The organism is Chryseobacterium indologenes (assembly GCF_001295265.1).
In the GTDB taxonomy this organism is placed as follows: domain Bacteria; phylum Bacteroidota; class Bacteroidia; order Flavobacteriales; family Weeksellaceae; genus Chryseobacterium; species Chryseobacterium indologenes_A.
In genome coordinates, this window is the sequence record NZ_LJOD01000002.1 from 288,357 (window position 1) to 403,699 (window position 115,343).

At 38.3% G+C, this 115,343-nt stretch carries 100 protein-coding genes and 1 riboswitch (2 of these 101 cut by a window edge); of the genes, 56 read left to right on the forward strand and 44 right to left on the reverse strand.

The features are described from left to right. From AOB46_RS05365 to AOB46_RS05370, 4 genes are all read left to right on the forward strand, one after another. Positions 1–894: the 3' portion of an MFS transporter gene (locus tag AOB46_RS05365; protein ID WP_062697045.1), read on the forward strand. Its footprint begins 348 nt before the window's first position; the window shows 894 of its 1,242 coding nt (coding positions 349–1,242); its start codon lies beyond the left edge, outside the window; it ends in the stop codon at positions 892–894. Between the two features lie 193 nt (positions 895–1,087). Then, positions 1,088–1,243: a hypothetical protein gene (locus tag AOB46_RS23610; RefSeq protein WP_185113843.1), complete on the forward strand. Its 156-nt coding sequence runs from the start codon at positions 1,088–1,090 to the stop codon at positions 1,241–1,243. A gap of 250 nt (positions 1,244–1,493) precedes the next feature. Next, positions 1,494–1,664: a bacteriocin-like protein gene (locus AOB46_RS23060; RefSeq protein WP_117590555.1), complete on the forward strand. Its 171-nt coding sequence runs from the start codon at positions 1,494–1,496 to the stop codon at positions 1,662–1,664. Positions 1,665–2,112: 448 nt separating this feature from the next. Beyond that, positions 2,113–2,292, forward strand: coding sequence for a bacteriocin-like protein (locus AOB46_RS05370; protein WP_062697047.1), 180 nt, complete (start codon positions 2,113–2,115; stop codon positions 2,290–2,292). Between the two features lie 361 nt (positions 2,293–2,653). On the opposite strand, the gene AOB46_RS05375 is transcribed toward AOB46_RS05370, so the two are convergent. The 5 genes from AOB46_RS05375 to AOB46_RS05395 form a co-directional block, all read right to left on the reverse strand. Next, complete coding sequence (locus AOB46_RS05375; RefSeq protein ID WP_062697049.1) at positions 2,654–3,589, reverse strand: YeiH family protein; 936 nt, start codon at positions 3,587–3,589, stop codon at positions 2,654–2,656. A gap of 144 nt (positions 3,590–3,733) precedes the next feature. Then, complete coding sequence (locus tag AOB46_RS05380; RefSeq protein ID WP_062697051.1) at positions 3,734–4,615, reverse strand: LysR family transcriptional regulator; 882 nt, start codon at positions 4,613–4,615, stop codon at positions 3,734–3,736. 124 nt (positions 4,616–4,739) lie between these two features. Next, complete coding sequence (locus tag AOB46_RS05385; RefSeq protein WP_185113844.1) at positions 4,740–6,047, reverse strand: voltage-gated chloride channel family protein; 1,308 nt, start codon at positions 6,045–6,047, stop codon at positions 4,740–4,742. A gap of 31 nt (positions 6,048–6,078) precedes the next feature. Then, positions 6,079–6,146: riboswitch (Fluoride riboswitch) on the reverse strand. Between the two features lie 243 nt (positions 6,147–6,389). Next, the gene (locus AOB46_RS05390) at positions 6,390–7,229 is read right to left on the reverse strand and encodes a GLPGLI family protein (RefSeq protein ID WP_082377026.1); all 840 of its coding nucleotides are present in this window, start codon (positions 7,227–7,229) and stop codon (positions 6,390–6,392) included. Positions 7,230–7,295: 66 nt separating this feature from the next. Beyond that, entirely contained in the window at positions 7,296–7,763 is a 468-nt protein-coding gene (locus AOB46_RS05395; RefSeq protein WP_062697053.1) for an acyl-CoA thioesterase, read from the reverse strand. 120 nt (positions 7,764–7,883) lie between these two features. Here AOB46_RS05395 and AOB46_RS05400 point away from each other — a divergent pair, with 120 nt between their 5' ends. Next, entirely contained in the window at positions 7,884–8,240 is a 357-nt protein-coding gene (locus tag AOB46_RS05400; RefSeq protein ID WP_062697055.1) for an arsenate reductase family protein, read from the forward strand. A 79-nt stretch (positions 8,241–8,319) separates the two neighbouring features. Then, the gene (locus AOB46_RS05405) at positions 8,320–8,508 is read left to right on the forward strand and encodes a hypothetical protein (protein WP_062697057.1); all 189 of its coding nucleotides are present in this window, start codon (positions 8,320–8,322) and stop codon (positions 8,506–8,508) included. Between the two features lie 245 nt (positions 8,509–8,753). Here AOB46_RS05405 and gcvT read toward each other — a convergent pair whose 3' ends face one another. The 3 genes from gcvT to idi are packed head-to-tail and all read right to left on the reverse strand — an operon-like array spanning position 8,754 to position 10,823. Continuing rightward, positions 8,754–9,830, reverse strand: coding sequence for a glycine cleavage system aminomethyltransferase GcvT (gcvT, locus tag AOB46_RS05410; protein ID WP_062697059.1), 1,077 nt, complete (start codon positions 9,828–9,830; stop codon positions 8,754–8,756). 9 nt (positions 9,831–9,839) lie between these two features. After that, positions 9,840–10,313, reverse strand: a complete 474-nt coding sequence (locus AOB46_RS05415) for a hypothetical protein (RefSeq protein WP_062697061.1) — start codon at positions 10,311–10,313, stop codon at positions 9,840–9,842. Continuing rightward, entirely contained in the window at positions 10,314–10,823 is a 510-nt protein-coding gene (idi, locus tag AOB46_RS05420) for an isopentenyl-diphosphate Delta-isomerase (RefSeq protein ID WP_062697063.1), read from the reverse strand. 323 nt (positions 10,824–11,146) lie between these two features. On the opposite strand from idi, the gene AOB46_RS05430 reads away from it, so the two are divergent. Together AOB46_RS05430 and AOB46_RS05435 are read left to right on the forward strand one after the other, a co-directional pair. Next, a complete protein-coding gene (locus AOB46_RS05430) occupies positions 11,147–11,548 on the forward strand; it encodes a phosphoheptose isomerase (RefSeq protein WP_062697068.1) in 402 nt (133 codons plus the stop codon). Positions 11,549–11,650: 102 nt separating this feature from the next. Further along, positions 11,651–12,610 (forward strand): D-2-hydroxyacid dehydrogenase, encoded by a 960-nt coding sequence (locus AOB46_RS05435; protein WP_062697070.1) that lies wholly within the window; start codon positions 11,651–11,653, stop codon positions 12,608–12,610. A gap of 62 nt (positions 12,611–12,672) precedes the next feature. On the opposite strand, the gene mscL is transcribed toward AOB46_RS05435, so the two are convergent. Next, positions 12,673–13,044, reverse strand: a complete 372-nt coding sequence (gene mscL, locus AOB46_RS05440) for a large conductance mechanosensitive channel protein MscL (RefSeq protein ID WP_062697072.1) — start codon at positions 13,042–13,044, stop codon at positions 12,673–12,675. Between the two features lie 238 nt (positions 13,045–13,282). Here mscL and AOB46_RS05445 point away from each other — a divergent pair, with 238 nt between their 5' ends. Beyond that, complete coding sequence (locus AOB46_RS05445; RefSeq protein WP_062697074.1) at positions 13,283–14,797, forward strand: bifunctional ADP-dependent NAD(P)H-hydrate dehydratase/NAD(P)H-hydrate epimerase; 1,515 nt, start codon at positions 13,283–13,285, stop codon at positions 14,795–14,797. A gap of 172 nt (positions 14,798–14,969) precedes the next feature. Here AOB46_RS05445 and lgt read toward each other — a convergent pair whose 3' ends face one another. Together lgt and yidD are read right to left on the reverse strand one after the other, a co-directional pair. Further along, a complete protein-coding gene (lgt, locus tag AOB46_RS05450; RefSeq protein WP_062697333.1) occupies positions 14,970–15,836 on the reverse strand; it encodes a prolipoprotein diacylglyceryl transferase in 867 nt (288 codons plus the stop codon). Between the two features lie 432 nt (positions 15,837–16,268). Continuing rightward, the gene (gene yidD, locus AOB46_RS05455) at positions 16,269–16,511 is read right to left on the reverse strand and encodes a membrane protein insertion efficiency factor YidD (RefSeq protein WP_062697076.1); all 243 of its coding nucleotides are present in this window, start codon (positions 16,509–16,511) and stop codon (positions 16,269–16,271) included. 102 nt (positions 16,512–16,613) lie between these two features. On the opposite strand from yidD, the gene AOB46_RS05460 reads away from it, so the two are divergent. Beyond that, on the forward strand, positions 16,614–17,891 hold the full coding sequence (locus tag AOB46_RS05460; RefSeq protein WP_062697078.1) for a replication-associated recombination protein A: 1,278 nt from the start codon (positions 16,614–16,616) through the stop codon (positions 17,889–17,891). 53 nt (positions 17,892–17,944) lie between these two features. Here the strand turns inward: AOB46_RS05460 and AOB46_RS05465 are convergent, their stop codons facing one another. From AOB46_RS05465 to AOB46_RS05485, 5 genes are all read right to left on the reverse strand, one after another. After that, complete coding sequence (locus AOB46_RS05465) at positions 17,945–18,379, reverse strand: hypothetical protein (RefSeq protein WP_062697081.1); 435 nt, start codon at positions 18,377–18,379, stop codon at positions 17,945–17,947. Positions 18,380–18,716: 337 nt separating this feature from the next. Further along, a complete protein-coding gene (locus AOB46_RS05470; protein WP_241489167.1) occupies positions 18,717–20,972 on the reverse strand; it encodes a DUF2339 domain-containing protein in 2,256 nt (751 codons plus the stop codon). A 74-nt stretch (positions 20,973–21,046) separates the two neighbouring features. Next, positions 21,047–21,757 (reverse strand): hypothetical protein, encoded by a 711-nt coding sequence (locus tag AOB46_RS05475; RefSeq protein ID WP_062697083.1) that lies wholly within the window; start codon positions 21,755–21,757, stop codon positions 21,047–21,049. A gap of 421 nt (positions 21,758–22,178) precedes the next feature. Next, on the reverse strand, positions 22,179–23,027 hold the full coding sequence (gene pheA / locus AOB46_RS05480; protein ID WP_062697085.1) for a prephenate dehydratase: 849 nt from the start codon (positions 23,025–23,027) through the stop codon (positions 22,179–22,181). Between the two features lie 90 nt (positions 23,028–23,117). Further along, the gene (locus AOB46_RS05485; protein WP_062697087.1) at positions 23,118–23,525 is read right to left on the reverse strand and encodes an acyl-CoA thioesterase; all 408 of its coding nucleotides are present in this window, start codon (positions 23,523–23,525) and stop codon (positions 23,118–23,120) included. Positions 23,526–23,662: 137 nt separating this feature from the next. Here AOB46_RS05485 and dnaA point away from each other — a divergent pair, with 137 nt between their 5' ends. The 5 genes from dnaA (at position 23,663) to AOB46_RS05510 (ending at position 27,405) form a co-directional block, all read left to right on the forward strand. Beyond that, positions 23,663–25,117, forward strand: coding sequence for a chromosomal replication initiator protein DnaA (gene dnaA / locus AOB46_RS05490; protein WP_062697090.1), 1,455 nt, complete (start codon positions 23,663–23,665; stop codon positions 25,115–25,117). 114 nt (positions 25,118–25,231) lie between these two features. Next, a complete protein-coding gene (locus AOB46_RS05495) occupies positions 25,232–25,681 on the forward strand; it encodes a low molecular weight protein-tyrosine-phosphatase (RefSeq protein ID WP_062697092.1) in 450 nt (149 codons plus the stop codon). Between the two features lie 79 nt (positions 25,682–25,760). Next, positions 25,761–26,459: an SAM-dependent methyltransferase gene (locus AOB46_RS05500; RefSeq protein ID WP_062697094.1), complete on the forward strand. Its 699-nt coding sequence runs from the start codon at positions 25,761–25,763 to the stop codon at positions 26,457–26,459. A 172-nt stretch (positions 26,460–26,631) separates the two neighbouring features. Beyond that, complete coding sequence (locus tag AOB46_RS05505; protein ID WP_062697096.1) at positions 26,632–26,964, forward strand: hypothetical protein; 333 nt, start codon at positions 26,632–26,634, stop codon at positions 26,962–26,964. A 21-nt stretch (positions 26,965–26,985) separates the two neighbouring features. Beyond that, positions 26,986–27,405 (forward strand): hypothetical protein, encoded by a 420-nt coding sequence (locus tag AOB46_RS05510; RefSeq protein ID WP_062697098.1) that lies wholly within the window; start codon positions 26,986–26,988, stop codon positions 27,403–27,405. A 116-nt stretch (positions 27,406–27,521) separates the two neighbouring features. Here the strand turns inward: AOB46_RS05510 and AOB46_RS05515 are convergent, their stop codons facing one another. Then, entirely contained in the window at positions 27,522–28,052 is a 531-nt protein-coding gene (locus AOB46_RS05515) for a TlpA family protein disulfide reductase (RefSeq protein ID WP_062697100.1), read from the reverse strand. A gap of 406 nt (positions 28,053–28,458) precedes the next feature. On the opposite strand from AOB46_RS05515, the gene AOB46_RS05520 reads away from it, so the two are divergent. The 6 genes from AOB46_RS05520 (at position 28,459) to AOB46_RS05545 (ending at position 36,834) form a co-directional block, all read left to right on the forward strand. Next, entirely contained in the window at positions 28,459–29,304 is an 846-nt protein-coding gene (locus tag AOB46_RS05520; RefSeq protein WP_062697102.1) for a helix-turn-helix domain-containing protein, read from the forward strand. Positions 29,305–29,393: 89 nt separating this feature from the next. After that, the gene (locus AOB46_RS05525; protein ID WP_062697104.1) at positions 29,394–30,704 is read left to right on the forward strand and encodes a TolC family protein; all 1,311 of its coding nucleotides are present in this window, start codon (positions 29,394–29,396) and stop codon (positions 30,702–30,704) included. 23 nt (positions 30,705–30,727) lie between these two features. Then, positions 30,728–31,846 (forward strand): HlyD family secretion protein, encoded by a 1,119-nt coding sequence (locus AOB46_RS05530; RefSeq protein ID WP_062697105.1) that lies wholly within the window; start codon positions 30,728–30,730, stop codon positions 31,844–31,846. Positions 31,847–31,948: 102 nt separating this feature from the next. Then, positions 31,949–33,541: a hypothetical protein gene (locus tag AOB46_RS05535; protein ID WP_062697107.1), complete on the forward strand. Its 1,593-nt coding sequence runs from the start codon at positions 31,949–31,951 to the stop codon at positions 33,539–33,541. 302 nt (positions 33,542–33,843) lie between these two features. After that, positions 33,844–36,054, forward strand: coding sequence for a TonB-dependent receptor (locus AOB46_RS05540; protein ID WP_062697108.1), 2,211 nt, complete (start codon positions 33,844–33,846; stop codon positions 36,052–36,054). A 75-nt stretch (positions 36,055–36,129) separates the two neighbouring features. Then, positions 36,130–36,834 (forward strand): class I SAM-dependent methyltransferase, encoded by a 705-nt coding sequence (locus AOB46_RS05545; protein WP_062697110.1) that lies wholly within the window; start codon positions 36,130–36,132, stop codon positions 36,832–36,834. A gap of 82 nt (positions 36,835–36,916) precedes the next feature. Here the strand turns inward: AOB46_RS05545 and metG are convergent, their stop codons facing one another. Then, a complete protein-coding gene (gene metG / locus AOB46_RS05550; protein ID WP_062697113.1) occupies positions 36,917–38,953 on the reverse strand; it encodes a methionine--tRNA ligase in 2,037 nt (678 codons plus the stop codon). A gap of 330 nt (positions 38,954–39,283) precedes the next feature. Here metG and AOB46_RS05555 point away from each other — a divergent pair, with 330 nt between their 5' ends. The 15 genes from AOB46_RS05555 (at position 39,284) to AOB46_RS05625 (ending at position 61,314) form a co-directional block, all read left to right on the forward strand. Further along, entirely contained in the window at positions 39,284–42,160 is a 2,877-nt protein-coding gene (locus tag AOB46_RS05555) for a SusC/RagA family TonB-linked outer membrane protein (RefSeq protein WP_131724322.1), read from the forward strand. 12 nt (positions 42,161–42,172) lie between these two features. After that, positions 42,173–43,726, forward strand: coding sequence for a RagB/SusD family nutrient uptake outer membrane protein (locus AOB46_RS05560; protein WP_062697117.1), 1,554 nt, complete (start codon positions 42,173–42,175; stop codon positions 43,724–43,726). A 16-nt stretch (positions 43,727–43,742) separates the two neighbouring features. After that, complete coding sequence (locus AOB46_RS05565; protein ID WP_082377027.1) at positions 43,743–44,810, forward strand: SusF/SusE family outer membrane protein; 1,068 nt, start codon at positions 43,743–43,745, stop codon at positions 44,808–44,810. Between the two features lie 72 nt (positions 44,811–44,882). Then, on the forward strand, positions 44,883–47,039 hold the full coding sequence (locus AOB46_RS05570; protein WP_062697121.1) for a glycoside hydrolase family 97 protein: 2,157 nt from the start codon (positions 44,883–44,885) through the stop codon (positions 47,037–47,039). 274 nt (positions 47,040–47,313) lie between these two features. Then, positions 47,314–49,173 carry a glycoside hydrolase family 13 protein gene (locus AOB46_RS05575; RefSeq protein ID WP_062697337.1) on the forward strand — a complete coding sequence of 620 codons (1,860 nt, stop codon included), beginning with the start codon at positions 47,314–47,316 and terminating at the stop codon, positions 49,171–49,173. Positions 49,174–49,182: 9 nt separating this feature from the next. Next, complete coding sequence (locus tag AOB46_RS05580; protein ID WP_062697123.1) at positions 49,183–49,701, forward strand: nuclear transport factor 2 family protein; 519 nt, start codon at positions 49,183–49,185, stop codon at positions 49,699–49,701. Positions 49,702–49,703: 2 nt separating this feature from the next. Further along, positions 49,704–51,110 (forward strand): MFS transporter, encoded by a 1,407-nt coding sequence (locus tag AOB46_RS05585; RefSeq protein WP_062697124.1) that lies wholly within the window; start codon positions 49,704–49,706, stop codon positions 51,108–51,110. A gap of 205 nt (positions 51,111–51,315) precedes the next feature. Beyond that, a complete protein-coding gene (locus tag AOB46_RS05590; protein WP_062697126.1) occupies positions 51,316–52,044 on the forward strand; it encodes a pirin family protein in 729 nt (242 codons plus the stop codon). 119 nt (positions 52,045–52,163) lie between these two features. Further along, positions 52,164–52,715 (forward strand): NADPH-dependent FMN reductase, encoded by a 552-nt coding sequence (locus tag AOB46_RS05595; protein ID WP_062697128.1) that lies wholly within the window; start codon positions 52,164–52,166, stop codon positions 52,713–52,715. A gap of 284 nt (positions 52,716–52,999) precedes the next feature. Further along, positions 53,000–53,992: a phosphoribosylformylglycinamidine cyclo-ligase gene (purM, locus tag AOB46_RS05600; RefSeq protein ID WP_062697130.1), complete on the forward strand. Its 993-nt coding sequence runs from the start codon at positions 53,000–53,002 to the stop codon at positions 53,990–53,992. A 75-nt stretch (positions 53,993–54,067) separates the two neighbouring features. Further along, positions 54,068–54,634 (forward strand): phosphoribosylglycinamide formyltransferase, encoded by a 567-nt coding sequence (gene purN, locus AOB46_RS05605; RefSeq protein ID WP_062697132.1) that lies wholly within the window; start codon positions 54,068–54,070, stop codon positions 54,632–54,634. 214 nt (positions 54,635–54,848) lie between these two features. After that, complete coding sequence (gene purH, locus AOB46_RS05610; protein WP_062697134.1) at positions 54,849–56,366, forward strand: bifunctional phosphoribosylaminoimidazolecarboxamide formyltransferase/IMP cyclohydrolase; 1,518 nt, start codon at positions 54,849–54,851, stop codon at positions 56,364–56,366. An 89-nt stretch (positions 56,367–56,455) separates the two neighbouring features. Beyond that, positions 56,456–57,694 carry a phosphoribosylamine--glycine ligase gene (purD, locus tag AOB46_RS05615; RefSeq protein ID WP_062697136.1) on the forward strand — a complete coding sequence of 413 codons (1,239 nt, stop codon included), beginning with the start codon at positions 56,456–56,458 and terminating at the stop codon, positions 57,692–57,694. Between the two features lie 155 nt (positions 57,695–57,849). Continuing rightward, positions 57,850–59,397, forward strand: coding sequence for a glutamine-hydrolyzing GMP synthase (guaA, locus tag AOB46_RS05620; protein WP_410470265.1), 1,548 nt, complete (start codon positions 57,850–57,852; stop codon positions 59,395–59,397). A 414-nt stretch (positions 59,398–59,811) separates the two neighbouring features. Beyond that, on the forward strand, positions 59,812–61,314 hold the full coding sequence (locus tag AOB46_RS05625; protein ID WP_062697140.1) for a carbon-nitrogen hydrolase family protein: 1,503 nt from the start codon (positions 59,812–59,814) through the stop codon (positions 61,312–61,314). A 178-nt stretch (positions 61,315–61,492) separates the two neighbouring features. Here the strand turns inward: AOB46_RS05625 and AOB46_RS23615 are convergent, their stop codons facing one another. Further along, the gene (locus AOB46_RS23615; protein ID WP_185113845.1) at positions 61,493–61,657 is read right to left on the reverse strand and encodes a hypothetical protein; all 165 of its coding nucleotides are present in this window, start codon (positions 61,655–61,657) and stop codon (positions 61,493–61,495) included. A gap of 157 nt (positions 61,658–61,814) precedes the next feature. On the opposite strand from AOB46_RS23615, the gene AOB46_RS05630 reads away from it, so the two are divergent. The 3 genes from AOB46_RS05630 to AOB46_RS05640 all read left to right on the forward strand — a co-directional run bounded on the left by AOB46_RS05630 (position 61,815) and on the right by AOB46_RS05640 (position 65,434). After that, positions 61,815–63,464, forward strand: coding sequence for an ABC1 kinase family protein (locus tag AOB46_RS05630; RefSeq protein ID WP_062697142.1), 1,650 nt, complete (start codon positions 61,815–61,817; stop codon positions 63,462–63,464). An 18-nt stretch (positions 63,465–63,482) separates the two neighbouring features. Continuing rightward, complete coding sequence (locus AOB46_RS05635) at positions 63,483–63,986, forward strand: hypothetical protein (RefSeq protein ID WP_062697144.1); 504 nt, start codon at positions 63,483–63,485, stop codon at positions 63,984–63,986. A 95-nt stretch (positions 63,987–64,081) separates the two neighbouring features. Continuing rightward, complete coding sequence (locus AOB46_RS05640; protein WP_062697147.1) at positions 64,082–65,434, forward strand: DEAD/DEAH box helicase; 1,353 nt, start codon at positions 64,082–64,084, stop codon at positions 65,432–65,434. 104 nt (positions 65,435–65,538) lie between these two features. Here the strand turns inward: AOB46_RS05640 and AOB46_RS05645 are convergent, their stop codons facing one another. The 7 genes from AOB46_RS05645 to AOB46_RS05675 all read right to left on the reverse strand — a co-directional run bounded on the left by AOB46_RS05645 (position 65,539) and on the right by AOB46_RS05675 (position 70,538). Further along, a complete protein-coding gene (locus tag AOB46_RS05645) occupies positions 65,539–66,195 on the reverse strand; it encodes a GDSL-type esterase/lipase family protein (RefSeq protein ID WP_062697149.1) in 657 nt (218 codons plus the stop codon). Positions 66,196–66,265: 70 nt separating this feature from the next. Beyond that, complete coding sequence (locus AOB46_RS05650; RefSeq protein ID WP_062697151.1) at positions 66,266–66,727, reverse strand: lipocalin family protein; 462 nt, start codon at positions 66,725–66,727, stop codon at positions 66,266–66,268. A gap of 174 nt (positions 66,728–66,901) precedes the next feature. After that, complete coding sequence (locus tag AOB46_RS05655) at positions 66,902–67,423, reverse strand: GNAT family N-acetyltransferase (protein WP_062697153.1); 522 nt, start codon at positions 67,421–67,423, stop codon at positions 66,902–66,904. Positions 67,424–67,606: 183 nt separating this feature from the next. Beyond that, positions 67,607–67,969 (reverse strand): hypothetical protein, encoded by a 363-nt coding sequence (locus AOB46_RS05660; protein WP_062697155.1) that lies wholly within the window; start codon positions 67,967–67,969, stop codon positions 67,607–67,609. A gap of 152 nt (positions 67,970–68,121) precedes the next feature. Then, positions 68,122–69,285, reverse strand: a complete 1,164-nt coding sequence (locus tag AOB46_RS05665) for an iron-containing alcohol dehydrogenase (RefSeq protein WP_062697158.1) — start codon at positions 69,283–69,285, stop codon at positions 68,122–68,124. A gap of 128 nt (positions 69,286–69,413) precedes the next feature. Continuing rightward, on the reverse strand, positions 69,414–69,830 hold the full coding sequence (locus tag AOB46_RS05670; protein ID WP_062697161.1) for a hypothetical protein: 417 nt from the start codon (positions 69,828–69,830) through the stop codon (positions 69,414–69,416). A 96-nt stretch (positions 69,831–69,926) separates the two neighbouring features. Further along, a complete protein-coding gene (locus AOB46_RS05675) occupies positions 69,927–70,538 on the reverse strand; it encodes a hypothetical protein (RefSeq protein ID WP_062697340.1) in 612 nt (203 codons plus the stop codon). A 231-nt stretch (positions 70,539–70,769) separates the two neighbouring features. On the opposite strand from AOB46_RS05675, the gene AOB46_RS05680 reads away from it, so the two are divergent. Next, a complete protein-coding gene (locus AOB46_RS05680; protein ID WP_062697163.1) occupies positions 70,770–73,304 on the forward strand; it encodes a phosphoenolpyruvate carboxylase in 2,535 nt (844 codons plus the stop codon). Positions 73,305–73,367: 63 nt separating this feature from the next. On the opposite strand, the gene AOB46_RS05685 is transcribed toward AOB46_RS05680, so the two are convergent. Beyond that, complete coding sequence (locus tag AOB46_RS05685) at positions 73,368–74,972, reverse strand: S8 family peptidase (RefSeq protein WP_062697165.1); 1,605 nt, start codon at positions 74,970–74,972, stop codon at positions 73,368–73,370. Positions 74,973–75,058: 86 nt separating this feature from the next. Between AOB46_RS05685 and AOB46_RS05690 the strand changes: the two genes are divergently transcribed. From AOB46_RS05690 to AOB46_RS05705, 4 genes are all read left to right on the forward strand, one after another. Beyond that, the gene (locus AOB46_RS05690) at positions 75,059–76,183 is read left to right on the forward strand and encodes a DegT/DnrJ/EryC1/StrS family aminotransferase (RefSeq protein WP_062697166.1); all 1,125 of its coding nucleotides are present in this window, start codon (positions 75,059–75,061) and stop codon (positions 76,181–76,183) included. A gap of 341 nt (positions 76,184–76,524) precedes the next feature. Then, on the forward strand, positions 76,525–77,547 hold the full coding sequence (galE, locus tag AOB46_RS05695) for a UDP-glucose 4-epimerase GalE (protein ID WP_062697168.1): 1,023 nt from the start codon (positions 76,525–76,527) through the stop codon (positions 77,545–77,547). Positions 77,548–77,561: 14 nt separating this feature from the next. Continuing rightward, positions 77,562–78,326 carry a methyltransferase domain-containing protein gene (locus tag AOB46_RS05700; RefSeq protein ID WP_062697170.1) on the forward strand — a complete coding sequence of 255 codons (765 nt, stop codon included), beginning with the start codon at positions 77,562–77,564 and terminating at the stop codon, positions 78,324–78,326. A gap of 11 nt (positions 78,327–78,337) precedes the next feature. Then, the gene (locus AOB46_RS05705) at positions 78,338–78,790 is read left to right on the forward strand and encodes an adenylyltransferase/cytidyltransferase family protein (RefSeq protein WP_062697172.1); all 453 of its coding nucleotides are present in this window, start codon (positions 78,338–78,340) and stop codon (positions 78,788–78,790) included. A gap of 38 nt (positions 78,791–78,828) precedes the next feature. Here the strand turns inward: AOB46_RS05705 and AOB46_RS05710 are convergent, their stop codons facing one another. The 5 genes from AOB46_RS05710 to pnuC all read right to left on the reverse strand — a co-directional run bounded on the left by AOB46_RS05710 (position 78,829) and on the right by pnuC (position 84,865). Beyond that, the gene (locus AOB46_RS05710) at positions 78,829–81,423 is read right to left on the reverse strand and encodes a TonB-dependent receptor domain-containing protein (RefSeq protein WP_062697173.1); all 2,595 of its coding nucleotides are present in this window, start codon (positions 81,421–81,423) and stop codon (positions 78,829–78,831) included. A 169-nt stretch (positions 81,424–81,592) separates the two neighbouring features. Beyond that, positions 81,593–82,618, reverse strand: a complete 1,026-nt coding sequence (gene mltG, locus AOB46_RS05715) for an endolytic transglycosylase MltG (protein ID WP_062697175.1) — start codon at positions 82,616–82,618, stop codon at positions 81,593–81,595. 32 nt (positions 82,619–82,650) lie between these two features. Beyond that, complete coding sequence (gene dapF, locus AOB46_RS05720; protein WP_062697177.1) at positions 82,651–83,418, reverse strand: diaminopimelate epimerase; 768 nt, start codon at positions 83,416–83,418, stop codon at positions 82,651–82,653. 92 nt (positions 83,419–83,510) lie between these two features. Further along, positions 83,511–84,191 carry a hypothetical protein gene (locus tag AOB46_RS05725; protein WP_062697179.1) on the reverse strand — a complete coding sequence of 227 codons (681 nt, stop codon included), beginning with the start codon at positions 84,189–84,191 and terminating at the stop codon, positions 83,511–83,513. Beyond that, positions 84,188–84,865: a nicotinamide riboside transporter PnuC gene (pnuC, locus tag AOB46_RS05730; RefSeq protein WP_062697181.1), complete on the reverse strand. Its 678-nt coding sequence runs from the start codon at positions 84,863–84,865 to the stop codon at positions 84,188–84,190. Before pnuC ends, AOB46_RS05725 begins: the two co-directional genes overlap by 4 nt. A gap of 165 nt (positions 84,866–85,030) precedes the next feature. Between pnuC and AOB46_RS05735 the strand changes: the two genes are divergently transcribed. The 4 genes from AOB46_RS05735 to AOB46_RS05750 all read left to right on the forward strand — a co-directional run bounded on the left by AOB46_RS05735 (position 85,031) and on the right by AOB46_RS05750 (position 90,450). Then, positions 85,031–86,548 carry an amino acid permease gene (locus AOB46_RS05735; protein WP_062697183.1) on the forward strand — a complete coding sequence of 506 codons (1,518 nt, stop codon included), beginning with the start codon at positions 85,031–85,033 and terminating at the stop codon, positions 86,546–86,548. Positions 86,549–86,590: 42 nt separating this feature from the next. After that, the gene (locus AOB46_RS05740) at positions 86,591–87,604 is read left to right on the forward strand and encodes a WD40/YVTN/BNR-like repeat-containing protein (protein WP_062697342.1); all 1,014 of its coding nucleotides are present in this window, start codon (positions 86,591–86,593) and stop codon (positions 87,602–87,604) included. Between the two features lie 272 nt (positions 87,605–87,876). Next, positions 87,877–89,235: an oxygen-independent coproporphyrinogen III oxidase gene (hemN, locus tag AOB46_RS05745; RefSeq protein WP_062697185.1), complete on the forward strand. Its 1,359-nt coding sequence runs from the start codon at positions 87,877–87,879 to the stop codon at positions 89,233–89,235. Between the two features lie 6 nt (positions 89,236–89,241). Continuing rightward, on the forward strand, positions 89,242–90,450 hold the full coding sequence (locus tag AOB46_RS05750) for a hypothetical protein (protein ID WP_062697187.1): 1,209 nt from the start codon (positions 89,242–89,244) through the stop codon (positions 90,448–90,450). A gap of 139 nt (positions 90,451–90,589) precedes the next feature. Here AOB46_RS05750 and AOB46_RS05755 read toward each other — a convergent pair whose 3' ends face one another. Together AOB46_RS05755 and AOB46_RS05760 are read right to left on the reverse strand one after the other, a co-directional pair. Next, positions 90,590–91,960 (reverse strand): PQQ-dependent sugar dehydrogenase, encoded by a 1,371-nt coding sequence (locus AOB46_RS05755; RefSeq protein ID WP_062697189.1) that lies wholly within the window; start codon positions 91,958–91,960, stop codon positions 90,590–90,592. A 330-nt stretch (positions 91,961–92,290) separates the two neighbouring features. Then, positions 92,291–93,019 carry a hypothetical protein gene (locus AOB46_RS05760; protein ID WP_131724323.1) on the reverse strand — a complete coding sequence of 243 codons (729 nt, stop codon included), beginning with the start codon at positions 93,017–93,019 and terminating at the stop codon, positions 92,291–92,293. A gap of 707 nt (positions 93,020–93,726) precedes the next feature. On the opposite strand from AOB46_RS05760, the gene AOB46_RS05765 reads away from it, so the two are divergent. The 3 genes from AOB46_RS05765 (at position 93,727) to AOB46_RS05775 (ending at position 98,520) form a co-directional block, all read left to right on the forward strand. Further along, positions 93,727–96,621, forward strand: coding sequence for a protein translocase subunit SecDF (locus tag AOB46_RS05765; protein WP_062697194.1), 2,895 nt, complete (start codon positions 93,727–93,729; stop codon positions 96,619–96,621). A gap of 267 nt (positions 96,622–96,888) precedes the next feature. Then, positions 96,889–97,158, forward strand: a complete 270-nt coding sequence (locus AOB46_RS05770; RefSeq protein WP_062697197.1) for a hypothetical protein — start codon at positions 96,889–96,891, stop codon at positions 97,156–97,158. 135 nt (positions 97,159–97,293) lie between these two features. Beyond that, positions 97,294–98,520, forward strand: a complete 1,227-nt coding sequence (locus tag AOB46_RS05775; RefSeq protein ID WP_062697199.1) for a TCR/Tet family MFS transporter — start codon at positions 97,294–97,296, stop codon at positions 98,518–98,520. A gap of 108 nt (positions 98,521–98,628) precedes the next feature. Here AOB46_RS05775 and AOB46_RS05780 read toward each other — a convergent pair whose 3' ends face one another. Next, the gene (locus tag AOB46_RS05780; RefSeq protein ID WP_062697201.1) at positions 98,629–99,573 is read right to left on the reverse strand and encodes a hypothetical protein; all 945 of its coding nucleotides are present in this window, start codon (positions 99,571–99,573) and stop codon (positions 98,629–98,631) included. Positions 99,574–99,926: 353 nt separating this feature from the next. Between AOB46_RS05780 and AOB46_RS05785 the strand changes: the two genes are divergently transcribed. From AOB46_RS05785 to AOB46_RS05800, 4 genes are all read left to right on the forward strand, one after another. After that, positions 99,927–100,268 (forward strand): twin-arginine translocase TatA/TatE family subunit, encoded by a 342-nt coding sequence (locus AOB46_RS05785; RefSeq protein ID WP_062697203.1) that lies wholly within the window; start codon positions 99,927–99,929, stop codon positions 100,266–100,268. 3 nt (positions 100,269–100,271) lie between these two features. Then, positions 100,272–100,838 (forward strand): phosphatase PAP2 family protein, encoded by a 567-nt coding sequence (locus tag AOB46_RS05790; RefSeq protein WP_062697205.1) that lies wholly within the window; start codon positions 100,272–100,274, stop codon positions 100,836–100,838. Further along, entirely contained in the window at positions 100,835–101,647 is an 813-nt protein-coding gene (locus AOB46_RS05795) for a tetratricopeptide repeat protein (RefSeq protein WP_062697207.1), read from the forward strand. The genes AOB46_RS05790 and AOB46_RS05795 overlap by 4 nt, the downstream gene beginning before the upstream one ends. Positions 101,648–101,733: 86 nt before the next feature. Further along, positions 101,734–102,201 carry a tRNA (cytidine(34)-2'-O)-methyltransferase gene (locus tag AOB46_RS05800; protein WP_062697210.1) on the forward strand — a complete coding sequence of 156 codons (468 nt, stop codon included), beginning with the start codon at positions 101,734–101,736 and terminating at the stop codon, positions 102,199–102,201. A 20-nt stretch (positions 102,202–102,221) separates the two neighbouring features. Here AOB46_RS05800 and AOB46_RS05805 read toward each other — a convergent pair whose 3' ends face one another. Further along, positions 102,222–102,695: a 23S rRNA (pseudouridine(1915)-N(3))-methyltransferase RlmH gene (locus tag AOB46_RS05805; RefSeq protein ID WP_062697211.1), complete on the reverse strand. Its 474-nt coding sequence runs from the start codon at positions 102,693–102,695 to the stop codon at positions 102,222–102,224. 324 nt (positions 102,696–103,019) lie between these two features. Between AOB46_RS05805 and AOB46_RS05810 the strand changes: the two genes are divergently transcribed. Further along, positions 103,020–104,033: a YihY/virulence factor BrkB family protein gene (locus tag AOB46_RS05810; RefSeq protein WP_062697214.1), complete on the forward strand. Its 1,014-nt coding sequence runs from the start codon at positions 103,020–103,022 to the stop codon at positions 104,031–104,033. Here the strand turns inward: AOB46_RS05810 and nhaA are convergent. The 8 genes from nhaA to AOB46_RS05850 all read right to left on the reverse strand — a co-directional run. Next, a complete protein-coding gene (gene nhaA / locus AOB46_RS05815; RefSeq protein ID WP_062697216.1) occupies positions 104,030–105,208 on the reverse strand; it encodes a Na+/H+ antiporter NhaA in 1,179 nt (392 codons plus the stop codon). The two genes, AOB46_RS05810 and nhaA, sit on opposite strands and share 4 nt — an antisense overlap. Before the next feature lie 2 nt (positions 105,209–105,210). Next, on the reverse strand, positions 105,211–107,421 hold the full coding sequence (locus tag AOB46_RS05820; protein ID WP_062697218.1) for a RelA/SpoT family protein: 2,211 nt from the start codon (positions 107,419–107,421) through the stop codon (positions 105,211–105,213). A gap of 110 nt (positions 107,422–107,531) precedes the next feature. Continuing rightward, the gene (locus tag AOB46_RS05825; RefSeq protein ID WP_062697220.1) at positions 107,532–107,897 is read right to left on the reverse strand and encodes a hypothetical protein; all 366 of its coding nucleotides are present in this window, start codon (positions 107,895–107,897) and stop codon (positions 107,532–107,534) included. Positions 107,898–108,061: 164 nt separating this feature from the next. Continuing rightward, a complete protein-coding gene (locus AOB46_RS05830) occupies positions 108,062–109,024 on the reverse strand; it encodes a hypothetical protein (RefSeq protein ID WP_131724324.1) in 963 nt (320 codons plus the stop codon). 169 nt (positions 109,025–109,193) lie between these two features. Further along, positions 109,194–111,122: an acetate--CoA ligase gene (acs, locus tag AOB46_RS05835; protein ID WP_262486713.1), complete on the reverse strand. Its 1,929-nt coding sequence runs from the start codon at positions 111,120–111,122 to the stop codon at positions 109,194–109,196. 40 nt (positions 111,123–111,162) lie between these two features. Further along, positions 111,163–113,049 carry an AMP-binding protein gene (locus AOB46_RS05840; protein ID WP_062697226.1) on the reverse strand — a complete coding sequence of 629 codons (1,887 nt, stop codon included), beginning with the start codon at positions 113,047–113,049 and terminating at the stop codon, positions 111,163–111,165. A 67-nt stretch (positions 113,050–113,116) separates the two neighbouring features. Then, a complete protein-coding gene (locus AOB46_RS05845; protein ID WP_062697228.1) occupies positions 113,117–113,479 on the reverse strand; it encodes a response regulator transcription factor in 363 nt (120 codons plus the stop codon). A gap of 9 nt (positions 113,480–113,488) precedes the next feature. Continuing rightward, positions 113,489–115,343, reverse strand: the 3' portion of a protein-coding gene (locus AOB46_RS05850) for an ATP-binding protein (protein ID WP_062697230.1). 848 nt of this gene lie beyond the right edge of the window; only the last 1,855 of its 2,703 coding nucleotides appear in the window; the start codon falls outside the window, past its right edge; it ends in the stop codon at positions 113,489–113,491.

A 115,343-nucleotide genomic window follows, 5' to 3' on the forward strand; every position in this document is an offset into this window, starting at 1 on the left:
TTAAGATTTATTGCAGGCATCGGACTGGCCGGAGAGCTGGGAGCAGGCATTACCCTTGTTTCTGAAAGCCTGCCGAAGAATCTCAGGGCAATAGGTACTTCAGTAGTGGCGGGATTTGGTCTGATGGGGGCGGTCGTGGCTCAATTAACGGTAGAACTGGCCGGAGGATGGAATATTTCCTATATCATAGGCGGTATTATGGGCATCTTGCTGCTGTTGTTAAGAATCAGCGTTTCAGAATCAGGCATTTATAAGAATATTGAACATAAAAATGTCCCGAAAGGAAATTTTCTCTCCTTCTTTACCCATAAAGACCGTCTCATCAGATATCTGAAATGCATAGCGGTAGGGCTGCCTACCTGGTACTGTATCGGTATCCTGGCTGTTTTAGCCAACCAGTTTGCCCCTGAGTTTGGAATAAAGGATATCAGTCCCGGGAAAGCCATTATGTGGGCTTATATAGGAATTTCTGTGGGTGATCTGCTGAGTGGTTTTATTTCTCATGCCCTGAAATCCCGAAAAATGGCCATATTTTATATGCTGCTTTTTACATTGGGCGGAGTAGGAATCATGCTGTTTGGAAATACAGATACAGAAACCAAATATTATTTTTTCTGCGTTTGGCTGGGATTGGGAACCGGATATTGGGCGATGTTTGTTACTTTGGCAGCAGAGCAGTTCGGAACCAATATCAGGAATACAGCAACAACTACAGTTCCTAATATGGTAAGGGGGCTGGTGCCGGTAATGATTCTGGCTTTTGATTTTTTAAAGAATCATTTTACGGTAGTAATAAGTGCTGCTATAGTAGGAGTTGTTGTTTTTGGACTTGCTTTTTACTCTTCATTGACAATTTCTGAGACTCATAACAAGAATCTTGAATTTATAGAATAATTTTTTTTGTTTAAAAGTTATATTTTCAAAATATATTTTAATTTTTTATAATTTATGTAATATTTTAAACAAATTATTATTATTAATACGTGTTATTGGTTAAATCAATGCGAATTTTATTGTTTTAGTTTTATAATTGTTTAGTTTTGAAATGTAATAAAAAACAAACGTTTAATCTTAAAACAAAATTATTATGAAAAATGCTAAGAAACTAAAAACAGCAGATTTGAAAAACATTAAAGGCGGAAACGGAACTCCGGATTTATCTAAGTGCTATTGCATTTGTGGAGGTATCGTAGGAGGTCCTGCTTATTGCGCTGACTATGTGGATTGTTCACTAAGTTTTTAATGAGATTATCATTTAGCGATTGAAAGCTATTCAGATAGAATAAGTATTTCAAATTTTAACAAATGGCCTTTCGGGATAACCGGAAGGCTTTTTTGATGATCAACGGTTTCTTGGTTAAACTATCATATTAAGATTGAAATTAATGTACTATTGAGATTTATATTAAATAGTGCTCTATGTAATTAATAATGTTTAACTTTGATAATAGACTAAATTATTTTATAAATTTTCAAACTAAATCACAATCATTATGAAAAATGCTAAAAAATTAACAAAAACAGATCTTAAAAACATTACAGGAGGAGTTGGCGGAGCGACTACTCCCGATCTTTCAAAATGTGGCTGCAGCTGTACAGGAGCAGTAACAGGACCAACTTACTGTATAAAGTATAAAAGGTGTCTGCAGGTAATAACCTGTTGATATAAAATATTTAATTATCAAGCCTTTCAAGAAATTGGAAGGCTTTGCTTTTAAAGCTATCGGTCTTTTTTTACAAAAGTATAAAAAAGAAGAGTAGAAGCAGATCAACATCTTTTCTTAAGGTCTTCTTAACTTCCCTCTTCAACCTTTGTCAGCCGGATATTCTTTATCCCCGGTTTAATTTAAAAAGGATAGAAAATACTTTTAAGGAAGGGATTAAAAAATTACTTTCCCTTATTATTGCGCCATTATAATACGCTGTTGAAATCATGAGATAATAAAATTGTTTAATAAATATGCCGGATCTGAATTTCTTAATTGCGCCAATAAAACTAATGAAATCAAGCTTTTATTAAATTTTATAATAAATTATGTTGCGAATAATTAATATTTGTTTAACTTTGGGAAGTAACTAAACTATATTATTAAATCTCAAATCACAACCATTATGAAAAATGCTAAAAAGCTAACAAAAGCAGATCTTAAAAACATTGCAGGAGGAATAAGCGGAAATCCTGATTTATCCCTTTGCGGATGCAGCTGCTCAGGTTCTGTAACAGGACCATGGTACTGCGTGCAGTATATCGCCTGTACACAGGGATATAACTGTGGCGAGGCAGCAATGTAAGAGTTATTTCAGTATAGAAATAAACATTTCCACATTTAATATGCAAAAGCCTTTCGGATTTCCGGAAGGTTTTTGTGCTTTATGGGTATCAGGAAAGCTCAATTGAGCTGTGCCGGATCTGTTTTCATTAAATCAATAAAAACAGATCACCTGGATTCTGAGAGAAAAAGGACTACGATTGTGACGTTAATGATGTTTACAGTAATATGCCTGCTTCACGGAATTGAGTCTACACTTTGCCCTCAAAAATAAGCAATGTCTATAAATGAGCCTTTGCACTTGGGAAAACCCCGGTATTAAATCCGGTCATTTATCTGAATTAAAGGTTTTTGTTGTACAATTTCAATAAAAATAGTAAAGCTTAATACATAATATAAAGCAAGCTTCCCACACTGATCACGATCCACAGGATAACAGCCATAGCCAATGGTTTCATTCCAATCGTTTTTAAAACCTGTACAGAAAGAGTAGAACCTATAAAAAATAACGTCAGGTTCAGTCCGGATCTGGCCAGTGAAGTTACAGTGCTGCTGATGTGGCCGAAGACAGGTAAATAAGTATTCAGAAGAATAGCAAGGATAAACCATCCGATAAACCATGGGACTTTAACTCCGGATTTTTTATTTTTGAAAATAAGCATGGTGATTGCAGAAACCGGAATAATCCATAGTGCACGGGCTAGTTTTACTGTTGTAGCCGTTTTTAAGGCTTCATATCCGTATTTTCCGGCAGCACCTACTACAGAGCTGGTATCATGAATCCCTATTGCGCACCATAGCCCAAACTGTTCCTGAGAAAGATGAAGCAGATGTCCGATAGCGGGATAAATAAACAAAGCGACAGAATTTAAAGTAAAAACAATAGCAAGTCCCAGCGATATTTCTTTGGTATCCGGCTTAATGATAGGAGAGACAGCAGCAATGGCGCTTCCTCCGCAGATTGCTGTTCCTGCAGAAATAAGGTAGGAAAGCTTTTTCTCCAGTTTAAATACCCTTCCCAGAACATACCCAAGAACCATAACGGTAATAATGCTCATTACAGTTAGCAGGAAACCGGATTTTCCGGCCTGTAAAGCTTCATCCAGTCTGAGCCCAAAGCCAAGGCCGACAATGGAGACCTGTAGCAGTAAGTGAATATACTGATGGAGATGTTTTTCAAACGGATTGCCAATGAGAACAGCTACAACGAACCCTGCTGTCAGGGCAATTGGTGAAGAAATCCATGGGGTGAGGCATAAAACAGCAAGAACAATGAAAACTGTTTTGCGTAATGTATTGTTTGGGATGAAATCTTTCATGTATAAGTTTTGAAATCAGACCCCAAAATTCTGTAATTAATTATAATAAAATAAATTGTATTTTGTTATATAGGATAACTTTTTGTTATAATAAAAGATGAAAATGTTATTGCTGAAAGACAGAAGGAAATAATACGGTGTATTTTATAATAAACCTGTAAATCTCAAAAATAATTTAATTAATTCTGATTGCTCTCCCTTTGGAAGAATAAAATGGAAATTTCTTTCGATGCTGAAGTTTTTAATGTCAATTATTGTAAGCGTATTGTTTTTCAGTTCATTGATGATGGTGCTGATAGATAAAAATGCCATACAGTCTGAATGAAGAAGGTAGTTTTTGATGCTCTCACTGCTTCCCAGCTGAATAACCGTATGGAGTTCTTCAATAGGAATACCTTTTTCCTTTAATCGGTTTTGAATAAACTCCTGCGTTCCCGAGCCCTGTTCCCGGAAAATAAGATCCAGGCTGTAAAGGTCTTTCAGGCTTATTGTTTTATGGGCTGAAGGATGATCATATTTTGTAGCCAGAACAATTTCGTCGGCCTTAAACGGCTGATACTCAAAAAAAGAAGATTGGGATTCTCCTTCAATAATGCCGAGATCTATTTTGCCCTCCTTTAAAAGATCAGAAATAGTTTCAGTATTATGAGCGATCAGCTCAATCCTGATATCCCTGTAATAACTGTTGAACTTGGCAAGAATTTCAGGCAGTATGTACTGGGCAACAGTAGTGCTGGCTCCGATAATCAGCTTTCCTTTGTGCTGCTCATTGATCTGGCTGATTTCAAATTCCAGGTCGCGGTAGATATTCCGGATCTTTTCGGCATATTCATATAAGATTTTTCCACCCTGTGTAAGCTGGATGGAGGTTCCTTTTCTGTCAAACAGCTTTATTCCGAACTGATTTTCAATTTCTTTTATATGTTTGGTTACGGCCGGCTGGGAAATATGAAGTTCTTCTGAAGCTTTAGTAAAGCTTAGTCTGGAAGCTGTTGTATGGAAAACTTTTAATCTGTAATCAAACATTCTGTAGATTTATCGGGCAAACTTAAGGATTTTCGGGGAATAGAAGAATGAATGGTCAATAATGAATTGGCTATGCAATGAATTTTAAGACTCCAAATAATTCATCACTGGCATTTCTACCCTTTTACAAAAACTCCGAAACAGATTTAGCCTCCCGGGAAGCATATCTTCTGTTTTTAGCTTCTCCGATTTTCTGTTTCGTATAAATACTGTTGTGGCCGGAAAGTAGGTAAGAAACTACACAGGCAATAGCAATATAAACTCCGCATTCAGCTCCGAAAAGCTCTATTCCCATCAGAATACAGGCTAGTGGCGTATTGGTAGCTCCGGCGAAAACGGCCACAAAACCCATTCCTGCCAGCAGGCCAAACGGCAGAGGGATGAAAAGAGATAAAGCACTTCCTAAGCTGGCTCCGATAAAAAAGAGAGGTGTTACCTCGCCGCCTTTGAATCCTGCGGATAAGGTGATGATGGTTAATATCATTTTTAAGGCAAAATCATAAAGGGGAAGCTGTTTTTCAAAAGATTCCACAATAACGGGCACTCCAAGACCAATGTATCGGGTAGTTCCCATAGCGAATACAGCCAAAGCGATGATAATACCGCCAATTACAGGGCGAAACGGAGGGTATTGAATCTTTGACTTAAAAACCGAACCAACCCAATGGATCATCCTGCTGAAAGCAGCGGCGCAGATTCCAAAAGCAATACCAGCCAGAATACTGTATAGAACAGGCATTAACTCAAGTTTAGGAATAAGGCTGATATGGTAATGGGTATGTTTTACATTCCAGAGATTGGTAGACCAGTCAGCAAGAATAGCAGAAGCAAAGGCCGGAAAAATGGCATTGTAACGTATTTTTCCGATCAGGAAAACTTCAAGCCCGAATACTGCTCCGGCCAGTGGAGTTCCGAAAACAGATCCGAAACCGGCAGCAATTGCGGCAATAAGCAGAATTCTTCGTTCACTTTTATCCAGTTTGAATGGCTTACTGAGCTGGCCGGCTATAGCTCCGGCCATCTGAAGGGCTGTTCCCTCACGGCCTGCTGACCCTCCGAAAAAATGAGTGGCAATAGTTCCCAGATAAACAAAAGGAGCCATCCTGAACGGAATAATTTCCTTCGGATCATGAATATTGTCGATCAGCAAATTATTTCCCGCATCAACATCTTTTCCGAAGTAATAATATAAAAGCCCAATTAAAAAACCTGCAACAGGAAGCAGCGCAATCAGCCAAAGATGACTTTCCCTGAAATTAGTGGCCCATTCCAAAGACTGAAGAAACCCTGCAGATGCTGTTCCCACAAGAGCTCCCAGAATCATACTGATGCACAGCCATTTTACAATATAAGGCAGTGCGGGATATTTTCTAAAGAAAAATTGCAGATGAAATATTGTTTTCCTGGTAAATGTTCGTTGTTTTTTTGACATACTTATCCTGATTAGTTATTGGTTAATAACCTCTTAATCAGGCGTCATCAGCTTTTGTAAAGCGGTTGGGTAAGGAAGAGCACCATTTCCTTTTTTGATATTGCAAATATAGGAATTCAGATTATAAGATAAAAGATAAAAGATAAAAGATAAAAGATAAAAGATAAAAGATAAAAGATCTTGCCGTTAAACTTCAAATTGGATATATCAATAAGGAGGGCAGCGTGTTGAATAAAAAAATAAACCGAATTCAATAAGATTTAGCCCAAAGGTGTGGTATATTTTATGTTATACTAAAAACAAAAATTGGTTAAGAATTAGAGGAACTGATGATGCTTTTACTCAGTATACAGGATAGTGTACCACTTTATCTATTTCAATAGGATTGTTATATTTTCTGATAACCTCCTGCATGCTTTTCGTCTGGGTGTTCAGTTCGTCAACCGTACGGATTTCTTTTCCATTGATATTGATTTTCAGACCGGTGTTGGTTTTACTGAAATTATTTCGCTCAAAAGCAAAGGGATCATTGTAAAATTCCATAATCAGTTTATATTTCTGCTTTTCATTGATAGGAACCGCTTTATTCCCGAAGCTGGATTCCACAAAATTCTGGGTGGAATAAACCTCCATGAGTTTTTGGCTTTTAGTAAGGGTATAGATAAAGTTATTCTTATCATCCGACAATTCAAAGATCAGCCCCGGCAGTCCCCTGAATTTAAAAGGACCTTCATTGAAAGGAATATCTTTACAGAACCATGCAGTCCAGCTCCTGCCTCCGAATTTTGTGGCGGCTTTTTGTAAAGTATAGTTGTCAACTTTTTTAGTATCGTCAGAAATAATCCAGGTTATTTTGTCAGTCGTTTTAAAAGAATAATACCCTTGTTTAATATTGATGTAGTTTTCATGATCAGAAGAATTGATCTTTCTTTTCACGACCTGGCCAGACATGTCTGTATAACTAGAATTCATCCCGAACTTTTTATTTACAGAATCCGTAATCGCAAGATCCTGTCCATAGAACTTGACTTCTTTTGGAGTAATATCCAGAATCATATTCTGCTTTTCATGATGATTGTCCGTAGAGTCCATCTTATACTGCAGCTGATAAATAAACCGATGGGTCTGGGCCTGAATCAGAGTTATGAGCAGTAAAGCAGTGATCGTAGAAATAGTTTTCATAAATTATGAGAATATTGAATATTATTAAACAGTTTGCTTATCTGGTCTTCAGCCTCATGTTTTATTTTATAAAAATGGCTTCATTTCGTCTTCTATCTGTGTTCTCAGCTCCATAAGACGCTTCGCATACTGTTCCTGCTGCTTTTCTTCCTCCGTTTCAGGAATCCATTTAGGAACCGGAAGCTTTTTACCATTTTCATCTACAGCTACAAAAACAATGATACAGTGCGTTTTCTTATCAAAAGTAGGCTGTTTAAGATTCCTTGAAAAAACATTGATCGCAATATGCATGCTTGATGATCCTGTATAAATCACCTGCGCATCTACTTTCACGACTTCACCAATTTTGATGGGCTCGTAAAAACGGATTCCGCCTACATAAACCGTTACAGAATAATTTCCACTCCATGTTGTAGCACATGCATAACCTGCCTGGTCAATCCACTTCATGACACTTCCACCATGTACATTTCCACCATAATTAACATCTGAAGGCTCCGAAATAAACTGAAAAGTAATAGGCTTATTATCCATCTTTATAAAATTTGAATAAAGTTATTTAATAATTTTCAGAATCTTAGATTAAATCCTACTTTTGAACAGCGAAACTTCAGATGAAGACTAAAATTTAACGAATAATAGATTAAAAAAACAATGAAGAAAGTATTTTATCTTAATACATGCGATACCTGCAGAAAGATTTTAGCACAGTTCGATCTTGCAGACTGGGAACTCCGTGAAATCAAAAAAGAGCCGGTAACCAAAGAGGAGCTTGCGGAAATGCATAAAAAGACAAAATCATATGAAGCATTATTCAGTAAAAAGTCTACCCAGATTAAAGCAAGAGGACTTGATGTAAAATCGTTGGGTGAAAAAGACTTTAAAGAATTGCTTCTGGATCATTATACCTTTTTGAAACGTCCGGTTTTCCTTACAGATGATGAAATTTTTGTTGGAAACGATAAGAAAAACGTTGAAGCATTAAGGGTATTCTTCGGAGTTGAAGAATAGTTCCTTTTAACATATACAGGTTTTATTAATCAGTGTTTTAAAGTTTTATTCATATATTTAAAATACCAAAAATAATAGTATGAATACAAACGTTTTAAAAGTAAAAAAACTGAGCAGGCCGGATTTAAAAGAAATTAACGGTGGCGGAAAAGTAATTGTAGTGAACTGCTATACGCTTTGTGGTGAAGCAGGAGGGGTAGTTTCAGGTCATCCCGGAAGAGGGGATGTGTGTACCCCGGACAGGTCATTATGTTGCTACTGCAGGTAATGAAAATACAGAGATTGTAAATTTTACAGTCTCTTTTTTATTTGTGATCAATAAAAAATCAGAGAATTTAGAAGCCTATGTGAATTTAAACTAATTTCTCACAGATCTTTCGGATTTTACTAATGTTTGTGGTGGCAATGAATTTGATTTTTACTCTTAACTCCCAGCGTTACTTATAAAAGAAAATCTAAAAGAAAAGAGGCTATCCCAAAGACAGCCTCTTATTCAATATCATGTCAGAACAATTATACAAAAGGAGCTTTTACCACTTTTGCAGGAATGTTCTTGTTTCTTACCTGGATGAAAATTTCAGAGCCCAGTTTAAAGTGAGGCTTATCTACATAAGCAAGACCTAATCCGATTTTTTTCATTGGAGACTGTGTGCCGGAAGTTACTTTTCCAATCACGTTTCCTTCAGCATCTACCACCGGATAGTCATGTCTTGGAACTCCTTTATCCTGAAGCTCAAAACCTACTAATTTTCTGTTTACCCCTTCCTCTTTCTGTCTGGCGAAAACTTCTTTAGACACAAAATCCTTATCAAATTTCGTAATCCAGCCTAAACCAGCTTCAATAGGAGAAGTGGTGTCATCAATATCATTTCCGTAAAGACAGAATCCTTTTTCAAGTCTTAAAGTATCTCTGGCAGCCAGTCCGCAAGGGATAATTCCTTCCAGTTCTCCGGCTTTGATGATCTCGTCCCAAAGTTTTACGGCATCTTCATTGTTGAAGTAGATTTCAAAACCTCCGCTTCCTGTGTATCCTGTATTGGAAATAATTACATTATTTACTCCCGCAACACTTCCTACAGTAAAATGATAATAAGGAATCTCTGAAAGATTGGTTTCTGTAAGTTTCTGAAGGATTTCAGTCGCTTTAGGTCCCTGTACAGCCAATAATGACATATCATCCGATGCATTGGTCATTTTAGCCCCGAAAGTATTATATTTTGAAATATGATTCCAGTCTTTATCAATATTGGAAGCGTTCACCACAACAAAATATTTGTTGTCCTCCATTTTATAAACGATAAGGTCGTCCACAATTCCTCCGTTTTCATTCGGAAGACATGAGTATTGTGCTTTTCCGTTTTCCAGAGCGTCTACATTATTGGTTGTAACCAATTGTAAAAGTTCTTTAGAACCTGGTCCTTCAATGAAAAACTGTCCCATGTGTGAAACATCAAACAATCCTGCTTTTTCTCTTACCGCAAAGTGTTCTTCCGTTACTCCTGAATATTGTACAGGCATTTCAAAACCTGCAAAAGGTACGATCTTAGCGCCCAAAGAAGCGTGTTTATCGTATAAAGCTGTTTTCTTCATATTTAATTCTTATTTCTTTATTTTAAAGCTGTTAAAAGTTTCATTAAAAAGGCTCATATAATTTCCGTTCCAGAATTTCTGTCCGCAGTTGATGGAAACCAGATAAAGGTTTTTGTCTTTCTGAAAAGCCCGGGTAATCCAGAACAGTTTTTCCTTTTCGTCAAAATACTCATAGAAATATTCTGTATATCCTTTTTTGCCTTTATTTTCTTTGATTTTATTTTCCTCTTCGTTGGATTTGTATAAAGCCAGTATAAACTTTTTCATTTCGGCTTTGGGAATTTCAAGATCGTGGTATTCCGAAATAGTTACAGCTCCAATCTCACTTGTGGGAAAAATATTGATAATATCGCTGTCGTTGGTAGATTTCCAGCCATCAGGAACATTAATGGAATAATTGGGGCTGTCATACACTTTTGTTTTTTGGGCAAACAACAGGCTGCCTGATAAAAATGTGAATGCTAAAAGTGCTTTTTTCATCATTTAAAAATGGTGTTTATATTCTTCAAGAATGATTTTGAACCATTCTGTAAAATGTTCAGGAGTATCGGCTATTTCTCGATCAAGTTCTTCCATAGAAATAAACCTTACTTCTTCCACTTCCTCTTTATTTAAATTGAATTCAGATTCGTAATTTCCGGTAAATACGTAGTCCAGTTCATGTTCCCAAAGTCCACCGCCCACATCAGCTTTGTAAATGAAGCTAAACTTTTCAGAAAGTTCTGTTTCAATTCCAAGCTCTTCTTTTAACCTGCGTTGAGCCCCTTCCAGATAAGTTTCGTCTTTTCTGGGATGAGAGCATACCGCGTTGGTCCATTGGTTAGGAGAATGGTATTTCCCCGAAGCCCTTTTCTGAAGGAGCATTTCCCCTTTGCTGTTAAAAAGAAATACAGAAAATGCACGGTGCAGAAGCCCGTTAATATGAGCCTGCTGCTTTTCCATAAGACCCAGAACTTCATCATAAGGATTTACTAAAACTACAAATTCTTCCATTTCTACAAATGTAAGCCTAATAAATGTATTTTGGAAATTTTTGGTGAAACATCATATTTTGAAGCCGGAAACCGGAAGAGGAAGTCCCTTGAAATCCTCATAAAAATAGTAATATTTATAATATAAACTCATCCGGATAAAATAAATCCAATAGCATAATGAATAATAATTAAGAAAAATTTTAATAAGAAATAGCGTATTGATGAATAAATTATTTATATTATTCGCTGAATATTGATTTTTGTAGTAAAATTTTAACATAAACTCAATTTAATGCTTATGTTAGTTTTAAAAACCTTAACTTTACATCTTAATTGGTAATGATGGAATTAGAATACATAGAGCACGTGAGTCCGATTCTGAAGGACGGGATAAAAAATTACTTAATTGATATCGACGGAACCATTACAGATGATGTTCCCAACGAAGAGCCGGAAAGAATGGTTACCTGTGAACCTTACCCGGATGCACTCGAAACAATCAACAAATGGTATGATGAAGGACACCAGATCTGTTTCTTCACATCAAGAACAGAAAATCTGAAACAGATTACCATAGACTGGCTGGATAAGCACGGTTTCAAATACCACAGCGTACTCTGCGGAAAACCAAGAGGAGGAAACTATCACTGGATAGACAACCATCTGGTAAGAGCTACAAGATACAAAGGCAAGTTTACAGACCTTGTAGAAAAGCAGGTTACTATAGAAGTTTTCAAAGATTAATCAACGATAATGCGAAGATTTAAAGATTATAAGAAGAAGTGTAAAGCACCGAAAATTCTTTAATTTTTAAATCTTTCAGTTTTTAATATATATATTGTATTTATGAAAGTTTTAGCAAACGACGGTCTCGATCAATCCGGAATTGACGCACTTACTGAAAAAGGGTTTGAAGTGATTACAGCAAAAGTCCCTCAGGAGTTTTTAGTGGATTATATTAATGAGCATAAAATCCGTACCCTGTTGGTGAGGAGTGCTACTCAGGTTAGAAAAGATATTATTGATAACTGCCCCTCGCTTGGGATTATTGGACGCGGAGGAGTAGGAATGGATAATATTGATGTGGATTATGCCAGGGAAAAAGGAATTCACGTAATCAATACTCCTTCAGCTTCTTCAGAATCAGTGGCAGAGCTTGTGTTTGCGCACCTATTTTCAGGAGCAAGGTTTCTTCAGGATTCAAACCGGAAAATGCCCCAGGTGGGAGATACAGAATTTGCCGCTCTTAAAAAAGCATATGCAGCAGGCATTGAATTGAGAGGAAAAACCATCGGGATCATCGGGATGGGAAGAATCGGACAGGAAGTTGCCAGAATTGCATTAGGATTGGGCATGAGAGTGATTGCCGCAGATAATAACGTAGGAAAAGCCAGCATCAAAGTAAAATTCTATAACAATCAATTCATTAATGTAGATATAGAAACAGAACCGCTTCAGGATGTTTTAAAACACTCAGATTTCATTACGCTACATGTGCCTGCTCAGAAAGAAGGATATATGATTGGTAAAAATGAATTTGAAAGTATGAAAGACGGAGTTGCAGTAGTTAACTGCTCAAGAGGAGGCGTAATTGATGAAGCTGCTTTAATTGAAGCATTAGATTCCGGTAAAGTAAAATTTGCAGGACTGGATGTTTTCATTAACGAACCGGTACCTTCCAAAAAAATTCTGAACCATGCAAAAATATCCCTGACACCGCATACAGGAGCATCAACACTGGAAGCGCAGGACAGGATAGGACTTTCGCTGGCAGAACAGATTTCAAGTATTTTGCAGATTCACTAAACGCTGTACATGCATAAAATAAGAAAAGGCACTTCAATTTGAAGTGCCTTTCTTTTTATACATTATTTTTGTTTCAGGAGATCTCTGATTTCCATCAATAGTTTTTGGTCTTCAGTAGGCCCGGCAGGAGCAGCCTCTTCTTTTTTAATGATTTTGTTAGCCCCTTTTATGATCCAGAAAAGAACCATTGCGATACACAGGAAACTAATCACAGCAGAAAGAAAATTACCATAGGTAACCCCATTCCATGAAAGTTTTGAAATGTTTTCTGCGCCTGCAGCTTTCAAAGCCGGATTCAGTAACAAAGGTGTAATAACATCCTCTACTAAAGATGAAACAATTTTTCCGAACGCACCTCCGATGATTACACCGACTGCCAGGTCAAGTACATTGCCCTTAAAAGCGAACTCTCTAAATTCTTTAACAAATCCCATAATTTATATTTTTTTAATTAGTATCCACACAAAAATATAATTAAAAAATGTAAAAAACACCACTTTTTGTCGTTTTTTTATCGTTGATATGCGGAAATTTATTATTGATTTTATTTGTATTTTTTATATAAGCCTGGATTTAATTTAAATAATCTTTTTTATGATTAAAAGTTGTTTATGTTATTTCTTAAATCGGTGGTAATGAAAAATCTTTTGTAATTTGCCTCAAACTTATCGTATGAAAATTTTTACAGCAGAACAAATTCGTCAATGGGATCAGCTTACTGTTTCCCGTGAATCAATTACTTCTCTCAAACTAATGGAAAGAGCGGCTTTGGCGCTGGCCGGATGGATCTCGGAGAATTGTAAAAATTATACCAGATTGGCTCTCTTTTGCGGCCCTGGAAACAACGGCGGCGACGGTTTTGCAGCAGCCCGCATTCTGTATACCAAAGGATTTGATGTAGAAGTATTTGTGCCGGACATTAAAGCAGAGTTTTCCGAAGATGCTTCCGTAAACCTGCAAAGACTGAAAGATTTCTCAGGCATTTCAGTCCGGGAACTCAGCGGAATGGAAGAATATTCCTTTGATGATGAAACTGTGATTATTGATGCCCTTTTCGGAACAGGATTATCCAGACCTCTGGATGGAATCTATAAAAAGCTGGTTTCGGAAATTAATGAAAAGAAAGGGGTGAAAATTTCCGTGGATATTCCTTCTGGTTTATCTGCAGATAGTGTTTTTACAGAAGATACGGTTGTTTTTAAAGCCGATTACACCCTAAGCTTCCAGTGCTGGAAAAAGAGCTTTTTACATCCGGAAACAGGAAAATATACAGGGAAAGTAATAGTCCTGGATATCGGACTGAGTCCCGAATTCCGGGAACAGGAAAATTCTGAAGACTATGTTACAGATCAGCATGTAATCTCCCGGATTTTTAAACCCAGAGAAGAATTCTCCCATAAAGGAACTTATGGAAAAGTGACCATCGTTGGCGGAAGTTATGGTAAAATAGGCGCAGCAGTATTATCTACCAGAGCGGCGTTGAAAACAGGTGCCGGACTTACCTTTACGCTGGCCCCGGATTGCGGATACATAATTTTACAGACAGCCTGCCCTGAAGCCATGTTTATAAAAGGAGGAACTGAATATATTGAGAATATCGGAAATGAAGAAAACAGCGTTTACGGTATAGGACCGGGGCTGGGAACCCATGAGAAAACCAGGAAAGCTCTTTTAGACTTCTTAAAACAGTACAGCAGCCCTGTGGTTTTAGATGCTGATGCATTAAATATGCTCTCAGAAAACCAGGAAAGTCTCAAATATATTCCTGAAAAATCTATTATTACTCCACATCCTAAAGAATTTGAAAGGCTGTTCGGAAGTACAGCAAACTCTTTTGAACGTTTGGAGCAGGCCCGTAAAAAAGCAGGTGAACTTAATATTTACATTATCTTAAAGGACCATCACACCCAGGTGGTTACTCCTGAAGGAAGAGTGTTTTATAATATCACAGGAAATGCCGGACTTGCCAAAGGAGGAAGCGGAGATATTCTTACGGGAATTCTGGCTTCACTGCTTGCTCAGGGGTATTCAACAGAAGAAGCATGTCTGCTGGGAGTGTGGCTTCACGGAAAAGCAGCTGACCTGGCTGCGGAAAAATATGCGAAAGAATCAATGCTTCCAACAGATGTTATTAATGAATTGGGGAGCGTTTTCGGTAAGCTGAACAGGAAGAAGATGAAGCTTTAGAAAACACAGAAACAAGAGTAAATAAAAAGACCGGTCTGTATCTGCAAACTGGTCTTTTATATTTATTGAGTGGGAAGGTAGCTGTTTACTCTTTTAATGATATTGTACGCTGGCTGCCAATACATATAACTAAAAATAGCTTCCCGTTTCCTTCTAACCTTTTATCCTCAGATTATTCCGGTTTCTCGTTCTCTGCCGGAGTGATTTTAAATTTTTTGGAAACAATCATGATAATTACCCCTGCAATCATAAATGGAATGGAAAGTATCTGTCCCGTATTAAGTCCCCCGAACTGTATAAATTCATCACCTTGCGGCTCTTTCAGAAATTCTACAAAGAATCTTACTGCCCAAAGAATGATGAAAAACAGTCCGAATAACCATCCCTGCTGGTATTTTTTATTGGTTTTTCTGTATAATATCCATAATAAAATGAACAGACATACATACCCGAATGCTTCAAAAAGCTGGCTCGGATAACGCGGAACCGTTACTCCATATTCGCTACTCTGCTGTGGAAAAAGAATAGCAAACGGAGAATCGGGGCTCACAGGTTTTCCTATAATTTCAGAATTGAAGAAATTTCCCATCCTTACAAATGCTCCGCCTAAAGCAATAACAATTCCCAGCCTGTCATATACCCAGAACGGATTTTTTCTGATAATTCTGAATGAGTAATATAAGGTAGTGAAAATCAATGCGATGGTTGCTCCGTGGCTGGCTAATCCCGAAAATCCTGTAAATTTAATTCCGTTTTTAGTGCTTATTGGTAAGAACACACTCCAGAAATCTTCCTTGAACAGTTCCGGCTGGTAGAAAATAACATGGCCAAGCCTTGCTCCGAGAATGGTCCCGATCAGCGTCCAGGTAAAAAGAGGCTCCAGATATTTTTGGTTGATGTTATCAATTTTAAAGATTCTGGACATCAGGATATAGCCGAAACCAAATGCAAAAACAAACATCAGGCTATAAAAATGCAGGGTAAATGATCCCACCTGAATCCCTTTTGAAGGATCCCAGATTTTGAAGGACGTTTCCAGAGATACATGATCTGATTCTGTAATGGGCTTTGCCGATTTTACAGCATATTTGAAGTGTTTGATATTGTCCTGGGTAACCTGACCTTCAATCAGTTTGAAATTTTTATCAAAAAACTGATAATGGGCACTTTTGTATTTGGCCAGAGTCAGAATGCTGTAATTGAGATATGCCGGTTCAAAATTAGACTCATTCAGAATAACCAAAACATTTTTATCGGTTGGCTTTTCCGGAAAAGAACTAAGATCACCGTTTTCTGTTGTTGAAAAAATCTTTACCGGAATGCTGTTTTCATTTACTTTTAACGTTCCGTCAGACAGGCCTCCGGCATATTCCTGTGCAAAGGCAATCTGCGTAAAGAAGGCAAAAATGAAGAGGTAAATTCTGAAAAAAGGAGTACTCATTTCTATTGATTTAATAGTTGATTATTGATCTTATTTTTTAGGTGGAACCGGATCATAGCCGCTACCTCCCCAGGGATGACATCTTGAAATTCTTTTCGCTCCCAGCCAGAATCCTTTGAAAATACCATGTACCTGAAGTGCTTTCACCATATAATGAGAACAGGTAGGCTCGTAACGGCAGTTTTTGGGAAGTAATGGCGAGATGAACCATTGGTAAAATTTTATCAGAATTACCAAAGGAAAAGTAATGATTTTATTGAATGTAAGTTTCAAAACAATGCAAAAATAGGCTAAAAAAATGAAAATTAGTTTAATTTTGTTAGAAGTTTCGGAGATCCTGAGAAGGACCCTTTATTCAAAAAAAATAAAATTATCTTGAGCCAGAATATACCATTAGCCGAAAAATTAAGACCTAAGACATTGGATGAAGTTTTAGGACAGGAACATCTTACCGGTGAAAAAGGCACGATCAGAAAAATGATCGAAAATAATACCTTGAACTCACTGATCCTTTGGGGGCCGCCGGGAACAGGAAAAACAACGCTGGCAGAAATTATTTCTGAAAAGTCGGGGAGAAAGTTTTATAAGCTTTCGGCAGTATCATCCGGAGTGAAAGATGTGCGGGATGTAATTGAGGATGCCAAAAAACAAAATCTGTTCTCAGGAAAATCCCCGATCCTGTTTATAGATGAAATTCACCGTTTCAATAAATCGCAGCAGGATTCATTATTGCATGCCGTTGAAAAAGGATGGATTGTTTTAATTGGGGCAACAACAGAAAACCCAAGTTTTGAAGTGGTTTCCGCCCTGCTTTCCAGAAGCCAGGTGTATATTCTGAAAGCGCTCAGCTATGAAAAGCTTGAAGAACTTATTGATATCGCGTCCGAAAGATATAACAAAGATGAAGGAACAGACTTTAAAATTCTTGAAAAAGAAGCCTTCATTCAGTATTCAGGGGGAGATGCCAGAAAACTGATCAATTCTGTAGAGCTGGTTCTGAACCAATATAAAAATTCGAAAACCACTGAAATTATTAATACGGATGTTCTTGAAGTACTTCAGGAAACAATGGCTTTGTATGACAAAAACGGTGAACAGCATTACGATATTATTTCTGCTTTTATCAAATCAATGCGTGGGGGAGATCCGAACGGAGCTGTGTATTGGCTGGCCAGAATGATTGCAGGCGGTGAGGATATCAAATTCATTGCAAGGCGGATGCTGATTCTTGCAGCAGAAGATATAGGCCTGGCTAATCCCAACGCACTGGTCATTGCCAATAACTGTTTTCAGGCGGTGAATGTGATCGGAAATCCGGAAGCAAGAATTATATTAAGCGAAACAGCGGTTTATCTGGCAGTTTCTCCAAAGAGTAACTCTACTTATATGGCTATTAATGATGCACTGGCACTTGTAAAGCAAACAGGAAACCTGCCGGTACCATTACATTTACGAAATGCACCAACCCAACTGATGAAGGATCTGGATTATGGCAAAGAATACAAGTATGCCCATTCGTACGAAGGTAATTTTGTAGAGCAGGAATTTCTTCCGGAAGAAATTAAAAACAGTAAATTTTATGAACCCGGAAATAATGCTACTGAGAAAAAGATCTACGAAGAATTAAAGAAAAAATGGTCTCATAAATACTAAAAAAAAGAAGGATGCCGGCAGGTATCCTTCTTTTTTGTGTATGAAAAGAAATTTTATTTATTGGTGATGAACAGTGTTTTTTTTCCGTTGTAATCTTTAACTTCAAACTGACCCTGAACAATATCGGCATATACTTCGATGCTGGTATCAGGAAACTCTGTTCCTTCAATGAAAACCGGAGTTTCCGGTGCAAGGTTATACTGTCTGTTCATCTGGGATAATGTTACCCTGTCCAGACCTTCATATCCTTTTTTAAACTTAACTTCAGCAAGGCCGTTCTGGGCAATAAAACTGTATTTTTTCAGGTTTTGAGGAAGGCTGGCTGCATTTTTATAACTTGCAGTGCTTTGTACCACCTCTTTTCTTGTATTAAACATCTTTACGGTTCCGATAACGCCGTTGGCAACAGCGAACTTTACTGAAGAACTGTTCTGGGCAAATAAAGTTGCAGAAGACAACAATAAAAAAGAATAAAGAAATTTTTTCATAATCAGAATGGATAACTGTTAAAAACGGATAAATATAACTATTTTTTATAAATTATTGATATATTTTTATGATATTTCAATAATTACTTACGAATAAATGTTTTTGCCCGCCGAAGCAACGGTTCAATATATTTGAGCTGGTAGATATTGATAAACACCTTGAATTCAGTACCTATTTACTCTTTTAAAAATAAAATCATAATGTCAGTGCTGTCGGGGAAGGATAACCTATAATGACAGGAAGGCTGATTTTAAAATCTGAAACTATATATTTAAGGAATTGAAATTGAAATTCAAAAAGTTGAAAAAATATTTAACCATTAATCCCGGACTTTCTTTATTCTTTAGCGTCATCATCTTTTTTATCAACCATGTTTTTAATGATTTTTTTCAGACGTTGGAAAGTAAATGACCCCAGAAGCAGGAGAACTCCCAAAATGATAAAAGCGACGATTCTCGATACATTGTCCATTTCCCAGACATCATGACCGTAAAGCTTTAAGATCATTATCCCAATGAGAGTAAAACCGATTTTGCTGTACTCAGAGCTGTTTCTTTTCAGTCCGGTATAAATGAAGACACAGGCAAGAATGGTCCAGATAATCGGAAGGTAAAGCATGCTGAAATGTTCTTTTGCTGTATATAAAAAAGAAATATCCCGCACCGTTCCCAAAATATAGGTGTGATAGATTCCGCAGCTTACGGCGATAACTAAAGCTGTTGAAATAAGCCAGTAAGATAGTTTGGTTTTATAAAAACCTGTTTCGGGCGCGGCATTTCGGTAGATATAGATGAAAGGAATCCAATGCAGGAAATGAATCATATAAAACCCGTAAGCAAGTTTCTTTAGCAGGACTGCGGTTACCACTGCCGATACAGAGAAAGAGGCATGAACACTCAGTAAAAAAAGAAACAGATAAATAAGTCCCGTCTGAATATTTTGGTCAATGTCCAGTTTTTTTCTGAATAACAGTAATGCAAAAATATAATAAATGCTGTATAGAAGTCCGGTGCTGGTAATGGCGGACCATGGCCTGCCGGACATATGATAAGTGATTTCCAGAAGAAGCGTAATATAGATAATACCATAACTTGTCAGTACAAAAATATTTTCGAAAAAGCTTCTGGGTTGCCTGTTGTCATGGCTGATGTTTTTAAGCAGAAACAGATTGATGATGGTTGAAGCAGTGGTAACAAGGCTTGTGAGGAATACCGGATTGAAAACAATGTTCATGGCTTTGTTGTTGAAATAGGCTGACCAGGTGATGACCTGCGCGGTGATCACTAATGGAAACAGAATATAAAAGCAGGTTTTAAAAATCCGGTGGCCTGTTTTTTTCCAGATGAAAAGCAGTAAAGTGGCTTCTATGGCCCAGACACTGGTAATAAGATGAGCTTTAAACTGAATAGCGACTGCCAGAGTAATGAGACTGATCGTAATGCCTGCAAAGACAGAGTAAGCAGTACCAAAGCTTCTCTTTCCATATTCCCTGAGAAGCAAAATACTGTTTAAAACGGCAAAAATAACAGGGAAAATAATAGCAGGTTCATAGTGCAGCTCATTAAAAATATAGATGAGGCCGGTAAGACTGGAAAAATTAATTAAAACAAGCATCAGTATTCCGGATACCGCCAGCGTATTTTTCTTAAGATATTCCTGAAGGGCAAAAATATAAAAGATAATATAGCTGATCATGTAAAACAGGATATTCAAAATTTCAGGATGATCAGCAGTCCAGTAGAAAAGATAGAGGCTGGTGAAAATATAAGCAGTCCATCCTACACTTTTCCAGTGCTTAAGAAAAACCACTGCAAGCATTCCTGCATTCAAAAGGCTAAGGTATGTAAATAGGAAAGGGTAATTGCTCTGGCCTGTACTGATCATTAAAGGCGCAGAAAAACCGCCGATTATTGAAAAGATAATTAATATTTCGCTGTTATAGCGGTAAGAAAGCAGAATAGACAGAAGGGTAATCAGTGAGGTAATTAAAAATGCCGTGTTTGGGGGAACGAGATGGTATTCCCTGAACGCAATTGTTGTAGTAAAATACAAAACAGCAATTCCTCCGCCTGTAATGATTGAAGCAAAAACTGCATAGTTTTTTCTGAGCAAGTGACCGGTAAGCATTATTCCTGCTCCTGCTCCCAATCCGATAAGGGTTCTTGCGGTTTCTCCAATCCAGTTTTTATCTATAGCGTATTTAACAAAATAACCAATACCCAGAACCAGAGTGAAAATTCCCAGAATGGTCAGAAGATTTTGCTTTAAAAAATCAAAAACGGGAACAGTCCAGTCTTTTTTCGGAAGGGAAGGGAATGTTTCTGTGTTAATTTCTTGTGATTCCGGAGCTGTTAGAATTTCGTGTTCAGCGGCCTTAGGAGTTTCGATAATGATATCCTGTTTCCGGATATCAACGTCTGGCTGAGATGTTTTACCAAGTCTGGCGCTCAGTTCACGGACTTCATTTTCCAGCTTTTTAATTCTGGAATTCAGGCTGGTGAAAATATAAATGCCGGCGATAATGATTATAGTGAGGAGAACTGTTTCACCCATCGTTTCGTTTTTATCAGATATAAAGGTAATGCTTATCATTCTGATACCAAAAATTAATCCATCACAGTAGGTGTGATGGATTAATCGTGTTGAGTAATTAAATTATATGTTGATTAATTTGATACTTTATAAATATAAAAGCTGCCGACACTTGTTCCCAATACATTGGCATTAACGAAACCAGATCCTGTAATCCCAAAAGAGACTCTGTCATTAGCCTGGAAACTGTAAAGAGACGATACGTCAGCTTCTGAAATAGTCAGACTGAGTACCAGAGGAATGGTTAGACCGTTGAATGTCCGGTTGTCTATAAGAGTGGCAACATTGTTTCTGGTTCTCAGGATCCCGATTCCCGGCCCTGTGGTACCAAGGAGTTCAGCCTGTAAACCGGCACCGTAGCGAAAAGAAAATCCCACCTGGTAAACCCCTGTTGAAGGAATGACATAAGAGTAATCTGTATCAGAGAATAGAGCTCCGGATCCGATATTTCTTTCTGCTGCTACGAAGTTGATTACTTTGAAATCCGTAGGGAAAATCTGCAAACTCAGAAGACTGAATCCGCTGGTTTTCTTTGCTGCAAATACAGTAGGGTTGGAGATAGAGTTAAAAAGTACTTGTGGGTCAACTTTGGAAACCTGGGCACTTCCCTGATTAAGAGCAAGAATGTCGTAGCCGGGTAAAGTAGGAGATGCCGGAATATCTCTCACTTTTACAGTTCCGTTAACGTCCAGTGTGGCAGATGGGGTAGCTGTATTTATCCCAACTTGGGAAAATGCGCTGATAGCAGTTAACGCTAAAGCTAAGCTGTAAATTTTAGTTTTCATGAGCAAATTTTTTTAATTAGTTTTCATTTTTACATACAGTAAAAAATAGAATATGTTTTGTGATATGTTTAACGGTATGCTAAATATACTATTAATTTCTTAAACATATGTTTATATGTTATTAAATTTTTTTACATAAAAATGTTATTGACTTTTATTTTTTAATTAAAAATGCTGTATCTAAAGGAAAATCAGAGGTTAGTTCGTGATAACTGGAATAATTGAAAGTGGAGTAATTTCATTGTTTTGTGATAAAAAAATAGGAAAATAGAAGGGATCGGCTTGTTTTATAGATAGATAAAGGGGTGGAATTTGTGCAATAATTTCCCCAAAATGACGTTTAAGGAGCCTGAATTATGTCAAATGCCAAAAAAAAACACCGCCAAAGGCAGTGTTGATAGGGTAATAATAGAGGTTTATTTTAACTTTCCAAAAGGTATTCTTTATAGCTTCCGAGGAAATCAACTTCAGCGCTGATAGATTGAAGTTCAAGAAGAACATTCTCATGCAGAATATTGTTCCATCGGCCTTCCACATTAATAAAGAAGAAGTAATTACCGAGTCCTGTTTTTAACGTTCGGGATTCAATCTTGCTGAGGTTCATTTTTCGCCAGGCGAAAACAGAAAGAACCTGGTGAAGTCCTCCCGGATGATCTTCAGGCAGGTTAATCAGCATACCGGATTTCTCTCCCAGAATCTGGAGCTTGTCATTTTGATAGCTGGTATCCTGTTTGGAGATCACAATAAACCGTGTATGATTCTGCTCGAAATCCTGAATATTTCTGTTAACGATTTTCAGGCCATATAAATTAGCAGCAAACTGATTGGCCACTGCAGCAATCTTCAGGTCTTTATTTTCTGAAACATATTTTGCTGCTGCAGCAGTAGAAGAGAAGTCCTGCTTTGCAATATCCTTATAATGAGTATCCAGAAAATGAAAACTCTGGGCCAGGGCCTGTGGGTGAGAATGGATTTTTTCTACATCCTCTATATTGTTCTCTGGATGAATCATCAGATGATGCGCAATAGGCATCACCGCTTCTGCTTCTATTTTAATGGATGGGGTTTTATATAAATAATCCAGTGTCATGGAAACTGTTCCTTCAATAGAGTTTTCCAATGGTACAACCGCTTTTGAAACTTCCCCCTGGTCTACGGCTCTGAAGCAGTCTAGAATATTGGCCTGCGGAAGTAATTCCTCGTCCGGGAAAAGTTGTGTGGCTGCAAGCTGTGTAAAACTGGCATGAGGGCCCAAAAATGCAATCTTCATATATTATATATAAGGTGTAATTAAAAAAAATAAGTGCAAAGGTGCAAATTAATTTCAGAAAAGAATTTAAAAGTTCAGTTGGTCTGAAAACTATTTCCAATTAGCTTCAATTAATTTCATCAAAGCATCCGGACACCTGATGATTTTATTCGTTTTTGCATCCAGGAAAAAAAGAGTAGTGGATGCTTCTGTGATTTTTATCATCTCTTCATTATAAATTTCATATTCAAACTCAATCCTTACTCCCGGAATTTTTTTTATGTAGGTGTGAATTTCTAATTTTTGATCATACAAAGCTGGTCTCAAATACTTAATTTTGTACTCCGAAACAGGAAGCCAAATTCCTTGGTTTTCAATTTCATCGTATGACATTCCTATGCTTCTGAAGAGTTCTACTCTTCCAATTTCAAAGTACTGGGCATAGTTGCCGTAGTAGACATATTTCATAGGATCTGTTTCTCCGTAACGTACTCGTATTGAGTGTGTTGTGTGTATCATTTTTAGTAATAAATTATACATACAAATATATTTTTAAATAATCAATACCCGCAATATTTTTTTTTAAAAAGAAAAAATTGGACCTTTGTCTTCCTTCTAAAAACAGTACTAACTAAAGAATTAATCGGGGCAGAATAATGGATGAAAATTTAATGATGATATGGCAGAAATGCCTTCAGTTTATGCGGGATAATTTAAACGCTGCTGAAGATAATTCTGATCTCAAAAAACTTGAAAAATCTTTCGATATGCTATTTGATAAGGTGCAGCCAATTTCATTGGTAGCAAATAACCTTACGCTGATCGTACCGAGTGATTTTTACAAGGAATACATTGAGGACAATTACCTGTCCCTGCTTTCTGCTGCCCTGAAGAAAAATATTGGAAAAGGAGTGAAATTATGGTATTCAGTAATGGAAAACAGACCGAAAGGTCAGGAAAAACCTGTTACCATGAACATCAAGGGACAAAGCGTTCCTACTCCTAAAACCCAGGAAACAATGCCCCAGGGATTTTCCGCAAATATCGTGAACCCTTTTGTAGTTCCCGGTATAAGAAAAGTAAATATAGATTCCAACCTGAAGCCGGATTATTCTTTTGATAGTTATGTAGAAGGAGAAAGCAATAAATTTGCTGCTACGGTAGCAAGATCTATTGCTAAAAGACCGGGAGCAACCGCTTTCAATCCGCTGTTTCTTTATGGAGGGTATGGAGTAGGGAAAACCCACTTAGGACAGGCCGTAGGACTTGAGGTGAAAAATCAGTTTCCGGATAAGGTAGTTCTTTATCTGTCTTCTGAAAAATTCATCCAGCAGTTTATCTCTGCTGCCAAAGCACACAAACAAACTGAGTTTGCCAACTTCTATCAGATGGTAGATGTCCTGATCATCGATGATATTCAGTTCCTATCCGGTAAATCTGCAACACAGGATAGTTTCTTCCATATATTTGACCACCTTCACCAGAACGGAAAACAGATTATCCTTACTTCTGATAAGGCCCCGGCTGATATTATGGATATTCAAGACCGAATTGTTTCCCGTTTCAAATGGGGACTTTCTGCAGAAATCAAATCTCCTGATTTATCTACAAGAAGACAGATTATTGAAGATAAGCTAAGCAGAGACGGAATCGTTCTTCCCGGAGACATGCTTGATTTCCTTGCCGCTGAAGCAAAAACAAATGTACGAGAGCTGATCGGGGTAATTAATTCCGTAATCGCTTATTCTACAGTGTACAAGAGAGACCTTAGTCTTGAATTGCTGAAAGAAACAATCAACAGGATTGCAGCTAATCAGAAAAAAGTCATCAACATTCCTTATATTCAGGAAGTGGTATGTGATTATTTCGGAATCAAAAAAGAGCAGCTTCTCTCTAAAACCAGAAAAAGAGAAATTGCTTTGCCGAGACAGCTGGCAATGTATTTCTCAAAAGAATTTACCAACTCTACTTTCACGAAGATCGGGGAAGAAATGGGAGGAAAAGACCACTCCACGGTAATGTATGCATGCGATACCATCAAAGACGTATCAAAAATAGATAAAGAAGTTAAGAAATACGTGAAGGATCTTACAGAAAGAATCAAGCAGTAAAAAATAACTGAAATTAAAATAATAAAAAATGGAGAATAGTTTTATTCTTCATTTTTTATTTAGCTTTGTTTAAACCAAAAACTAAAATTTTTTCATTTTTAAAATAAAGAATATATGAATATTTTGATGGTCTGTCTGGGGAACATCTGTCGGAGCCCTTTAGCGGAAGGAATTATGAAAGAAAAGCTTGGAGATGGTTTTAATGTAGATTCCGCAGGAACCATATCGCTTCATGAAGGAGAACATCCGGATAAGAGAGCCGTAAAAACCGCAGCCAGTCATGGAATTGATATTTCCGGGCAGAAATCCAGGCCCATCACTAAAAGAGATTTTGAAACCTTTGATAAAATCTACTGTATGGATATTGATGTATATGAAGATGTAATTTCAAAGGCACGGAATGAAGAGCAGCGCCAAAAAGTTTTTCTGTTTCTGGAAGCCTCAGGAGATCATAAAAATGCAGAGGTTCCGGATCCTTACTGGGGCGGAATGGAGGATTTTGAAAACGTTTTCCGGCTTTTGGATAAAGGATGTGATGCTATTCTAAGACAAATCATTAAATAACAGGATACGCCGATGTATTGCTTATATTAAGCTTACATTTTATTATCCTTCACTCAAAAAACGAATTATAAATAATAAAATGCTTTTTTTACTCCCAGCCTACCTTTCGGAAAATACTTCTATCACTCATTTTTCACCTGTGATAAAGGATTACATCATGCAAACGGATTATTTCTTTGTGGAAAACGAAAAGACAGCGAGAAAAGTCGTTAAATTTTTTGCTCCGGAAAAGAAACAATCAGATCTGAAGCTGTTTTTACTGGATAAATACACTGAAAATGCCGATATTAAAGAAGCACAGAACCTGATGCTGAAAGGGCAGGATTTTGGATTACTTTCCGAAGCAGGCTTGCCCTGCATCGCAGATCCGGGTAATCTGATCGTAAAATGGTGCCATCAGAAAAATATCAGAGTACTTCCTGTTTCCGGACCTTCTTCAATTATTCTTGCTTTGATTTCAAGTGGATTCAACGGGCAGGAATTTACTTTTCATGGGTATCTGCCGATTGATAAGGGTGAAAAGAAAAAACAGATCCTGCATCTTGAAAGCCTGGTTCAGAAAACAGGGTATTCACAGATCTTTATGGAAACCCCATACCGTAATAATCAGCTTTTTGAGGATCTTACGAAATTCCTTTCACCTAATACCAAACTCTGTATTGCCGCCAATATCAACGACCCGGAACATGAGTTTATTCAGACAAAAACAATAACTGACTGGAAAAAAGCTAAGCCCGAACTGCATAAAGTTCCTGCTGTATTTGTGCTTGGAAAATAATACAAATGGCTTATGTATGCTGAATAAAATATAAAAGATGAGTGTTTTATCTGAAGCATATTCTGATATACCAATTGCAAATAAAGTGGAAATATTTGATTTTTACTATTCTGATCTGAAAAACTTAGTTATCTTAGATATAATTATTAAAGCTCAAATCATTTAATACAATATGGATAACAGACAAAACTCAGAAGATACCGTTCCGTTTGGACTGGCCATTGCTAATCGCGTTGCAGACCAGCTGCTGAACGGTCATATTTTAGGCTACTGCCATCGTGATTACTGCGGAATGGGTATGAAGGCAGATGGAAATCAAAGGTTTTTTTACGGAGAAATCTATGATTGCGATTTTGATGCCCCGAGAGTATTTGAAAACAGGGATCTTTTTGTTTCCTGGCTTTCCGTACAGTCTACAGCTTCATTGGCCCGTATGGGTGATGAAGATTTTTATGCAGGAAACCAGGTGATCTCAAGAAAACGCATACTGGAATTTATTCAATAAAAATACACAACGATCCCTGCTATGAAAAAATGTACTATTGCAATGATGCTGACAGCCATTCTGCTTTTCATGATTTCCTGCAGCCCGGATGCCGCAAAAAAGACAAAGTCAGTAAGGTCTGATGATGTAAAGAAAGCAGAGACTCTCTGCTGGAAAGACATCAGAGCAGGAGAGCTTCCTCCGGTAGGTGCCTACGATGCTATTGACAGCCTGGTGAAAAAATGGAATCTTTGCTACGAACGGATAGAAACCGGATGTGAAATAACCGACAGTATCCGGAAAATTCAGAATGAAGCTGACCAGACTAATGAAACTTATTTCAAAAGCCTCGAGAAAAAACTGGGTAAAGACTGGAAAAAGCAGTTTGACAGGGAACTGCATTTATCTGACAGCATCAACTGGATAAAAATCAGCGAACAGATAAGAAGTATGAATAAGTGATATTTTGTTTCTGGTAATATTTCACTGATTAATCCTTTTTGATTTCTGGTCTTTTTTTCAGGCAGACAGCCTGAAAAAAAGACCAGAAACTTCATTTTAGAAATAGTAAAAGAGCTTTATTTCAATAATAAGGCTTTAAGGTCACTTTCGCTCATATCATCGAAAGCCCCGGCTCTTGTATATTTTATATTTTGCAACTTATCTAAAATAAAGGTAGTTGGGAATACTCCGACTTTTGATTTTAAGCTCTCTCTGCTTCTTACAAAAACAAAATCATAGCCTTCCTTTTCTTTAAATGCTTTTATAACTTCAGGCTTTTCATCAGATATCATAATAAATACATATTCATTTTTTATCTGATTATAGGTGCTTTGTAAAAGAGGCATTTCTTTTCTGCAGGGAGCACACCACGTTGCCCAGAAATTAACCAGGATTTTTTTGTCAGAAAATTGAGTAATGTCAAAAGGTTTTCCGTCAAGTGTTTCCAGATTAATATTTAAGTTTTTAAAATTTTTGCTGCTGCTTACTTTATTATACTGTTCAATGCTTTTCTTTGATACATAATATACATAGGCTAAAAAAGAAAATGCAGTTATACTTCCGAAAATTAAGCCCCAAATAAGGCCTTTTTTTAAAAATCTGTTCATAATTTTAAGCTGTTACTGATAAAAATCCGGTTAAATAAGAAATCGTTAAGATTACAGCGGTGCTCAATATAAAGCCCATAAGAAAACCAGAAGTAGTGAGTAAAAAATTGTTAATATTCATTATTGCGTTATTTGTTGCAAAAATACTTTTTTTTTAAATAATTATTGTTTTTGTTGGGTTATATTTTATTTATATTCAATAATTTTTATTATTGTTGATTATTTTGTAAATTAAATTCGTGTTTTATTATTTTTTTATCTATAATATAAAAGCAAATCAATGTTTCTTGTGAATGAATTTCATAACTTCCGTCTCAAGCCGGCCAGAATCTGAAATTATCAGCCAGGACTATGGTTACAATGATAAAGTTTTGCAATCACTGATAAGATTGCTTACATTTGTTTCATGTCTGCACTAGAAAAATTCGGGGTTGAAATTTTTACCCAGCACAATATTTTCGAGAGAATTTCTGCGGATAAACCTTTCCGTCCGGAGAATCCAGCCTTTATCTTTATCAAGTCGGGGTCTATAAAACTTCGTCAGCATTTCAGTGATCTGGAACTTTCCGCTAATATGTTTATGGTAACTGACCCGCAGACTATCTATGAAATGGTTTCCGTGAGTGATGATTTCCAGTCCAGAATGGTTTCCTACAAAAGAGAATTTATTTCAGCATTATCACTGAAGTTCAACAGGCTGATCACTTACCGTTATTTCAGACAGCAGATGAATAAAGGAGTGCCTTTCCCGGAGGATGAAATGGAAGTTGTCTGGAAAAGTGTCAATTTCCTGAAGTATATTTTAGATTCCGAAACAGAAATGTTGTATAAAAAAGAGATGGTAGAGCACCTGTTCTCTGTTTTCTGTTATCAGATGGCCGGGATTATCTCTAAAGAAGACAGCTATTCGATGAGTCAGATGTCCAGACAGGAGGAAATTGTTTTTGTATTTCTTACTGATCTTGCACAGCATCATCTTACCGAACGAACTGTAGAATTCTATGCCGAGCGCCAGTCGATTACAACCAGACATCTTTCATCGGTTGTAAAGTCTATTACCGGAAAATCAGCAAGCCAGATCATTGCCCTGATTGTAATGAATGAGGCTAAAGTACTTTTAAACTCTTCTAAAAAACCGGTTTCGGAGGTGTCATCTATTCTTGGTTTCAGCGATCAGTACTCATTTTCACACTTTTTTAAAAAGCATATGGAAGTGAGTCCAAGCCAGTACAGGCATCAGTTCGAAAATTAGAATCTTACATTTGAACATCTTTTTCCAAAAATCAAACATTTGTTTGAATTGTATGCTGCCGTAACTTTGTTCCTGTAAAACAAGGTACAATGACAAAGAATGTAAAAACAGCACTATCACTTGTGATAGCATTGCTTCCTGCGCTGTTTTTTTCACAGCAGTCGCGGGAAATGACGGCAGGTGAAGTCGCCGAAATGGCAGTACAGAACCACCAGCAGTTAAAAGTTTCTGCTCAGAATATAGATATTGCCAGACAAAGCACCAATGTGGCAAAGCTTCAGAAACTTCCCACAGTTACTGCATCCACAAGCCAGTTCTATTTAGGAAATGCAGTGGCAATTGATAAAGACTTTTCAAATTCCACCAAAGTTCCCATGCCTCATTACGGGAGTTCATATGCCGTACAGGCTACCCAACTGATCTTTAAAGGAGGATTGGTAACCAAGTCTATTGAAGCAGCGGGCCTTCGTGAACAGCTTTCTGAGCTGGATCTTGAAAAAAACAGACAGGATGTGAAGTTTCTTGTCATCTCCAGCTATCTGGATGTGTACAAGATAATGAATCAGGAGTCCGTATTTCAGAATAACAAAAAACTGGCTCAGGAACGTCTTAAAAATATCCGGAAATTTTATCAGCAGGGAATGGTAACCCGAAACGAGGTAATCCGTGGCGAGCTGGCCATCAAAAACCTTGATCAGGGAATTCTTACACTGGCCAACAACAGGAAAATTCTGAATTATAATTTAAATATTGCCTTAGGACTTCCGTCTGATACAGAGATCATCCCTGTGGAAAGCTTAACAGATAAAGAATCAGGAATCGGAATGGATTATTATCTGAACCTCGCCCATGAAAGCAATCCCCAACTGAGATCGGCCCAAAAGAATATTGATCTGGCCAGTAAAAATATTGAGATCATTAAAACAGATCAGATGCCGACTCTTGCCGGATTTGGAGGTTACACGCTGCAACGTCCGATCACAACAAGAAATCCCGTTCTGGATATGTATTCCGGAGGATGGCAGGCCGGAGTTTCTTTAAGTTATAATATTGATAATCTTTACAGAACGAAAGAAAAAGTAAAACTTGGAGAATTACAGAAAACCCAGGCCGGAGATGCCATGACACTGGTACAACAGAATGTGGATATGGCTGTAAATGCAGCCTATGTAAAATATCAGGAATCTATTCAGCAGGCAGAAATTCTTAATGATTCAAAAAGGCTTGCAGAGGAAAACTATAAGATCACGGAAGCAAAATATCTGAACCAGCTTGCGGTACAGGCCGAAATGATCGATGCCCAGAACCAGAAGCTTCAATCCGAGCTGGATTATGCGAATGGAGAGATCAATGTACTGTACCAGTATTATAATCTTATCAAAGCTTCGGGAACACTTTAATCTTTTAAACTGAAAAACAAACAATGGAAAACAAGGGACAAACTACTCAAAATACACAGACAAATCCGGGGCAATCGGTTGCATCCAATAAAAAGAAAAAGAACAAAACCAATAAGGTCCGGGCTATTATTTCAAATATCGTCGTATTTCTGGTAATAGGATTCGGATTATACTGGCTGGTACGTGAATATTTCCACATCGGAGATAAAACCTATACAGAGGCAGCTCAGGTAGAAGAATTTATAAATCCGGTCAATACAAGGGTGTCTGCCTATATCAAAGAAATAAAATTCATCGAACATCAGAAAGTTAAAAAAGGAGATACGCTGGTTGTTCTTGACAAAAATGAGATCCTTACCCAGCTTGGACAGGCAGAAGCTGCTTATCAGAATGCACTGGCGCAGAGATCGGCAACCAGTTCATCTGTCAATACGGTTTCCAACAATGTTAACGTAATGGAATCTAATATTGCCGGAGCAAAAGCAAGATTATGGAATGCTGAACAGAACCTGAACCGATATAAAAATCTCCTCGCTGCTGAAGCAGTGACAAGACAGCAGTACGACCAGGTGAAAACGGAGTATGATGCCCAGAAAGCAGCTTACGAAACACTGGTTAATCAGAAGCAGTCCGCTAATCTTTCCACAACGGAGGTGAAAAGCCGCCTGGGTATCAATGATGCGGAGATTAAAAGAACAAAATCAGCTTTGGATATGGCGAAGATCAACCTTTCCTATACGGTAATCACAGCTCCTTATGACGGGGTAATGGGAAGAAGAACAATTGCAGAAGGACAGCTGATTCAACCGGGGCAGCAAGTAGCCACCATTGTATTGAACGGACAAAAGTGGGTAACCGCCAATTTCCTGGAAAGACAGATGCCAAATATTAAGATCGGGGAGAAGATGATGATGACAGCTGATGCTTTAGGCGGGAAAAAATTTGAAGGGGTAGTGACTGCCGTTTCTGCGGCTACCGGATCCAGATATTCCAGCGTTCCTACCGATAACTCTACGGGGAATTTTATCAAGGTACAGCAGAGAATTCCTGTAAGAATAGAATTTACTTCTTCCAATAAAAAAGAAGATCTGGATAAGCTGAGCGCAGGAATGAATATGAATGTGAATATTAATAAGGACTAGAAGAGGTAAGATATCAGATTCCGGACATTTTGCGGTATGGAAAGCTACGGTTGAATGTTGAGAGTCTGCCATCTGATATCTGAAATCTATTATCTAAAAAGTATGTACAACAAAGGACTATATAACGACTGGGTACCGAAACCCGTACAGCTGCTGCTGATCGTACTGCTTCTGGCAGTGGTGATGCCTCTTGGCGGTGTGTACACAGGGAACATCAGTTATCTGGTGAGCGGTACCGGAGCTCTTACAGAATATTTTATGTGGGCCAACTATGCAACCACAATCGGGATGGGAGCCTGTATGCCTATTGTTCTCAGAATGAAGATGAGATTCAAGGTGAGAGATAAAATGGTGCTTCTTCTGGTGCTTCTGGGACTGTTGGGCTATATCAATGCAACCACTTTACAGCCCATGATCTTCGTTTTTACCTCTCTGATGATTGGATTTTTGAAGATGATGGTCACTATAGAGCTTTTCCTGCCGCTGATGATGATGATTGGAAATCGTGGAATGTTCTACGGCGTATTCTACACATTTGTTCTGGTGATGAACCAGGTGGCGGTTTATTACGCAGCAGAATTCTCACTTCTGTATAACTGGCAGCAGTTTTATTTGCTGACATCGGTTTTATGTTTTATACTGGCACTTATTCACTGGATTTTTATGCATGATAAGTATTTCGCACTGAAAGTTCCTCTGCACTATATCGACTGGCTGAGTATTTTACTGTTCATATCCACTTTCATGTTCTCTGCTTATGTATATTCTTTCGGAAGGCAGCAGGATTGGCTGAACTCAAAGAACATCATTAATGCGAGCATTGCTGCTTTTGTAAGTTTTGCATTGCTCACGATACGGCAGTCAACGTTAAAGCGGCCTTATCTTTCATTCAAGATATTTACTAAGAATAATGTACTGCATGGTCTTTTTATGCTGTTCTGGCTCGGAATGTTTTTAGGGACAGCCTCTATTCAGAATACATTTGCAGTAGGAGTTTTGGGGTATGACCAGTTAACCAATGCCAGACTAAGCGTGCTGATGATTCCGGGAATTATTTTGGCCGGGGCTATTGCCATATTCTGGTTCAAAAAAGAAAAGCCGTTAAAAATGTACATCTTTTCAGGATTCGCTGCGATGATGGGATATGCTATCATTATGTACTTTTCTATGGTATTGGAATTCAGTTATGACGGCTGGTATCTTCCGATGTTCTTAAAAGGTTATGGAATGTGCTCACTATTTATTTCTGTCTGGTTCTATACGCTGGACAAACTTGAAATGGATGAAATGCTGGCGGCTATCGGTTTAGTATTGGTTTGGAGAACTTTCCTTGCGGTAGGTATTTTTTCAACCTTATATTCATGGTTTCAGTACAGGTTTCAGGTAGTTGCAGTAGGAGATCTTGCTGTATATATGGACGGGATGACGGTGACTCCTCAGAATGTTGCAGCCAATATGAAGGCTATTCAGCTGAATGCGATTATTGCTGCTACTAAAAAGATCTTCGGATATATTATTCTGACAGGTTTTGGAGTGCTGTTCTATGTGATTACGCATCATTTTGGGGCAAAACGTTTTCAGTATCTGAGATTTGTAAGAGTAATCGGAGGTAAATCCGTAATTGCCAGAAGAAGGCTGAAAGAAAGAAAAAAATTATTAGAAGAAATAAAAGACGCAGCAGGGCCTGCAGTTTAAAGATACCTTGTTTTTCACAGTGAGATCCCGGACTTTACAAAAAAGTCGGGATCTTACGTTTTTTATAAACCGAGTATTTTTTAATATTCTCATAATCTGCAAGATTAGTGGGAAAAATAAAACAATTGGATGTTTGCTTTTAAAGCACTCTTTTAATTTGGTTTTAATGTTCCCTATAAATACAGGCGGTTTTCAGATTGAGAAATAATCTCCGGAAAATATGAAAAATTTCATACTTAATTGTTTTTATTTAGAAAGAATAAAAATTAAATTTGACGCATTATAAAACTTGAAATAAAAGAATGAAAAAGCAATATGCGTTAATAGGATTATTAGCTTCAGGAGTAATGTTTTCCCAGACCGCTAATGACTCTATAACCTCTAAGGGTATTGATGATGTGGTAATTGTAGCATCCCGAAAACCGACAAAAATATCTGATATTCCGGGAACCGTCTGGGTGGTACAGAAAGAAAAAATTCAGGAGCAGGCTAAGAGCGGAGTTCCTATCAAAGAAATGCTTTCTATCCTGATTCCGAGTATGGATATCGGACCACAGGGAAGAACCAACTACGGACAGAATATGAGAGGACGTTCTGCACTGGTAATGATAGACGGGGTCTCCCTGAACAGTATCCGTGCCATCAGCAGACAGCTGGACGCTATTGACCCGTTTAATATTGAAAGAATTGAAGTTCTTTCCGGAGCAAGCTCTATTTATGGAGGAAATGCAACAGGAGGAATTATCAATATCATTACTAAAACTCCTTCCAAAAACGGAATCAGCGGAGAAACAGAAGTAGGCGTAAGAACCGGATTTATGGGGAAAGATGATCATGATTTCCGTGCAGCCCAATCTATTGCAGGAAAAGGAGAGAAGCTCTTCGGAAGACTGGGCGTAGCTTACCAGCAGAACGGCGGGGTATACGGAGCAGATCAGAATCAGGTGATTACCGATATTACACAAACCGACCTTCAGTATAACCAGTCCATTGATATTCTTGCAACGGGAGGTTATAAATTTAACAACAAGCATAAAATTACAGCGTCACTTCAGTATTATAATTCTAAATTTAATGGCGACAGAAGTCTTTATTTAGGACAAAATTTAAGTGCGTTTACCACAAAAAATGCGTCCTTACTTGAAATGCGCGATGGCTTTTCATCAGATAAAAATGTAGGAACAGAACGTTTTATGGGAACCTTAGCTTATAATGCCAACGGTATTTTAGGCGGACAGGATCTTTATGTACAGCTGGCGGCAAGAGCGGAGAAGCTTGGGTTCTATCCTTTCCCCGGAACGGTAACACTTCAGAGCGGACCGATGGCCTATATGTCTTCTTCACAGCAGGATACGTATTATTCAGGAATCAAGGCATTATTATCAAAATCCTGGAGAACCTTGAACGTAACGTACGGAGTAGATGTAGATCTTGAAAAATTTGAAGGGACACAGTCTGTTTATGATCTGGCAAAGACCATGTCAAGCGGCGGCCTGGTTAACGAAACAAAATACAGCCTGGGAAGATATCCTACCAACCACTCACAGAGTTATGCGGGATATGTCCAGGCAAAATATGATATCCTTCCTAAACTTCAGATCAATGCCGGAATCCGTTACCAGAATATCAAGGTAAAAGTAGATGATTTTGTAGGCTCCGTACAGCAGACACAAGTGGCAATGGGCTATGGAAATTCAGCATCTGCCATTCCTGGTGGAGAAAGTTCCTACAATGTAACCCTGGCGAATGCAGGTCTTTTGTATAAATTCAATGAACAGCACCAGGCCTGGGGAACATTTTCGCAGGGAGTAAGCCTTGCAGATCCTTCCAAGTATTATGGAATCGGAACTTATAAGCTGGTGAACAATAACTGGGATGTAGTTTCCAGCATCAATGTAAAGCAGCAGCCTCTTCAGGCGATTAAAACCAACCAGTTTGAAGTAGGGTATCGTATGAACAAAGGCGGATTCAGAGGACAGATAGCTGGATTCCTGAGTAATTCGGATAAGACCGTAACAGTAGACAGAAAGACATTCCAGATCCTTGTTAATGACCTTAAGCTAAGAAATATGGGAATAGAAGCAGAAGTTTCCTATTCTATGAACAATGGAGTGTATTTCGGAGCCAGCGGACTTTTAATTAAGTCGGAAGTAGACAATCAGGGTGAATGGCAGAAACAGGAAATCTATAATGCTTCTCCTTCAAAGCTGGTTACCTATATCGGTTATAATGTTAAAAACTGGTCATTCAGATTCCAGTCGCTGCAAAATTTTAAGCTGACGGATGATCTTAAAAATGAAATAGACGGCTACAATACTTCTGACCTGATGGTAGGTTACCGCTTCCCATGGGGAAAATTCAATCTGGGAATCCAGAATGTATTCAATACAGATTACCAGACGATATGGAGCAAACGTTCCCAAGTATTGTACTCTACGTATGGGCTTCCGGAGCTGTTCAGTTATAAAGGAAGAGGAAGAACGTTTAACCTTTCTTATACCTTTGCTTTTTAGAACTTTAAATTAAGCTTGTTAGCCTTGATTTAAATTCATCGAATAAACCCGTATCTTTGCCACTTTGAAACGACTATGAAAGATTTAATGGGTAGAGCAGTCTGGGATTATTTTCATAACAAAGATCCTAAGGACCTGCAGACAGAAACATCAATTTCAGAACTGGATGAGCTTCCTGTGGCTTATCTTTTCAGGGATTTTGAGGTGATGAATAATATTGAACAGAAAGCACTGCAGCTGGCAGAAGGAAAAGTTCTGGATATTGGGGCAGGAGCCGGATCACACACTCTTTATCTACAGAATGAAAGAAATCTGGATGTGCAGGCACTGGATATTTCACCAAAATCTATTGAGGTCTGTAAACTGAGAGGAATAAAAAAAGCCGTTTGTGCAAATATGCTGGAGCTTTCCGGAGAAACATTTGATACAATACTGATGCTGATGAACGGAACCGGAATTTTTGAAAGTCTTGCAAAAATTGATACGTATCTTCAGAAACTGTATACTCTACTGAGCGATAACGGCCAGATTCTTATTGACAGTACCGATATTCTCTATATGTTTGACCGTGATGAAGATGGCGGAGTTTATATTCCCGCGGAAGGTTATTATGGTGAATTAGGGTATACGGTCCATTACAAAGGAGAATCCGAGGAACCGATTACCTGGCTGTATCTTGATTTTAATACCCTGAAAAATGCAGCAGAACATAATGGTTTTAAAATTGAAAAAATCATACAGGATGAAGATTCTTATCTGGCAAAGCTGACTAAAAATTAAAATACGGCTTACAGCAGGCATACATAAAAAAGACACATGGGATTTAATTCTCATGTGTCTTTATTTTTATATGAAGTATTGATTATCCTATTTCAATACCGTTCTCTACATTGCTGTCGTCCGGTGTTACGAAAGATAACTTCCCGTCAGGTTTTGTAGTCAATAACAACATTCCCTGAGATTCAATTCCTCTGATTTTTCTCGGAGCAAGGTTCAGTAAGATCATCACCTGTTTTCCGATTACTTCTTCAGGAGTAAAGCTTTCTGCAATCCCGGAAACTACTGTTCTTACATCTACACCTGTATCTACTGTCAGTTTTAAAAGCTTATCTGCTTTTTCTACTTTTTCAGCTTCAAGGATGGTGGCGGTTCTCAGGTCAATTTTCGTAAAATCATCAAAAGTGATTTCTTCTTTCATAGGATTTGCGTTAGGGTTGGTCTTTTTATTATTTTGTTTCGTTTGTTCCAGTTTTTGGATCTGGGCTTCAATAACATTGTCCTCAATTTTTGAGAAAAGAAGAGAGGCTTCATTGATTTTGTGGCCTGTTTCTATTAAAACAGATTTGTTTTCAACATCGCTCCAGTTCACCTGTTCAACATTGAACATGTTTAATAGCTTTTCAGAACTGAAAGGCATGAACGGCTCACATAACTGTGCTAAAGCAACAGCAATCTGTGCTCCGACAAATAAAGATTGTGCAGCCTTTTCAGGGGTATCCTTAATTGTTTTCCAAGGTTCTTCAGTCTGAAGGTACTGGTTTCCGAAACGGGCAAGGTTCATTAAAGCTGATAAAGCATTTCTGAACTCATAATTTTCAAGGAATCCTGAAATTTCTCTGGCCGCTTTATTGATCTCCTGTAACTCAGGACTATTGATATCACCTTGTGGAACAACTCCATCATAATATTTATGAATAAGAACAGCAACTCTGTTAATAAAGTTTCCGAAAATTCCTACCAGTTCAGAATTATTCTTCGTCTGGAAATCTTTCCATGTGAAGTTATTATCCTTAGTTTCAGGAGCTGATGAAAGAAGGGCATACCTTAGCACATCCTGCTGTCCGGGGAAATCTTCTACATATTCATGAGCCCATACTGCCCAGTTTCTTGATGTGGAGATCTTATCATTCTCAAGATTTAAGAATTCAAAAGCCGGTACGTTTTTCGGCATGATATAGTCTCCGTGGGCTTTCATCATGGATGGGAAAATGATGCAGTGGAAAACAATATTGTCTTTTCCGATGAAGTGAACCAGGTCACTTTCTTCACTCTGCCAGTAATCTTTCCAGTCTTTTCCGTTCTTTTCCGCCCATTCCTGAGTGAATGAAATGTATCCGATAGGAGCGTCAAACCATACATAAAGAACTTTTCCTTCAGCATTCGGAAGCGGTACCGGAACTCCCCAGTTAAGGTCTCTGGTCATCGCACGAGGCTTTAAACCATCATTTAACCATGATTTTACCTGTCCGTAAACATTAGGCTTCCAGTCATCTTTGTGACCTTCAATAATCCATTCATTCAGGAAATCTTCATATTCATTTAAAGGAAGGTACCAGTTCTTGGTTTCTTTAAGAACCGGAATATTTCCGCTTAACATCGATTTCGGATTGATAAGTTCTGATGGTGAAAGGGTAGATCCGCATTTTTCACACTGATCTCCATAAGCATTTTCATTCCCGCAGTTCGGACATGTTCCTACAATATAACGGTCTGCAAGGAATTCTCCTGCCTGCTCATCAAAATACTGTTCAGAAATTTCTTCCGTGAATTTGCCTTTTTCATAAAGCACCTTGAAGAAATCCTGACTGGTTTCATAATGCTTTTTAGAAGTAGTTCTGGAATATTCATCAAAGGAAATCCCGAGATCTGAAAACGATTTTTTAATGATCTCATGGTATTTGTCTACAATATCCTGAGGTGTTACTCCTTCTTTTTTAGCCCGGATGGTAATAGGAATACCGTGCTCATCCGATCCGCAGATGAATGCTACCTCTTTTCCTGATCTTCTCTGAAATCTTGCGTAGACATCCGCAGGAATATATACACCTGCCAAATGTCCTATATGAACCGGTCCGTTTGCATAAGGCAACGCTGCCGTAATCATCTTCCTGTTTGACATTTATAGTAAAATTTTAACTGCAAAGATAAGGATTATCTCATGAATTCTGCTGAAGCTTCCGTAATAATCCTTTTTTTGAAGTTTTAAAGGTGAGGAATATTACATTTAGTTAAACAAATGTTTAACTTTTTGTTAACTCATTATATATGCTATGTGATGCATAGGTCAATGTAATTAAATGAAACCCAGATTTTTAATTTGAAATCAACGGGTAATTTACATAAAATTATCTAAAATTTTAATAAAATTATGGTAATTCTTTTTTTTTTATAAATTGCAAGACTGGTTTGCCAGGCTTGTTAGAAAAACGAAACTAAAAAAAACGATATTGTGAGAAATTTTACAACGGTATTAAAAATAGCGCCCGCTTTTTTATTGGCCAGTACAATAATGCATGCGCAGGCACAAGACTCTCTGCCTAAGGAGAAAAAAATTGAAGAGATTGTTCTGGTGGGGTTTGGTGCTAAAAAGAAAACAGATTTAACAGGTTCTGTTACTGCTGTTACGGAAAAGGATTTTAATAAAGGAGCCATAGTTTCAGCTGATCAGCTGATTCAGGGTAAAGCTCCGGGAGTCCGAATTACCAGTGCTGGCGGTTCCCCGGATTCTGCGCCCAATATCAGAATCCGTGGTGGGTCTTCTTTAAGTGCTTCAAATAATCCATTAATTGTTATTGACGGAATACCCTTAGACGGAACAAATCCTGCGGGAATTAAGAATCCACTTGCACTTGTAAACCCGAATGATATTGAGTCGTTCTCAATATTAAAAGATGCTTCTGCAACAGCGATCTACGGAGCAAGAGCCTCAAACGGTGTTATCCTGATCAAGACTAAATCCGGAGGAGGGAAGTTGAAGATGAATTTTAATACCAATGTTTCCGTAGGGCAGGTCACAAGATACATTGATGTAATGGATTCCGGGCAGTATGTTAATTTTATCAAAACCTATTTTCCAAATGATGTATGGAAGCTGGGTGTAGGGGGAAATCCTTTAAACCCTACAACAATGGGAAAGGTATATGACACCAACTGGCAGGATGTAATCTACAGAAATTCTGTATCTACGGATAATAATTTCAGTGCATCAGGAAACCTGTTCAAAGTATTACCGATAAGAGTTTCTTTGGGATATAACAGAACAGAAGGGGTTGTGAAAAATGACGATCTTGAAAGATATTCAGCGACTCTACGTTTAACCCCAACTTTTTTTGACAAACATTTAAAAGTTGATATCAATGCTAAAGGGTACAGAATAGACAAAAAAACAATAGATGCTGATGCTGTAATTGGAGCGGCTTTATCCAGAAATCCTACATTACCCGTTTACAGTAGAGATGTATGGGGACAAGGAGGACCTAATTATTTCGGAGGATATTATCAGAATAATTATATGGCTAACGGGAAATATAATATGACATATGATTCTAATCCACTTGGAATGTTGGAGCAAAGACACCGCCCGGAGAATACCTACCGTTTTTTAGGAAATATTGAGCTTGATTATAAGTTTCATTTTTTACCAGATTTAAGAGCGGTTGTTAACCTTGGAATTGAGTCATCAAGAACTAAGATTAAAGAAACTTATGATCCGAACGCAAGAAATTCAGTCATTAATTTAGTTTATAACTCTCCTGATGATATACTGTATAACCCAGGTTTAGCTTACGCAGAAAATCAATACACAAATAACAGAAACTTTGATGCTTATTTGGTATACAATAAAAAAATCAATGATTTCTTTACCAACTTTTTGATCCAAGGGGGATATACTTATCAGGATTTCAGATATGACGGTAATAAGGAGCAGTTTTACGCAGACCCATCTGGAAGTGGAGTCCGTATACCGCAGCCTAACAGGGCTAATCCTACTTATGGATATTTCAATCATTTGAATCTACAGTCGTTTTTTGCAAGAACGAATGTTGATATTTTAAATAAATACTTATTCACAGCTTCATTCAGAGCAGATGCTTCTTCTCTTTTCAACGGCTTTAGCAATCAATGGGGATATTTCCCATCGGCAGCATTTGCATGGAAAATGCAGGAAGAATCATTCCTAAAAGACGTAGAAGCGGTAAAAGAGTTGAAATTAAGAATTGGCTGGGGACAGACCGGACAGCAGGATATTACACAGATTGCGAAGAGCTTTTATCCTTCACGACCTTTGTTTGCCTTAGGGGGAGAGACTTCTCAATACCTGCCTGGATATAATATTTATTCCGCTTTAGGGTTTAATAAGGATTTGAAATGGGAAACAACAACCAGCTGGAATATTGGAATTGATTTCAGTTTATTCAGAGGAAATCTTCTTTCAGGAAGTTTGGATTTTTATGACAGAAAATCTACGGACCTGTTATTGATGTCTCCACTCCCTCCAGGGCAGGGACTTACGAATGAGTTTGCAGCCAATGTAGGATCATTAAGGAACAGAGGAGTTGAATTGAACCTGAATGTTAATCCAATCAAAAATGAAACGGTAAACTGGAATATCTTTGGAAACATGTCCTATAATAAAGGGGAGATACTTGAGCTTGGATATTACGACAGAATTGCAGCAGGTGGAGACCTGCCTGTAGGAACAGGGGTGAAAATAGCCTATCATGTTGTAGGGCTTCAGCCTAATTCTGCGTGGATGTTTGAACAGGTATATGATTCCAACGGAAATCCAATTGCAGATACTTTTGTAGACAGAAACGGAGATGGAAAAATTACCGATGGAGATCGTTATAACGCCCAGCTTGTCCCTAATTTTACTTTTGGATTCGGTACTTCACTCAATTATAAAAAATGGGATTTTACAGCGAATTTCAGAGGTCAGATCGGAGGAAAAGTGTATGATGGAAGGCATGTTGCTCAGGGATTTGTTAATCAGGCCAGAAGTTCTAACTCAGAACACCTGAGCAACCTGCTTGATTTCAATAATGGAAGGTATTCATCTAATCTGGTGCAGCCTACAGATAATATGTATTTCTCAGATTATTTTTTACATGATGCTTCTTTCCTGAGATTAGATAATGTTACCTTAGGATATAATATTGAAAAGATTTTCGGAAATAAGCTTGACCTGAGAGTCTATGGCTCTGTAAACAATGCTTTCATTATTACAAAATATAAGGGACAGGATCCTGAAAACTTCGGAGGGGTTGATAACAACTTCTATCCAAGACCGAGAATTTATACATTAGGTTTCAATTTTAATTTTTAATCTGGCATAACAATGAAAAAGATAAAAATATATAGTTTAGTAATAATGGCAGGTTTGTTTTTTAGTGCCTGTACTAGCGATCTGGAAACAGAACCAAAATATGAACTCACATTGGAAGAACTTTTGATAAGAGATCCCAATGCAGTAGAAGGACTTTTGTCCAGAATGTATTCTACATTCGCTTTGTCAAGTGTAAGTGGCCCTGGCGATTCTGATATCGCAGGAGCCAATGCAGGAGAATCTCCATTTATTCGGGGTTTAGTAAATCTTAATGATTTTACAGCTGACGGAATGAAAAACAGATGGGGAGATAATGGTCTTGATCAATTAACAACAACTACAGGCTGGAATTCAAATAATAAATTTTTCAAATATGTTTATGACAGAATTTATTATACCATTCCTCAAACTACCAACTTGATATTGATCCTGAAAAATAAAGTAGATGTTGCTAATGAAGATCAGTATATCAGTGAACTACGTTTTTTACGAGCTCTTTCTTATTATTATCTTATTGACTTTTTTGGGAAAGGAGCATTGGTAAACGATACAACATTCGAAACAACAGCTCCGCTTCCAGAATCTTCCAGAACAGAACTTTTTAATTTTGTTGAAACGGAACTGAAAGAGATTGAAGGAAAAATTGCTCCGTCCAATACATACGGAAGAGCTAATCAGGCGGTTGTACAGATGCTTTTAGCCAAACTTTATCTGAACGCCGAAGTCTACACAGGAACGGCAAGATACACAGATGCTGCTACATATGCTTCTAAAGTGATTGCAAATGGAAATTATCAGCTTGAAACTAATTTTGCTAAAAATTTCAGAGCAGATAATAATACCTCCAAAGAAATTATTTTTCCGCTTATCGCAGATGCAATCACTTCACAGAGTTATGGAAATACCACTTATATCGTAAATGGTAACCTCAATTCCACAACAATGAATCTTGCCACTTATGGAGCAACAGAAGGATGGGGTGGGCACAGAGCTACAAAAGCCTGGTATGGCCTTTTTGCTCCTAATGCTGCCGGACTTGCTGCAAGTACTGATATAAGAGCTCAACAATTCTGGATGACAGGCCACAATTATGAAATGAATGATTATAAAGAGTGGACAGATGGTTACCCTTCAATTAAATTTACTAACAAAAACTCTGATGGAACAGGTAATGTGACTTCTTTTTCGTCTACAGATTTTCCGTTGTTCAGACTGGCCGATACCTATCTTATCTATGCAGAATGTGCTCTTAGAGGAGCGTCATCAGCAACGGTACCTCAGGCCCTTACTTATGTTAATTTAATCCGTTCAAGAGCTCATGCTGATGTATTGACAAACATTTCACTGCAGACAATTTTAGATGAGCGTGGACGTGAATTAGGCTTAGAAGGAGTAAGAAGACAGGATCTGATCAGATTTGGAAAATTTACAGGCGGGACTTACTTATGGCCGTGGAAGGGAGGTATGGTAAACGGAACTTCTATTTCTGATAACTATAAAGTTTTTCCAATTCCGGCATCAGCTCTTCAGGCAAATACGAATTTGACTCAAAATCCTGGCTATTAATTTAAAATTAAAAGAAATGAAGAATATCTTTAAAATTATATTTTCATCATTATTGCTGGCAATTGTTGTTTCCTGTGAAGATGATGATAAAATTACCTTAAACGAGACCTCTGCAGCAACATTAGCTGTAGATAAAAATACTGTCGTTCTGGATAATACAACACCTCTTGCAGAAGCTTTGAAATTTACCTATACTTTTCCTTCATATAATCCTGCGGTGGTGCCATCGTATTTTGTTGAGTTGGGTATAAAAGGAAATAATTTTGCCAAGACAGAAGTGTTGGTAGCACCAAGTGATGCTGCCAGTGTCTCTATAACACACAAAGCATTGAACGACCTGTTGCTTAGTCTGGGAGCTAAACCAGGTGAGGCAACAAGCGTAGAAGCAAGATTCAAGACTGCTTTCAGTGAACAAACCAATTATTATTCCAATGTTCTGAACCTTACAATAACCCCATTTGTAAGTATGAAAAATCTTTATCTTGTGGGAGGTGCTACAGAGTCAGGATGGGAAAATAATGCTAATAATCTGCCTGTATTCAGAGATCCTGCCAATGTAAACAAGTTTTATTATACAGGCTATTTTAAAGCAGATGGCTTTAAGCTTCTTGAACAATTGGGAGCGTGGCATCCACAGTGGGGGCTTACGGCAGGAAATGTTATGGTGAGTAATCTTGACGGCTCCAATGAACCGGGCGCATTTACCGCTCCTTCAGCAGGATATTATACATTTACCATTGATATTAATGCCAAAACATATTCTCTTACTCCTTATACCGTTTCATCAGCTCCTTATCCAACGATCGGAATTATCGGATCATCAACATCAGGCGGATGGGATGCTGATCAGGACATGACCGCTTCAGCTTTAAATCCTCATATCTGGAAAGTGACAAACATTCCATTAACGGCAGGGGAGGCAAAATTCAGAGCCAATAATAGTTGGGATGTAAACTGGGGAGGAAGCACACCTTTCTCAGGTATAGCATCAGCAGGAGGAGGAAATATTCCTGTAAATGAATCTGGAAACTATGATGTTTTCTTTAATGACCTTGACGGAAGATACCTGTTCATTAAGAAATAATTTCATACATATACTCAGAGACTGCTGCCTGAGCAGCAGTCTTTTTTATTTTTAAGTTTATAAATAGTCATTATGAAGAAAATTACTGTTGGAGCTCTTTTGCTCTCCATGATGTTTGTAGGTGTGAAAGCACAATCTTTAAAATCTCCGGACGGAAAATTTGAAATGAATTTCCAGCTGAAACAAGGAGTGCCTTACTATAACCTGAAATACAACGGGGCCGTAGTAGTAGAAGATTCTAAATTAGGATTACGATTATTTAAAGACACAGCCATAAAATTTGCTTCTGAAATTGCCAAACCAGAAGATGCAAAGTTCGACCTGAACAACGGTTTTGCGAAGGTAGATGAAAAAAGAGACTCCAAAAATGAAACCTGGCAGCCCGTTTTAGGAGAAAAGAAAAATTATATCAATCATTACAATGAACTGGCGGTAACGCTGAATCAGGCTTCTACAGACAGAAGCATTGTAGTGAAGTTCAGACTGTTCAATGATGGGCTTGGATTCAGATATGAATTCCCGCAGCAGAAAAACCTGAACTATTTCGTAATCAGAGAAGAAGATTCCGAGATCGATTTCCCTACAGACATGAAAGCCTGGTGGATGGTAGCTGACTATGATTCTCAGGAATACCAGTACCAGGAAACAAAAGTATCTGAAATCCCGTCAAAATGGGCTCAGGCTGCGGATGCCAATGCCTCCCAGAAGTTGATCAAAAATGCAGTTCAGTCTCCGCTAATGCTTAAAAAAGAAGGAAAAGATCCTCTTTATCTGAACGTTGCCGAAGCAGCTGTACTCGATTATCCTGCTTCCCACCTTGAAGTAGATGCACAGAATTTTAAATTCAAAACCCATCTTACTGCCGACAGACAGGGGGCAAAAGGATATATTCAGACCCCTTCCGTAACCCCTTGGAGAACGATTATCGTTTCCCCTAAAGCAGAAGAGGTAATGGATTCTAAAATGATCTTTAACCTAAATGAACCTACAAAATATACCGATACCTCCTACATTCATCCTACAAAATACATGGGAGTATGGTGGGAAATGATCATCGGTAAATCCCAGTGGGCATATTCTACAGCGGAAAACGTTCATCTCGATAAAACAGATTTTACCAAGCTTACCCCGAACGGAAAACACGCAGCCAACAATGCCAAAGTAAAGGAATATATTGACTTTGCAGCAGAAAACGGATTCCAGGGGTTGTTGATTGAAGGCTGGAATATCGGATGGGAAGACTGGTTCGGACATTCAAAAGAATTCGTTTTTGATTTCATTACTCCTTACCCGGATTTCGATATCAAAATGCTGAATGATTATGCTCATTCCAAAGGAATTAAGCTCATTATGCATCACGAAACGTCAGGTTCCGCAACAAACTACGAAAGATGGTCTGACAAAGCATTCCAGTTAATGAACAAATACGGATATGATGCCGTGAAAACCGGATATGTAGGAGATATTATTCCAAGAGGAGAACACCATTATTCACAATGGACGATCAACCATTACTACAGAATTGCCGAAAAAGCCAACGAATATAAGATCATGGTGAACTCCCACGAATCCGTACGTCCAACAGGAGAAAGCCGTACCTATCCGAACTATATTTCTGCAGAAGCAGCCAGAGGAACGGAATATGAAGCATTCGGAGGGAACAAACCGGATCACCAGACCGTTCTTCCGTTTACAAGATGGATGGGAGGATCTATGGATTATACTCCGGGAATTTTCCAGACCAAACTGGATTACTATTTCCCTGGAGATAAACGTTTCGTAAAAACTACACTGGTAAAACAGCTTGCTCTTTACGTAACGATGTATATGCCTCTTCAGATGGCCGCCGACCTTCCTGAGAACTATAAAAAGCACATGGATGCATTCCAGTTCATCAAAGACGTGGCAGCAGATTGGGATGATACCAAAATCTTATCTGCAGAGCCTGGAGATTACGTAATTACCGCCAGAAAAGCTAAAGGAACAGAAAATTGGTTTGTAGGAGGAATTACCGATGAGAACAAACGTGACTATACGGTAGATTTCTCTTTCCTTGATAAAGGTAAAAAATATGAGGCTGTAATTTATGAAGACGGAAAAGATGCAGATTACATAGACAACCCTCAAAGCTATAACATCTACAAAAAACAGATCACAAGCAAATCAAAAATTAATTTCAAAATGGCAAGAAGTGGCGGTTTCGCAATTTCTATTAAGCCTGTAAATTAAATTTAAAATTCATATGTTTGTTATACCCCGGCTCATTATACATTGGGAAATGGGCCGGGGTATTTAATTGGAATAACTGATAACCAAATGAAAAAAGCCTTTTGCTGATCCTTTTGCTCAGCTATTGTTCCATTTTTGGTCAGGAAAGAAAAAATATCGCTGCATTTGAGTTGGCTGGACATTCAGAAGCTTTGTGCATTCGTGGCCGTATAAATGATATAACAGCCTAATGGCTTGTTGTTTTAAAAAAAATAATCCTAAATTGAATACTCTTATGAAAAAAATATACATTGTTTCCGCACTCACGATAGCTGTCACAGCATTCTCACAAAAACCGCTCGAAAAAGTAGAGCCTGCTTTCTGGTGGAAAGGAATGAAAAATCCTGAACTCCAGATTATGGTGTATGGAAAAGACGTTGCTAACCATCAGATTGAGCTGTCAGAAGGTGTGAAAATAAAAGATATTCAGAAAACTGACAATCCCAATTATGCTTTTGTTACCGTTAATACCAATGAAATCAATATTCAGAAATTTACCATCAACATTAAAAACGGTCAGCAGAATCTGGGATCATACTCTTATGAACTGAAGCAGAGAAATCCCGGATCAGCGGACCGCGAATCCTTCTCCTCAAAAGATGTGATGTATCTCATTATGCCGGACCGCTTTGCCAATGGTGACGAAAGCAACGACTCCCGGCCGGATCTGACAGAAAAAGCAGACCGCAGGCTTCCCAACGGAAGACACGGCGGCGACTTAAAAGGGATCATCAAAAATATTGATTATATTCAAAACCTGGGGGCTACAGCGGTATGGCTGACACCTGTAAATGAAGACAATGAAAAGGTGTATTCCTATCACGGATATGCACAGACTGATCTCTATAAAATAGATGGAAGATACGGCACTAACGAAGAGTACAGGGAGCTTTCCCGTGAGCTGAACAAAAGAAAAATGATGCTGATCATGGATTACGTTACCAATCACTGGGGCGTTTCCCACTGGATGATCAAAGATCTGCCTTCCAAAGACTGGATCCATTGGTTTAATGATGGAGAAAAAGGGTTCAGACGGTCCAACTATAAAACAACCACTCAATTTGATACCAACGCATCTGAAATTGATAAAAAATACGCCCTGGACGGCTGGTTTGATACAACAATGCCCGATATTAACCAGAAAAACCCTCTGGTATTGAAATACCTTACCCAGAATGCCATCTGGTGGATTGAATATGCTGAATTAGGAGGCTTCCGGGTAGATACCTATCCCTACAATGATAAAGAAGCAATGGCTGCCTGGGCAAAAGCCATTACCGATGAATATCCTAAATTTAACATCGTAGGAGAATCATGGCTTTATACTGCAGGCCAGATCTCAGCATGGCAGAAAAATTCTAAAACAGGAGAAGCAGCCGGCTACAACTCCAATCTGCCTTCCGTAATGGATTTCATGCTCTTTGGTGATATGCCGAAAGCTTTTAAGGAAAAAGAAAGCTGGGACAGTGGAATGATAAAACTCTACAATTCATTTACCAGCGATTTTTTATATCCTGATATCAACAATATCCTCGTGTTTTTCGAAAACCATGACACCGAACGTTGGAATGAAATTTTCAAAGGAGATCCGAAAACCTACAAAATGGCACTGGCGCTCATTGCTACTGTTCGTGGAATTCCGCAGATCTATTACGGTTCAGAAATCGGAATGCGCGGGAATAAGAAAAAAGGCGGTGATGCCGATATCCGAAGAGACTTCCCGGGAGGCTGGAAATCCGACAGGCAGAATGCGTTCAATCCATCAGAGCAAACCTCTGAGCAAAAAGAATTTTATCAGTTTACACAGAAATTATTAAACTGGAGAAAAGGAAAAGAAGTTATCCACACCGGTAAAACCAAGAATTATGTCCCTAAAGATGGCGTTTTTACCTATTTCAGATACAATGATAAAGAAAGTGTAATGGTTATAATCAATAACAATAAAAAAGACCAGACCATAGATCTGAATTATTTTGAAGAATCCCTCAGGGGAGTTTCTAAAGGGAAAGAAATCATTTCCGGAATAGACCTGAACTTAACACATAGTATAACAATTCCAGCAAAAACGTCGTTTATTATTGAACTTGAAAAATAAATAATACCTATGAAAAAAATACTAGCTGTCTATACATTAATCCTGTTTTTATCGGGATTTTCGATACTTTCGGCCCAGTCTGTCAAAACATTTGAGAAGGAAAAATCAGAGATCAGCATCATGCTTGACGGCTTTAATACGGCTGCTGCCAAAGCCGATTTTAATGCCTATTTCAATTATTTTGCCGATGAATCCACCTTTATAGGAACCGATGCCACAGAAATTTGGGATAAAAAAGCATTCATGGTCTGGGCAAAACCTTATTTCGACAAAAAGAAGACCTGGAACTTTACCGCCCTGAAAAGAAATATCCATTTCAGCAAAGACGGGAAACTGGCATGGTTTGATGAACTATTGAATACTCAAATGAAAATCTGCAGAGGCTCAGGTGTGGTAGAAAAAATCAATGGCAGCTGGAAAGTAAAGCAATATGTACTTTCCATGACAGTTCCTAACGATGTAGTAGACAAAGTAGTGGCTGAAAAAACGGCTATAGAAGACGTGTTGATTCAAGAATTAAAGAAATAAAGATGAAGGACTCTCATAAAACGGTTTCAAAAAAAATCAAGCCCAACCTTTCCCTGCCTCAGATCATCAATATGAGTATGGGGTTTCTGGGAATTCAGATGGCTTTCGGACTGCAGAATGGTAATGCAAGCCGTATTCTGGCTAACCTGGGAGCAGATGTTCATGAATTATCATGGTTTTGGCTGGTAGCTCCTATTACAGGATTGATTGTCCAGCCGATTATCGGGCACATGGGAGATAATACCTGGAGCCCGTTAGGAAGAAGAAAACCTTACTTCTTAATCGGTGCTGTTCTTTGCGCCATAGGATTGGTGCTGCTGCCCAATGCTGCTTCTGTCACCAGTATGTTTGCAGCCAGTGCACTGTTACTGGCGGTTATATTTCTTGCGATGATGGATGCTTCCGTTAATATTGCAATGGAACCATTCCGGGCGTTGGTAGGAGATATGCTGCCAAAACATCAGGGGACAGTAGGATTTTCTGTGCAGACCATCCTGATCGGATTTGGTGCTGTTCTCGGTTCCTATCTTCCGGACTGGCTGACTAAACTTGGAATTTCCAATGTTGCTCCGAAAGGCTTTGTGGCAGATAATGTAATTTATTCCTTTTATGTAGGGGCTGTATTGCTTCTTATCTCCATCTTATATACCATTGTTACCACCAGAGAATATTCCCCGCAGGAATTCGCAGAATTTGAAGAAGAAGGTGCAAAAACAGAGAAAACACATTCTAAGTTCTCCGATATATTCAAAGATTTTGCAGCGATCCCTGCACAGATGAAAAAGCTGGGGATTGTTCAGTTTTTCTCATGGTTTGCCCTGTTTACCATGTGGGTATTTACTACGAGTGCCCTGGCTACCCATCATTTGGGACTTTCTCCTGAAGATACCCATTCCAAAGCATTCAACGATGCCGGAGACCTTACCGGGAAACTGTTCGGAATGTACAATCTCTGGGCGATTCCGTTTGCATTTCTATTGACACCTATTGCAAAATGGATCGGGAAAAAACAAACCCACGCTTTAGCCTTATTATGCGGAGGATTGGGACTGATCTCGATGTATTTCATTAAAAACGTCGATCACCTGTGGATCTCCATGATCGGATTAGGATTTGCCTGGGCAAGTATCCTGGCGATGCCCTATGCAATGCTGATTGAAGTAATTCCGCAAAAGAAAATGGGCGTTTACATGGGAATATTCAATTTCTTTATTGTGATTCCGCAGATCATCAACGGATTACTGGGAGGTCCTATTGTAAGCAGTATCTTTGGAAAACAGGCAATGGATTATGTTGTTGTGGGAGGTATCTGTATGCTTATCGGTGCTCTGGTAACCATGATCTTCGTTAAATCAGAAGACGAAACCCCAAAAGAAATACAGGAAGAAATCCAACAGGTACATTTTTAAAAAGCATAGCTTACAATAAATAATAAAACTGAAAAGCAGGATTACAAAAACCGTCTATCATTTAAAAGAATACAGACTTTATTCAATAAAAGCGGGCTTCAGCCCGCTTTCAATTTTATCTCATCCCCTTAATCACCTTTCTTAACCTACATCAACACATTTCAATACCCATATCACGTACATTTGTACCATAAATAATCACAGAATGAAAACAGTATATCATAAAGCAGATTCAAGAGGCCATGCCGATCATGGATGGCTGAACAGTTACCACACATTCAGTTTTGCCAACTATCAGAATAGAGACAGAATGAATTTTGGAGTATTGAGAGTATTGAATGACGATACCGTTACACAGGGAATGGGATTCGGGACACACCCGCACAGGGATATGGAAATTATTTCAATTCCTCTGGAGGGAGATCTTGAGCATAAAGATTCAATGGGAACCACAGCGGTGATCAGAAAAGGAGAAATTCAGGTGATGAGCGCCGGAACCGGAGTAATGCACAGCGAATACAATAAAAATAAAGATGTTCCGGTAAAATTCTTACAGATCTGGGTTTTCCCGAAAGAGCTGAACGTAGAGCCGAGATACGACCAGAAAAGCATCAAAGAAGGAGAAAAGATCAACGGATTCCAGCAGATCTTATCACCCAATAAAAATGATGACGGAGTATGGATTCATCAGGATGCATGGTTCAATATCGCCAACTTTAAAAAAGGGAACGGCAAAAACTATATGCTGCACAAAAAAGGAAACGGAGTATATGCTTTTGTTTTGAAGGGAAGTGCCAAAGTTGGAGACCGAATTCTGAATGAAAGAGACGGACTTGGAATCTGGGACACCCAGAGTTTCAATATTGAAGCAAAGGAAGATACCGAGATCTTATTGATGGAAGTACCGATGGAGCTGCCGGCTTATTTAAAGTAATTCAATAATTACTGATCTTTTCCTGAGCAAAATCTGTTCAGGAAAAAGATCGTTACGGATAAAAAACTTCGCGATATTTGCGATACAAAATAATACATACCTTAAAAATATAGACAATAATGAAAGTTTTAGCAATAGCAGGAAGCAATTCAGAAGTTTCCATGAACAGACAGCTGGTGGCTTATGCAGCATCCATGTTTGAAAATGCAGAAGTAGAAGTAATAGACCTTAATCTTTTTGAAATGCCGATTTATAAGCACGAAAGAGAATTGGCAGGTGGTGTACCTCAGGAAGCTCACGATTTTGCATCAAAAATTGACGGTGCTAATCTGCTTTTGGTTGCATTACCGGAGCACAACGGAACATACTCTACAGCATTCAAAAACGTATTCGACTGGGTATCGAGAATCAAAGACAGAACCGTATGGAATGAAGTACCTATGTTATTAATGTCAACTTCCCCGGGCGGAAGAGGCGGAGCCGGAGTTTTAGAAGCAGCAACGAAGCGTTTCCCTTTCCACGGAGGAAATATTGTAGAAACTTTTTCACTTCCTTTCTTCAATGATAATTTCGATAAGACAGAACAGAAAATTTCTAACGAAGAGAAAAACACCGAATTAAAGGAGAAAATCAGAAAGATGGCAGCCATTGAAACCATCCTTGAAAAATAGAATTTGAAAATTCATTTAAAATTACTATTTTTGCAAAAAGAAAAGAGATGAAAATTCAGACCACTTTTAAAGAATGTTTTTCAAAGAAAGGAAAAACTGTGGGCTCTGAAATTCTGAGATAAAATAACGGCCGATAATCTACCAAGATTGTCGGCTTTTTTATTTTCTGAATCTGAATTAAAAAGTAATTGAAATATTAAAAGATAAGAACATTCAGGACATCAGATGAAAGGCAATTAACCATCTGAAAATCTGGAATCCGATATCTAAAAATCTAAGCAGACATGAGCAACACTTACAAATCAGCAGGAGTAGACAAAGAAGAAGGGTACAAAACAGTTGATAAGATCAAAAAAGCAGTAGGAGAGACCCACAATTCCAATGTACTGAACCATCTGGGAAGCTTTGGAGCTTTCTATGAGATAGGAGGATACAAAAACCCGGTACTGGTTTCAGGAACAGACGGTGTAGGAACAAAACTTAAAGTAGCTTTGGATACCAAAAAGTATGACTCTATCGGAGTTGACTGTTTTGCCATGTGTGCCAATGATATTCTGTGCCACGGTGCAAAACCATTGTTCTTCTTAGATTATCTGGCCTGCGGTAAACTGGATTCCGAAATCGCAGCAGAGATCGTTCTTGGAATGGTAAACGCATGTAAAGATAACAACTGTGCATTAATTGGTGGGGAAACTGCTGAAATGCCAGGAATGTACCAGCCCGGAGATTACGATGTTGCCGGATTTTGTGTTGGAATTGTAGAAAAAGATGAGATTATTGACGGCTCCAAAATCAAAGCAGGAAATAAAATCATTGCCCTTCCAAGCTCAGGATTCCACTCCAACGGATTCTCACTGGTAAGAAAAGTATTCCCGGATTTTGAAGAAGAATTTGAAGGGAAACCGTTATATGAAACCCTTTTAGTCCCTACAAGACTTTACTTTAAAGACATCCACAAAGTAATTGAAGAAGTAAAAGTAAGCGGAATTGCTCACATTACAGGAGGCGGACTTTACGAAAACGTTCCGAGAATTATTCCTGAAGGATTATGTGCTTCCATTGATGCTTCAAAAATCAAAGTTCCAGGTGTAATGCTTGAACTGGAAAAAAGAGGCGGAGTAGCCCGTGAAGAAATGTTCGGCACTTTCAATATGGGAGTAGGAATGGTCATCGTAGTAGATGCTGAACATGCTGAAAAAGTATTACACCTTTTAGATGATGCCTACGAAATCGGAGAGATCACAGAAGGTGCAGAGAAAATTGATTTGAAATTTTAAATGACATCAGATTTCAGATCTTGGACATCAGACTCTACGTCTGTAATCTTCAATCTGACATCTAACATCTGAATAATGAAAAACATCGTTGTACTTGTTTCCGGCTCAGGAACCAATCTTCAGAGAATCATTGATACCATTGAAGCAGGGGAAATTGAAAATGCAAAAGTATCTTTGGTTGTTGCAGACAGAGAATGTTACGGACTGGAAAGAGCAAAGAACCATACAATAGAAACTCTATTGATTCCAAGAGGAAAGAACTTCAGCAGTGAACTGGCCAAAGTGATCCCGGCAGATACAGACCTGATTGTTTTAGCAGGATTTTTATCCATTCTGAAATCTGAATTCTGTGAAAACTGGAAGGGAAAAATTATCAATATCCATCCGGCATTGCTTCCGAAATTCGGAGGAAAGGGCATGTGGGGAATGAATGTTCATAATGCCGTTATTGAAGCAGGAGAAAAGGAAAGCGGGGCTACCGTTCATTTTGTTACCTCAGGAATTGATGAAGGAGAAGCTATTCTTCAGAAATCATTTGAAATAACAGCAGAGGATACTCCTGAAACATTAGCAGAGAAAGTTCACCAGATAGAATATGAAATATTTCCTTTAGCCATCAATAAGGTACTGGGAAACAAATAATGTAACAATCTGATAATGTACCAATCATTTATTGTTACATTGTTAAACTGATACACTGCTACATTAGCAAAAATCTAAGTAAAATAAAAATAAGTCCGGAGGTGAAAGAACCGGCTACAGTTTGAAATAGCTGTAAAAAGTAAAAATTGAAAGTCCCGGAAGGGCGGTTTAAAACAGACATAGGGCAGAATCCTATGAAAAAATCGAAAGTAAAATGAGTAAAAAGAGAGTTTTAATCAGTGTCTCAGACAAAAGCGGATTAATTGAATTTGCACAGTTTTTGGAAAACCAAAATTATGAATTGATCTCCACAGGAGGAACATTCAAGCATTTGAAAGACGCTGGTTTAAATCCCATTCAGATTGATGAGGTAACCAATTTCCCTGAAATGCTGGACGGAAGAGTGAAAACACTTCACCCGAAAGTTCACGGAGGGCTTTTAGCAGTCCGCGCCAACGAAGAGCACATGAAAACAGTTCAGGAACACGGAATTGGCCTGATTGACATGGTGATCGTAAACCTTTACCCCTTCTTCGAAAACGTGAACAAAGACATTTCTTTACACGAGAAAGTAGAGTTTATCGACATCGGCGGCCCGTCAATGCTTCGTTCTGCTGCTAAGAATTTTGATTCTGTTACCGTAATTACAGACGTAGAAGATTATGCTGCAGTTAAACTGGAAATGGAACAGAACGGAGACACCTACATTGAAACCCGTAAAAAGCTGGCAGGAAAAGTATTCAACCTTACCTCTGCTTATGATGCCGCTATTTCAAGAATGCTTTTAGAAGAAGACTATCCGGCTTACCTGAATGCTTCCTACAAAAAAGTGGCAGACCTTAGATACGGTGAAAACCCTCATCAGACAGCAGCTTACTACGTTTCTACTTTCGAGAACGGTGCTATGAAGGATTTCGAGCAGCTGGGCGGAAAAGAGCTTTCCTTCAACAACCTTCGGGACATGGATCTTTGCTGGAAAGTAGTGAATGAATTCAAAGAAGAAATGGCATGTTGTGCTGTAAAACACTCAACCCCTTGCGGAGTAGCGATTGGAACTTCAGCACTGGAAACTTATCAGAAAACTTTCGAATGTGATCCGGTTTCCATCTTTGGCGGAATTGTTGCCATGAACTATACCATTGATGCTGCTACAGCTGAAGAATTAAACAAAACCTTCCTTGAGATTGTAATGGCTCCTGATTTTAATGAAGAAGCACTTGAAATTTTAAGAAAAAAGAAAAACCTTAGAATCATCAAGATCGTAAACCCTGTTTCCGACAAGCAGACCTGGGTAAAAGTGGATGGAGGAATTCTGGTTCAGGATAACGACACTCATTTCTCTGACGATATCAAAGTTGTTACGGAGGTACAACCAACAGAAGAACAGAAAAAAGCGTTACTTTTCTCCCAGAGAGTAGTAAAATATGTAAAGTCAAATGCGATTGTGGTTTCCAACGGAATTCAGGCTTTCGGAATCGGAGGCGGACAGGTAAACAGAATCTGGGCTACACAGCAGGCCATTGAAAGGGCAAAAGAGAAATTCTCCGGAGATCTTGTTCTGGCTTCTGATGCGTTTTTCCCTTTCCGTGACGTGGTAGATTTCTGCGCTCAGGAGGGTATCAAAGCAATCATTCAGCCGGGTGGAAGTGTAAAAGATCAGGATAGTGTAGAAGCTGCAAATGAGCACGGTATTCCAATGATGTTTACCGGAGTCAGACACTTTTTCCACTAATTAAAATAGAATTAAAATACAATCAGGGATTGTATTTATAGCATTCAAAATTATATATTTGTACAATAAGACTAGATAATAAATAAAGTATGAGAATATTAATCATAGGTGAAGGCGGTAGAGAATCTGCTCTAGCAGCAAAGCTTCAGAATGACCCGAGAATTTCTAAAATGTTTTTTGCCAACGGGAATGCTACTACCGATGTAATAGGGAAAAATGTTCATTTATCAGAAATCAAAGAACTTAGAGATTTCGCGATCAAAGAAAAGGTAGATCTTACGATTGTAGGTCCGGAAGCCCCTCTTGTAGCCGGTTTGAAGGACGAATTTAAAAAGCACGATCTGAAAGTTTTCGGCCCGACGCAAAAAGTGGCGAGTCTGGAAGGTAGTAAAGCTTTCTCTAAGAAATTTATGCAGACCTATGATATCAAAACAGCCAAAGCTGTCGTATTTGATTCATACAACGATGCTAAAGAATACGTTCAGAAACAGCAGTTTCCTTTAGTAATCAAGGCCAGCGGTCTTGCAGGAGGAAAAGGAGTAGTGATCTGTGATACGCTGGAAGAAGCAGAAGCAACGATCCACGATTTCATGATCAGAAGAATCTATGGTGATGCAGGAATCCGTTTGGTTATTGAAGAATATCTGCAGGGTTTTGAAGCTTCCATCATTGCATTCTCAAACGGTGAAAAGCTTTTCCCTTGTATCGCGGCAAAAGATTATAAAAAAGCCGGAAACGGAGATACAGGCCCAAATACAGGAGGTATGGGATCAGTAGCGCCAAGCCCGGAATTTACACAGGAACATTATGCTGATTTCGAAAAAAATATTTTAGAACCTACCATTAAAGGTCTTAAAGGAGAAGGATTCAGCTTCAAAGGAATCATTTTCTTCGGATTAATGGTTACCAAAAACGGAACTTACCTTCTTGAATATAACATGAGATTCGGAGATCCTGAAACTCAGGTGCTGATGGCTCTTATGGAAAACAATCTTTTAGATGTAATCCAGGATTGTATGGAAGGAAAAGACATTGAACTTAAATTCAAAGACGAAAAAGCAGTATGTCTGGTAATGTGTTCAGGAGGATATCCAAGAAACATTGAAACCGGTTTTGAAATCTCCGGTGAAGATAAAGTGAAGCACAGCAAACTTTTATATGCAGGAGCCATCAGAAAAGGAGACAAAGTAGTTTCAAACGGAGGAAGAGTACTGAATATTGTAGCTACAGGAGCTACTTACGATGAAGCCCGCAAAAAAGTGTACGAAGACGCAGCTCATGTACACTTCGACTATGGTTTCTTCAGAGAAGACATCGGAAAGTTTTAATAAAAATCACGAAAAAAGATTTGGATCACCTCCAAGTCTTTTTTTGTAAAACAGTTAAATAAGCAATAAGCTTTAGGCTACAGGCAGTATGCTTATTGCGGTATGGAAAGCTTATAGCCTGAAGCCTGTTGCTTAAAGCTTTTAAATTAATCATCATTTATCAATTATCAAAAATGAACAACGGTATTATTATCTTAGATTTCGGATCCCAGTACAACCAGCTTATCGGAAGAAGAATCCGTGAAATGGGCGTATACTCTGAAATCTTACCTTACAATACACCTTTACAAGATATCTTAGCAAAACAGCCTAAAGGAATCATCCTTTCCGGAGGACCAAGTTCCGTGAATGCAGAAAATGCCCACCTGGTAGAAAAAGAATTATACGAACAGGGAGTTCCCGTTCTTGGAATCTGCTACGGAATGCAGATGACAGCTCACCTTTTAGGAGGAAAAGTAAACAAAGGCGAAAAAGGAGAATATGGTAAGGCTCACTTAGAAATCGTTAAAGAGAGTTCTCTGTTAAAAGGAGTTGCTCAGAATTCCGTGGTGTGGATGAGTCACTTTGACGAAGTAGGAGAATTGCCGGCAGGCTTTGAGCTGAATGCCAAATCAGGCGTAATTGCTTCTATCTCTAATGAAGAAAATAAAATCTACTGTGTTCAGTTTCACCCGGAGGTTTCTCATACCGAAGAAGGCGGAAAAATGCTTGAAAATTTCGTTTTCGGAATCTGTAATGCAGAGAAAAACTGGAAACTGACTAACTATATTGAAAAAACAGTTGAAGAAATCCGTGAAAAAGTAGGAAGCAACAAAGTTATCCTTGGACTTTCAGGAGGAGTAGATTCTTCTGTAGCAGCTGTTTTGATCCATAAAGCAATCGGTGATCAATTGACTTGTATCTTTGTAGATACAGGATTATTGAGAAAGGACGAAGGCAAAAAAGTAATGGATCAGTATGGAGAGCATTTCCATATGAACATCAAAATGGTAGATGCCAAAGAAAGATTCCTTTCCAAATTGGCTGGAGTAGACGATCCTGAAGCAAAAAGGAAAATCATCGGAAACGAATTTATCCACGTATTCGACGAAGAATCCCATAAAATTGAAGGCGCTAAATTCTTAGCTCAGGGAACCATTTATCCGGACGTAATCGAAAGCCAGTCGGTAAACGGACCATCTGCCGTAATCAAGTCTCACCACAACGTTGGAGGACTTCCTGAAGATATGGAATTCGAGCTGTTAGAGCCGCTAAGAGAGCTTTTCAAGGATGAAGTAAGGAGAGTAGGAGAAGAATTAGGTATCCCTCATCACCTGGTATACAGACACCCTTTCCCTGGTCCCGGATTAGGAATCAGAGTATTGGGAGCAGTAGATGCTGAAAAAGTAAGAATCCTTCAGGAAGCAGATGATATTTTCATTGAAGAGCTGTACAAAAATGATCTTTACGAAAAAGTATCCCAGGCTTTCGTAGTTCTTCTTCCCGTAAAATCAGTAGGAGTAATGGGAGACGAAAGAACTTATGAATATACAGCAGTAGTTCGTTCAGCCAATACCATCGATTTTATGACCGCAACGTGGAGCAGACTTCCTTATGAGTTCCTGGATACTGTTTCCAGCAGAATCATCAATGAAGTAAGAGGAATCAACAGAGTAGCCTACGATATTTCAAGCAAACCGCCTGCAACCATTGAGTGGGAATAATTTGAACTTGAACTGAGAATATGAATCCTGCCCGTTTGGGTGGGATTTTTTATTGATATTATTGAAATAAAATAGAATCAGTTACAAAATCTCCACAGTATGAGCATGGCTTGGATTTAGAGCCGAAGAAGAACCGTTTGATCCATGCGAGTTTGAAAATTTTAGGAGTCAATATCAATTTTTAGCGGATGATTCCGGTCTTGAATTTTGTATACTTTTTTCAAGAAAAAGTATAATAATAAGAAAATAATCCTAAGCTTATGCTCACCTTGGGCGTTTGTTGGTCGCAGCTTTTGAGCCTGAATCATAAAATGGGCAATATGGCAGTTAAATTTATAGAAATGACGGAAGAAGTACCTTTATATAAAGATTTAAGTAAAATATTTTCCCTAAATTTAAGTAAAATTACATCAGATGCAAATAGAAACAAGGCCCCTGAGTGTTCAGGATTATGAAGAACTGGCAGAAACGATGAAAAGGGCTTACCCGCAGATGTCCGAGTCCATATGGTCTAAAAAAAGCATTGAAAAGCTTACCCGGATATTCCCGAAAGGACAGATCTGTATTACTGTAGACGGAAAGCTGGCGGCCGTAGCACTTTCAATCATTGTTAACTACGAAGAATTCGGGGACGACCATACCTACAGCGATATTACGGGAAATTATACGTTCAACACCCATTCAGACACCGGAAATGTTCTGTACGGAATTGAGGTGTTTGTAGATCCTGAATTCCGCGAGCTGCGTCTCGGACGAAGACTGTATGATGCCCGGAAAGAACTTTGCGAACTTTTGAACCTGAAATCTATCGTTCTCGGTGGCAGGATCCCGAATTACCACAAATACAGCCATGAGTTTTCTCCAAGAGAATATATACGTAAAGTAAGAGATAAAGAGATTTATGATCCCGTATTGTCTTTTCAGCTTTCCAATAATTTCCTGCCGATCAGGGTTCTGAGAAAATACCTTCCTGAAGATGAGGCTTCCAGGGAAAACGCTGTTCTTCTTCAGTGGAATAATATTTATTACAGCAAACGCCCGAATACCATGCAGGACAGCATTATCCGTCTGGGATTGGTACAATGGCAGATGAGGCACTTCAAGGATATTGATGCGTTTTATGAACAGGTGGAATTTTTCGTGAATGTAATGGGAGATTACAAGTCTGATTTTGTTCTTTTCCCGGAATTATTCAATACCCCCTTACTGGCTCCTTTCAACAACCTTTCAGAAAGAGACAGTATGATAGAATTGGCCAAGCTTACAGATCAGATCAAAGGAAAAATTTCAGATCTGGCGATCAGTTATAATGTGAACATCATTTCAGGAAGCATGCCTGTTTTTGAAAATAATGAACTGTATAATGTAAGCTATCTTCTGCATCGTGACGGGCGTATGGACGAGTACAGAAAAATTCACATCACCCCGAATGAAAAGAGATATTACGGAATGAAAGGCGGCAGCGAGATCAAAGTATTTGATACCGACTGTGGAAAAATAGGTCTTGTGATCTGCTATGACGTAGAGTTCCCGGAATTACCAAGAATTTTGGCAGATCAGGGAATGAAAATCCTTTTTGTTCCTTACCTTACGGATACCCAAAATGCCTATATGAGAGTTCGTCACTGCGCTGCGGCAAGAGCTATAGAAAATGAATGTTATGTTGCCATTGCAGGATGCGTAGGAAACCTTCCCAAGGTGAATAATATGGATATTCAGTTCGGGCAGGCAGCTGTATTTACCCCTTCAGATTTTGCGTTCCCGTCCAATGCTGTAAAAGGCGAAGCAACGCCCAATACGGAAATGACCCTGATTGTGGATGTAGACCTTAATCTGCTGAAAGACCTTCATCACAACGGTTCCGTTCAGGTAATGAAAGACCGGAGGAAAGACCTTTACGATACCTATCTGAAATAGTATAGTAACAATAAATGTCATTTAAAAACCACCTTCTGCTGTTGAGGTGGTTTTTGTTATAATATGAATCTTTTTGTAAGCAAAGATGAATGATAATTCCTTTTTATACTTGTAATTTGATCTGTTCCAAAAAAAGAGCAGATCAAAGCCTGCTCTGTATTTAAAGTGTTCTCAGATTTTACACATATTTAGGGCATACCACAGCCGGACAGATCATTCCCGGACATCTTGGTCTTCCGTCATCAGGACAGCACTTGTTGGAGCAGTTACCAATAATAATTCCGCTTCCTGAAATGGTTTTCAATTGTTCTCTTGATAGCTTGCTGTTACGTAAATTTTTCATTTCTAATATTTTTATAGGTTAGTTGTTTGAATCTGTAGATATAAAGATATAAATTTTTAATAAATAACGGAATTTGCTGTAAAATTTTTGGGATAATCATTTGAAGTCTCTGATAGGAATAATTTTTGGAGTAATTTGCACTCACTATTTAAAAGATATGTTTGACAAGCAGCAAAGAAAACTGAAAAGATCAGCCAGACTTATTTCCGTATTGAGCAAATATGGATTTAAAGATATGCTGGCAAGAATGAATACAGGAAATAAACAGGAACAGATCCCTTCGGATATTGATGAGGTGGTCTCAAAAGGAACGGTCTACGAAAGAATCAGGCTTGTACTGGAAGAGCTGGGGCCCACGTTTGTAAAACTTGGTCAGGCATTCAGTAACCGGGAAGATCTGCTGCCTCCGGAACTCATTCAGGAATTGCAGAAACTTCAGGATAAAGTGGAAACCGTGGATATGAATGTGGAAGAGGCACTGGAAAATGAATTCAATATTTCCGTGAAAGACTATTTCCTGGAAATCACAAAAGAGCCTTTAGCCACCGCTTCCATAGCACAGGTGTATAAAGCGGTTCTGCTTGATGGCAGCCCGGTTATTTTAAAGCTCAGAAAGCCGGATGTACAATCTGTGATTGAAGATGATCTGTTGTTGATCAAGGATATGGAAAAACTCGTATCTGCTTATTCTGAAATAGGAGAGAAGCTTAATCTGAAACAGGCCATTTCAACCTTTGAAAGATCGCTGCTGGAAGAAGTTTCCCTGATTAATGAGAAGAACAATATCCTGCAGTTCCGTCTGAATTTTAAAAACAATAAAGAAACCTATGTCCCGAAAGTTTATGAAGAATTTTCCAATAACAATATTCTTTGTATGGAATTCATCGACGGGATTAAAGTAACCGATAAATCTGTGCTTTTAGCTAATGATATTGATCCGGTAAAAGTTTCGGAAACCGGTTTGAGGCTTTTTGTATCCCAGATTCTGGATTATGGCTTTTTCCATGCCGATCCCCATGCCGGAAATATCCTGGTGAAAAAGAACGGGAAAATTGTCTTCATCGATTTTGGTGCTGTAGGAAAAATTCAGCCTAACGATAAGGAGATTCTTGAGAACCTAATTGTGAGTTTTGTGGCTAAAAATCCACATAAAATAGTACGCTACCTCAAAAAAATGGCAGTCAGTTATGAAATTCCCGACGAAAGAAGATTTGAAAATGATGTGGAAGATATTCTCAATTTCGTACACAGTTCCTCGCTTCAGAATATTGATGTACAGGTAATCATTAATAAAATGAAAGATATCCTGACACACAACAGGCTCTATATGCCGGATTATTTTTATCTGCTGTTTAAAGGCATCAGCCTGATAGAAGGAGTGGGAAGAAACATCAATCCTGATCTGGATATTGTGAAAAGCCTTCACCCGTACAGCCGGAAAATATTTACCAAAAAGATCAGTCCCAAAAATCTTTTAAAAACCGGGATGGACAGGATGATGAATTTCACAGACAATGTAGACGAAATCCCGAAAGAGCTCCGGTCTGTTTTACAGAAACTGGATGAAAATAAATTTACCGTTTCCAGCGAGATCAAAAATATTGAAAAAGTCAACCAGCTGATCAAATCAAGTGTGGTTAACCTGATTTTAGCCATGATTTTGGGCGCTAACATTATTGCTACAGCCATTGTTTTTGTTTCGGAAACAGGACCAAGAATAGGAGAGTTATCCTTGGTAGCAGTATTGGGCTTTATTTTTTCAGTATTATTAATTATTATATTGCTGCTTAGAGTGGCCAGGAAATAACCATCACTTATAAAAAATATGAAAACATTTATTTTAACCGCCCTAACGTTTTGCAGTTCATTATTCACGGCTCAGGAAGTCGGAGAAAAACTTCAGGGTGACTTTGACGGAAACGGAACAAAAGAATATGCTTATGTAAAAGTAAGCGATTGTGGAGAAGAATGTGAAGGAAAGTGTGAAACTACTGTTTATTTCAGTGATAAAAACATGAAATCATTTGTTATTGCAATGGCTAACAGTGGTACTTTGTTCAATTTGGGAGATCTCAACAACGACGGTAAAGATGACCTGGGATTTTATCCTAACTGGTGTACCAGCTGCTGGCATGCGTTTTATGTATATACCTTAAATAAAGCAGGCTGGAAACCTTTGGTCCCTTCTATTTCCACTCACTGTTCTCAGTGGGAAGAAGATAAATTCCCGATTAAAAAAGATCCGAAAAAGAAAGGATATGTCATCATCACCTCAAGCAAATTTGAAGATGATGATATTAAGATAAGCAGCAAAAGCGTTAAGCTGTAGAAGGATAGCCTGGTGTTTAACGCGTAGCTCATAGCTTTGCAGCTAACTTCCGGTCTCCGGTTTCTGACTTCTAATTAAATGCCTATCTTTGCACCATGGAAAAACTCACTTTTGCAGATTTTGACCTGCCGGTTAAAATTCTTGATGTTTTAGCGGATCTGGAATTATTTGAACCTACCCCTATTCAGGAGAAGAGCTTAAAGCCTATACTTTCCGGAAGAGATGTAATGGGAATTGCACAAACCGGAACCGGAAAAACATTAGCTTATCTTCTGCCCGTTCTTAAAACATGGAAATACAGTAAAACAGGGAACCCAACTGTTTTAGTGCTTGTTCCTACAAGAGAATTGGTGGTTCAGGTAACTGAAATTCTTGAGAAGCTGACAGAAAATATTACAGCAAGAGTGATCGGGATATATGGAGGGAAAAATATCAACACTCAGAAATTACTGTTCAATGACGGCTGTGATATTTTAGTGGGAACACCGGGAAGGGTAATGGATCTTGCCATAGACAATGCCATTTCCCTGAAAGAAGTGCAGAAGCTGATTATTGATGAATTTGATGAAATGCTTAATTTAGGTTTCAGACCACAGCTTACCCACATTTTTGAAATGATGAAAGAGAAGAGACAGAATATTCTTTTTTCCGCCACCATGACAGAAGCCGTGGATGAGATGCTGGATGAATACTTTGCCAGTCCGGTGGAAATTTCATTGGCGAAGTCCGGTACACCTCTTGAAAAAATTGAACAGTCTGCTTATAAAGTTGAAAATTTCAATACCAAGATCAACCTTCTTGAACATTTGCTGAAAAATAATGATGAAATGTCTAAGGTGCTGATCTTCAATAATAACAAAAAACATGCTGACCTGCTGTTTACTAAAATTGATGAACTCTTCCCGGGACAGTTTGATGTGATTCACTCCAACAAATCTCAGAATTACAGGCTTAAAGCTATGAAAAGGTTTGAAAATGAAGAGATCAGAGGACTAATTACTACCGATGTTATGGCAAGAGGTCTTGATATTTCAGATATTACCCATGTTATCAACTTTGAAACACCGGATATTCCCGAACAGTATATTCACAGGATCGGTAGAACGGGTAGAGCTGATAAAGACGGTAAAGCCGTTACTTTTGTGACCAAAAAAGAAGAACCTTTAATCCTTGATATAGAGCTTTTAATGGATAAGGATCTTCTGTTTAATGATTTCCCTGAAGATGTAAAGATCAATCCTAAGAAAATAGCTTCCGAAGAAGAACATGTTGCGATGAAAAATCCAGCTCCTGTAAAGCTGAACGAAGGAGGCGGAGCATTTCATGAAAAGAAAGCCAAAAACACAAAAGAAAACTGGGGTGGACCATCCAAAAGAAAGGCCCCTAAAAAGTTCGGAGCCAACAGGGCTCAGCAGAAAGCAATTTCAAAATCTAAACGAAAGAAATAAAGAAAAACGATTCCAGATCTGGAATCCGTTTTTCTTTATTATCATTTTTCTCCGGAAAATCAGGCACATTATAGCCTCAATAGGCGAATTTCCGAAAGGTTTTATTATTTCATATAAGGTTTCATCTCCTTAGCCCAGATCTGATATCCTTCCGGTTTAAAGTGGAGCATGTCTTCCACGAAAATATCTTTTCTAACCTTTCCATTAGAGTCTTCCATGGCCTTGGTAACATCAATAAACTCAGCATTGGCCTCTTTCTTCATAAAAGCGGCGATCTTTTTATTGGCTGCTTTCATCTGAGGCCACAGCTTTTCTCTGCTTGGAGAATACTTGATGGAAATATAATCCACCTCAATATTGGGAAACCTCTCACGTATTTTTTTGTAAAAAGCTTTATATCGGTTGACTACTTTTTGAGGTTTCAGTTTATGATTATCAGCAAAATCATTCTCACCACAATAAATGATGATCTGCTTTGGCTGATAAGGGGCTAAAAGATCATCAGCAAAATCATTAAGATCGGTCAGGCGTGAACCACCGAATCCTCGGTTTATAATTGTTTTGCCTGGAAAATAATCGGCAACATCAGTCCATTTGGTGAAGGATGAGCTTCCTATAAAAAGAATGGCATCTTTGGGAGGCGGGTTTTCCTGATCGGTTTTTTTGAAATTCTGAATGTCCTGCCAGAACATCGGCTTTTTTTCCTGTGAAAAGAAAAGGGTGAAATACAGCAGCAGAAATGCTGAAAGAATCTTCTTCATTATAATCAGTTTTTAAAATACAGGTTAAAAATAATAAAAAACTCCCGATAAAACCGGGAGCTTAGAATATTTATCTTTTATAGGTAATGTAGGTTATATCGTCTACATCATCATCATTTTGATCGTAGGCGCCAAAAAGTTGAGCAACTTTCAGGTCCTGGCTGGTCAGTACTTCTACTCTGTACCATTTTTCATCGTCATTTTTAAATTTGGTACTCAGGAGCTTGGATTCCTGGTTGTAAGTAAATTCTCCTTCATTTTTTGCAGTGGGCGTACACTCAAGTCCCGTTCCTGAATAAGCAGTATAGCTGATGTAGTGATCACTTCTGAAATAAAGTGTATTTTTGGCCATACAACCTGTAGGAACTTCAGTTTTAATAACAGTTTTATTATCCTTTCCAGAAATAATCTCTATTTTGCTGACTTTCCAATCCCCGCTCATCATCTCCAGTTCATAGGCTTCCATATCGTCATCGTCACAGGAAGTAAGTGCCAGCGCTGAAAAGGCAAATAAAAGTAGTCGTTTTTTCATTTTCACAAATTTAAGAATATGCTAAAATATAAATAAATTTGAAATATTTATAATGAAATAAAGCTTTTTTAAACGAATGTTTATAAATAAAACGATTCTGGAGGAAATGTACGGGTTTTTAAGACAAAAAATACATAGAAAAGATTAATTGAAGATGAAAAAGTCTATAATTCCTTATTGGGAATAAGCACTCGACCAATATATCATTTCATCATCTTTATTAACTTGTGAAAAACCCAGTTTCTTTAAAAGATGAATTGATCCCAGATTATCTGTTGCACATCTGGCGGTTATTTCTTTGACCATTCCCGTTGAAAAAGCCCATTCTATCAAGGCTTTTGAAGCTTCTTCCGCGTAGCCTTTTTTCCGTTCCCCTTCAATGATGCCGTAACCGATGTCTACACTGCTGTCAGTAAAGTTAAAGCCCTTAAATCCGGCGTCCCCGATAATCTCTTTAGTATCGTTTTTAATGATCATCCAGGATTCAAATCCGGTGGGATTTTCTACAGAGGACAGATTATTGATTATTTTGGGCAGTGTTTCCAGTACGTCATGATCAGGCCATCCTATTCCTTTCTTCAGTCCGGCTTCATATAAGTCTTCAAAATCGTTATTCAGTATATTATTACAGATTTTTATGGTATACGGAATAAGAAGTAATCTATTGGTAATGATTGGGTTTATTGGTTTTTCCAAAGGTTTGTCAGTTTTTTTCAGTTCACAAAGTTAATAATGCAGAAGATGCTTTGTTTATATAATCTATCCATAAAGACATTTTTATATGAACAGTTAAGCTGTCTATTTTGTCTATGCTATTTTCCATCGTTATTCTTGTTCCGGACTGAGGTTAATATAAATTTTCATCTACACGTATCTGTTCTAGATATTTATTGATCTCACCTCAGGAAAGTTAAAAGAATCATCCTCAAAATTTAAATTCGGGATCGGATAATCCAGTTCTTCGGCCAGCGCTGAAACAGTAGCATATACAGCAATTAAATGATTGGTATCAACAGCCAGCCATCTGACAGTATTTATCCCCACTTCTAAATGACGGCTATTAAATTTTCTTTTATAATAATCATGAAATATGTGAACTCCCAGCTCACAAACCTGTTTCCATTTCAAGTCTGCATTATAAACAATGGATAGTTCCCTTATCTGATCTGAATAAGAACATTCAAGACCAATTTCAAAAAAAAGGCCCCTATTCCCGGTTTGTTTTCTTAACATATGAATCATGGTTAAGATTTGATGGATAAATTAGCCATATGATGATTTTTTAAGGTAATTTCAATGGCTGGTAATAGAAATGAGGCTGACCTTTTTGAACAGCCTCAAAGTATATTATATAGAGTATATCCTGGCTTTGGCCCAACATAAGATCTGAAAACTTAATAGCTCATTTCTACAATCTTATAGGCATCTTGAGGCGTCAGCTTTTTATATTCACCTAATCCTGCCCAGTTCCTTTCTGTAAAGGCTTTTTCCACTCTTTCGGCGGTTCCGTTATAATTCTCAGTATATTCGGAAAGTCTGGTTTTAATGTGAAGGCTGTGGAAGAACTCTTCCAGTTTTTTAATTCCCTGTTCAGCTTTTTCTTCTAGGGTTCCGTCTTTAATTCCCCAAACCCTTTCAGCATACTGGGCTAATTTACCTTTTTTCGCTTCAAAATTATAGCGGTAATGTGACGGAGCGATAATGGCTAAGGTTCTTGCATGGTCAATTCCAAAGTATGCGGTAAGTTCGTGCCCCATTGCATGTACGGCCCAGTCTGTGATTACCCCCTTCTGAATAAGCCCGTTTAAAGCCATTGTACAGCACCACATGAAATTTCCTGCTGCATCATAGTTGAACTCATCTGCCAGTACTTTAGGAGCCGTTTCCTGAAGGCTGATCAGGATACTTTCTGCAATTCTTTCCTGAAGGTCTGCAGAAGAAGGAGCTGTCATATACTGTTCAAGAACGTGAGTATAAGCATCTGTAATACCATTTACAATTTGGTTTTTGGGAATGGTTCTGACCACTTCAGGATCCAAAACAGAAAACAGCGGGAAGAGTCCGGGGCCTCCGGATGATAATTTTTCATTGGTCTCTCTCCTTGAGATAACATAACCTGAGTTCATTTCAGAACCTGTGGCAGGAAGGGTAAGAATACTTCCGAAAGGCATTCCCTCACCTTCAAAAGTTCTCACAGATTTTCTAAGAATATCCCAAGGCTCTCCGTCATAGTTGGCAGCAGCTGAAAGAAACTTAGTTCCGTCAATGACAGATCCGCCTCCCACAGCGAGTAAAAAGTTGATGTTTTTTTCTTTGATAAACCGTAAGGCATCCATCAGAACCTCATATTCAGGATTGGCAGGAACACCGCCGAATTCATACAGCTCATGATCTTTCAAAGCCTCCTTTACCTGATCATACACTCCGTTGTTTTTGATGCTTCCGCCTCCATAAATCATTAATATTCTGGCATCCTGAGGAACTTCTTTGGAGATTTTAGCGATTTCCCCTTTCCCGAAAAGTATTTTAGTTGGATTTTTAAACTCGAAATTAAGCATTGTTCTAAATTTATTGTACCCAAATTTACGGAAAGACTACTGAAAACTGCGTTAATGAAATTTTAAAATTCTTATCATGACCTTTCATAAAAACTATGGAAGGCTTTCTTTTTGGTGAAACAGAGGAATTAATTTTTCAGCACAATTTTATAATAGCCCTTTTCATCAGTTGCATTAATAACATTCTTAAAGACCAGACTTTTGATCTGGTAACCTTCACATCCTGCGTCAAATTTTGATGATTTGATGGAAAAATCAAACACATTGACGTTGGATGAGAATTTATAATTTTTTTCTCCATCAAAAGCACCTACCTTTTCTAAGATAACCTTATGATCACTGGTTTTGGTAAGTTCTATCCCGATATAGCTGCCATTTCCGGCATCTTCCTGAACCGTCATCGTGATCAGTTCTCCGTTTTCTATAAGATTTTCCCCGGCTTTGTTAACGAATTCGAAAACTATAGGCTGCGGAGGATTGTAACAGTCTTTTTCGCAGGAGCTGAAAAATAAAATAACTGAAAATAAAAGGAGTAATTGTTTCATATTCAGAGGTTGGAATTAAGATGTGCTGCCAAGTTACAAATTATTATCAGAACTTTTAAGGGAAGCCTCAAACTTAGTTTTCAAAGGTTTGAAACATTAGCTTTTAGTAGAAATACAGTCTTTAGCAGTTCCATAAATTCCGTTGTTTTTGATCTCTGTTTTTCCCGTTTTTCTATTGATTTTAACCGAGAAAGATTCTTTCACCTCCGGGCAATTCTTTGGCTTGGAAACATAAAGATAAATATGGCGGTCGTCTATTTTATAAGAACTGCCCGGTTTATTGCTGAAATCCACCGAAAAGCCATAAGTTTTAGCCAATAAAAGAGCTTCCGGAAGATTGTCTACAGTTCCGATGAAATCTCTTAGCTGCTGTTCGGTAGAAAAGTAGACCGTACGGCTGTTTTTACAGGCAAGGATGTAAGAAAAACAGGCATTTCCCACACACTGCTGGAAAAAGCCTTTTTCAGGAGCAGGATCATTGATGGTCATTGATTCAGGCATCTGACTGTCGTAAATGATTGCTTTATCCGGATCGGGATCATTTCGGAGAACCCGCCAGTATTCATAGCTTTTGTCCGGAATAATGAAAGGATAGAGGAGATCAGCATTATCCATGATATCCGGGATCTTTTTAAAATCATCAGGAACCGTAACCTGTGCGATGAACAGATTGGATATGGTCAGGAAAACAGTAGTGATGATTTTCATAAAAATGGTTTCCTGCAAATTTACAAAATGCTTACTGAAATTGAAATACAGGTTGTTTACAAAAATTTCATTGCATAACCGGGACTGATGTCCCCATTCATAACTGTATAAAGATCCGGATAATACATAGGATTAATGATATAAGGAAGCCCGCTTGTTATTTCATCCGTATTAATTATTTTTAAAGAAAAACTCATGTAAATTAAAAGCAAATCCACTACATTTGTTCATATGATACACGACCAACGCGCAGAAAAATTCAGGCAGATCGTGGAGAATAAATTCCAGATCTACAATTCATTATTTATGAGCCTGCCCTATGATAAAATGACGAATATCGGGATGCTCCTTCCGTTCCTTTATGAGGAAAGCCGGAATGGCTATGAAGCCGGAAAGACCCCCGAGGAAATCGTTGAAGAATTTTTTAAAAACCATACGGATCTCCAGTCTGAAGAACAGAAACTGGAACTGCTTTTCAAGATTATCCAGTACATCGAAAGGCAGGTCGTTCTTTTTGACAGTATTGAAGATGCGGCATTTCCCAATCTTCACTCCGAAAGTGATAACGGAACGGTAACCAATATGTTTGAACGCTCCTATCAGGATCATAAGTTGGAAAAAGTACGTGAAAAACTTAAAGATTTCACCGTGAAAGTAGTTTTTACAGCGCACCCTACTCAGTTTTATCCGAGTTCCGTACAGCGGATTATTCAGGATCTGAGAGGGGCTATTACCAATGATTCCGTTACCCAGATTGATATGCTGTTGCAGCAGTTGGGGAAAACTCCTTTCGTTAATAAAGAAAAGCCTACTCCTATTGATGAAGCTTTGAGCATTATCTCTTATCTGAGGTATGTGTATTACGATACCATCGGGGAACTTTTTACCAAGATTAAAAAGACCTTTGGAAACGGACATTTCCATCTTCATGAAGATATTATACAGCTTGGTTTCTGGCCGGGCGGAGACAGAGACGGAAACCCTTTTGTAACGGCTGATGTTACCAGAAGAGTAGCCGGAGAACTCCGTTCCGCGATTCTGAAATCGTATTACAGTCATCTTAAATTTATCAGAAGAAGATTAAGCTTCAGAGGAGTTTCAGAAGTTCTGTCGCAGCTGAATGATGAATTATATGATGCCATTTTTAACGGAAAAGATATTACTTCGGAAAATATCCTTAAAAGAGCCGATGAAGCAGAGAAAATACTGGTGAATGAACACAATTCCCTGTTTCTGGATCTGCTGGTTAATTTTAAGGACCGCGTGATGATTTTCGGAACCCACTTTGCTACTTTGGATATCCGCCAGGACAGCAGGATTCATCAGAAAGTGATTGATGAGGTTTTTGCAAAAATGAACAAGGATATTCAGGCTGATGAGACAGAGAAGTTCAGTAAACTTATTGAGATTTCGGAGCCGGTAAATCCTGATGACTTTGAAGATATTGTGAAAGACACCCTGCTGACGGTTTCACAGGTAGGCGAAATTCAGAAACTGAACGGTCACAGAGGAATGAACCGCTATATTATTTCCAATTCCGATGCGGTAAAAGATGTGATGAATGTGTATGCATTTTTCAAAATCTGCGGATATAAAGAAGAGGAAATTCATATGGATATCGTTCCGCTTTTTGAAACGATGGAGGGGCTTGCCAATGCGGAACATGTAATGAACGAGCTGTATCAGCATCCTGTTTATAAAAAGCATCTTGAAAGAAGAGGCAACCAGCAGACCATTATGCTCGGCTTTTCAGACGGAACCAAAGATGGAGGGTATCTGAAGGCCAACTGGGAAATTTACAAAGCCAAAGAAGTTTTAACGAAACTTTCCGTTCAGAATGGAATTAAAGTAGTATTCTTTGACGGCAGAGGTGGTCCGCCTGCAAGAGGAGGAGGGAAAACCCACGATTTCTATGCTTCACAGGGAAACACCATTGCTAATAATAAAATAGAGCTTACCATTCAGGGACAGACCATCACCAGTATTTTCGGAAACAAAGAGCAGGCAAAATACAATTTTGAACAGCTTCTGACCGCCGGAGTAGAAAATGATGTCTTTAAAAACTCCAAAAAAGACCTTACTGAAAAAGAAAGAGAGCTCATCATTGAGCTGGCTGAAATCAGCTATAAAAAATACTCCGATCTGAAAGCGCATCCTATGTTTGTACCATATCTTCAGGAAATGAGTACTCTGGAATATTACGGAAAAACGAATATCGGAAGTCGCCCCTCTAAAAGAGGATCCGGCAGCGAGCTGAAATTTGAAGATCTGAGAGCCATTCCTTTTGTTGGCTCATGGTCACAGCTGAAACAGAATGTGCCCGGATTTTTCGGATTTGGCTTTGCTATGCAGCAAATGAAAGAGCAGGGAAGGTTTGAGGAAGTAAGAGAGCTGTATAAAGGCTCAGATTTCTTTAAAACTTTAGTTCTGAATTCGATGATGAGTATGAATAAATCCTATTTCCCACTGACGTATTACATCAAAAATAATCCGAAATTCGGTGCATTCTGGAATGTTTTGTTTGATGAATATAGACTTTCCAGAGATATTATGCTGGAGCTTACGGGGTTCAAAATGTTACAGGAAGAAGATCCGCTGTCCAGAAAATCGGTGAAGATCCGTGAAAAGATTGTACTCCCGCTGCTCAGCATTCAGCAATATGCGCTGATGAAGATCCAGAAAGGGGAAGGTAATAAGGAAGCTTATGAAAAACTGGTTACCAGATCCTTATTCGGGAACATTAATGCAAGCCGGAATTCGGCGTAATATATACAAAACGCCTCTCATTTTTGAGAGGCGTCTTTTTTATCTATTTTTTTAGGTCTTGTGTTATTCCTTTAAAAACTTCTCGTAATAAACTTTATCCTTAGTCTGAATTTTCAGATAATAAGTTCCTTTGGCAAAATCTTCAACTTTTACAGATTTTATTCCGGTGTTTTTTCTGATCAGTCTTCCCAGATTGTCATAGACTTCTAAGGATTGCACTTCATGATCTGTAGCAACGTTTAAAATGTTTTTAACCGGATTAGGGAAAATGGCAAATTTTTCTTTTTTAACAATTTCAGAAGTATTCAGAACATTATTGTACAGTCCTCCGAAATTGAGGATTCCATAACCCATCTGATCGGTATGCGCTGGATAGAGTGACGCAGTCTGCCTTAGTTTTATCCTGATCTGTTCCCTGTTCATAGAGGGGAAAGCCTGTATAACACACGCCGCTCCTCCGGCTGCAATAGGAGTGGCGATAGAAGTTCCGTTAACAACTGCTGTTGAGTTATTGTTAACCGTAGTGGTTGCAGTTCCTCTTGCGCTTCCGTCCGGTTTTACTACTCCCAGAGAATTAGGTCCGTAAGAAGAAAATCCTGAAGAAGCTCCGGCTCCGTCTACCGCTCCGATGCTGAATACTTTGGCGTTGTCAGAAGGAGTGGTGAGATAATGCCAGGTCTGCTGTCCTGCATTTCCTGCGGCTACAAGAACAAAAATTCCTTTATCAGCGGCTATTCCGGCAGCTCTTGCAATGAAAGAAGTGCTCCCGTTCATATCTGCATATACATAGTTGTAGCGTGGATCATCAAAAACATTATACCCAAGAGAGGCTGTGATAATATCTACACCTTTCCGGTCTGCCTGTTCAGCAGCTTCAATCCAGTATATTTCCTCCAGCGGAACTTCACCTACTGCATTTTCACTTCGGTAAAGGTAAAAATCTGCATCAGGAGCAGACCCTACAAAAGTATTCTGAATATAGCCTCCAATAGCTCCCAGAACAACAGAACCGTGATTATGGAGGGAAGTATTATAAATATCAGCAGTTTTGGTTACAAAGTCATAACCTTCTTTAATCTGATTGTTGGTCCGGAGACGTTCAAAAGCCGATCCCGTGTTCACATAGGGGAAGCCTGTATCAATGACAGCAATGGAAATTCCTGTTCCTGTATATCCTGCAAGATGGAGAGGGCGTATATTCACCTGGTCAATCTGGTCTGAGCCGGAGCCATAATCAAAAACGGTAAGTTCCTTCTGTGCTCCGGAAATATCATTCCACTTACTGGCTGATGCCGTTTTAGGAATGGCCGGACTGTTTCTGGCAAAACGTTCTACCGAAGATACATACGGCTGTGCCTGGAGAAGGGCTATCTGTGCTGAGGTAGCATTCACCGCCACACCGTTCAGCCATTTGGAATAATCTGTAACCGTAAATCCCAGGTTCTGAAGATTCTGCAGATAAGAGGTTTCAATAGGAGCATCCTGGTCATTAAGCGGAATGCCCAGTGCTGTACGCCTGTTGAGGGATTTTTGACTCAACTCCGAAAGCGGATTGGCATAAAAGGCTGCTTTGTTGGGCTTATCTGTAAAATGTACAAAAACAAGTTCTGTTTGTGCCATTAATGAAGAATAACCTGTTAAAAGACAAAAGAGTAAAAGTTTTTTCATACAGTTATTTTCTATAAAGATAAAACAAAATCAATAAAATTTTTGATAGGATATTAAATTCCTTATTTTTACAGAAATATTTGTTTATGAAAAAAATTCAGATGGTTGACTTACAAAGTCAGTATTACAAAATAAAGAATGATGTAGATAATGCGGTTTTAAATGTAATGGATTCAGCGGCTTTTATCAACGGCCCGGAAGTAAAGTCTTTCCAGAATGAATTGGAATCTTATTTAGATGTAAAACATGTGATTCCCTGTGCAAACGGAACAGATGCTTTACAGATCGCATTGATGGCTTTAGACCTGAAAGAAGGGGATGAAGTGATCACTGCTGATTTTACTTTTGCCGCTACAGTAGAAGTTATTCATTTGCTGAAATTGAAATCAGTTCTGGTAGATGTAGATTACGATACATTCACAATCTCAACAGAGAAGATCAGAAAGGCAATCACGCCAAGAACAAAAGCGATTATCCCTGTTCATATTTTTGGACAGTGCGCCAATATGGAGGAAATTTTAAAGATTGCTGAAGAACATAACCTTTATGTAATTGAAGACAATGCACAGGCAATCGGAGCGCAATATACTTTTTCAGATGGTACTGAAAAGTATGCTGGAACCATGGCTACTGTAGGAACTACCTCATTTTTCCCGTCCAAAAACCTAGGGTGCTATGGAGACGGAGGCGCCATCTTTACCAATAATGATGAACTGGCGCACCGTTTAAGAGGAATTGTAAACCATGGAATGTACGAAAGATATTACCATGATGAGGTTGGGGTGAATTCAAGATTAGACAGCATTCAGGCAGCCGTTTTAAGAAAAAAACTTCCCCACCTGGATTCTTACAACGAAGCGAGGAGAAAAGCAGCAGATTATTACGATGAAGCGTTTGCAGGGCATGAACATATTCTTACCCCGCGAAGATCAGAAAGTTCCACCCACGTATTCCACCAGTATACGCTGAGAATTCTGAACGGAAAACGTAACGAGCTTCAGAAGTTTCTGACAGAAAAGGAAATCCCTGCAATGATCTACTATCCGGTAGCATTAAGAAATCAGAAGGCGTATTATCAGGAAAGCAATGACGCAGATTTTGTAAATACGGACAAGCTTCTGGATCAGGTAATCTCTTTACCGATGCATACTGAATTAGATGAAGAGCAGCTGAAGTATATCACGGATGCGGTGCTTGAGTTTATGAAATAATGAAAAGAAAGATTTTTCAATATGGTGTAGTCTATTGGTCAGTAATACTGATTAATGCAATCATAACATTCTTTTATCTTAACTATTGTTATTCCATATTGATAAGTTCTCATATTAACTCTAAAGATATTCTTCCGTTAGCGTTGATTGTACTGATAGGAGGATTTTCTCCTATCGCACTGTTTTTTTTAATAAAAAGAATCGGCTTGAGGCTTTAACGCAATCAATACTATTTTCTACTTTTGGATTATGGTTTATCATTGTTAGAAAATATAGATGTAAAGGAAGTAAAGTAGATCTACAAATAGAAAGTATAGGAAAACACAAAGATTAAAAATAAAATGGCAATACTTGTTACAGGTGGACTTGGATACATTGGTTCCCACACCGTAGTGGAACTGATCAATAGCGGCTTTGAGGTTGTTATTGTAGACGATCTTTCCAATTCGGAAAGGTTTATTTTAAATAATATTGAAGAAATTACAGGGAAGAAACCGATTTTCTATCCGTTTGATTTAAGACGCAGAGAGCTTCTTACCCAGGTTTTTGATGCTCATCAAATTGATGGTTGTATCAATTTTGCAGCTTCAAAAGCAGTAGGAGAGAGTCAGCAAAAACCTGTAGATTATTACGAAAATAATTTATTCTCCCTGATCAATATTCTTCAGGAATTTAAAGAGAGAGAAATTTCAAACTTCATTTTCAGTTCTTCATGTACGGTATACGGACAGGCTGAAAAAATGCCGATCGATGAAAATACTCCCCTGAAGCTTCCTGAAAGTGTTTATGGGAAAACCAAGCAGATGGGAGAGGAAATCCTGATTGATTTTGCAAAAGCATATAACCGGAAAATCTCACTGCTAAGATATTTCAACCCGATTGGGGCTCACCCTTCAGGTTTATTGGGCGAGCTGCCGATTGGAGTTCCGAATAATCTGGTTCCTTATGTAACTCAGACTGCTGCCGGAATCCGTGAAAAGCTGAGCATCTGGGGAGATGATTATGATACAGAAGACGGAACAGCAGTACGTGATTATATTTACATCGTTGATGTGGCAAAAGCTCATGTAAGTGCACTAAAAAAGCTGATGCAGAGTGATTCTGATGAAGCAGTAGTTGATATTTATAATCTGGGAACAGGAAAAGGTTCCTCCGTACTGGAAGTTGTAAAAGCTTTTGAAAGAGCGAATAACGTACAGGTTCCTTACCAGATCTGTCCGAGAAGAGAAGGCGATATTACAGTGGCTTATGCCAATGCAGACAAAGCTGAAAAAGAGCTGCACTGGAAGTCTGAAACTTCACTGGAAGAATCTTTAAGAACAACCTGGGAGTGGCAGAAATATCTTCAGTCCAGAAATAACTAAAAAACACCTATATCATGGCTTGGAATCCCGAAGTATACGATCAGTTCAAAGAAGAGCGTTCCGCCCCATTTTTTGACCTGCTGAAGCTCGTGAAATCAAAAACAGACCTTTCTGTTATAGATCTTGGATGCGGTACAGGAGAACTCACCTCTAAACTTTTGGATTATCTGGAGGATTCTAAAGTTGTAGGAATAGATTCTTCCGCTGAAATGCTTGAAAAAGCAGCTCATTACCAAACAAGCCGGCTTCATTTTGAACAGAGATCAATTGAAGACCAGTTGAATCTGCCTGATACTTTTGATCTAGTTATTTCCAATGCTGCTATCCAATGGTGCAGTAATCATAAAGAGCTTTTCCCAAGAATTATCAGTAAAGTAAAAGAAGGAGGGCAGCTTGCCATACAGATTCCTTCCAATCATGAATATATTGTTCATCAGCTGTTGAGAAAGGTGGCTGAGAAAGCACCTTATAAAACAGCCTACAACTCCTGGCAGAGAGAATATACAGTTTTAAAGATTGAAGATTATGCTAATATTTTATTTGAAAATAAAGGCAAAGAGATCACTGTTTTTGAAAAAGTATTTCCCCATGTTCTTGAAAATGCAGATGCGGTATTTACCTGGGCTTCAGGAACAGCGATGATTCCATATATAGAAAAGCTTCCTGATGAACTGAAAGAAGAATTTAAAAAAGAATATAAAAACGAATTACAACATATTTTCCCTGAATCACCGGTCTTTTATCCTTTTAAAAGAACGTTTATTTCAGCGCAATTTTAATTTAAAACAATATGAAGACACAAAAAATAGGTATTACCTTTTCCTCATTTGACTTATTGCACGCAGGGCATATTAAAATGCTTGAAGAAGCCAAAACAGTATGTGATTATTTAATTGTGGGCCTGCAGATTGATCCGTCCCACGACAGACCCAATAAAAACAGGCCAAGCCAGACAATTGTAGAAAGATATATTCAGTTAAAAGCAGTAAATGCCGTTGACGAAATTATTCCTTATTATACCGAAGAAGACCTGCTGGACATCCTGAAATCTTTTGTAATTGATGTAAGAATCATTGGTGATGATTATATGAACAGAGATTTCACAGGTAAACAGTATTGTGAGGAAAAAGGAATAGAAATCTTTTATAACAAAAGGGATCACAGATTTTCCACGAGCGACCTGAGAAGAAGGATTTATGAGGCAGAAAAAGAAAAGTTTGAACAGACTGAAACGGTAAAATAAAAAAATCCCGAAAATTTAATTTTCGGGATTTTTTGTGATTACATCGGACCTTGCTGGTCGTCGCCGGATTCATTGGCGTTGATGTCTTTTTTCTTTTTAGGCTGTTCTATTTTTTCACCTTGTTTGAAACGGTAAGTTAAAGCAATAGAGAACTGTCTTGGCTGCCACTGCATATAGTTTCGGCGGGAATAGTCGCTGTTAAAACTTAATACCTCTCTGTTTCTGGTGTTGAAAATATCCTGAATATTGAAAGAGATGGTTCCGTCACCTTTCCAGATCGTTTTGGAAGCACCAAGATTCAGCGCATACATATCTTCTGTATTCTGGTTGGCTGTTTTTTGAGCTCCTCTGTAAAACCCTTGAAGCTGTACACTTAATGTTTTATCAATCTTGAACGTGGTATTAAGACGGGCTCTGGTAGAAAAACCATCACCAGTGAAATTCATCGATCCTGTTTTCACATTCCCTTCTGAATCTTTGGTGTCATAATAGGCAATACCGGTTGTTTTATATCCGAACATGTCTAAACTACCCATAATCTTTAACCATGAGAAAGGATCGTAAGTGAAATTCAGGTCCAAACCATAACGGTCATCATTTCCAAGGTTAATCGGCTTGGTATAGAAAACGCTCTGACTTTCATCCGGTCTGTAAACAAGCATTTTGGTATCATCCGTTGCATGTCTGTAGTAAAGGGTAGGATTAACGGTGAATTTCTTTCTTGTAATGTTATATCCTACTTCATATGAATCTACATACGATGGATTCAGATCAATGTTTCCTTCAAAAACATTCTGGCTGTTGCTGTAGTTTGGGAAAGGAACCATAAAGAAAGATCTAGGTCTGTCAATTCTACGTGAATAGTTGACTAAAATCTGGTTGTTCTTTGAAATGTCATAACTTAAAAATAAACTCGGGAACAGGTTGTTATAATTTTTAGTTTTATTAAAAGGATCCTTATTTGGATTCTGGTTTATATAATCGATCTTAACATTTGAAAGTTCATCTCTTAATCCTAACTGATAGGCAAACTTTTCTCCGACTTTACTTTTAAACTGTAAGTAGAAGGCATTGAACATTTCACGATAATTCGTGTTATTGTTGTAATCAAGAATAAACGGATTATTGGAAGTACTGTTTACCGTATTGTCATAATCATTGTTGTTGACATCTATTCTGTATCCGGCTTCAAGCTTAGACTGTTCACCAATCGGAAGTTCATAATCTGCCTTTCCGATAATGGTTTTACTCACAGAATATCTGCGGGTAATATCCTGCTGAACGAAAGCTGCATCTTCAGTTTCCAGAATGTTGGAATTGTTAACGCTTCTGTTTCGCTGTACACTTAATGAGACGGATAAATTCTGTCCTTTATCGTCAAATTTATGATCCAATCCTAAATCTCCTTGAAAAGCGAGGTTGGTACTTCTTCCTTCAGAACCTCTTTGTCCGAAAGGGGTAAGCAGGCTCCATGCTGCCTGGCTTTTGTTATATCTGTAAAAGCTGTTATACGTGTTCAGAAGTTCACTGTTATCACTTTCAAATGTTCTTACAACTCCTGAGAAATTAAGGGAGGTTTTATCTGAAATATCATACACAAAACCGGCACTGGCGTTATAATTTTTGTTATAACTTTTGTTTCTGGAGTTTTGAAGCTGATAGGTAGGAATATCATTGGGCTGTACAAACGGATTGGCACTAGGGTCTACATCAGGAAAGACAAGACTGTGGTAGGTCGTTTCTGTATCGTTTTTACTCTTGTTTTCGGAATAACCGCCGCCACCGTTCAGGAACCACGTCCAGTTATTTTTTCTCCAGCTTAAATTAGTATTAAGCGCAGTTCTCGGAAGATAGCCTAAAGTTCCGATCACACTTCCGTTGAAACCTATTTTTTTATTCTTTTTAAGAATGATATTCAAAATACCCGAAGTTCCACTTGCTTCAAATTTAGAAGAAGGGTTGGTGATTACTTCAATTCTTTCAATCTGGTCGGCAGGAATACTTTGAAGAGCATTAGCACCGTCATCAATTCCTAAAAGGGCAGAAGGTTTGCCGTTGATCAGGAATTTTACATTGGTACTGCCTCTCATAGAAACCGTACCATCCGTATCTACAGAAACAGAAGGAACATTGGAAAGGACGTCCTGAAGATTTCCTCCCTTACTTACAATATCCTGAGACGGATCGTAGGTTTTCTTGTCCAGCTCCACTTTATAAGCTTTTGTAGCGGCCGCGGTGATAACAACTCCCTGGATTTCCTGTGTTTTTCCGTCCAGTGTAGTTGTGGCTTCCGGTTGTATAGATAAAGCTCCGATATTCCCCGGGCCTGTAATGCTTTTATTGACTGTGCTCTTTTTGTAGTCAATAGCCTCTACTGTAATGTCATAATTTCCAGGGACAAGCTCCAGTTTGTACTGTCCTTTTTCATCGGTCAGCACGGCATCACTTAATGTTTTGTTGGCTTTATTGCTGAATGTTACAGAAGCATAAGGAACAGGCTGGTTGTTTTTGTTGACAACTGTTCCCGAAACTCCTGCTTTTTCCTGTGCAAAGGCCATAGCTGCGGCCGAAAGCACAAAAGTAAGCGCTAAAGTTTTTTTGGTGAAAATACTGACAATTTCCGTCTGATTCATAAGTTAGTTTTTGTGTAAAATCGCGAAAGTATACTTCTTAATATTATGAAATCGTTAAATTGGGTTGGTTTCAGAATATTACGATTTGTTTATTATTTATAGTATATAAGTATTATTTAAATGATAAAAGTTAGTTGTTGAGTTGTTAAAATAAAGTTAAAATTATTTTCTATTTGATATTTTTTGAATTCAGCCAGTCCTGATAAGCTTTTGCATTAACTGCATGCTCTTCGGCGCTTGCTGTAAATTTGTGATACCCGAATCTTGCAGGATCAGCACACATAAAAATATAGTTATTGCTTTCTGCTTCTAAAACAGCATCTACAGAGTTTTTATCCACTACACAAATTGGCCCCGGAGGAATTCCTGCATTGGCATAGGTATTATAGGGTGACGGAGTAGACAAATGCTTATACAGAACTCTTTTAATAGGTTCCTTGAAGTTTGTCTGCTTGTTGATCGCATAAATTACGGTTGGATCAGACTGAAGTTTCATGCCTTTTCTGTAACGGTTCAGATAAAGTCCGGCAATTGTTCTCATTTCATCTTTTTTGCCTCCGGATTCTTTATAAACAATGGATGCCAGCGCATAAATCTGGTCTCTTGTTAACCCGGACTGCTGCTCTTTATTTTGTCTTTCACGGGTCCAGAAATTCTGATACTGCTCATCAAACTTTTTGAAGAATTCTCTCGGGCTTACTGTCCAGAAAAAATTATACGTATCAATGAAAAAATATTTCTTCAGATCTTCCGCATTTTTATAACCTTTTTCAACGGCAATTTCATTCAGGTCGTTTACAAAATGTAAAGAATCCAGTTCTGTTTTTTTGGTTACCTTTCCGATCATCTGATACATATCCCCGAAATCTCCGATTCTGAAGCTGTTGGCCGTCTGATTTCCTGCTTTGATCATATTCACAAGACCTGTGTTTCCTGCTCCTTCCTGAAAATGATAGCGTCCGGGTTTAAAATATTTATCAAGCCCTTTATCTTTGGCTACCGTTTCAAAAGCTTCTTTATTTTTTACATATGGAGCAACAGAATCAAGCACCTGCTTAAAACTTGCTTTATGAGGAATCAGCACATAACCGTCCTTCACAACGTTGTTTCCATAATAGGTATTATAAAATCTCAAACCAAAAAATCCTGCCGCTGCCAGTACAAGCAGAACGATAATGAGAACCGTTTTTTTCATTATTAAAAAATGTTGATTAAAAGTTTCTGTTTTTAAATAAGATCTATTTTACCTCTAAAAACCTGCTTTGCGGGACCTTCCAGCCAGATATTCCGGAAAGAGTTTCCATTTTTCTCTGCATATACCTTAAGATTTCCCCCCAAAGTTTTAACTTTTACAGAGATTAGATTGTTTTTCTGCAGAAAAGTTAAAGCCGAAGCCGTAACTCCTGTTCCGCAGCTGTATGTTTCGTCCTCAACGCCTCGTTCATAGGTTCTTACGAAAATTTCATCATCCGTAATTTTTTCCACAAAATTCACATTGATGCCTTTTTCCCTGTAATTTTCTGAATTCCGGATGCCGTTTCCTTCCGCAAAAACATTGTAATTGACCAAATCCTCTACATATTTTACATAGTGAGGGGATCCTGTGTTCATTACGGTGTCTTCACCATCATTAGAAACCGTATTAACATCAATCATCTTTAATTTAATGATGCCGTTGTGGATTTCGGCTTCGTGTTCACCGTCTATTGCAATGAATTTGCATTTATCTTCAAAGATGTCAAGGAAAAAAGCAAAAGCAACCAGGCATCTACCGCCGTTTCCACACATGGTGCTTTCACCGCCGTCCGAATTATAATAAACCATTTTGAAATCATAATGATCATCATTTTCAAGAAGAATAAGTCCGTCTGCACCAATCCCGAAACGTCTGTCGCATAACTTTTCAATGATATCTTTGTTTTTAGGGAACTGCAGATCGCGGTTGTCTATCATCACAAAATCATTTCCGGTTCCCTGGTATTTATAAAATTCCATATCCTTTTAATCTAAATTTAACCAGCAAAATTACTATATTTTAAACGAAAAACGGACAGTGAAAACTGCCCGTTATGTTATTTATAATCGTTTTATCTAAATCCGCCCGACTGTCTTGTAGTACCTGTACTTGGCGGAGTGGTATTCTGAGAGCCGGAACTGTTTCTGAAACCGCCGCCGGATTCATTTCTGAACCCTCCACTCTGGTTCTGATTTTGGTTCTGATTATACTGTTGTGTATTTCTGAACCCTCCGGTATTTCTGGTTCCTTGGTTATTCTGGGAATTGTTGCTGTTCTGCGTACCTGAAGAGTTTCTGAATCCTCCGGTATTCCTGGTTCCCTGATTATTCGGGTAATTGTTGTTATTCTGATTCCCTGAAGAATTTCTGAACCCTCCGCTATTATTGCTTCTGATGCCGTTGTTATTACCGCTTCCGGTAGGTTCGCCTCTGAATCCGTTATTCGGTCTTTGCGAAGTTACTGCTCCGTTATTCCTTCTTTCCACATATACTTTTCTTCTGCTGTTGTTGTAATTATAGTAATAATAAGGAGCTCCGTTATCATAGTAATAATTAATATCGTTTCTGTAATAATAGCCGTCATTACCATAATAACCACCGCTGCCGTAATATCCGGATGGAGCATAATAGTATCCGTTGTTATAATAAGGATCTCCATATCCGTTATTGGCATATCCGTCAGTATAGGCAAGACATGATGATAAACCAACAATGACAGTAAGACTAAGCGCTATTCTAAATAAATTTTTCATGACTTTATTGTACTTTTTTCTTTTAAATTTTTTTTCCAGTTAAGGTATCCTAAGATAGCCATTATTGTAAATACCAAATATTGAACCGAAGTGATGCCAAGCTCTTTAAAAATCATCATAGGAATACAAATAAAATCTCCGATGATCCAGAAAAACCAGTTCTCAATGCGCTGTTTGGCCATAAACCACATTCCTACTAAAAATATAGAAGTGGTAAGTACATCCAGCCAGTTGGCCCAGTCAAGATGGTACAGTCCCAGGTTGGTTCCTTCCATGGAAAAATGATTGTCAATATAAGGCTTGTAATAATACACAAGTGTTACCAATGCCAGGCTGATCAAAAAAAGGAGGCCTGCAAACATCTTTTCCTTCTGGCTGGCCCAGGAAACTTCCACATGAATATGATCTTCGGAATTTTTAGACCATAAAATCCAGCCGTAAATACTCATGGCAGTATAATATACATTGATCATGCAGTCTCCCAGTAATCCGAAGTTATAAAGAATATATACGTAGATCAGTGTGGAAATAATACCGGTGGGGTATACCCAGATGTTTTTTCTGATGGAGAAATAGACACTCAGAATACCGAAAAAAGCTCCCGAAGCCTCCAGCATGATTTGCAAAGTATCATAATTTTCATAGGGCTTTACAAAGAGATCATATAAATTCATGCGGTCAAAAATAAACAAAAAATTAACACTTCCGGAAATAATTTAAATAAAGTGTTAATCAGTTTTTTAGGCTGTTTTATATAAAATAAATCATTAAAGTTTATCAATAAACGTTAAGGTTTGTAAAATTTTTATATTTTCGTAAATCCTTAATAAATAAAAAACATGTCTAAAATTTGGGTTAAGAAGCCGCTAAGTGCCTATGAGGCAGATATGCAGAAAAGTGAGCTGAAGAAAGTCCTTGGAAAATGGAGTTTAACAGCAATTGGAGTAGGTGCCATCATTGGTGGTGGAATTTTTGTTCTTACCGGAACCGGAGCTTATTACCACGCAGGGCCGGCATTGGCCATTTCGTTTATTATAGCAGGTATAGCCTGTGTTTTTGCAGCATTATGTTATGCAGAATTTGCCTCTATTATTCCTGTTGAAGGTTCTGCTTATGCGTATGCATATGGAACGGTAGGCGAAATTTTTGCCTGGGCTATGGGGTGGTGTCTCATTCTGGAATATGCCATGGCAAGTATGGCCGTTTCCGTGAGCTGGTCCGGATATTTCACCAAATTTTTGAAAATTTTCGGCGTTCATTTACCCGCCTATCTTACTTCCGATCCTGCAAGTTATACCGGAGAAGGGTTTTCAATGAATCTTCCTGCATTTATCCTTGTTTTGCTGATTACCGCATTGTTGGTAAAAGGAACAAAGGAAGCAGCAGGAGCCAATAACCTGATTGTATTATTAAAAACTTCAGCGGTTATTTTCGTAATCATTGCAGGGGTTTACATCATCTTTTCAAATACAGATCTTTATAATGCTGCTGATGGAGTTAAAAACTGGAAACCTTTTATTCCTGATCAGATAAAGATCAAGAATTCTGAAGGAGACATGGTCTCGGCCTATGGTATTCAGGGGATTATTTCCGGTGCTGCAGCCATCTTCTTTGCGTATATCGGTTTTGATGCTGTTTCTACACAGGCAGGGGAAGCAATCAACCCTAAAAAAGATGTTCCTTTTGCCATTATCACTTCATTATTAATCTGTACAGTCTTATATATCTGTGTATCTCTTGTGTTGACAGGAATGATGCATTATACAGACTTTAATCCTGAAGGGAAGTTCCCGGATGCAATTAAAGCGCCTGTTGCCTATGCCTTTGAAATTGCAGGAAAACACTGGGCCAGCAATATCGTAACCATTGCAGCTACCGTAGGACTGATCTCTGTAGTAATGGTAATGATGATGGGACAGTCCAGAATCTTTATCGGAATGGCAAAAGACGGATTGATTCCTAGATTCTTTGGTGAACTTCACCCAAAAACAAAAACGCCTTACAAAGGAATCATTCTATTAGGAACTATTGTGGCATTTATTGCTGCATTTACACCAATTTCCACATTGGCTGATATGACAAGTTTTGGAACCCTGTTTGCATTTACTTTAGTGTGTATCGCTGTTTGGGTAATGAGAAAGAAAGAACCTAATTTAATCAGACCTTTCAAAGTACCGGCTTATCAAATTGTAGTCATTTTAGGGGTGGTTATTAATTTATTTCTGATTTCACGTCTAAGTGCTCATGCATTGGAACTTTCCGCCGCATGGCTGTTATTAGGAGGGTTGATTTATTTCCTTTATGGAAAATCAAACAGTAAACTTAACAATCCTGAAAAGTATAAAAACATCGATTAATTATTCATATAAACCGCTTCGGCGGTTTTTTTATTTATGCTTATGAAAAAGATTTTTTCCGTTGTATTATCATGTTGGGGAATATGTTCATTTTCCCAGCAGATTGAAAGTTTTAAAACAATTTTTGAAGACAAAATCAGTATAAGAGCTATTGAATTGCATGATCATAAAGTCTGGTACAGCGGTACAGATTCAAAATTCGGGTATGTAGATCTAAAGGATCATAAAAATCAGAAGCAGATTAAACTTTCCGATAAGAAGCTTGAATTCAGGACGCTGGCTCAGGACAGGAACTCTTTTTATGCAATAAATATTATAAGTCCTGCTTATTTCTTTAAAATAGATAAAAAAGATCTGAAATCTCAGATAGTTTTCACTGATACCACAAAAACGGCTTTCTATGATGCCCTACACTTTGTGAATGATAAGCTGGCCTTTACATTCAGTGATTCAGATCCGGATAATATGCTGAAACTCGCTGTATTGAAAAACGGAAAGTGGAGTATGTTCAAAAATAATGTCAAATTACATAGTGGAGAGGCCGCCTTTGCTGCCAGTAACACCAATATCGCTTCATCTAAAAATTACCTGTGGATTGCAACAGGAGGCAAGGCTTCAAGAATTTTAAGGCTCAACCTGAAAAATGAAAATACAGAAGTTTTTGAAACCCCTTTTGTACAGGGAGATGGGGCACAGGGAATGTATTCAATAGACTTTTTCGGAGATCAGTTCGGAATTGCCGTAGGGGGAGATTATACAAAGCAGACTGAAAATATTAATAATATAGCAACGAGCTATGATGCCGGGAAAACCTGGCAGATCCAGGCGTCAGGAAAAAACGCAGGGTATACAACCTGTGTGAAAATTAAACCCGGATCAAAAGGAAAAGAGATTATCTCTGTCGGAGATCAGCATATCAGTTATTCATCAGATTTCGGGAAAACATGGAAGAAGATTTCCGATGAAAAAGGATTGTTTGTATGCGATTGGGTAGACGATCATTCCATCGTATTGGCCGGAAATGGCAGGATTACGCTGATGAAGCTGAAATTTTAAGCAGGGAGTTAACCAGAATTCACCATGATTCTTTCTAAAGAAATTATAAATAGTAAGTATAGAAAATAACTTCCTTTTTCCAGAATGGTTAACCCGTGTGGAAGAATGCTTAAAACAAGCCAGTCAGAAGGAGTTGATAAAAGTATTTAGATTCATTATAAAATAGAACCTAATATAATTCATAGGTTAAAATTCATCAGTAATGGTTAATTTTGCAGGATGGAATCTGATGAAGCTGAATTTCATCTTCCAATAAAATTTTAATTTTCAAGATGAACTCTTTAATAGATAAATACAATATTCCCGGACCGCGTTACACTTCTTATCCTACTGTTCCGTATTGGGATGAAACCACGTTTTCACCGGAGAAATGGAAGGAAAGTGTGATCAGGTCTTTTCATGAGAGCAATGCAGAGGAGGGAATTTCTATTTATATCCATTTGCCTTTCTGTGAGGCATTGTGTACATTCTGTGCCTGCCACAAGCGTATCACCAAACAGCACAGCGTTGAAACGCCTTATCTGGAAAGTGTGTTAAAAGAATGGAAGCTGTATCTTGATCTTTTTAATGAAAGACCAAAGCTGAAAGAATTACACCTGGGAGGAGGAACTCCTACATTTTTTTCTCCTGCCAATCTGAAAATATTGCTTGAGGGAATTTTTGAAACCGTGGATATTGCAGAGTATCCGGAGTTTTCTTTTGAAGGACACCCGAATAATACTACCAGAGAGCATTTGCAGACGTTATATGATCTTGGATTCAGAAGGGTAAGCTTCGGCGTACAGGATTATGATCCTAAGGTACAGAAAGCAATTAACAGAATCCAGCCCTTTGAAAACGTGAAAAATGTTACGGAATGGGCTAAAGAGATCGGTTACAGAGGGATCAGTCATGATCTTGTTTTCGGGCTTCCGCATCAAACCTGGGAGGCTATGGAGCATACAATCCGCAAGACTATGGAACTGAAACCTGATCGTTTAGCTTTTTATTCCTATGCCCACGTTCCGTGGGTTAAAGGAGTAGGACAAAGGGGTTTTGATGAAAATGACCTTCCAAGCGGAGAAGAAAAGCGCCGCCTGTACGAAGACGGTAAAAAACTTCTTCAGGATCTGGGGTATATTGAAGTGGGAATGGACCATTTTTCCCTCGAACATGATGATCTGTATCAGTCTCTGATCCACAAAAAACTGCACAGGAATTTTATGGGCTACACATCAAGCAATACCCAGCTGATGGTTGGATTGGGAATGTCTGCAATCTCCGATTCATGGTACGCATTTGCCCAGAATGTAAAAACGGTGGAAGAATATCAGAAAGCCGTGGAAGAAGGGCAGATTCCTGTGGTAAAAGGCCATATCCTTAACGAAGAAGACCTTACCGTAAGAAGACATATTCTGAACCTGATGTGCCAGCTTGAAACGTCTTTTGATGCCGGAAATTCTTTCCCGGAACTGGATAATGCCCTGGAAATGCTGAAGGAAATGGAAACTGATGAACTGGTGGAGATCAGTAATAACCAGATAAAAATTACAGAAAAGGGAAGAGCTTTTACAAGAAATGTAGCAATGGTTTTCGACCTTAGAATGATGAGAAATAAACCGGAGACAAGAATTTTCTCTATGACCATTTAGTAACTGATGGGCAGAAATCATAAGTTTCTCATTGCTTTCCTGTATCTGTTTGCGTTGTCTTTCAGTGTTTTTAAGACAATAAGGACTCCCAATAAATGGGCAGTGGCCCACTGGCTGATGGATTACCGTTTCGGATTCATTAAAAGGGGGCTGATAGGAGAAATTTTTGGGTTCTTTTTCGAAAAAAATGAATTCAATATCCTGATTGTATCATCCGTAATACTCATTTTACTTTATGCTGTGTTACTGATTATTGCGGTTAAAAATACCTGGGAAAATTACAGTATTGAGAAAGTTCTGTTCTATGTGATATTCTTTTTATCACAGTATACCATACTTTCTGCTCACCTTATAGGCTATTTTGATCACCTGATCTTCTTGATGACCTTATTGTCTGTTTACCTGATCCTGCATAAAAAAATTCTGCTGGCTTCATTGATTACGGTATTCTGTATTATTGCCCATGAGGTTTCCTTTGTTCTGATGATTCCGATCAGTTTTTTTGCATTGCTGGTGAATGAGGTCAGGGATAATAAATTCACCTTTAGTTCTCATCTGTTGAAAAAAGCTGGAGCTTATTTATTGTTGCCTATTGTTGCAACGGTTTCGGTATCTTTTTATCAGGAATTGTACGGACAAAACAATCGAGAATTTATCTATCAGTATCTTCAGGATACCGGGTTGATCAGGAAAGGAGTCGCCAATTCAGTGGCTGCTGCTTATACCGAGGGGTTTGGCAGTTACCTGAAAAGTGAAGTCCCTTATTTCCTGAAGAGGGTTTTTCTTTCCATAGCAACCGTCAAATATGGAATTCCTTTACTTTTTATGGCGTATATGGTGTATAAGCTGTTCAGCAAAATAAATATATATGTTCTTTTATGGCTTGCCGCAGTATCAGCATCGCCATTACTTCTACACTCAATTGCCTGGGACATATTCAGAATATGGAGTTTTCCGTTTGTTATTCTTTTTACAGGGTTCTGGATTTTATGTGGTAAATGCACCGCGAACCATCAGCATGATAACAGGCTGTCTTTATTTGAAATTTCCTTTTTCTTAATTTCAATAGCTTTGGTATCCCTGGTCCCTAATTTTCTTTTTGAACATGAAACGGAAAGATTTTCAACCCCAGTGAGAGTGATTTTGCTGATTCCTATATTTTCAATCTTATGGTATCTGTATAAAAAAGCCCCGGAAAAAGGTAACCGGGACTGAAATTTCTGTAGTTTTAAAAGATAGCCGGGTAGTAGATTTTTATCTGTTGATTGTGAATTTCCTGAATAATAAAGCAGAGTTTTATATTTCAGGCTTTCTGGAACTTCCATCCCCGGTCTCCCTCTTCCTACGTGATCAATCATTCCACAATAAGTTTCTGACTGTAAGATTTGATATCTCCGGATTTTAAGATCAGGTAATATGTTCCGGTGGGAATCCCTGTAATATTAATACTGTTGTCGTTTTCAATTTTAGCATTCTCCAGAACTATTTTCCCTTCGGTGCTGATGAGATCTGCTGAGCGTCTTTTTTCATTGAATCCTTCAATAAAAACTTTTTCAGAAGCAGGGTTAGGATGGATTCTTACTGGGCTTTCATAATCGGTTTCTCCTACGGCTAAAGTTCCTGTTGTAATTTTAAAGATTTTTCCGCTGGTAACAGCTGCTACATAAAGCTCCTTTTGGAAATCCTGTCCGAAAGTGGAAAAATTATTCCCTGAACTTGCGGCTGTCCACACAATGGAATTATCAGGATTCATGATTCCGATCTGGGTAGAGCAGTAGTCGGCAAAAAAATATTTCCCCTGAAGTGAAGGATACTGGTTTCCTCTGTAAACATAGCCTCCGGTAATAGAACATCTTCCTCCGGAATGATTATATACCGCAACCGGAAAAGTCATTGTTGCCATTCCCGGACATCCGTTTGTATTATAGGCATTGTTACCTTCATAGCAGCGCCAGCCATAATTAACTCCGGCCTGTGTGATCGGAACCCTGTTGATTTCTTCTATAGCTCCCTGGCCTACATCAGCAATCATCACATTTCCGGAAGTAAGGTCAAAAGACCATTTCCAGGCGTTTCTGAGGCCATATGCCCAGATTTCGTCCGCTCCGTCAACACCTGCTCCTGCGAACGGATTTCCCGCAGGGATATTATAGGGTCCTGAAGAATTTACATCTATTCTCAGCATTTTTCCTAAAAGAGAATTCTTGTTTTGAGCATTATTATTAGGATCTCCGCCACTTCCACCGTCTCCGGTAACGATCCATAGGTTTCCGTCAGGAGTAAAATGGATGCTTCCACCATTATGATTGTCGAAAGGTTTGGGAATATTCAGCAGGATTTTTTCAGAAGCTGGATCAGCCACATCGGGATTAGTAGAGCTTACGGTATACCGCGCTACAATAATATTTCCTGCAGTATTATTATAATACACAAAGAAATATCCGTTTGAGGAATACTGAGGGTGAAAGGCAAGCCCCAGCAGACCTCTTTCCCCATTGAAGCTGACCTTCGTACTGATGTTCAGAAAATCTGCTCCGTTGGCACTGCCGTTCGGCTGAAGGATCTTAATGATTCCGTTCTGTTGTACAACGAAAAGACGGCTGTCTCCGGCGTTGGTAATTTCCACGGGACTGGTAAGACCGGATGCAAATTCTTCCAGATTAATGCTTTGAGAATTAACCATTAAAGAAGAAAAAATACTGATGGTAAAAAGTAGTTTTTTCATAATATATTGATGATTAGTGTGTTGAAATTAGAATGAAAATTTTATACCAATCAAATTTTGAAAATTTTATCAGAATATCACAAAAATGTAAAGTCTTGAAATATCTCCGTTAACTATTCTGAATAGTCTGGAATAAATGTGGGAATTTTAATAATTTTTTATTATTAGTGCGTCGTGCTGTAAAAGAGTTTGTTTGGAATATAAATAAAGCCAACCTGTTAAAGGCTGGCTTTAGAGATGCAATTCTTTCGACAATTTAGAAAATCTCAGCAATTTGACTTTACTACTTATCTATACATCATATTGAATGAGGAAATGGGTAATAAAATTTTAAAAAACTTCAGTTACTTTAAAACTAAGCCTATGATTAGAGTCTACAAAAGAATTATTATTGTTTGAAGTATTTCCGTTTATTCTGAGTGACCAGGTATGGCTGCCTTTGCTTATTCCTACTATAGGGAAGTTTAAAGCCAGATAAAGTTTACCGGCATTGTCATAATAAGTATAGGATTTATCAGCGAATACATTATCAATCCAGAGTTCGTATCCGACAGTTACACTACCCATGGTTACAGACATTGCCCCGTTACCGACAAAAAGTAGCAAGCCTCCCTGCTGTGAAGTAAAAGTTCCGTTCGCCACTTGTACAGGAGTGCTGCCAATTGTGTTTCTGGAAGGAAGCTGAGTTCCGTCATTGACAAGCTGGGTTTTTATTCCCTGCGTTATGGGTGGTAAAAAAGTTTTCCAGATATTTTCCCCGCTGTCAAAGTAATAATATCCGGGATGAGTCACCCTTACCCGCTGGCCGGTTGTATTTCCTCCACTTATATCTGTAATATAGACTATTGTACCATTTTGATCAGCAGTATACATAGATTCTCCTTTAGCGGTTAGCTGTGCTCTGGTAAGCCTGGGAGCGAGCATCCCTTCAGGTAAGGTGTTGTCTGCTTTTGCTGTAACATCCAGTGTGGCTTTTGGGGTATTAGTATTTACTCCTACCTGCGCTTTCATACCGATCATGGGTAAAAATGCAACTAAATAAATTAATTGTTTTTTCATGTATTTTTTTTAAAATTTATGTTTTTATGTGGTTTTATGAGAACAGTTCTGGTGTTTACCAATTTATTGGATAATATTAGGCAGATAATCTTTTTATAGCTCTATTTTTTTTGTTAATAATTGTTATTATAATTGTAATTATGGTACTAAAAGTGTTATTTTGTTGATTGTAAAATATTGATTAATAGATTTTTACTTTTTTTGTTTTGTTATTTTTTATTAATCTCTAAATTTTATAATTCTATTACTTGTTTTTTTGTAAAAATGGATGCGCTTTTACTCTAAGTTTTATTTTAAATCTTAAAAGGAAACAGAATGATTGTATTTTTATTCTAAATTTTAAAAACAGACATACCGCTTTATTTTGCTTAAGAGGAAACCTGCTTAAATGACAGATTGTATTCACTATATCTTTATGAAGCCATCAAAACCAACTTTTCTTTAGTTAGGATTTTCAGGATTTAAGCCTAAGAATAAAAAATATAAATAAGCTTTTTATAATATATTGATTATTATTATGTTGATGACGTTTTGTGGTGTTAAATTTTTAAGACATTGTGACAATACTTTGAAAAGATTGTTAAATCTTAAATAGAAATTAAAACACCGATATATCTGAAAATAAACCATTTCTGTTGTTAAAAAATTCATAAAATATCAAGAAAATCATTATATTTGCCGACTTAATTTAACGTAGTTATAACAAAATGCAAGGAAAAGGACTTATTACAATTGTTGCTATTGTGCTAGGGCTGATATGCTTAAACGAGCTGTTGCCAACCTGGTACGCCAGCAAAATTGAATCGCAGATTGAAGCTGCGAATGGGAACGAGAAAGAGATCAAAAGGATCAAAGAGGATACTCTTAATCTCGTTTATACAAAGCTTTACTATTCAAAAGCAAAGGACAAGGAAATGAAACTTGGTCTTGACCTGAAAGGGGGGATCAACGTGCTGTTGGAGATCAACCAGAGAGACCTGGTGAATGATCTTACCAATTATTCTACCAATCCTGTTCTTATTGAAGCTTTGAACAAAACTGATGAGGTTCAGAAAAATTCTACAAAACCTTACATCGACAATTTCTTCGAACAGTTTGATGTGATTAACAAAGCAAAAGGAACCAACCTTAAACTTGCTGATCCTGAACTTTTTGGAAATACCAATCTGTCTGAGATCAAATACAATACTTCTGATGATCAGGTAAAGAGCATTGTTAAAAGAAGAATTGATCTTTCTGTAGGTACTGCTTTTGAGGTAATCAGAACAAGGATTGATAAGCTGGGGGCTATCCAGCCTAACGTTCAGAGAGTGCCTGGTACAGCCAGAATCTCAGTTGAAATGCCAGGGATGAAGGACATCGATAAAGTGAAAAAGATGCTTCAGACTTCAGCAAAACTTCAGTTCTGGGAAGTACAACAGGTTCCTGAAATCGCTCCTTATTTCCAGAATTTAACAGCTATGGTGAGCGCAAAAGGAGATTCTATGGGAGTTAAGAAAAACATTAACTTCATGAACCTTCTGCAGCTTGACAAATTAAGAAGCAATGGGGTAGCCAATGTAAAATTATCTGACACAGCTGTTGTAAACAAGATCTTAAACAGCAAAGTAGCGCAGTCTTTACGTCCGGCTAATATTAAATATACACAGTTTATTTGGGGTTACAAACCTGAAGCTACAAGCCCTGATGATTTGGTATTGTATGCAATCAGAAGTAACATCAATCAGAAAGCTCCGGTAGATGGTGCGGTAGAAACTGCGAACATCAGTTACGATGAACTTGGAAGAGTAGTGGTAGACATGCAGATGGATTCCAAAGGAGCTAAAGAATGGAAAATTTTAACAGAGAAAAACGTAGGGAAGCCTGTAGCGGTAACTCTTGACAACAGAGTATACACAGCTCCGAATGTTGTTAGCGCTATTCCAGACGGAAGAACTCAGATCTCTGGTAACTTCTCTCAGGAAGAAGCTAAAGAACTGGTAGACGTTTTGGGAGCAGGTAAATTACCGGCAGGTGCAAAAGTGGTTCAGGCTACGCAGGTAGGTCCGTCTTTAGGACAGGAATCTATTAATGCGGGGATGATTTCATTTGCTATTGCATTCCTTATCATTATCGTTTATATCATTTTCTATTACGGTGGTGCCGGAGTATATGCGGTGATTGCAATGATCATCAACTTATTCTACATCTTCGGAATTATGGATTCCGGTGACTTTACGCTTACGCTGCCTGGTATTGCAGGTATTGTTCTTACAATGGCCATGGCGGTAGATACCAACGTAATCATCTATGAAAGAACCAAAGAGGAATTATTTGCAGGAAAGAGCATCTTAGAAGCTTATAAAGATGGTTTCAAACACGCTTTAAATGCAATTATTGATGGTCACACAACTACGTTACTGACTGCTGTTGTGCTATTCTTCTTCGGAACAGGACCTATTAAAGGGTTTGCCTTAACGCTGATGATTGGTATTGTTATGACATTGTTCACTTCAGTACTTCTTTCAAGAGTAATGATCTTCAGCAGACTGGATAAAGGAAAAGGTCTTTCTGTATGGACTGCTCCTACCAAGAACCTGTTCAGAAACACCTGGATTGACTTTATCGGAAAGAGAAAATATGCATACATTATTTCTGCTGTTTTAACGGTAGTTTGTATAGTTTCAATCGTAACACACGGATTTAAATTCGGTATCGATTTCACTGGTGGTAGAAACTATGTAGTGAGATTTGATAAAACAGTTAACGCTAACGATATTGAAGAAAACCTGACTAAGATCTTCCAAACTAAAGACGGGAAAAATTCTTCTGTGGAAGCTAAAACTTTCGGAAATGACAGACAATTGAAGATCTCTACAGATTACCTTATTGAAGATGAATCTTTAAAAGCTGACCAGATTGTTGAACAGAAATTATATGAAGGACTGAAATCTAACCTTCCTGCCGGAATCAGCCTGACAGATTTCAAATCTGCGGATAAAGATCATGCCGGAATTATTTCCTCTGAAAAAGTAGGTCCTACAGTGGCAGACGATATCAAAACGCACGGTATTCTTGCGGTAGTAGCTGCTTTAGCCGGAATCTTTATCTACATTCTTGTACGATTCAGAAAATGGCAGTTCTCTCTTGGTGCAGTGGCAGCGTTGTTCCACGATGCGGTAATTATTCTGGGAGCATACTCGCTTCTTCACAAATATATGCCGTTCAATATGGAAATCAACCAGGATTTCATTGCAGCGATCCTTACGGTATTAGGATACTCAATTAACGATACCGTGATTATCTTTGACAGAATCAGGGAATATTTAAGAGAGAAGAAATCGTTAACATTGGCAGGATTATTTGATGACTCTATCTCCAGTACGTTAGGTAGAACATTTAACACTTCATTTACAACCATCCTTGTGATCCTGGCGATCTTCATCTTCGGTGGCGATAACTTAAGAGGATTTATGTTTGCAATGCTTATCGGTATCGGATTTGGTACGTATTCATCTATCTTCATTGCCTCTGCAATTGCTTACGACTTCCTTAAAACAGGAAAAGAAGAGGAGGTACACGGAAAGACAACATCCAATAAAGAAGTACTTGCTTCAAAATAATATAGACTACAATAAGTTAATAAAAGCCTTTCGAAAGAAGGGCTTTTTTGTTTTAAAGCAATCCAGACAGACTATACACAGCTTTTAGAGGTGTGATTTTTGAATTTTAATATATTTTATTGATTTTAATAATTAATTTATTTGTATTTGATGTTTTTTTTTAATTTATTTTCAATAAAATGATTGATGGGGTGTGTTTAATTTGAAGAATGAATAAATTTGGTTGTCTTTTTGATTACTTTTAATTGGATTTAATAAATACCTCTTATGAATTGGAAAAGATTAATTTTGAGTATTGTAATCAGTACCATTATCCTTTATTTGGCCATCGCAGCTTATATCCTGAATAAGTTCCCTGATTATACTGAAGCTTTTAATCCTCTATGGCAAATAGATGGGGTGCTTTTTGCATTTGGGTGGAGCCTGGGAACACTGGGATATGTGATTTTGGCCGTTCTTGTTATACTTTTTATTGCATTCGTTTATTGGCTTATCGGTAAGCTGAGCAGAAGGAAAAAAACAAATGGACCCGTTTAAGTTTATGATTGCAGATCTTCAATTTCTTATTGATCACCTTGAGTCTTCTTTTGATTCTCCCGTCCTTTAATTGTCAACATTAACTATCCATAATTTAGAACAATTATTTTTAGGATTTGACTAATTTTGCAGATTATGGAGAAATCTAAGAAAAAAGCAGCTATAGGCTTTATTTTTATAACATTGTTGATTGATATTACAGGATGGGGAATTATTATTCCTGTGGTCCCCAAATTGATTGAAGAACTTATTCATGCCAATATCAGTGAAGCAGCTAAATACAGCGGCTGGCTTGGTTTTGCCTACGCCTTTACCCAGTTTGTGTTTTCCCCGATAGTAGGTAACCTGAGTGATAAATACGGGAGAAGGCCCGTTATTCTGATCTCGCTTTTCGGGTTTGCTGTAGATTATATTTTCCTGGCGCTTGCCCCAACCATCTGGTGGTTGTTCGTGGGACGTATTATCGCAGGAATTACAGGAGCCAGCATTACTACCGCCAGTGCTTATATTGCAGATGTTTCTACCGATGAAGACAGAGCCAAAAATTTCGGCCTGATTGGAGCTGCCTTTGGATTAGGATTTATTATAGGGCCTGTATTGGGAGGCTTTTTAGGTCATTACGGTGCAAGGGTTCCTTTTTATGCCGCAGCAGTTCTCTGCCTTCTGAACTTCCTGTACGGATACTTTATCCTTCCTGAAAGTCTGGACAAAGATAAGAGAAGAGAGTTTGACTGGAAGCGGGCAAATCCTATTGGTTCTTTTAAATTTTTAAGAAAACATCCTGAACTTTCAGGTTTGACTGTAGCGCTTATTTTAATCTATATTGCCGGGCATGCTGTACAGAGCAACTGGAATTTCTTTACCATGTTCCAGTTTAAATGGGATACGAGAATGGTAGGAATCTCGCTGGGAGTAGTTGGTCTTCTGGTAGGTTTGGTTCAGGGGCTTCTTATACGCTGGACTACACCAAGGTTAGGGGAGCAGAAAAGCATCTATTACGGATTGATACTGTATGCTATAGGAATGTTTTTATTTGCATTTGCCACCCAGGGCTGGATGATGTTTGTGATTCTTGTTCCTTATTGTCTGGGAGGAATCTGCGGACCGGCACTCCAGTCGATGATTTCCAAAAGTGTTTCTTCCCAGGAGCAAGGGGAGCTTCAGGGAGCTTTAACAAGCCTGATGAGCGCAACGTCTATTGTAGGACCACTCTTAATGACAAGCCTGTTCCACTATTTTACAAGAGATGATGCGCAGGTTAAATTTGCCGGAGCACCGTTCCTGCTTGCTTTTATTTTAATGGCAATTAGTGTGGTTATCACGTATTATGCTTTTAAAAAGAAGCCAAAGATCAAGCTGTAAGATCAAGCTGATTAAAGACATAGCGGCCTTATGAGGCCTTGATATAAAAACGGGGAAGTTCAACTGAACTTCCCCGTCTTTAATGAAAATATAATAATGAACTGATGACTATGGATAAAGTGATTTTGTTCCGTTATGAACCAGGTTGCTTCCCAATCCTGAGAATGATACCGAAAAATTACTGGCATTAAAGCTCAAAGAACCTGTAGGAGTACACAATCCAAGCGCATATCTGCATTGTCCGTAAGCACCTGTTCTTTTTGTTACCTTACTTTCGCTTTTTGCTTTTCCTAAGCTGATATAGCCCCAGTCCGTCACATCTACATTGGAAACTGTAGAGCCGGAATAGTAGATGGTGATCTTGTATCCTGTTTCTCCTCTTTTAGATCCCCAGAGCCAGCTTGCAGTCCACCATTCTTTATACCATTTAGAAGCTACCTTTGCCTGATTTTCTGACGGTGAAACCTCCGTGGTTCCTCTTTTGTCCAGAATGATAAGGCCGGCAAATACGTTGTCCCAGATGATACCGGATTCATTATAAAAGCATAGGGTATTGAATGCCTCACCTTTATAGTTCCATGAAATTTCAATAACCTCTGTTCCGGTTTTAATCTGTTCTCCTGCTGCGTCTTTTAATCCCTTTTGAGCTTCAGCCAGATGGTCTCCGGAATATAAATCTCCGATTTTTCCTACTTTTAAAGTTTCCGGATAAAGAATATTTCCTTCGGCAGTAAACTGGGTTTTATCAGAAATTAATTCCTGCGAAATTTCGATGCCTTTCTGTGTTGAAAGTTTACCTAAAACAGTTGTTCCGGTGATCTGAAGATCATTACCCAGATATTTTTCAAGGTTTTTCTTTGAATCATTCAATTGTACCTGTACATGTTCAGGAATAACCTGAGCTCCCGGGCTCATTTCTTTTTTCAAATCAGAGGCTGTTACTTTTACAGTCGGATTTTCCTGTGCTGTTTCAATGTTTTCATTCTGACAGCCTGTAAAGGTCATTACCAACACTATGGCAAAGACCCTGAAGGGGGTAAATAGCTTTTTCATAAATTATATATTTGATTTTGTGAATAATAAAGATAATGAAAAATATAATTAATTCTCTATGATTTGAATTAAATTTTCTTAATATAAAGCCCGGTTCATATAAAAGTCTCAGGTTTAGCTGCTGCAGAAGACGGAGCTTGTATAGTTTTTTAATACTTACTATGGAAGTATAAGTATTAATCTGTTTTTACTCTTTTTTTGGACATTGAAATTTTAAAGTGATGATCTGTGCTTATTAACTAAAAGTAAATTCCAGCCTTCCGTTTTCGATCTTCCTATCTTTCAAATCTTAAAATTTTTTTAAAATTATGGTTTACCGTAAATAAGTGTATAAACTTTCGTAATTTTACAGCATGGAATTAAGCATTGGAGAAATGGCATTGATCGCGGTAGCGATTGTTGTATTATTCGGCCCGGATAAACTTCCTCAGATAGCACGTGATTTAGGAGCAGGTGTAAGAAAAATGCGTGGTGCAGTGGAAGATATCAAAACCGAGATCATGAAAGAAACAGATAACCCGGTTTCTGAGATCAAGCGTGAAATTGAGAAGGTAAAAGATGCAGCCAAAGATTTCAATCCTATGAAGGATATTGAAAAGGATATCCTTACAGAGCCTTCTTCTACACCCAATAATGAACCTCCTAAACCAAAGCCTGCCGATGATGAAACCTACGAAGGACCAGTAAGCAGATAATGTATGGAGGAGATTATTCAGGAAGATAAAAAGGTATTCCTATACCTTAATAATTTGGGCGATCCTTCTTTTGACCAGCTTTGGATGCTGATTTCAAGTACCTGGATCTGGGTTCCGCTTTATATTATATTTCTTTACTTTTTATATAAAAATTACAAGCTAAAATCTTTAGTTTTTATTCTGATCTTTATTGCACTTGGTGCTACGGTCTCTGATCAGCTTGCCAGTGTTTTCAAGTACGGTGTGGCAAGGCTTAGGCCATGTCATGATCCTTCTCTGGAGCATTATATGAGGATTGTGAAATGCGGAGGGCAGTACGGGTTCTACTCAGCCCATGCTTCCAATACCTTCTTTTTGGCAGCTTATTTAAGTATTTTATTAAAAAAGAAGCTCAATTGGTTTCCATATGCTATATTTGTATGGGCTATAGTGGTTTCCTACAGCCGGATTTATTTAGGAGTGCATTTCCCGATAGATATTTTGGTGGGGGCGTTTGTTGGATCTTTATTGGGGGTGATATTTGGTGCACTCGCCAAAAAAGTAATCAACAAACAAACGATATCCGCATGAAAAAAACTTTATTACTTGCCGCACTGATGTGCACTTCATTCTACCTTTACGGACAGGATAAAAAAACAGCTGAAGAATGTTTAAAAAAAGCAGACTATAAGTGTGCTGAAGAACAGTATTCCAAGCTTGCAGAAAAAGAACAGATCCAGAAGTTCCAGTCCGAGTACTACAATAATCTGGGAACGGCACAGAGAAGACTGGGAAAAATAACGGCCGCTTTCAGGTCTTATGAATCTGCTTTAAAAGCTAATCCGATGTCCGGTTCTGTATATGCCAACCTCGCTTCGCTGCATAGCCAGAAAGGAAGTAAGACCAAAGCTCTGGAATATATCGCTACAGGACTTAAAATAGAGCCTGAGAATCCTGAATTTTATCTCACCCGTTCTAAAATCTACGATGGTCAGGGTAAAAAAGATCTTGCCCTTAATGATCTTAAACAGATTCTGACCTTTGCTCCGGATAATATTTTTGCAAAAACAGGTCTGGCTAATCTTAAAAAAAACAATGGCGATCTTGAAGGTGCTTTAAAAGACTACAATCAGCTGATTTCAGAAAAGCCGGAGTCTCTTTTGTACAATGGCAGGGCAGATACTTATTTCAGGATGAAAAAGTATAAGGAAAGCCTGGCAGATGCTAATAAAGCCATCTCCATAGATCCGAAATTTGCGCAGTCCTATGTAAGCAAAGCGCTTGTTTTATTTGACACTTCAAAACCTAAAGAAGCCTGTGAGAATCTGGATAAAGCAGTTAGTTTAGGATATGAAAAAGCTGTTCTGACAGAGTATTATGCTAAGTGTGCAAAGAAATAAATAGTCATTTCAATACTATTATTAATAACCCTTAAACAGAAAAGACCTTTAGCCGTTAAGGCCCAATAAGAAGTCAATACAATTAAATGCTAAATATTGTTCTTGTAGAACCGGAAATTCCCAATAATACAGGGAATATCGGAAGATTATGTGTAGGTACTGAAAGCAGATTACATTTAATTCATCCTTTTGGATTTGTGATTAATGATAAAAACCTGAAGCGTTCCGGTTTAGATTACTGGGTTCATCTTGATGTAACTGAATATCCTACCTTTGAAGAGTGGGTAAAAAATGTTCCGGATCTTTCGAGGGTTTTCCTTATGAGCTCACATGCTGATAAATCATATCTTGAAAATGACTTCCGGGATGGTGACTGGCTGGTTTTCGGAAAAGAGAGCGTAGGATTAAGCAAAGAAATCTTGGATCGTTTTGAAAATCACTTAACGATCCCGATGTCAAAGCTGATCAGGAGTTTTAATATTGCCAATTCTGTTGCTTTTGTGGTGGGTGAGGCAAAAAGACAGGTTAGTCTGAAATGTGGCGTGGAACTTTAGTTTAATTGAAACGGAAGGTTTTAATCATTATGGTACGGTTTCCCCTGTAGAATCTGATCCGCACGGTAGATTTGCTCTACAATAAAAAGCCGGATCATCTGATGGGTAAAGGTCATTTTAGACAGAGACATCTTTTCGTTGGCTCTGCTGTACATTTCTTCTGAAAAGCCATAGGCGCCTCCGATAAGAATATGTACTTTTTTAACGGAAGAGTTCATCCAGGTATCAATTTTCTGGGCGAATTCACGGCTTGTAAACTGTTTTCCTTTTTCATCAAGCATAATAACCAGATCGTTCTTGTCAATATGATTGAGAAAGAGTTTGGCTTCTTCTTTTTTCAGAAGGTCTGGAGACAGGTTTTTGGCATTCTTCACATCCGGGATCTCGGTAATTTCGAAATTCCAGTGTTTGGGAAGACGGGTCAGGTAATAGCTGATGAGGGAAGTGATTTCCTTATCATCAGTTTTTCCGATACAGAGTAGGCCGATTCGCATATAAAAAGTTTCAGAATGCAAAGATACCATTTTTTGAAACTGAAAAAACTACTTCATGTAACCGGGAAACTCTTTTTGAGTGCAGGAATCTTTTATTTTTCTGAACCTTTAAATAGTATTCATGCAATATATTGTCCTTTAGAATAGCTGGAGTGCATCTATTCCTGAAAATAAATACAGATTGGTTAATCTCGGTCGGGAATGAAGGACGGAGAAAATGTTTATATTTGTAGGAAGACTTATTGAAAATCTTTAAAATAATATCCGCTTATTCTGTGGAAACCGGATTTTTATTGACTGTAAAGCGAACCTTAAAACAAATAGATGAGTATAAAAGTTCCAAGATTTATCCTGAAGATTCAGGAATTTTTTGACAATATACATATTCCTGTTCTGGGAATATCGTTGTGGCAGATGTTCCAGATCTATATTTCGGGGATTTTCAAAGGAAAAATCGGCAGAAAAGCGGCTGCAATTTCCTGGAGTTTTACCATCAGTTTATTTCCGTTCATTCTCTTCCTGCTGTCTGTATTGCCCTATATGCCGCATTATGACAAGCTGCAGTTTTATATTTTTGAAGTACTGATGCATAACGTGTTTCCATCCAATATGGAAGGGGACATCCGCGGATATATTGAAAAAAATATTATCCCGAATATGAAGGGAATCAGCAATCTGACCATTGTGCTGGCTCTTATTTTTGCAACCAACGGAACTTTTTCTCTCATCAACGGGTTCAATGAAAACACAGAAGAAAAGCTCAGTGATGTAAAAGAATTTATCCTTTCATTTTTTATCACAATAGGCTTTATTGTTATTGTATTTCTTGCGCTTTTCGGGGTGTATTATGCGGAAGTTGTCATAAAACCTTTCACTCCGGCTTATGACATTTCGTGGCTGGTGAATAACCTTACCAAAATTATAGGATTTGTTTCCTTCCCTCTGTTTTATTTTATTCTGCTGACTTTATTTTACTGGTTGGGAACCGTTAAAATTACAAGATTCAGGCAGGCTGTTCCCGGAGCTGTTTTAACCACAGTCCTGTTTGTCCTGACCACATATATCTTTGCTATCTATGTAAAAGACATAGCCCGGTATAATGTGCTGTATGGATCCATCGGAAGTATGATCCTGCTGATGGTCTGGGTAAACGTTAATGTCTATCTGCTTCTGTTCGGGAGTGAGCTGAATATGGCCCTAAGGAAACTGAGAATAGAAAAACTGCTCTCCGATGAAATCCAGAAAGAAACCGCTCATTATCATGCAGCAGTTACAGAACCCAATCTGGAAAGTGATGAGGAGCACCGCAGAAAGCTGGAAGAAAAGAAAAAATACTAATCCTCTATAGCTTCAGGGTCTTTTTTAGAGCTCATGCTCAGAATCAGAAAGCCGGACACTGCTGCCAGGAAAGAAGCGATTAAAATGGCAAATTTGGCTTCATCCTGAATGGCAATATCGTCTTTAAAAGAAAGAAGCGCAATGAAAATCGACATGGTGAATCCTATCCCGGCTAATAATCCTACTCCAATCATCTGCATCCAGTTACTGTTTTGAGGGAGTGAACTTAGCTTTAATTTGACAGCAATCAATGAAAACAGGTTAATCCCAAGTAATTTTCCCAGCACCAGCCCGCAGATAATTCCCAGCCCAAGTGTACTGGTTACCCCTTCCATCATTTCTTTTGAAAAGGTAATATTGGTATTGGTTAAAGCAAAAATAGGCATGATCAGGAAGCTAACCGGAAAATGAAGTTTATGCTCAAGTTTTTCCAGTGGTGATATTTCTACATTGGAAGCATTTGTTGGAATTGAAAAGGCCAGCAGAACACCTGCTATTGTTGCATGAATTCCTGAATGATGAAGGAAGTACCACAGGAAAAGTCCCGGAATGATATAAAAAATAATACGGGTAACTTTCAGAAAATTAAGGACAAACAGAAGTGCTGCCGTTCCGAAGGATAATAGTAGATACGTCCAGTGAATCTGCTCCGTATAAAATATAGCAATTACCAGAATAGCTCCTAAATCATCTACAATGGCTAATGCAGCCAGAAATATCTTAATAGAGTTGGGAATCTTTTTACCAAGCATAGAAATAATAGCCAGAGAAAAAGCAATATCTGTTGCCATCGGGATTCCCCAGCCGCTGCTGTACTCTGTTCCACTGTTGAAAAAACTGTAGATCACAGCGGGAACCAACATTCCGCCCACCGCAGCAAAAATAGGGAGTGATGCATTTTTAAAGGAAGAAAGTTCACCTTCCACCAGCTCTCTTTTTATTTCAAGGCCTACCAGAAGAAAAAAGACAGCCATAAGCCCGTCATTGATCCAGATGCTGACAGGGTAGGTAAGATGGAAAAGATGAGTGCCTACTTCTTTATCCAGGAAATGCTGAAACGCTTCTCCTGCAGATGAATTGGCAATAAGTAATGAAATAAGCACACAGAAAATAAGGATAATACCTGATGACTGGTTGCTGCTGAAAAATTTTTTAAAATAGAGCGTTAAATTCATGTCTAAGATTGTAATCGTCTCACTCTTGAAACACCATTGATATCTTTAAGTTTTTTAAATGTTTCCTCAAGCTGTCCTTTGTTCTTTACCTCAAGGTTAATGTTTCCGGTGAAAACACCGTTGTTGGATTCTATAGACATACTCTTCATGTCCATTCCCATACTTCCGCTGATTACGGCAGTAATATCATTAATCATACCCATTCTGTCAAGGCCTTCAATTTCAATTTTCACCCTGTTTTTAAAGCTTTCCGCATTCACCCATTTGGCAGGAATCACGCGGTAGTCGTACTGGGCTCTCAGATTGATGGCATTCGGGCAGTTATCACTGTGAACCTTAATACCGTCAGAGATTGTAATAAATCCGAAGATCTTGTCTCCGGGAATTACGGTACAGCATTTAGCGTAGCTGTAGTTAAGTTTTTCTTCGTCTTTACCGAAAACAATCATGTCAAGATTCTGCTCTTTCGGCTCCTCGAAGTGCTGATTTTTGGAAGGGGATTTTCTGAATCTTGAAAGTAAATTATTGAATACGTTCTTACTCTCAATATATTTTCTTAAACTGCTTGCATCCAGCTCATTGCTCTGGAATTTAAGGAACAGTTCCTGAGATGATTTTAAATTGAAAAACTTCTGAAGCTTGTTGATCTCATCATCGTTGAAATTGATTTTAGCATGACGCAGCTTTCGCTGAAGGATTTCTTTCCCGTCCTCTACCAATTGGTTTTTCTGGGAATTCAGGTAGCTTTTGATCTTTGATTTGGCCTTTGAAGTGACCACAAATTCCAGCCAGTCAGATTTAGGTTTCTGGTTCTGGGAAGACAGGATATCTACCTGATCCCCGTTTTGAAGGGTGTACGAAATAGGAACCAGCTTTCCGTTGATCTTAGCTCCCAGACATTTCATTCCAAGGTCAGAGTGGACTGCAAACGCAAAATCCAGTGCTGTTGCATTGGTAGGAAGAATTTTGATCTCACCTTTAGGGGTAAAGACAAATACTTCTTTTGCATATAAATTAAGCTTAATATTATCTAAAAGCTCTGATGTAGAAAGGTTCTGCTGTTGTTCAAGAACTTCACGGATCTCAGTAACCCATTTTTCAAAATTCCGGTCGTCGGTGCTTTGTTTATAGCCTTCCTTGTATTTATAATGGGCTGCAACTCCTTTTTCAGCGATCTCGTCCATTCTTTCTGAACGGATCTGAACCTCAATCCATTTTTTATCCGGCCCGAGCACTGTTAAATGGAGACTTTCATACCCCGTAGAACGCGGCTGTGTGATCCAGTCTCTCATCCTCGATGGATTACTGTGGTAAACATCTGTTACAATAGAGTAGATCTTCCAGGCCAGGAATTTTTCATTTTTTGCATCGGATTTGTAAATAATCCTGATGGCATAATTATCAAAGACTTCCTCAAAAGAAACCCCTTGTTTCAGCATTTTCCTGTAAATGGAAGAAATGGCTTTTGCCCGGCCTTTGATCGTAAAGTTTAATCCTTCTTCCTTTAACCTTTCTGAAACTTCCGTTTTGAACTCTTCAATATAACGCTCACGACTTTCTTTGGCAAGTTCCAGTTTTTCAGTGATCTCATTGTAAACCTCAGGATTATTATACTTTAAAGAAAGGTCTTCCAGCTCAGATTTTATGTTGTACAGTCCAAGGCGGTGTGCCATGGGAGCGTAAATATAAACGGTTTCGGAAGCAATTTTTTTCTGCTTGTCCGGAGCCATGCTTTCCAGGGTTCGCATATTGTGAAGACGGTCTGCAATTTTAATCAGGATAACTCTGAAATCCTCGGATAAGGTCAGAAGCAGTTTCCTGTAATTTTCAGACTGTACAGATATGTTCTGGTGATTCATGATGGAGATCTTCGTGAGCCCGTTTACAATGTTGGCGATTTTTTCTCCGAAAATCTTTTTCAGGTCTTCATAGGTATAGTCTGAATCTTCTATTACATCATGCAAAAGGGCACAGGCAATGGAAGTTGCTCCAAGGCCAATTTCAGTCGCTACAATTTTAGCAACTGCAATAGGGTGATAGATGTAAGGCTCTCCGGATTTTCTCCTTTGATCCTTATGGGCATCCAGCGCAATATCGAATGCCTTGCGGATGAGTTTGTTATTTTCCTCATCCAGTGTTCTGTATGTATTAGAAATCAGATCCTTATAACGGGCAAGGATCTCTTTGTTTTCCTGTTCTAAATCGTAACTCATTTGTGCTAATGCCTATATTTAAACGAAAATACGAAATTTTTTAAACTTTTCAAACATAAAAAATCCGCAGAACGCTCTGCGGATTACGGTTATTAGGTTTTATGTTTGTGTCAGAATTTCACTTCTGAGTCCATGCCGCTGCTTGATGCCTTTATCTTCACATCAGGGCTGTTATGGATTTCTGCTCTGTTCCTGGCGTCAATAAATCTTTTAATATGATCATAATTCGCCTGCTCAATACTCATATTCTCGAGCAAATAAGTTTTCATTACTGAATTTTCGCTGAAAACATTTCGGGCATTATCAGTTTGGTTATTATCTTTTACCGCAACACTCGCGAGATATTGAGCATGTTCAGAACCACTGTTTAAGTATATGATGTAATCTGAATCTCCAAATCCTGAATTTTCCAGATCGGCTTCAAGCTTTTTGTAATCGCTGTGATGTGCAAATACCCCAGCTAATATATTTGACATAAGCAATAGTTTTAAATTTATACTTAAAGGTAATAAATATTTTTCAATAACATTGATTAAATTTCAGTAAAATTGATTATTTGCTATTTTATCTATAATATATTGTTAATATGTTTGATGATGTCTATTGAACAGGTGTTTAATTTTGCGGAGGCTTTAATTGATTAATCGTTCATGTACTCGTATTCCGTCCAGCCAAACTGGTAAATATACAGGATGATCTGGTCATAAAAGTTCATGGTTCTCAGTCCTCCGTTTTTACCATAATTCCAGATCTCTTTATTTTGGTCCTGGTCATAGTTGATATCGAGAAAATAATTTCCAAAATTTTTAATCGGAGTGTTTTCTGAATTATCAATATTGGTGAAATCCATATCATTAAGAAGCGTCAGAAGCTTTTTTTCATCTTCTTCTGAGATTTTTTTGAAGTAGGTTTTTTCCGTATCCATCTGATTAAGCCGGGTATTATCCAGATACATTTTTTTCTCCTTAAAATCCAGTGTCATAAAGAATTTTCCGTCAAGTTCTATTTTCACTTCATTAATCGTATGCTTTTGAATGGTTTTGATGTATTCCGTGGTAACATTGTTTTTAATTGTTAAAACATCGGTCTCGTAAAAATCTTTATAATCTACATTTCTTGAAGGGGTGTATTTTACCCTTAAAACGTGAATGAACTTTCCGTCCGGGGAAATTTTTACAGCGATGGGTTCTTCATTCATATCCTTATAAGGATTGAATATCCTGTACTTTCCGGATTTTTGGCTCAAAGCAATAGCAATATTTCCCATACCGTCACAAATGTTAAGTGGAAAAACGTTAATTGCTATTTCCTTGCCCATATATTCTTTTTTCTGTTTAATATTAACCACATAATCATCTATACCGTCATGGTTAAGGTCTGCAGTGTAGAATGGCTTCAGATTCTCTTTTTTTATTTTTTCTCTGAAGGCGGTTGTGTTCAGATAAGATATTTGGGGTGGCAGGCTGTCATTGATCATCATCTGCTCATAACAATGGTCAGCTTCGAAAATTTTTACAATTTTCTTCTCAGTCTGTTTCTCTTTACTGCAGCAAAATAATAATGCAAGAACAGCGGTAATCAGGATATATTTCATGGTCTTCAAAAATAATACTTTTGACGAAGTGTTGGGAGTTTATTTGCATATTTTCAGTATAAAATCTGCCCCGATCCGCAAAATCTGAGGGTGATTTATAAATAAATGAAGTCTGCGGGAGATTATAGAACAAAAAAACGGACCGAAGCCCGTTTTCTTTTCCCTGTCATTTTAAAAATTAAATTCTTTCGTTTTTAATCTCATCCACAATTTCAGGGTTCAGTAAAGTTGTAATATCCCCGAAGTTGCTGAAGTCGCCTTCCGCAATTTTCCTAAGGATTCTACGCATAATCTTCCCTGAGCGCGTTTTTGGCAGTCCGGAAACAAACTGAATCTTATCCAGCTTGGCAATAGGTCCGATCTGATCAGAGATTAGCTGATTAATTTCCTTTTTAAGATTTTCCTTATCACGGCTTTCCCCGCTTTCTTTTAAGATTACAAAGCCATACAGGGCATTCCCTTTAATATCGTGAGGATATCCTACAATAGCAGATTCTGCAACAGCCGGATGTTCGTTAATGCTGTCCTCAATAGGTGCAGTTCCGAGGTTATGTCCGGAAACAATGATCACGTCATCTACCCGCCCGGTAATTCTGTAATATCCGACTTCATCTCTCAGGGCACCGTCACCTGTGAAATATTTTCCCGGAAATGCGGTAAAATAGGTTTCCTTATACCTTTGGTGGTCACCCCATATGGTTCTGGCGATTCCCGGCCATGGAAAACGGATGCATAAATTTCCGGTTACCTGATTGCCTGTAATTTCATTGCGTTTGTCGTCCATCAGTACCGGCTGGATTCCCGGCAGCGGAAGAGTAGCGTAGGTTGGTTTTGTAGGTGTAACAAACGGGAGGGGGGAGATCATGATTCCTCCGGTTTCTGTCTGCCACCAGGTATCTACTACAGGGCATTTCTTCTTCCCGACATGATCGTTGAACCAGTGCCATGCCTCTTCGTTAATAGGCTCTCCAACTGAACCAATCACCTTCAGGGTGCTCAGGTCATGCTTATCTACCCACTCTGTGCTTTCTTTGGCTAAAGAACGGATGGCGGTAGGAGCAGTGTAAAACTGGGTGACTTTATGTTTTTCAATCACTTCCCAGAAGCGGTCCGGTTGCGGATAAGTAGGTACACCTTCAAAAATTACAGTAGTGGCGCCATTAAGAAGCGGCCCGTAAAGAATGTAAGAGTGTCCCGTGATCCATCCGATGTCTGCCGTACACCAATAGATGTCATTTTCTTTATAATTGAATACATTTTTGAAGGTGTAAGCGGTGTACACCATATAACCGGCACAGGTATGAAGCATTCCTTTCGGTTTTCCGGTAGAACCTGAAGTATAAAGGATGAAAAGCGGATCTTCAGCATCCATAATTACGGTTACAAAATCAGCAGAGGCCTTTTCATACAGGTCAGAAAACCAGTAATCACGGCCTTCTTTCATTTTTATTTCGTTGTGGGTTCTTTTTACCACAAGAACAGATTCTACGCTTGGTGTTTTTTCCAGAGCTTCATCTACAATGCTTTTCAGGTCCAGTACTTTATTTCCTCTGTAGCTTCCGTCTGATGTAATCACCATTTTGGCACCACAGTCATTCACTCTGGAAGATACGGCAGAGGCTGAAAATCCGGCAAAAATTACTGAATGTACAGCTCCCAGTTTAGCACAGGCAAGCATGGTGATCGCCAATTCCGGGATCATGGGAAGGTAAATGCATACCCTGTCTCCTTTTTCAATTCCCATTTCGCGTAAAACATTTGCCGTTTTGTTCACACGGGTATATAGCTCATTATAAGAAATATGTTGTGCCTCCTCTTTCGGATCATTAGGTTCCCAGATAATGGCAGTTTTGTCGCCTCTTACGGAAAGATGCCTGTCCAGACAATTTTTGGTAATATTTAGTTTGGCATTTTTAAACCACGTGATTTTGGCTTCGTTCATATCGTACTTAACGACCTTGCTCCATCTCTGGTACCACACGAAATTCTGGTCTGCAACTTTATCCCAGAATTTTTTAGGATTTTTGATAGACTTTTTGTACTCTTCAAAATAGTGAGGCAGATCTTCTATTAAGTAATTTCTCATATCCTTTCGTTTTTTTGAAATTTGAATTTTATTACTATTAAATGTATGTTTAATTTTTCGTTTAAGCCCTATATTCCCTGATTTTTTCCTGAATTTCCTCAATAATTTTCTCGTCGTCAATGGTTGAGGGAATCTGGAATTCTTTTCCGTCCAGAAGGGTTCTGATCAGTTTTCTCAGAATTTTTCCGGAACGGGTTTTAGGTAATCGTTTAACAACCATTGCATTCTTTAAAAAAGCTACGGCTCCAATCTTTTCACGTACCATCTGAATGATGTCTTTTTCTACCTGTTCTTCCGTAACTGCTGAGCCGTTTTTCAAAACCACTGCGGCAAAAGGGACCTGGCCTTTAAGATCATCATCTATTCCCACTACCGCGCATTCTGCGACTTCGGGATGGGATGAAACAATTTCTTCCATTTCTGAAGTTGAAAGGCGGTGTCCGGCTACATTAATCACATCATCCACTCTTCCTGTAATGAAAATATAGCCGTCTTCATCCTGAATAGCTCCGTCACCCGAGAAGTAATAGCCATTGTATTGTGACAGGTAGCTGTTCTGGAAACGTTCATAATCATTCCATATTCCCAGCATAGCACCGGGAGGAAGCGGAAGTTTAATGACGAGATAACCTTCGTGGTGAGGATCGAGTTCAAGTCCGTTTTCGTCAAATATTTTAATATCATATCCGGGAATCGGCTTTCCGGCTGATGCTCTTTTAATTTTGTATTGGTCATCAAACGTGATTAAACCCAGCATCGGCCAGCCGGATTCGGTCTGCCACCAGTGATCTATGGCGGGAACTCCGATATGTTGGGCAAACCAGTCTAAAGTGGCAACATCACACCTTTCTCCGGCTAAAAACTGTTTTTTTAAGCACGATAGATCGTATTTTTTAACTAGTTCGCCTTCCGGATCTTCTTTTTTTATGGCTCTTATAGCGGTAGGAGCTGTAAACATAGCTGATACCTTATATTCAGAGATAATTCTCCAGAAAGTTCCGGCATCAGGGGTCATGATCGGTTTTCCTTCAAAAATAATCGTCGTGTTTCTGTTGATCAGTGGTCCGTAAACGCTGTAGCTGTGTCCAACCGCCCAGCCAAAATCGGAAGCTGCCCAGTAGGTTTCTCCGGGCTCAATACCGTAGATATATTTCATGGAAAATTTCAGGGCAGTGGCGTATCCTCCGGTATCGCGGACAATTCCTTTAGGTTTTCCCGTAGTTCCTGAAGTATACAGAAGGTATAAAGGGTGAGTGGATTCTACCGGTTCGCAGTCTGCCGGAGCAGATTGCTGAACGAGTTCCTCATAATCGATCAATCCTTCAAACATTTCATGCTGGTTATCCACTAATTTTCTGTTGTAGACAATAATGTGATCCACCTTATCCTGCGCCAGTTCAATTGCTTTTTCTACTAAAGGCAGGTAAGGAATTCTTTTGGCAATTTCTACTCCGGCGGTAGCAGTAATTAAAGCTTTGGGCTTGCAGTCGTCTATTCTTACTACAAGTTCATGCGGGGCAAATCCTCCGAAAACCACATTGTGAATCACACCGATTCTTGCACAAGCCAGCATGGCAAAAAGCGTCTGCGGAATCATCGGCATATAGATCACAGCGGTATCTCCTTTCTGTAAGCCTAAAGAAGCCAGTCCTCCGGCGAATTTAGAAATTTCCTCTTTTGCCTGATTGAATGTGTAGGTTTTCTTCTGGCCGGTTACCGGAGAGTCATACACAATGGCGGTTTGTTCTCCGAAGCCGTCTTCAATATGCCGGTCAATACAGAGATGGCACATATTGAGCTTTCCGTCTGCAAACCATTGAGGGTAATTGTTTTTATCGTGTGAGAGAATTTGTGATGGGAATTCAGTCCATTGAATCTCCCGGGCCTGTTCTTCCCAGAAGTTCTCTTTATTTTCTATGCTTTGTTTAAATAAATGATCTGCATTCATGGCAATTCTGTGTTTCGTTTTTTTGGATTATCCTGAGCTGTGTTTTTGTTCTGAATCCTGTTTTTTTTTATTCAAACATTTCCTCAATCTGCTGTATGAGTTTCTTGATAGAATAGGGTTTGGTAACATAAGCATCGGCCCCCATTTCAAGGCCTTTCTCAATATCTTTTGGGTTATTTTTGGCGCTTAGGAAAAGGACTTTGGTGTCTTTCAGTCTTTCATCCTGTTTAATGATTTCCAGGGTGCTGTATCCATCCAGGTTTGGCATCATGATATCCAGAAGAATAACATCCGGGGTCATCGTCTTTAAAAAATCCAGAACTTCAGTTCCGTCTCTGGCAATATAGACGTCGTAACCGTTCTTTTTAAAACTGTATTCCAGCGACATTAATATTTTGTGCTCATCATCTGCAATGATTATCTTTTTCATAAGAGATTTTTATAGGGGTTCAACTTCATTTCTACTGTCAAATAGTATTTTTTCGGGCATATTGATGGTAAAAGTAACGCCCAGTCCGCTGTTTTCAGCTTTTATGGTTCCTTTATGGGCCTGTACGATTTTTCTGGAAATAGCCAGTCCCAGACCGCTTCCCGTGGGTTTGATAATGTTTTGATTTTTAGATTGATAAAACTTGTCAAAGATCATTTCAAGGTCTTCTTCAGGAATATGCCTTCCGGTATTGAAGATTTTAATGATCAGTTCGTTTTCTTTTTGTGATAATTTGGTCTGTATTGTTCCCTGGTCATCCGTAAATTTCAGGGCGTTTCCTAAAATATTCTGGAAGAGCTGGATCATTCTGGCTTCATCGTATTCAAATATATACTGATTAAGAAGATTCACCTCGCTTAAATGAATGTTTTTCTGCTGAATCAAATGGAGCAGGGGACTGGCCGCTTTTTTATAGGTTTCAAGAATGTTGTTTTCCTTAATATTTAAAGCAATTTCGCCATGTTCAAGTTTGTCCAGATAAAGAATGTCGTTAATGATTTCGCTCAATCTGTCGGATTCTGTAATGATATTGTTTAAAAACTCTTTTTTAATCTCCATCGGAATATCGTCATCATCGGCTAAAATTTCTCCCGCAGAACGAATAGCGGTGATTGGGGTTCTCAATTCATGGGCTACGGAGTCAAGGAAATCGTCTTTCTGACGGTCTTTGATGATCAGGCTTTCGTTGGCATTTCTGAGGTCATCGGATAATTTTTGCAGTTCTTCAGACTGTTCCGTGAGTTTTTTGTTAAGGGTGATATTTTCTTTGGATTCTTCTAAAATATTTAAAACCTCTTTTAAAGATATTTTGTCTTCTTTCGTTACGCCTTCAATCAGGATTTTGGCAGAGGCGGTTCCAATTCGTCCGGCTAAAAGGTTTTCTGAAAATTTGATAAACCTTGAATCTGCGGTTTCGGCTTGAGAATCAATGTTGTATTTTAAATTAAAGATCCTTAACGCCTGTTCTGTTTTATTTTTGCCTAAAAACCTTTCAAGAATATTTTTAATATCTGAAACATAAGCGGTTCCACGCCATATGAAAGCATTTTCATGGTTTTGAATATATTTGTCGATATCTACATACAGCTCTGCAAAATTTCTCTCACGGTAATTTCCTTTAATGCTTACGGAAATAATGGCAAACAAAGCAGTATTTATTAGTAAAGACCAGAAAAAGATCTGTGAGATTCTGCTCAGATAAGGAATACTGAAAAATCCGAAGGCATCATACATATCTCTCAAAACACCTTTTAACTCCTGATTATAAGAAAAATAATATTGAGGAATAATCAATCCGAAATAACATATGGCAAGGCCTGCGAGTAATCCGGCTATAGCGCCTTTATAGCTTCCCCGTCTCCAGAAAATAGCTCCGAAAAATGCAGGAGCAAGCTGTGCGATCACCACAAAAGAGATCAGGCCTACAGAATCCAGTGAAGTTCTCAGGATAAAATATTTATAGAAGACAAAAGCCATAATGATCAGTGCGAAAATGCTGAACTTCCTGATGTTGGTAATGTTTCTTGTATTCTGCACCTCATTTTCAGATTTAAATTTTCCAAGCAGTCCGTAAGGAATGATGAGGTTATTGGAAAGCATGATCGAAAGAGTGATGGCAGAAATGATGATCATGGAGATGCATGAGCTCAGCCCTCCCAGGAATACAAAAACGGTGATCAGGGTATTGCCGAAATGTTGGGGAATCAGGATAGAGTAGAACTCCGGATTTACTTTCTGGCCGTCAAAAATAAGTCTTCCACCCCAGGCAATCGGGAATATAAATATGGTGAAGATTAAAAGGTAC

What these genes read in the sequence shown, in the direction of transcription:
- AOB46_RS05640 (WP_062697147.1), top strand. Translation starts at nt 64,082, where the DNA reads ATGGAAAAACTCACTTTTGCAGATTTTGACCTGCCGGTTAAAATTCTT.
- AOB46_RS05400 (WP_062697055.1), top strand. Translation starts at nt 7,884, where the DNA reads ATGAAGAAAGTATTTTATCTTAATACATGCGATACCTGCAGAAAGATT.
- mltG (WP_062697175.1), bottom strand. Translation starts at nt 82,618, where the DNA reads ATGAAAAAAACGGTTCTCATTATCGTTCTGCTTGTACTGGCAGCGGCA.
- AOB46_RS05780 (WP_062697201.1), bottom strand. Translation starts at nt 99,573, where the DNA reads ATGAAAAAGCTATTTACCCCCTTCAGGGTCTTTGCCATAGTGTTGGTA.
- AOB46_RS05790 (WP_062697205.1), top strand. Translation starts at nt 100,272, where the DNA reads ATGGAGGAGATTATTCAGGAAGATAAAAAGGTATTCCTATACCTTAAT.
- AOB46_RS05590 (WP_062697126.1), top strand. Translation starts at nt 51,316, where the DNA reads ATGAAAACAGTATATCATAAAGCAGATTCAAGAGGCCATGCCGATCAT.
- AOB46_RS05750 (WP_062697187.1), top strand. Translation starts at nt 89,242, where the DNA reads ATGGGCAGAAATCATAAGTTTCTCATTGCTTTCCTGTATCTGTTTGCG.
- AOB46_RS05765 (WP_062697194.1), top strand. Translation starts at nt 93,727, where the DNA reads ATGCAAGGAAAAGGACTTATTACAATTGTTGCTATTGTGCTAGGGCTG.
- AOB46_RS05685 (WP_062697165.1), bottom strand. Translation starts at nt 74,972, where the DNA reads ATGAAAAAACTTTTACTCTTTTGTCTTTTAACAGGTTATTCTTCATTA.
- AOB46_RS05445 (WP_062697074.1), top strand. Translation starts at nt 13,283, where the DNA reads ATGAAAATTTTTACAGCAGAACAAATTCGTCAATGGGATCAGCTTACT.
- AOB46_RS05625 (WP_062697140.1), top strand. Translation starts at nt 59,812, where the DNA reads ATGCAAATAGAAACAAGGCCCCTGAGTGTTCAGGATTATGAAGAACTG.
- AOB46_RS05570 (WP_062697121.1), top strand. Translation starts at nt 44,883, where the DNA reads ATGAAGAAAATTACTGTTGGAGCTCTTTTGCTCTCCATGATGTTTGTA.
- AOB46_RS05515 (WP_062697100.1), bottom strand. Translation starts at nt 28,052, where the DNA reads ATGAACAGATTTTTAAAAAAAGGCCTTATTTGGGGCTTAATTTTCGGA.
- AOB46_RS05840 (WP_062697226.1), bottom strand. Translation starts at nt 113,049, where the DNA reads ATGAATGCAGATCATTTATTTAAACAAAGCATAGAAAATAAAGAGAAC.
- AOB46_RS05710 (WP_062697173.1), bottom strand. Translation starts at nt 81,423, where the DNA reads ATGAATCAGACGGAAATTGTCAGTATTTTCACCAAAAAAACTTTAGCG.
- hemN (WP_062697185.1), top strand. Translation starts at nt 87,877, where the DNA reads ATGAACTCTTTAATAGATAAATACAATATTCCCGGACCGCGTTACACT.
- AOB46_RS05375 (WP_062697049.1), bottom strand. Translation starts at nt 3,589, where the DNA reads ATGAAAGATTTCATCCCAAACAATACATTACGCAAAACAGTTTTCATT.
- AOB46_RS05740 (WP_062697342.1), top strand. Translation starts at nt 86,591, where the DNA reads ATGAAAAAGATTTTTTCCGTTGTATTATCATGTTGGGGAATATGTTCA.
- AOB46_RS05770 (WP_062697197.1), top strand. Translation starts at nt 96,889, where the DNA reads ATGAATTGGAAAAGATTAATTTTGAGTATTGTAATCAGTACCATTATC.
- nhaA (WP_062697216.1), bottom strand. Translation starts at nt 105,208, where the DNA reads ATGAATTTAACGCTCTATTTTAAAAAATTTTTCAGCAGCAACCAGTCA.
- dnaA (WP_062697090.1), top strand. Translation starts at nt 23,663, where the DNA reads ATGGATGAAAATTTAATGATGATATGGCAGAAATGCCTTCAGTTTATG.
- AOB46_RS05670 (WP_062697161.1), bottom strand. Translation starts at nt 69,830, where the DNA reads ATGAAACAATTACTCCTTTTATTTTCAGTTATTTTATTTTTCAGCTCC.
- AOB46_RS05470 (WP_241489167.1), bottom strand. Translation starts at nt 20,972, where the DNA reads ATGATAAGCATTACCTTTATATCTGATAAAAACGAAACGATGGGTGAA.
- AOB46_RS05680 (WP_062697163.1), top strand. Translation starts at nt 70,770, where the DNA reads ATGATACACGACCAACGCGCAGAAAAATTCAGGCAGATCGTGGAGAAT.
- pnuC (WP_062697181.1), bottom strand. Translation starts at nt 84,865, where the DNA reads ATGAATTTATATGATCTCTTTGTAAAGCCCTATGAAAATTATGATACT.
- AOB46_RS05475 (WP_062697083.1), bottom strand. Translation starts at nt 21,757, where the DNA reads ATGAAAACTAAAATTTACAGCTTAGCTTTAGCGTTAACTGCTATCAGC.
- AOB46_RS05565 (WP_082377027.1), top strand. Translation starts at nt 43,743, where the DNA reads ATGAAGAATATCTTTAAAATTATATTTTCATCATTATTGCTGGCAATT.
- AOB46_RS05690 (WP_062697166.1), top strand. Translation starts at nt 75,059, where the DNA reads ATGAAAAAAATTCAGATGGTTGACTTACAAAGTCAGTATTACAAAATA.
- purM (WP_062697130.1), top strand. Translation starts at nt 53,000, where the DNA reads ATGAGCAACACTTACAAATCAGCAGGAGTAGACAAAGAAGAAGGGTAC.
- AOB46_RS05575 (WP_062697337.1), top strand. Translation starts at nt 47,314, where the DNA reads ATGAAAAAAATATACATTGTTTCCGCACTCACGATAGCTGTCACAGCA.
- AOB46_RS05395 (WP_062697053.1), bottom strand. Translation starts at nt 7,763, where the DNA reads ATGGATAATAAGCCTATTACTTTTCAGTTTATTTCGGAGCCTTCAGAT.
- AOB46_RS05540 (WP_062697108.1), top strand. Translation starts at nt 33,844, where the DNA reads ATGAAAAAGCAATATGCGTTAATAGGATTATTAGCTTCAGGAGTAATG.
- AOB46_RS05520 (WP_062697102.1), top strand. Translation starts at nt 28,459, where the DNA reads ATGTCTGCACTAGAAAAATTCGGGGTTGAAATTTTTACCCAGCACAAT.
- AOB46_RS05805 (WP_062697211.1), bottom strand. Translation starts at nt 102,695, where the DNA reads ATGCGAATCGGCCTACTCTGTATCGGAAAAACTGATGATAAGGAAATC.
- AOB46_RS23615 (WP_185113845.1), bottom strand. Translation starts at nt 61,657, where the DNA reads ATGAAAAATTTACGTAACAGCAAGCTATCAAGAGAACAATTGAAAACC.
- AOB46_RS05580 (WP_062697123.1), top strand. Translation starts at nt 49,183, where the DNA reads ATGAAAAAAATACTAGCTGTCTATACATTAATCCTGTTTTTATCGGGA.
- AOB46_RS05645 (WP_062697149.1), bottom strand. Translation starts at nt 66,195, where the DNA reads ATGAAGAAGATTCTTTCAGCATTTCTGCTGCTGTATTTCACCCTTTTC.
- AOB46_RS05785 (WP_062697203.1), top strand. Translation starts at nt 99,927, where the DNA reads ATGGAATTAAGCATTGGAGAAATGGCATTGATCGCGGTAGCGATTGTT.
- AOB46_RS05595 (WP_062697128.1), top strand. Translation starts at nt 52,164, where the DNA reads ATGAAAGTTTTAGCAATAGCAGGAAGCAATTCAGAAGTTTCCATGAAC.
- AOB46_RS05705 (WP_062697172.1), top strand. Translation starts at nt 78,338, where the DNA reads ATGAAGACACAAAAAATAGGTATTACCTTTTCCTCATTTGACTTATTG.
- AOB46_RS05585 (WP_062697124.1), top strand. Translation starts at nt 49,704, where the DNA reads ATGAAGGACTCTCATAAAACGGTTTCAAAAAAAATCAAGCCCAACCTT.
- AOB46_RS05630 (WP_062697142.1), top strand. Translation starts at nt 61,815, where the DNA reads ATGTTTGACAAGCAGCAAAGAAAACTGAAAAGATCAGCCAGACTTATT.
- AOB46_RS05700 (WP_062697170.1), top strand. Translation starts at nt 77,562, where the DNA reads ATGGCTTGGAATCCCGAAGTATACGATCAGTTCAAAGAAGAGCGTTCC.
- AOB46_RS05665 (WP_062697158.1), bottom strand. Translation starts at nt 69,285, where the DNA reads ATGCTTAATTTCGAGTTTAAAAATCCAACTAAAATACTTTTCGGGAAA.
- AOB46_RS05675 (WP_062697340.1), bottom strand. Translation starts at nt 70,538, where the DNA reads ATGAAAATCATCACTACTGTTTTCCTGACCATATCCAATCTGTTCATC.
- dapF (WP_062697177.1), bottom strand. Translation starts at nt 83,418, where the DNA reads ATGGAATTTTATAAATACCAGGGAACCGGAAATGATTTTGTGATGATA.
- AOB46_RS05405 (WP_062697057.1), top strand. Translation starts at nt 8,320, where the DNA reads ATGAATACAAACGTTTTAAAAGTAAAAAAACTGAGCAGGCCGGATTTA.
- AOB46_RS05735 (WP_062697183.1), top strand. Translation starts at nt 85,031, where the DNA reads ATGTCTAAAATTTGGGTTAAGAAGCCGCTAAGTGCCTATGAGGCAGAT.
- AOB46_RS05510 (WP_062697098.1), top strand. Translation starts at nt 26,986, where the DNA reads ATGAAAAAATGTACTATTGCAATGATGCTGACAGCCATTCTGCTTTTC.
- AOB46_RS05505 (WP_062697096.1), top strand. Translation starts at nt 26,632, where the DNA reads ATGGATAACAGACAAAACTCAGAAGATACCGTTCCGTTTGGACTGGCC.
- AOB46_RS05485 (WP_062697087.1), bottom strand. Translation starts at nt 23,525, where the DNA reads ATGATACACACAACACACTCAATACGAGTACGTTACGGAGAAACAGAT.
- purH (WP_062697134.1), top strand. Translation starts at nt 54,849, where the DNA reads ATGAGTAAAAAGAGAGTTTTAATCAGTGTCTCAGACAAAAGCGGATTA.
- purD (WP_062697136.1), top strand. Translation starts at nt 56,456, where the DNA reads ATGAGAATATTAATCATAGGTGAAGGCGGTAGAGAATCTGCTCTAGCA.
- AOB46_RS05465 (WP_062697081.1), bottom strand. Translation starts at nt 18,379, where the DNA reads ATGAAAAAATTTCTTTATTCTTTTTTATTGTTGTCTTCTGCAACTTTA.
- idi (WP_062697063.1), bottom strand. Translation starts at nt 10,823, where the DNA reads ATGGAAGAATTTGTAGTTTTAGTAAATCCTTATGATGAAGTTCTGGGT.
- AOB46_RS05845 (WP_062697228.1), bottom strand. Translation starts at nt 113,479, where the DNA reads ATGAAAAAGATAATCATTGCAGATGATGAGCACAAAATATTAATGTCG.
- AOB46_RS05380 (WP_062697051.1), bottom strand. Translation starts at nt 4,615, where the DNA reads ATGTTTGATTACAGATTAAAAGTTTTCCATACAACAGCTTCCAGACTA.
- metG (WP_062697113.1), bottom strand. Translation starts at nt 38,953, where the DNA reads ATGTCAAACAGGAAGATGATTACGGCAGCGTTGCCTTATGCAAACGGA.
- AOB46_RS05535 (WP_062697107.1), top strand. Translation starts at nt 31,949, where the DNA reads ATGTACAACAAAGGACTATATAACGACTGGGTACCGAAACCCGTACAG.
- purN (WP_062697132.1), top strand. Translation starts at nt 54,068, where the DNA reads ATGAAAAACATCGTTGTACTTGTTTCCGGCTCAGGAACCAATCTTCAG.
- galE (WP_062697168.1), top strand. Translation starts at nt 76,525, where the DNA reads ATGGCAATACTTGTTACAGGTGGACTTGGATACATTGGTTCCCACACC.
- AOB46_RS23610 (WP_185113843.1), top strand. Translation starts at nt 1,088, where the DNA reads ATGAAAAATGCTAAGAAACTAAAAACAGCAGATTTGAAAAACATTAAA.
- AOB46_RS05530 (WP_062697105.1), top strand. Translation starts at nt 30,728, where the DNA reads ATGGAAAACAAGGGACAAACTACTCAAAATACACAGACAAATCCGGGG.
- AOB46_RS05825 (WP_062697220.1), bottom strand. Translation starts at nt 107,897, where the DNA reads ATGTCAAATATATTAGCTGGGGTATTTGCACATCACAGCGATTACAAA.
- AOB46_RS05545 (WP_062697110.1), top strand. Translation starts at nt 36,130, where the DNA reads ATGAAAGATTTAATGGGTAGAGCAGTCTGGGATTATTTTCATAACAAA.
- pheA (WP_062697085.1), bottom strand. Translation starts at nt 23,027, where the DNA reads ATGAAGATTGCATTTTTGGGCCCTCATGCCAGTTTTACACAGCTTGCA.
- AOB46_RS05760 (WP_131724323.1), bottom strand. Translation starts at nt 93,019, where the DNA reads ATGAAAAAACAATTAATTTATTTAGTTGCATTTTTACCCATGATCGGT.
- AOB46_RS05500 (WP_062697094.1), top strand. Translation starts at nt 25,761, where the DNA reads ATGCTTTTTTTACTCCCAGCCTACCTTTCGGAAAATACTTCTATCACT.
- AOB46_RS05435 (WP_062697070.1), top strand. Translation starts at nt 11,651, where the DNA reads ATGAAAGTTTTAGCAAACGACGGTCTCGATCAATCCGGAATTGACGCA.
- AOB46_RS05390 (WP_082377026.1), bottom strand. Translation starts at nt 7,229, where the DNA reads ATGAAAACTATTTCTACGATCACTGCTTTACTGCTCATAACTCTGATT.
- AOB46_RS05795 (WP_062697207.1), top strand. Translation starts at nt 100,835, where the DNA reads ATGAAAAAAACTTTATTACTTGCCGCACTGATGTGCACTTCATTCTAC.
- AOB46_RS05385 (WP_185113844.1), bottom strand. Translation starts at nt 6,047, where the DNA reads ATGTCAAAAAAACAACGAACATTTACCAGGAAAACAATATTTCATCTG.
- AOB46_RS05560 (WP_062697117.1), top strand. Translation starts at nt 42,173, where the DNA reads ATGAAAAAGATAAAAATATATAGTTTAGTAATAATGGCAGGTTTGTTT.
- AOB46_RS05635 (WP_062697144.1), top strand. Translation starts at nt 63,483, where the DNA reads ATGAAAACATTTATTTTAACCGCCCTAACGTTTTGCAGTTCATTATTC.
- AOB46_RS05810 (WP_062697214.1), top strand. Translation starts at nt 103,020, where the DNA reads ATGAGTATAAAAGTTCCAAGATTTATCCTGAAGATTCAGGAATTTTTT.
- AOB46_RS05800 (WP_062697210.1), top strand. Translation starts at nt 101,734, where the DNA reads ATGCTAAATATTGTTCTTGTAGAACCGGAAATTCCCAATAATACAGGG.
- AOB46_RS23060 (WP_117590555.1), top strand. Translation starts at nt 1,494, where the DNA reads ATGAAAAATGCTAAAAAATTAACAAAAACAGATCTTAAAAACATTACA.
- AOB46_RS05430 (WP_062697068.1), top strand. Translation starts at nt 11,147, where the DNA reads ATGGAATTAGAATACATAGAGCACGTGAGTCCGATTCTGAAGGACGGG.
- AOB46_RS05660 (WP_062697155.1), bottom strand. Translation starts at nt 67,969, where the DNA reads ATGATTCATATGTTAAGAAAACAAACCGGGAATAGGGGCCTTTTTTTT.
- AOB46_RS05775 (WP_062697199.1), top strand. Translation starts at nt 97,294, where the DNA reads ATGGAGAAATCTAAGAAAAAAGCAGCTATAGGCTTTATTTTTATAACA.
- AOB46_RS05495 (WP_062697092.1), top strand. Translation starts at nt 25,232, where the DNA reads ATGAATATTTTGATGGTCTGTCTGGGGAACATCTGTCGGAGCCCTTTA.
- AOB46_RS05370 (WP_062697047.1), top strand. Translation starts at nt 2,113, where the DNA reads ATGAAAAATGCTAAAAAGCTAACAAAAGCAGATCTTAAAAACATTGCA.
- AOB46_RS05755 (WP_062697189.1), bottom strand. Translation starts at nt 91,960, where the DNA reads ATGAAAAAACTACTTTTTACCATCAGTATTTTTTCTTCTTTAATGGTT.
- AOB46_RS05820 (WP_062697218.1), bottom strand. Translation starts at nt 107,421, where the DNA reads ATGAGTTACGATTTAGAACAGGAAAACAAAGAGATCCTTGCCCGTTAT.
- gcvT (WP_062697059.1), bottom strand. Translation starts at nt 9,830, where the DNA reads ATGAAGAAAACAGCTTTATACGATAAACACGCTTCTTTGGGCGCTAAG.
- AOB46_RS05525 (WP_062697104.1), top strand. Translation starts at nt 29,394, where the DNA reads ATGACAAAGAATGTAAAAACAGCACTATCACTTGTGATAGCATTGCTT.
- AOB46_RS05725 (WP_062697179.1), bottom strand. Translation starts at nt 84,191, where the DNA reads ATGAAAAATTTATTTAGAATAGCGCTTAGTCTTACTGTCATTGTTGGT.
- AOB46_RS05415 (WP_062697061.1), bottom strand. Translation starts at nt 10,313, where the DNA reads ATGATGAAAAAAGCACTTTTAGCATTCACATTTTTATCAGGCAGCCTG.
- mscL (WP_062697072.1), bottom strand. Translation starts at nt 13,044, where the DNA reads ATGGGATTTGTTAAAGAATTTAGAGAGTTCGCTTTTAAGGGCAATGTA.
- AOB46_RS05650 (WP_062697151.1), bottom strand. Translation starts at nt 66,727, where the DNA reads ATGAAAAAACGACTACTTTTATTTGCCTTTTCAGCGCTGGCACTTACT.